The 81,277-nt window shown below is 73.2% G+C and carries 65 protein-coding genes; 40 read left to right on the plus strand and 25 right to left on the minus strand.

Annotated features, from left to right (window positions below):
- On the minus strand, positions 1–1,443 hold a 1,443-nt coding region (locus F6X68_RS00865; RefSeq protein ID WP_151452419.1), incomplete at its 3' end, for an NAD-dependent malic enzyme.
- A gap of 174 nt (positions 1,444–1,617) precedes the next feature.
- Between F6X68_RS00865 and hflX the strand changes: the two genes are divergently transcribed.
- Positions 1,618–3,069, plus strand: a complete 1,452-nt coding sequence (hflX, locus tag F6X68_RS00870; RefSeq protein WP_151452420.1) for a GTPase HflX — start codon at positions 1,618–1,620, stop codon at positions 3,067–3,069.
- A 51-nt stretch (positions 3,070–3,120) separates the two neighbouring features.
- Entirely contained in the window at positions 3,121–4,893 is a 1,773-nt protein-coding gene (locus F6X68_RS00875; protein WP_151452421.1) for a hypothetical protein, read from the plus strand.
- Positions 4,894–5,057: 164 nt separating this feature from the next.
- On the opposite strand, the gene lexA is transcribed toward F6X68_RS00875, so the two are convergent.
- Positions 5,058–5,840 (minus strand): transcriptional repressor LexA, encoded by a 783-nt coding sequence (gene lexA / locus F6X68_RS00880; RefSeq protein WP_151452422.1) that lies wholly within the window; start codon positions 5,838–5,840, stop codon positions 5,058–5,060.
- A gap of 585 nt (positions 5,841–6,425) precedes the next feature.
- Here lexA and nrdR point away from each other — a divergent pair.
- The 4 genes from nrdR to F6X68_RS00900 all read left to right on the plus strand — a co-directional run bounded on the left by nrdR (position 6,426) and on the right by F6X68_RS00900 (position 11,600).
- Positions 6,426–6,926: a transcriptional regulator NrdR gene (nrdR, locus tag F6X68_RS00885; RefSeq protein WP_132232964.1), complete on the plus strand. Its 501-nt coding sequence runs from the start codon at positions 6,426–6,428 to the stop codon at positions 6,924–6,926.
- Between the two features lie 67 nt (positions 6,927–6,993).
- A complete protein-coding gene (locus F6X68_RS00890; RefSeq protein ID WP_151452423.1) occupies positions 6,994–9,867 on the plus strand; it encodes a vitamin B12-dependent ribonucleotide reductase in 2,874 nt (957 codons plus the stop codon).
- Between the two features lie 117 nt (positions 9,868–9,984).
- Entirely contained in the window at positions 9,985–10,509 is a 525-nt protein-coding gene (locus F6X68_RS00895; protein ID WP_151452424.1) for an AAA family ATPase, read from the plus strand.
- 155 nt (positions 10,510–10,664) lie between these two features.
- Positions 10,665–11,600, plus strand: a complete 936-nt coding sequence (locus F6X68_RS00900; RefSeq protein ID WP_151452425.1) for a DUF2332 domain-containing protein — start codon at positions 10,665–10,667, stop codon at positions 11,598–11,600.
- A gap of 46 nt (positions 11,601–11,646) precedes the next feature.
- Here the strand turns inward: F6X68_RS00900 and F6X68_RS00905 are convergent, their stop codons facing one another.
- Both F6X68_RS00905 and F6X68_RS00910 read right to left on the minus strand, forming a co-directional pair.
- Entirely contained in the window at positions 11,647–11,964 is a 318-nt protein-coding gene (locus tag F6X68_RS00905) for a TraR/DksA C4-type zinc finger protein (RefSeq protein ID WP_151452426.1), read from the minus strand.
- Positions 11,965–12,377: 413 nt separating this feature from the next.
- Complete coding sequence (locus F6X68_RS00910; RefSeq protein WP_151452427.1) at positions 12,378–13,649, minus strand: MFS transporter; 1,272 nt, start codon at positions 13,647–13,649, stop codon at positions 12,378–12,380.
- Positions 13,650–13,958: 309 nt separating this feature from the next.
- Here F6X68_RS00910 and F6X68_RS00915 point away from each other — a divergent pair, with 309 nt between their 5' ends.
- The 5 genes from F6X68_RS00915 (at position 13,959) to F6X68_RS00935 (ending at position 26,401) form a co-directional block, all read left to right on the plus strand.
- Positions 13,959–14,201, plus strand: coding sequence for a DUF5522 domain-containing protein (locus tag F6X68_RS00915; RefSeq protein ID WP_151452428.1), 243 nt, complete (start codon positions 13,959–13,961; stop codon positions 14,199–14,201).
- Positions 14,202–14,445: 244 nt separating this feature from the next.
- Complete coding sequence (locus F6X68_RS00920) at positions 14,446–17,967, plus strand: LamG domain-containing protein (protein ID WP_151452429.1); 3,522 nt, start codon at positions 14,446–14,448, stop codon at positions 17,965–17,967.
- Positions 17,968–18,068: 101 nt separating this feature from the next.
- Complete coding sequence (locus tag F6X68_RS00925) at positions 18,069–24,938, plus strand: RHS repeat-associated core domain-containing protein (RefSeq protein ID WP_151452430.1); 6,870 nt, start codon at positions 18,069–18,071, stop codon at positions 24,936–24,938.
- Entirely contained in the window at positions 24,935–25,477 is a 543-nt protein-coding gene (locus F6X68_RS00930; RefSeq protein ID WP_151452431.1) for a hypothetical protein, read from the plus strand. The genes F6X68_RS00925 and F6X68_RS00930 overlap by 4 nt, the downstream gene beginning before the upstream one ends.
- 375 nt (positions 25,478–25,852) lie before the next feature.
- Complete coding sequence (locus F6X68_RS00935) at positions 25,853–26,401, plus strand: hypothetical protein (RefSeq protein WP_151452432.1); 549 nt, start codon at positions 25,853–25,855, stop codon at positions 26,399–26,401.
- Between the two features lie 92 nt (positions 26,402–26,493).
- Here F6X68_RS00935 and F6X68_RS00940 read toward each other — a convergent pair whose 3' ends face one another.
- The gene (locus F6X68_RS00940) at positions 26,494–27,180 is read right to left on the minus strand and encodes a metal-dependent transcriptional regulator (protein WP_132232993.1); all 687 of its coding nucleotides are present in this window, start codon (positions 27,178–27,180) and stop codon (positions 26,494–26,496) included.
- Positions 27,181–27,277: 97 nt separating this feature from the next.
- Here F6X68_RS00940 and F6X68_RS00945 point away from each other — a divergent pair, with 97 nt between their 5' ends.
- The 3 genes from F6X68_RS00945 (at position 27,278) to F6X68_RS00955 (ending at position 31,982) form a co-directional block, all read left to right on the plus strand.
- On the plus strand, positions 27,278–28,135 hold the full coding sequence (locus F6X68_RS00945; protein WP_151452433.1) for a sulfurtransferase: 858 nt from the start codon (positions 27,278–27,280) through the stop codon (positions 28,133–28,135).
- A gap of 83 nt (positions 28,136–28,218) precedes the next feature.
- Positions 28,219–29,400: an acetoin utilization protein AcuC gene (locus F6X68_RS00950; RefSeq protein ID WP_151452434.1), complete on the plus strand. Its 1,182-nt coding sequence runs from the start codon at positions 28,219–28,221 to the stop codon at positions 29,398–29,400.
- A 26-nt stretch (positions 29,401–29,426) separates the two neighbouring features.
- Positions 29,427–31,982: a bifunctional GNAT family N-acetyltransferase/acetate--CoA ligase family protein gene (locus F6X68_RS00955; protein ID WP_151452435.1), complete on the plus strand. Its 2,556-nt coding sequence runs from the start codon at positions 29,427–29,429 to the stop codon at positions 31,980–31,982.
- 45 nt (positions 31,983–32,027) lie between these two features.
- Here F6X68_RS00955 and F6X68_RS00960 read toward each other — a convergent pair whose 3' ends face one another.
- Both F6X68_RS00960 and sigB read right to left on the minus strand, forming a co-directional pair.
- On the minus strand, positions 32,028–32,438 hold the full coding sequence (locus tag F6X68_RS00960) for a VOC family protein (protein WP_132233001.1): 411 nt from the start codon (positions 32,436–32,438) through the stop codon (positions 32,028–32,030).
- A gap of 100 nt (positions 32,439–32,538) precedes the next feature.
- Positions 32,539–33,555, minus strand: coding sequence for an RNA polymerase sigma factor SigB (sigB, locus tag F6X68_RS00965; protein WP_370518890.1), 1,017 nt, complete (start codon positions 33,553–33,555; stop codon positions 32,539–32,541).
- 258 nt (positions 33,556–33,813) lie between these two features.
- Between sigB and F6X68_RS00970 the strand changes: the two genes are divergently transcribed.
- On the plus strand, positions 33,814–34,602 hold the full coding sequence (locus tag F6X68_RS00970; protein ID WP_151452470.1) for a sporulation protein: 789 nt from the start codon (positions 33,814–33,816) through the stop codon (positions 34,600–34,602).
- 51 nt (positions 34,603–34,653) lie between these two features.
- Here F6X68_RS00970 and F6X68_RS00975 read toward each other — a convergent pair whose 3' ends face one another.
- The 4 genes from F6X68_RS00975 to F6X68_RS00990 all read right to left on the minus strand — a co-directional run bounded on the left by F6X68_RS00975 (position 34,654) and on the right by F6X68_RS00990 (position 41,494).
- Positions 34,654–35,640 (minus strand): TrmB family transcriptional regulator, encoded by a 987-nt coding sequence (locus F6X68_RS00975; RefSeq protein WP_151452436.1) that lies wholly within the window; start codon positions 35,638–35,640, stop codon positions 34,654–34,656.
- A gap of 137 nt (positions 35,641–35,777) precedes the next feature.
- Complete coding sequence (locus F6X68_RS00980) at positions 35,778–39,476, minus strand: S8 family serine peptidase (protein ID WP_151452437.1); 3,699 nt, start codon at positions 39,474–39,476, stop codon at positions 35,778–35,780.
- 111 nt (positions 39,477–39,587) lie between these two features.
- On the minus strand, positions 39,588–40,010 hold the full coding sequence (dtd, locus tag F6X68_RS00985; RefSeq protein WP_151452438.1) for a D-aminoacyl-tRNA deacylase: 423 nt from the start codon (positions 40,008–40,010) through the stop codon (positions 39,588–39,590).
- The gene (locus F6X68_RS00990; RefSeq protein WP_192581216.1) at positions 40,010–41,494 is read right to left on the minus strand and encodes a methyltransferase; all 1,485 of its coding nucleotides are present in this window, start codon (positions 41,492–41,494) and stop codon (positions 40,010–40,012) included. Before F6X68_RS00990 ends, dtd begins: the two co-directional genes overlap by 1 nt.
- Before the next feature lie 178 nt (positions 41,495–41,672).
- On the opposite strand from F6X68_RS00990, the gene F6X68_RS00995 reads away from it, so the two are divergent.
- Complete coding sequence (locus F6X68_RS00995; protein ID WP_151452439.1) at positions 41,673–42,254, plus strand: HhH-GPD-type base excision DNA repair protein; 582 nt, start codon at positions 41,673–41,675, stop codon at positions 42,252–42,254.
- A gap of 56 nt (positions 42,255–42,310) precedes the next feature.
- Complete coding sequence (locus tag F6X68_RS01000; RefSeq protein ID WP_151452440.1) at positions 42,311–43,549, plus strand: low temperature requirement protein A; 1,239 nt, start codon at positions 42,311–42,313, stop codon at positions 43,547–43,549.
- Between the two features lie 9 nt (positions 43,550–43,558).
- Here F6X68_RS01000 and F6X68_RS01005 read toward each other — a convergent pair whose 3' ends face one another.
- Together F6X68_RS01005 and F6X68_RS01010 are read right to left on the minus strand one after the other, a co-directional pair.
- On the minus strand, positions 43,559–43,870 hold the full coding sequence (locus F6X68_RS01005) for a hypothetical protein (protein WP_132233013.1): 312 nt from the start codon (positions 43,868–43,870) through the stop codon (positions 43,559–43,561).
- Between the two features lie 13 nt (positions 43,871–43,883).
- Positions 43,884–44,171: a hypothetical protein gene (locus F6X68_RS01010; protein ID WP_225851882.1), complete on the minus strand. Its 288-nt coding sequence runs from the start codon at positions 44,169–44,171 to the stop codon at positions 43,884–43,886.
- Positions 44,172–44,277: 106 nt separating this feature from the next.
- On the opposite strand from F6X68_RS01010, the gene F6X68_RS01015 reads away from it, so the two are divergent.
- Positions 44,278–44,634: a DUF3099 domain-containing protein gene (locus F6X68_RS01015; protein ID WP_151452442.1), complete on the plus strand. Its 357-nt coding sequence runs from the start codon at positions 44,278–44,280 to the stop codon at positions 44,632–44,634.
- A gap of 25 nt (positions 44,635–44,659) precedes the next feature.
- On the opposite strand, the gene F6X68_RS01020 is transcribed toward F6X68_RS01015, so the two are convergent.
- Both F6X68_RS01020 and F6X68_RS01025 read right to left on the minus strand, forming a co-directional pair.
- Complete coding sequence (locus F6X68_RS01020) at positions 44,660–45,556, minus strand: carbohydrate kinase family protein (protein ID WP_151452443.1); 897 nt, start codon at positions 45,554–45,556, stop codon at positions 44,660–44,662.
- Positions 45,553–46,482 carry a pseudouridine-5'-phosphate glycosidase gene (locus tag F6X68_RS01025; RefSeq protein ID WP_151452444.1) on the minus strand — a complete coding sequence of 310 codons (930 nt, stop codon included), beginning with the start codon at positions 46,480–46,482 and terminating at the stop codon, positions 45,553–45,555. The genes F6X68_RS01020 and F6X68_RS01025 overlap by 4 nt, the downstream gene beginning before the upstream one ends.
- An 87-nt stretch (positions 46,483–46,569) precedes the next feature.
- On the opposite strand from F6X68_RS01025, the gene F6X68_RS01030 reads away from it, so the two are divergent.
- The 3 genes from F6X68_RS01030 (at position 46,570) to F6X68_RS01040 (ending at position 49,405) form a co-directional block, all read left to right on the plus strand.
- Positions 46,570–46,788 (plus strand): DUF3039 domain-containing protein, encoded by a 219-nt coding sequence (locus tag F6X68_RS01030; protein WP_089001394.1) that lies wholly within the window; start codon positions 46,570–46,572, stop codon positions 46,786–46,788.
- Between the two features lie 40 nt (positions 46,789–46,828).
- Positions 46,829–47,479, plus strand: a complete 651-nt coding sequence (locus F6X68_RS01035) for a trimeric intracellular cation channel family protein (protein WP_151452445.1) — start codon at positions 46,829–46,831, stop codon at positions 47,477–47,479.
- 195 nt (positions 47,480–47,674) lie between these two features.
- On the plus strand, positions 47,675–49,405 hold the full coding sequence (locus tag F6X68_RS01040; protein ID WP_151452446.1) for a DEAD/DEAH box helicase: 1,731 nt from the start codon (positions 47,675–47,677) through the stop codon (positions 49,403–49,405).
- Between the two features lie 140 nt (positions 49,406–49,545).
- On the opposite strand, the gene F6X68_RS01045 is transcribed toward F6X68_RS01040, so the two are convergent.
- Entirely contained in the window at positions 49,546–49,779 is a 234-nt protein-coding gene (locus tag F6X68_RS01045; RefSeq protein WP_074474066.1) for a hypothetical protein, read from the minus strand.
- A gap of 244 nt (positions 49,780–50,023) precedes the next feature.
- On the minus strand, positions 50,024–51,634 hold the full coding sequence (locus F6X68_RS01050) for an RNA polymerase sigma factor (protein WP_151452447.1): 1,611 nt from the start codon (positions 51,632–51,634) through the stop codon (positions 50,024–50,026).
- Positions 51,635–51,922: 288 nt separating this feature from the next.
- On the opposite strand from F6X68_RS01050, the gene F6X68_RS01055 reads away from it, so the two are divergent.
- Positions 51,923–52,738 carry an inositol monophosphatase family protein gene (locus tag F6X68_RS01055; RefSeq protein ID WP_151452448.1) on the plus strand — a complete coding sequence of 272 codons (816 nt, stop codon included), beginning with the start codon at positions 51,923–51,925 and terminating at the stop codon, positions 52,736–52,738.
- Between the two features lie 44 nt (positions 52,739–52,782).
- On the opposite strand, the gene F6X68_RS01060 is transcribed toward F6X68_RS01055, so the two are convergent.
- The gene (locus F6X68_RS01060) at positions 52,783–53,298 is read right to left on the minus strand and encodes a LytR C-terminal domain-containing protein (protein ID WP_192581217.1); all 516 of its coding nucleotides are present in this window, start codon (positions 53,296–53,298) and stop codon (positions 52,783–52,785) included.
- Positions 53,299–53,733: 435 nt separating this feature from the next.
- Here F6X68_RS01060 and F6X68_RS01065 point away from each other — a divergent pair, with 435 nt between their 5' ends.
- Together F6X68_RS01065 and F6X68_RS01070 are read left to right on the plus strand one after the other, a co-directional pair.
- Complete coding sequence (locus F6X68_RS01065; RefSeq protein WP_013284790.1) at positions 53,734–54,030, plus strand: DUF4193 domain-containing protein; 297 nt, start codon at positions 53,734–53,736, stop codon at positions 54,028–54,030.
- A 139-nt stretch (positions 54,031–54,169) separates the two neighbouring features.
- Complete coding sequence (locus tag F6X68_RS01070; RefSeq protein ID WP_225851884.1) at positions 54,170–55,039, plus strand: hypothetical protein; 870 nt, start codon at positions 54,170–54,172, stop codon at positions 55,037–55,039.
- 162 nt (positions 55,040–55,201) lie between these two features.
- On the opposite strand, the gene F6X68_RS01075 is transcribed toward F6X68_RS01070, so the two are convergent.
- Positions 55,202–55,702, minus strand: coding sequence for a DUF3093 domain-containing protein (locus F6X68_RS01075; protein ID WP_192581218.1), 501 nt, complete (start codon positions 55,700–55,702; stop codon positions 55,202–55,204).
- A 90-nt stretch (positions 55,703–55,792) separates the two neighbouring features.
- Here F6X68_RS01075 and dut point away from each other — a divergent pair, with 90 nt between their 5' ends.
- The 4 genes from dut (at position 55,793) to F6X68_RS01095 (ending at position 58,288) form a co-directional block, all read left to right on the plus strand.
- A complete protein-coding gene (gene dut, locus F6X68_RS01080; RefSeq protein ID WP_151452450.1) occupies positions 55,793–56,371 on the plus strand; it encodes a dUTP diphosphatase in 579 nt (192 codons plus the stop codon).
- A 25-nt stretch (positions 56,372–56,396) separates the two neighbouring features.
- Positions 56,397–57,065 (plus strand): DUF3710 domain-containing protein, encoded by a 669-nt coding sequence (locus F6X68_RS01085; RefSeq protein WP_151452451.1) that lies wholly within the window; start codon positions 56,397–56,399, stop codon positions 57,063–57,065.
- 127 nt (positions 57,066–57,192) lie between these two features.
- On the plus strand, positions 57,193–57,573 hold the full coding sequence (locus tag F6X68_RS01090) for an OB-fold nucleic acid binding domain-containing protein (protein WP_151452452.1): 381 nt from the start codon (positions 57,193–57,195) through the stop codon (positions 57,571–57,573).
- A gap of 31 nt (positions 57,574–57,604) precedes the next feature.
- Positions 57,605–58,288, plus strand: coding sequence for a DUF3159 domain-containing protein (locus F6X68_RS01095; RefSeq protein ID WP_151452453.1), 684 nt, complete (start codon positions 57,605–57,607; stop codon positions 58,286–58,288).
- A 10-nt stretch (positions 58,289–58,298) separates the two neighbouring features.
- Here F6X68_RS01095 and F6X68_RS01100 read toward each other — a convergent pair whose 3' ends face one another.
- Both F6X68_RS01100 and F6X68_RS01105 read right to left on the minus strand, forming a co-directional pair.
- Complete coding sequence (locus tag F6X68_RS01100) at positions 58,299–58,988, minus strand: TrkA family potassium uptake protein (RefSeq protein WP_132233250.1); 690 nt, start codon at positions 58,986–58,988, stop codon at positions 58,299–58,301.
- Positions 58,989–58,990: 2 nt separating this feature from the next.
- Positions 58,991–59,656 (minus strand): TrkA family potassium uptake protein, encoded by a 666-nt coding sequence (locus tag F6X68_RS01105; protein ID WP_151452454.1) that lies wholly within the window; start codon positions 59,654–59,656, stop codon positions 58,991–58,993.
- 161 nt (positions 59,657–59,817) lie between these two features.
- On the opposite strand from F6X68_RS01105, the gene F6X68_RS01110 reads away from it, so the two are divergent.
- From F6X68_RS01110 to dxs, 4 genes are all read left to right on the plus strand, one after another.
- Positions 59,818–61,893: an APC family permease gene (locus F6X68_RS01110; RefSeq protein ID WP_151452455.1), complete on the plus strand. Its 2,076-nt coding sequence runs from the start codon at positions 59,818–59,820 to the stop codon at positions 61,891–61,893.
- Positions 61,890–63,143, plus strand: coding sequence for a class I SAM-dependent RNA methyltransferase (locus F6X68_RS01115; protein WP_151452456.1), 1,254 nt, complete (start codon positions 61,890–61,892; stop codon positions 63,141–63,143). The genes F6X68_RS01110 and F6X68_RS01115 overlap by 4 nt, the downstream gene beginning before the upstream one ends.
- A 9-nt stretch (positions 63,144–63,152) precedes the next feature.
- Complete coding sequence (locus tag F6X68_RS01120; RefSeq protein WP_151452457.1) at positions 63,153–64,322, plus strand: anhydro-N-acetylmuramic acid kinase; 1,170 nt, start codon at positions 63,153–63,155, stop codon at positions 64,320–64,322.
- Positions 64,323–64,451: 129 nt separating this feature from the next.
- Positions 64,452–66,404 (plus strand): 1-deoxy-D-xylulose-5-phosphate synthase, encoded by a 1,953-nt coding sequence (gene dxs / locus F6X68_RS01125; protein ID WP_151452458.1) that lies wholly within the window; start codon positions 64,452–64,454, stop codon positions 66,402–66,404.
- A gap of 88 nt (positions 66,405–66,492) precedes the next feature.
- On the opposite strand, the gene F6X68_RS01130 is transcribed toward dxs, so the two are convergent.
- A complete protein-coding gene (locus F6X68_RS01130) occupies positions 66,493–67,686 on the minus strand; it encodes a hypothetical protein (protein WP_151452459.1) in 1,194 nt (397 codons plus the stop codon).
- A 189-nt stretch (positions 67,687–67,875) separates the two neighbouring features.
- Between F6X68_RS01130 and F6X68_RS01140 the strand changes: the two genes are divergently transcribed.
- A complete protein-coding gene (locus tag F6X68_RS01140; RefSeq protein WP_370518891.1) occupies positions 67,876–69,846 on the plus strand; it encodes a hypothetical protein in 1,971 nt (656 codons plus the stop codon).
- Entirely contained in the window at positions 69,846–71,663 is a 1,818-nt protein-coding gene (locus F6X68_RS01145) for a hypothetical protein (protein ID WP_225851885.1), read from the plus strand. Before F6X68_RS01140 ends, F6X68_RS01145 begins: the two co-directional genes overlap by 1 nt.
- 57 nt (positions 71,664–71,720) lie before the next feature.
- Here the strand turns inward: F6X68_RS01145 and F6X68_RS01150 are convergent, their stop codons facing one another.
- Entirely contained in the window at positions 71,721–73,589 is a 1,869-nt protein-coding gene (locus tag F6X68_RS01150; RefSeq protein ID WP_151452461.1) for a glycosyltransferase family 87 protein, read from the minus strand.
- A 106-nt stretch (positions 73,590–73,695) separates the two neighbouring features.
- Between F6X68_RS01150 and F6X68_RS01155 the strand changes: the two genes are divergently transcribed.
- Both F6X68_RS01155 and F6X68_RS01160 read left to right on the plus strand, forming a co-directional pair.
- The gene (locus F6X68_RS01155; RefSeq protein WP_151452462.1) at positions 73,696–74,994 is read left to right on the plus strand and encodes a PQQ-binding-like beta-propeller repeat protein; all 1,299 of its coding nucleotides are present in this window, start codon (positions 73,696–73,698) and stop codon (positions 74,992–74,994) included.
- On the plus strand, positions 74,991–76,277 hold the full coding sequence (locus F6X68_RS01160) for a PQQ-binding-like beta-propeller repeat protein (RefSeq protein WP_151452463.1): 1,287 nt from the start codon (positions 74,991–74,993) through the stop codon (positions 76,275–76,277). Before F6X68_RS01155 ends, F6X68_RS01160 begins: the two co-directional genes overlap by 4 nt.
- Before the next feature lie 34 nt (positions 76,278–76,311).
- Here the strand turns inward: F6X68_RS01160 and F6X68_RS01165 are convergent, their stop codons facing one another.
- Positions 76,312–77,607: a peptidase C39 family protein gene (locus tag F6X68_RS01165; protein ID WP_151452464.1), complete on the minus strand. Its 1,296-nt coding sequence runs from the start codon at positions 77,605–77,607 to the stop codon at positions 76,312–76,314.
- Between the two features lie 149 nt (positions 77,608–77,756).
- Here F6X68_RS01165 and F6X68_RS01170 point away from each other — a divergent pair, with 149 nt between their 5' ends.
- From F6X68_RS01170 to F6X68_RS01185, 4 genes are all read left to right on the plus strand, one after another.
- Entirely contained in the window at positions 77,757–78,428 is a 672-nt protein-coding gene (locus F6X68_RS01170; protein WP_151452465.1) for a response regulator transcription factor, read from the plus strand.
- A 133-nt stretch (positions 78,429–78,561) separates the two neighbouring features.
- A complete protein-coding gene (locus F6X68_RS01175; protein WP_151452474.1) occupies positions 78,562–79,731 on the plus strand; it encodes a cell wall metabolism sensor histidine kinase WalK in 1,170 nt (389 codons plus the stop codon).
- Between the two features lie 168 nt (positions 79,732–79,899).
- Entirely contained in the window at positions 79,900–80,202 is a 303-nt protein-coding gene (locus F6X68_RS01180; protein WP_151452466.1) for a VOC family protein, read from the plus strand.
- The gene (locus tag F6X68_RS01185) at positions 80,199–80,585 is read left to right on the plus strand and encodes a VOC family protein (RefSeq protein ID WP_151452467.1); all 387 of its coding nucleotides are present in this window, start codon (positions 80,199–80,201) and stop codon (positions 80,583–80,585) included. The genes F6X68_RS01180 and F6X68_RS01185 overlap by 4 nt, the downstream gene beginning before the upstream one ends.
- 53 nt (positions 80,586–80,638) lie before the next feature.
- On the opposite strand, the gene F6X68_RS01190 is transcribed toward F6X68_RS01185, so the two are convergent.
- Positions 80,639–81,277 (minus strand): hypothetical protein (locus tag F6X68_RS01190; protein ID WP_225851887.1); only part of this gene is annotated, 639 nt, incomplete at its 5' end.

The raw sequence follows: 81,277 nt of genomic DNA on the forward strand, positions 1-81,277 counted from the left end.
GGCGATCTCGGGGAGGTCGGCGGGGCCCGGGTCGGCGGCCGGGGCCGGAGCCGGGTTCTGGGCGGCGGCGCGGACCGCCGCGGCGACCGCCGGGGAGACCCGGGAGTCGAAGACGCTGGGCACGATCACCGTCGGGTTGATCTTGTCCTCGCCGACCACGTCCGCGATGGCCCGGGCCGCCGCGATCGCCATCTCCTCGGTGAACTCCTCGGCGTGCGCGTCCAGCATGCCCCGGAAGACACCCGGGAAGGCGAGCACGTTGTTGATCTGGTTCGGCTGGTCGGAGCGGCCGGTGGCGACCACGGCGGCGTACTTGCGCGCCTCCCGCGGGTCGACCTCCGGGTCCGGGTTGGCCAGCGCGAAGACGATCGAGTCCTTGGCCATCGTGGCGATGTCGTCGCCGGTGAGCAGGTTCGGCGCGCTCACCCCGATGAAGACGTCCGCGCCGCGTACCGCCCCGGCCAGGTCGCCGGAGTAGTTCTCCTTGTTCGTGTTCTCGGCCAGCCACTGCCAGGCCGGGTTGAGCCCGCTCTGGCCGCGGTGCAGGGCGCCCTGCCGGTCGTACGCGATGATGTCGCCGACGCCCTGGCGCAGCAGCAGCTTCATGATCGCGGTGCCGGCCGCGCCCGCGCCGGAGACCACGACCCGGACGTCCGCGAGCTGCTTGCCCACGACGCGCAGCGCGTTGGTCAGCGCGGCCAGCACGCAGATCGCGGTGCCGTGCTGGTCGTCGTGGAAGACCGGGATGTCCAGCGCCTCGCGCAGCCGCGCCTCGATCTCGAAGCAGCGCGGCGCGGCGATGTCCTCCAGGTTGATCCCGCCGTACGCCGGGGCGATCGCCTTGACGATCTGCACGATCTCGTCGGTGTCCTGGGTGTCGAGCACCACCGGCCAGGCGTCCACCCCGCCGAAGCGCTTGAACAGCGCGGCCTTGCCCTCCATCACGGGCAGCGACGCCGCCGGCCCTAGGTTGCCCAGGCCCAGCACGGCGGAGCCGTCGCTGACCACGGCCACGGTGTTGCGCTTGATGGTCAGCCGGCGGGCGTCGGCCGGGTTCTCCGCGATCGCCATGCAGACCCGCGCCACCCCCGGGGTGTACGCCCGGGACAGCTCGTCGCGGTTGCGCAGCGCCACCTTCGAGCTGACCTCGATCTTGCCGCCGAGGTGCAGGAGGAAGGTCCGGTCGGAGACCTTGCGCACGTCCACGCCGTCCAGCGCCGTCAACGCGTCGACCACCTGGTCGGCGTGGCTGGCGTCAGCGGTGTCGCAGGTCAGGTCGACGAGCACGTGGGTCGGGTCGGAGTCCACCACGTCGAGCGCGGTGACGATCGCCCCGGCCTCACCCACGGAGGTGGTCAGCCGGCCGATCGAGGACGCGTCCGCCGGCACGGCGATCCGAATCGTGATCGAGAATCCGGCACTTGGAAGTCGGGTGATGGCCACGGGGTCCCTCCGTCGACGCTGAACGGCTGCCCCGCATTTCTACTCGCCCCGGCGGGCCCCTCCGGCATCCGCCCCCACTTTTGTGGCCCGTTCGAGCGGGCATATAGCGGGTGCGTTCCGCGTTGGCACATGTCAGGATTGCTCGGTACGTGACAGAACGGACAGGAGACCGGCTTGCACAACCAGGAGACCCTTCTTCCCTACGAGGACGACGAGCTCGACGCCACCACCGGTGAGTTCGAGCTGTCGGAGCGGCAGGCGCTGCGGCGGGTCCCCGGCCTCTCCACCGAGCTCGCGGACATCACCGAGGTCGAGTACCGCCAGCTGCGCCTGGAGCGCGTGGTCCTCGTCGGCGTCTGGACCGAGGGCTCGCAGAGCGACGCCGAGAACTCCCTCACCGAGCTGGCCGCGCTGGCGGAGACCGCCGGCTCGCAGGTGCTCGAGGGGCTGATCCAGCGGCGCAACCGCCCCGACCCCGCCACCTACGTCGGCCGGGGCAAGGTCGACGACCTCGGCTCGGTGGTGCTCTCCACCGGCGCCGACACGGTGATCTGCGACGGTGAGCTGTCGCCGTCCCAGCTGCGCAACCTGGAGCAGCGCACCAAGGTCAAGGTGGTCGACCGCACCGCGCTGATCCTCGACATCTTCGCCCAGCACGCCAAGAGCAAGGAGGGCAAGGCGCAGGTCGAGCTGGCCCAGCTCGAATACCTGCTGCCGCGCCTGCGCGGTTGGGGTGAGACCCTCTCGCGGCAGACCGGTGGTAGCGGTCGTGGTGGCGGCGCCGGTGGCGGCGTGGGTCTGCGCGGCCCGGGTGAGACGAAGCTGGAGACCGACCGGCGCCGGATCCGCCACCGCATCTCCCGGCTGCGCCGGGAGATCAAGGGCATGCGGACCGTACGCCAGACCAAGCGCGCCCGGCGTTCCCGCAACGCCGTGCCGGCCGTGGCCATCGCCGGCTACACCAACGCCGGCAAGTCGAGCCTGCTCAACCGGCTCACCGGGGCGGGCGTGCTGGTGGAGAACGCGCTCTTCGCCACCCTCGACCCGACCACCCGCAAGGCCACCACGGCCGACGGACGGCTCTACACCCTCTCCGACACGGTCGGGTTCGTCCGGCACCTGCCGCACCAGATCGTCGAGGCGTTCCGCTCGACCCTGGAGGAGGTCGCCGAGGCCGACCTGGTGGTGCACGTCGTCGACGGCACCCACCCGGACCCGGAGGAGCAGGTCCGGGCGGTCCACGAGGTGCTCGCCGAGGTGGGCGCCGACCGGCTGCCCGAGCTGCTGGTGGTCAACAAGACCGACGCGGCCGACGAGGAGACGCTGCTGCGGCTCAAGCGGCTCTGGCCGGAGGCGGTCTTCGTCTCCGCGCACACGGGTCGCGGGATCGACGGGCTGCGCGAGGCCGTCGAGGCGCGGCTGCCCCGCCCGGCCGTGGAGGTCCGCGCGGTGCTGCCGTACGACCGGGGCGACCTGGTGGCCCGGGTGCACCGTCAGGGCGAGGTGCTGAGCACCTCCCACCTGCCGGAGGGCACCCTGGTGCACGTGCGGGTCGGTGAGGCGCTCGCCGCCGAGTTGGCGCCGTTCCGGGCGGACGAGGACCAGGCGGTCGCGGGCGCCCGGTGATGCCCTCCCGGCGTCACGCGTCGGAAACGCCCGGCATGCGACACTGATTCAATGCGCCGCGCTGTTTCTTCGGTCACGGTCGCCCTCGGCTTGCTGGGGGCGACCGTGGCGTGTACCGGAGTCGCCCTGGCGGCGGCGCCCGCCTCGGCCGCGTCCCCACTCGCGGCAGCTCCCGGCAAGAAGCGGTGCACGGTCACCGACGAGCGGCTGCGGGAGCTGTCGGGCCTGGTGGCCACCAAGAGCGGCTACATCGTGATCAACGACGGCACCGACGTGGAGAGCCGCAAGCGGGTCTTCTTCCTCGACACCAAGTGCGGGATCGCGAAGGAGCCGGTCCGCTACTCGGGTCAGGGGCCGTTTGACACCGAGGACCTGGCGCTCTCCCCGGACGGCACGACGATCTGGATCGCCGACACCGGTGACAACGTCACCAGCCGGGAGCGTCGCCCGCGGGTGGCGCTGTGGAGCATGCCGGTCAACGGGTCGAAGCGGCCGGTGCTGCACCGCCTCTCCTACCCGGAGGGCAAGCCGCACGACGCCGAGGCGCTGCTGATCGGCGACGACGGCAACCCGTTGATCATCACCAAGGTGATGTCCGGCAAGGCCCAGATCTTCACCCCCGCCGAGAAGATGAAGAGCGGGGACACCCCGGCCGTACCGATGAAACAGGTCGGCGAGATCAGCCTGCCGGAGACGGACACGGACAACCGGCTCGGCGCCCCCGGCCGCGTCGCGATCACCGGCGCGGCCCGGTCCCCCGACGGCTCCCGGGTGGTGGTGCGCACCTACGCCGACGCCTTCGAGTACGACGTGACCGACGGCAACGTCGTGGCGGCCCTGACCAGCGGCAAGCCCCGGGTGACAGCGCTCGCCGACCCGTTCGGTGAGGCGATCACCTACAGCCCCGACGGCAAGACCTTCCTGACCGTCTCCGACGGCGGCCAGCTCGACGAGGACGCGCCGATCGACATCCTCGGCTACACACCCTCCGCGGAGGGCGCGAAGCCGGTGGCCGGCGGTGGCGGCGCGCCGAAGAAGGCCGGCCAGTCCTGGGTCGACGGCCTGAGCCTGAGCGACATCACGTACCTGATCGCGGCCGTGGGGGTGATCGGCGCGCTGATGGTGGCGGCGGGTGTCTTCGGCATCCTCCGGTCCCGGCGCAAGCCGGCGCCTCCCCGCGACGACGACGGTGCCGACCGCGACGACGTCCCCGCCGACGACCGGCGTGGGCCGGCGGACGACGGCTTCCTTCCGCCGGGCGACCGGGGCCGGGGCGGCGTCTACGGCGGTGCACCGGCGGCCGCGGTCTACGGCGGCCCGGCCGGTGGGCGCGGCGGTCCCCCGCCGGCCGGCGGGGGACCCGGTGGCGCCCGCCCGGCCGGCGGGGGCGTCTACGGTGGCGCCCGTCCGGCTGCTGGCGGAGGGGTCTACGGCGGCGGTCGCCCGCCTGTGGACGGGCCGCCCGGCCTGGGTGGGCCGCCGCCAGGTGGCGGCGGGCGTCAGGGTGGCGGCGGTGGCCGTCAGGGTGGTGGCCGTCAGGGCGGTGGCGGGCGTCAGGGTGGTGGCGGACGCCAGGGTGGCGGTGGTCGCCAGGGCGACGGTCGTCCCGGTGGCGGTGTCTACGGGGGCGGCGGGCAGCCGGGCGGTGGCGTCTACGGCGGTGGCCGGGCGGAGCCGCCGCGTCGGGGCGACGAATCGGACCCCCGTGGCCAGCGGCCGGTCCGCCGGCGCGATGACGGCCCCGACGACGGTCGCGGTTACGGTCACGTGCCAGGTGGTGGCCGGGGCTACCGGGGCGACCGCTACCGAGGCGACCGCTACTGAGGCTGGGCCTGCCGGAGCGACGGCTAGTGAGACTGGGCCTGCCGGGGCGACCGCTACCGGGGCGCTGGGCCCTGCCGGAGACGGCAAGGGACGCTCAGGGCCCGCAATCGAGCGGCACGGCGCCCGGGTGACCGCCGACGGCGGCCACCCGGCGCGGTGGCGGATCAGATGCGGCGCAGCACCGCGACGACCCGGCCCATGATCGTGGCGTCGTCGCCGGGGATCGGGTCGAAGGCCGGGTTCTGCGGCATGAGCCAGACGTGCCCGTCGCGGCGGCGGTAGGTCTTCACGGTCGCCTCGCCGTCGAGCATGGCGGCGACGATGTCGCCGGCCTCGGCGGTCGGCTGCTGCCGGACCACGACCCAGTCACCGTCGCAGATCGCCGCGTCCAGCATCGAGTCGCCCTTGACCTGGAGCATGAAGACCTCGCCCTCACCCACCAGCTCGCGGGGGAGGGGGAAGATGTCCTCCACGGCCTGCTCGGCCAGGATCGGGCCACCGGCCGCGATCCGGCCCAGCATCGGCACGTAGGCCGGGGCGGGACGCTGCGAGCGGGCCAGCTCGTCGTCGACCTCGGCGGGCGCCCGGACGTCCACGGCGCGCGGCCGGTTGGGGTCGCGGCGCAGGAAGCCCTTCTTCTCCAGCTCCTTGAGCTGGTAGGCGACGCTGGACGGCGAGACCAGGCCGACGGCCTCGCCGATCTCGCGCACGCTCGGCGGGTAGCCGTGCCGCTCGACCCAGCTGCGGATGAACTCCAGGATCCGGCGCTGCCGGGCGGTGAGATCCACCGTCGCGGGGTCGGGGAAGGCACTGACCACCGGGGTGACCGGGCGCACGGCGGGCTGCCCGGTCCGGCTGCGCGCGGCGCCCCGGCGTCGGGTGGCCGGCGGTCCCGCCTCGGTGATCTGCTGCGGGCTCTTCGGCCGGCTGGCCCGATCCTCGGTCACGTCCGTCCTCCCTGGTCGGCGCTGGGTGCCTTGGCGGCTCGTGGTGCGTGCGGTGATGCTGGTGCGTGCGGTGGTGCGAGGTGACCGGTGGACGGAGGATTCCGCGCCCGGTTGTTCAAGACCGTATAGGTGAGATCGGTCATTTTCAAACATCTGTACGACCTTGCTCGGCGTGTCGGTGTGAAAAACCGCTCCGCTCGTACTCGTGTTCTGATAAATGGTACGCCGGGTCGAACGGGTGTTCGACTTTCGTCCGATCGTCGGCCGTTTCGCACCGGCCGGACCGGTAACCCGCAGGGGCGTCGGACGGTTGGTCCTGCGGCGGGCGGCGGTGCCGGTCGATCCCGGAGTCGGGTGACGCGCCGGACACGCCGGCCAACTTGACCTCCGATCCGCAGCGGCCTACGGTCAACCCCTAGATGTAGTAGTCACACGGGCGTAAGTCGCCTACAGGTTGGGTTCGACTACCCACCGCACTCCGGCACCGTCGACACGGCGAAGACCATCGGCAGATGGCTCCGTCGCGCTGACGCGTGCCCGGCGAGCGGTCGGCGGACCCGCGATCGACGAAGGAGGTCGGGTGCGATGCGGTGTCCGTACTGCCGGCACGCCGACTCCCGGGTGGTCGACTCGCGGGAGGCCGACGACGGCCAGTTGATCCGCCGGCGGCGATCCTGCCCGGAGTGCGGCAAGCGGTTCACCACCGTCGAGGAGGCGGTCCTCGCGGTCGTCAAGCGCAGCGGGGTGACCGAGCCGTTCAGCCGTACGAAGATCGTCGGCGGGGTGCGCAAGGCGTGCCAGGGCCGGCCCGTGGACGACGACTCGCTCGCGCTGCTCGCGCAGAAGGTCGAGGAGACCGTCCGGGCCAAGGGGGCCGCCGAGATCCCCAGCCACGAGGTGGGGCTGGCCATCCTGGGCCCGCTACGGGACCTGGACGAGGTCGCCTACATGCGGTTCGCCAGCGTCTACCGGTCGTTCGACTCGCTCGCCGACTTCGAGCGCGAGATCGAGACGCTGCGAGCCGCCGCGCGCGCCCGGGAGGGCGCCGGGGCCGACGCGGCCGAGGCCGCCGGCCGTACCAGTTGAATTCTTCGCAGTTTGTTGACAGTCGGATCGGGCGGCGGGTGGCCGTGCGGACGAGGGGGCGGATGAGATGTCGGGGGACGGTGTGACAACCAGCAGGGCACGCAACAAGGCCGGCGCGGGGCTCAAGATCGAGCGGGTCTGGACTACCGAGGGGGTGCACCCCTACGACGAGGTCGCCTGGGAGCGCCGCGACATCGTCATGACCAACTGGCGGGACGGCTCGGTCAACTTCGAGCAGCGCGGCGTCGAGTTCCCGGAGTCGTGGAGCGTCAACGCGGCGAACATCGTGACCACCAAGTACTTCCGGGGCGCCGTGGGCACCCCGGAGCGGGAGTGGTCGCTGCGGCAGTTGATCGACCGGGTGGTCACCACCTACCGCACGGCGGGTGAGGAGTACGGCTACTTCGCCGGCCCGGCCGACGCCGAGATCTTCGCCCACGAGCTGACCTGGATGCTGCTGCACCAGGTGTTCAGCTTCAACTCGCCGGTCTGGTTCAACGTCGGCACGCCCTCGCCGCAGCAGGTCAGCGCCTGCTTCATCCTGGCCGTCGACGACTCGATGGACTCCATCCTGGACTGGTACAAGGAGGAGGGGCTGATCTTCAAGGGCGGCTCCGGCTCCGGCGTGAACCTGTCCCGGATCCGCTCCTCCCGCGAGCTGCTCTCCTCCGGCGGCAACGCCTCCGGCCCGGTCAGCTTCATGCGCGGCGCGGACGCCTCCGCCGGCACCATCAAGTCCGGCGGCGCCACCCGGCGCGCGGCGAAGATGGTCATCCTCGACGTGGACCACCCGGACATCCAGGAGTTCGTGGTCACCAAGGCGCGCGAGGAGGACAAGATCCGCGCGCTGCGCGACGCCGGGTTCGACATGGACCTCGGCGGCGCCGACATCGTCAGCGTGCAGTACCAGAACGCCAACAACTCCGTCCGGGTCTCCGACGAGTTCATGACCGCGGTGGAGAACGGCGGCGGCTTCGACCTGCGCGGCCGGCTCGACGGCGCGGTGATCGAGACCATCGACGCCAAGAACCTGTTCCGCGCCATCTCCCAGGCCGCCTGGGAGTGCGCCGACCCCGGCCTCCAGTACGACGACACCATCAACGACTGGCACACCTGCCCGGAGACCGGGCGGATCACCGCGTCGAACCCGTGCTCGGAGTACCTGCACCTGGACAACTCCTCGTGCAACCTGGCCTCGCTCAACCTGATGAAGTTCCTCCGCGCCGACGGTGGCTTCGAGGTGGAGAAGTTCGTCCGGTCCGTCGAGTTCGTCATCACCGCGATGGACATCTCGATCTGCTTCGCCGACTTTCCGACCGAGAAGATCGGTGAGACGTCCCGCGCCTACCGGCAGTTGGGCATCGGCTACGCCAACCTGGGCGCCCTGCTGATGGCCTCCGGCCTGCCCTACGACTCGGAGCAGGGCCGCTCGGTCGCCGCGGCGATCACCTCGCTGATGACCGGCACCGCGTACCGCCGCTCGGCCGAGCTGGCCGGCGTCGTCGGCGCGTACGACGGCTACGCCCGCAACGCCGAGCCGCACAAGCGGGTCATGCGCAAGCACGCCGCAGCCAACGACGAGATCAAGCCCTCGGGCACCGTGGCCACCGCGATCGTCCGCGAGGCGACGAAGCAGTGGACCCAGGGCAACAAGCTCGGTGACAAGTTCGGCTGGCGCAACGCGCAGGCGAGCGTCCTCGCGCCGACCGGCACCATCGGCTTCATGATGGACTGCGACACGACCGGCGTGGAGCCGGACCTGGCGCTGGTCAAGTTCAAGAAGCTGGTCGGCGGCGGCTCGATGCAGATCGTCAACCAGACCGTGCCGCGCGCCCTGCGCAGCCTCGGCTACCCCGAGGAGCAGGTCGAGGCGATCGTCGAGCACATCGCCGACCAGGGCCACGTGGTCGACGCCCCGGGCCTGAAGCCGGAGCACTACGCGGTCTTCGACTGCGCGATGGGCGAGCGGTCCATCGCCCCGATGGGGCACGTGCGGATGATGGCGGCCGTCCAGCCGTTCGTCTCCGGCGCCATCTCCAAGACGGTCAACATGCCGGAGCAGGCAACCGTCGAGGACGTCGAGAAGATCTACTTCGAGGGCTGGAAGCTGGGCCTCAAGGCGCTGGCGATCTACCGCGACAACTGCAAGGTCGGCCAGCCGCTGTCGGTGGCGAAGTCCAACAAGGCCACCGAGGCCGCCCCCGCCGAGGTGGAGAAGGTCGTCGAGAAGGTCGTCGAGTACCGCCCGGTGCGCAAGCGCCTGCCGAAGAAGCGTCCGTCCCAGACGGTCAGCTTCTCCGTCGGCGGTGCCGAGGGCTACCTCACCGCCTCGTCCTACCCGGACGACGGCCTCGGCGAGGTCTTCCTCAAGATGTCGAAGCAGGGCTCGACCCTGGCCGGCGTGATGGACGCCTTCTCGGTGGCCATCTCCATCGGTCTCCAGTACGGCGTCCCGCTGGAGACGTACGTCAGCAAGTTCACCAACATGCGTTTCGAGCCGGCCGGCATGACCGACGACCCGGACGTGCGGATGGCCGCCTCGGTGATGGACTACATCTTCCGTCGCCTGGCGCTGGACTTCCTGCCGTACGAGCGCCGCGCGGAACTGGGCATCTTCACCGCCAGCGAGCGGGCCGCCCAGCTCCGGGCCGAGGCGGAGGCGGAGGCGAGCGGTGCGGACCTCACCGCGATGGCCGCCTCCGCCCCGGTCGAGGCGCCGACCGAGCCGAAGACCGGCCCGATCGCCCAGCCGGCGCAGGAGACCGCCGACGTTGCCGCCGCCAAGCCGGCGCCGTCCGTGGGTTCCAGCACCGAACTGCTGGAGGCCGTGATCGGCAAGGCCGCCGACGCGCCGCTCTGCTTCACCTGCGGTACGAAGATGCGCCCGGCCGGTAGCTGCTACGTCTGCGAGGGCTGCGGCTCCACCAGCGGCTGCAGCTGACGTACGAGTGACAAGGTGGGCCGGTGGACATCCGCCGGCCCACCTTGCTTGCTCCGCGACAAGCAGGCCCAGCCACAAGGCCGGCGCGTCGGCGGCACGGCGTTAGCATCGAGTCCCATGATCGTATGGATCAATGGCACCCACGGCGCAGGCAAGACAACGACCAGTGCCCTCGTGCAGCAACTGATCCCGGACTCGCGGGTGTTCGACGCCGAGAAGGTCGGCGAAACACTCATGGACATCACGCCGGGGCTGCCCGAAACGGACAATTTCCAGCACTGGCCGCCGTGGCGGCAGTTGGTCGTCGAGACCGCTCGACGCGTCCTCGACTACACCGGCGGCACTCTGGTGGTGCCCATGACTGTCCTGGTCGAACAGTACTGGCGTGAGATCAGCGCTGGCCTCGCCCAACATGCCATCCCGGTGAGGCACTTCGTGCTCCATGCCGACCGCGACACACTTCGCGGGCGCATCGAGGGGGAACATCCCGTCCCTTCACCATTTCGCCTCAGGTACCTCGATGCCTATTCGGAGGCGGCCCGCACGTGGTTGCACGCCGAGGCCGAGGTCGTCGACACCACGCACCTCACCCCCGCACAGGCCGCCCTACACATCGCAGTGGCCGTGGGGAGTGAGAGTTGAGCGTGATCGAGGGCGCGCCGGTGTCGTTGTGCGTCTACACGTGGTCCTACCTGGCGTGGCGGCCGAGGACCTGACCCATATCCCCGCTGGGCTGTTGCACCGGCATTTCCTGGGGGTGGCTCCGGTCGTGAGGCATCGACTGCGATCATCGGAGCATGACGATTGCCGAGAGCTACGTCGAGTTCGCCATCCGGGAGGCGCGCGGCGTGTCGCCGGCGTACGAGCGCCTGTCCCTCGCCGTCTCCCGCGACGACGAACTGCTGGCCCTGCTCGCCGCGCTCCCGCCGGCCAGGCGGCAGCCGAACCTGCTGTTCGGCGTCGTACGACTGCTCGGCGGGCCGGTCGACGACCCGGCGGCCTTCCGCGACTTCGCGCTGGCGGACTGGCCGGCGATCGAGGCGGAACTGCGCACCCGCGCGACCCAGACGAACGAGCCCGGGCGGTGTGCCGTACTGCTGCCCGTGCTCGCCGCGTTGCCGCAGCCGCTGGCGTTGCTGGAGGTCGGCGCGTCCGCCGGGCTCTGCCTCTACCCCGACCGGTACGCCTACCGCTACGGCGACCACGCGCTCGGCGCGGGCGAACCGGTCCTCGGTTGCGCGGCGACCGGCCTGGCCCCGCCGGACCGGTTACCGGAGGTGGTGTGGCGGGCCGGCCTGGACCTCAATCCGCTGCGGGTGACCGAGCCGGCGGACGTGGCCTGGCTCGACGCCCTCATCTGGCCGGAGCACACGCACCGCCGCGCCCGGCTGCGGGCCGCCGCGGCCGTCGCCGCGTCCGACCCGCCGCTGCTCGTGCGCGGCGACCTGGTGGACGACCTGCCCGCGCTGGCCGCGCGGGCGCCGGCGGGCGCGACGCTGGTGGTGTTCCACACCTCCGTGCTCTACCAGGTGCCGGCGCCGCGCCGGGCGGCGTTCGCCGACGCGGTACGCGGCCTGCCCGGCCACTGGATCTCCAACGAGTCCCCGGACGTGCTGCCCCACGACGCGTTGCCGGAGCCGCCGGACGAGGCGCTGTACAACGTGCTCGCGCTGGACGGCCGACCACTCGCCTGGACGAGCCCGCACGGGCAGGCGATGACCTGGTTCGGGTGACCCGACGGGCTGCCGTGCCGTGCGCCGGCACGGCAGCCCGCGTACGTCACTGCTGCTTCTGCTGGCAGGGCACGCAGAAGCGGGCGTGCGGTAGCACCTCCAGGCGCTCCCGGGGGATCGCGGCGGAGCAGCGCTCGCAGATGCCGTAGCGGCCCTCGGCGAGGCGGCGCAGCGCCCCGCTGACCTGCTCGATGCTCCGCCGGGTGGCGGCGATCAGCGCGCTCTGGGTGTGCGCCTCGCCCGGGTCGCCGGTGTCGGCGGTGAGCTGCGTCAGCCGGACGGTCTGCGCCTCGAAGTCGTTGGTCAGTGTCGTACGCAGGTCGTCGAGCCACTTCTGCTCGCTGGACTGGGTGGGCGTGGTCATGGCGTAGCTCCTCGGGAAAAAAGAAAAAGGGCCGAAGCTGGATAGCTTCGCCCTGGTGGCCGTTCGCAAGAGTTGCAATCGGTTCACGGAGGGCCACGTCCGGCGGGGCTCGGCAGTCGGGAGGCGACCGAGCCGGCGCACGACGGTGCGACCGCGGATCGCACCACCCGGGTCGCCACGTTCACCCGCAGGGCGCACCGGCAGACAGCAGCGGGCGCCGCCGTCACCACGACGGCGGTGCTGATCTGCTGACCGGTCGAACACATGCAGCCACCATAGGCCGGGCGGGGCGGAAAGCCAACGTGCTTCCGTGCGCACGGAAGACGGCCCGGTGCCCGGGGCCACCCGGCGCAGCGTGCGACCTGATCGGCCGGCGTCGGGTTCCGCCCGGAGCCAGGGCTGGCATCGACCGGTCAGGCCGCCGGCATGTCCCGCATCCGCCGCAGCGGGGAGAGGACGACGAAGAGCGCGGCGCTCCACGTGCCGAGGACGCAGATCCACAGCGCCGGCCGCAGCCCGAGCTGGCTGGCGAGCGCGCCGCCGGTGAGCGCGCCGAGCGGGATCACGCCGAAACAGACCCAGAGGAACGCCGCGTTCACCCGGCCCAGCAGGGCGGGCGGTGTGATCCGCTGCCGGTACGTCAGGGTGGCCACGTTGTAGAGCACCGCGTTGGCGGAGAACGCGGCCAGGCCGATGCCGTAGAGCAGCATCCCCCAGCCGGGCCGAGCCAGGGGCATGAGCAGGTAGAGCGGGCCCGGGGCGGCCATCGCCACCCAGATCACCCGGGCCGAGCCGAGCCACGCGGTCAACCGGCCGGCGAACGCGCCGACCACGAGGCCGCCCACCGCGCTGACCGAGAAGACGAGCCCGACCAGCGCCGGCGTGGCGTGCAGCTCCTCGAGCAGGAAGACCACCTCGATGGAGCCGGACGCCATGACGAAGAAGTTCGAGGCGGTGGTGCAGGCGAGGATGCTGCGCAGGATCGGCTGGCGGCGGATGAAGCCCAGCCCTTCGGTCATCTCCACCCGCAGCGGCACCCGGTCGCGCCGGGGCGCGGGCTCGCTCGGGGCCTCCCGGATCAGCAGCAGGGTCAACCCGCTCACGGCGAAGGCGAGGCCGGTGACGACGAAGGTCCTCGCGGCGCCGACGAGCCCGACGAGCACGCCGCCGATCGTCGGACCGACGAGCTCGGCGGAATCCTGGCTGACGGTGAGCTTCGCGTTGGCGTCCACGAGCCGGTCCGGCGGCACCAGCCTCGGCAGCATGCTCTTGTGGGCCACGGTGAACAGGACGGTGAGCACGCCGGAGATCCCGACCACCGCGTACAGGAAGCCGAGGGTGAGCAGGTCGGCCAGGGCGACCACCGGCACCGACAGCAGCAACGCCGCGCGGCCCAGGTCGCAGGCGACCATCAGCCGCCGCTGGTCGACCCGGTCGGCGAGGATCCCGGCGGGCAGGGAGAAGATCAGGTACGGCAGCCAGGCGAGCGCCGTCAGCAGCGCGACCTGGAAGACGCTGGCGTCGAGCGTGCCGACGGCGAGCAGCGGAACCGCCACGTTGGAGACCCGGGTGCCCAGCTCGCTGACCGTCTGCCCGGCCAGGAGCAGCCCGAAGTTGCGGCTGCGCAGCAGCGAGGGCCGTCTCGGGGCGGCACCCCCGACAGGTGTGGTCGCCTGCTGCGTCACGTCGGCTCCCCGGCCCGCGTCAGCGAACGCCGTGCTGGCGTCGGCGACGCCCCGGGGGTTGACGCGCGTCGGGGGCGCCCGGCCCGGCGATGGTCCATCGGGTCAGCCTGCCGGCCCCGCCCGGACCGACGCCACCGGTTAACGGCCGGCGCCACCGGCGTGGTGTTCACCCAGGGCACCGACACGCTGGCGGAGTCGGCGTTCCTCGCCGATCTGGCTCGGCGCCCCGTCCCGGCCCCCGAGCCGGTCCGTGCCGACGCGTCGACCGGCCTGGAACAGGGGCGACGAACGCGTGTCTAGACTGCGCCGGTGACCGGAGAGCGGCGACCGCTGGCGGACCGGCCGCTGACCGAGCCCCACCCGTCCCGGCTGCCGCCGGAGCACCCGGAACGGGAGCGGATCCTGGCCGCGCACGCCGCAGCCCTGACCGCCGGCGAGGCCGGCTACCTTGACCCGACCAGTGGCCTCTTCGTGCTCAGCGCGGGTTTCCTGGCCCGGCGCGGCACCTGCTGCGGGCGCGGCTGCCGGCACTGCCCGTACGTTGACGACTGACCAGCCGTAGGGGTCTTCCACCGGGTAGGGGATTACCTACGGCCACCAGGGGTGGGCCTTTGTCCGCGCCTGAGGCTTTAGTGGCAGCAGTTTGTAGTCGGGTATTTACTTGCCGGGTAGAGGATCTCTAAAGTTCGCTCGCTATTGTGCGGGTGATTCGGGGGACCTCGTGGTCGTGTCGTGGAAGCGTCGTGCCTTCATCTGGCTGACTTCCGTCAGTGTCGGCGTCTCGGGCAGCGGGCTCGTGGTGGCTCCGTCAGCCGTCGCCGCTCCCACTCCGGCGGCGCAGCGGGAGTGTGGCAGCGCCGAGGCGCCGGACGAGGCGGCGGCAGCCAGGCTGGCGGCGGCCTGCGGCCGGCCGGTCGAGGCGCTCAGCGAGCGCACGGAGTACGCGCACGTGACCGTCGCCCCGGACGGCGTCCGCAAGCTGGTCGCGGCGGTCGCACCCCAGCGGGTACGCCGCGCGGACGGCTCCTGGGCGGCCATCGACCCCGGCCTGCGCCAGCGGGGCGACAGGTTGGTTCCGACCGCGACCCTGGCCGACGTGTCGTTCTCCACCGGCGGTGCGGGTCCGCTCGTGACGTGGCGGGAGGCCGGGTCGACCTTCACCCTCGGCTGGCCGCTGGGATCGTTGCCGAAGCCTCAGGTGAACGGCCCCACCGCCACGTACCCGTCCGTGTTGAAGGGCGTCAACCTGCACGTCACCGCGACCGCCGAGGGCTACACGCACGTGGTGGAGGTGCTCACCCCTGAGGCCGCCGCACAGCCGGCGATCAAGGCGTTGCGCTACCGCACCGGCGGTGACATGAGGATCGCCCAGGCCGCCGATGGCGCCATGCGGTTGGTGACCGCCGCAGGGGTCACCGTCGCCACCTCGGCGCCAGCGCGGATGTGGGACTCCTCCCACGACCCGGCCCGGGCTGGCGAGGTGCTGCCTGCCCAGGCGGCAGCACGGCTGAAGACCCCGCGGGGCGAACGGGCCACCGCCACCGAACCGGCGGTGACCTCGCGAAGCGCGAAGGTGCGCGTCGCCGCGTCGCGCGCCCAGTTCACCGTCACCCCCGACGCCGAACTGATGGCCGACCCTGGGCTCACCTACCCGATCTACATCGATCCGCAGTTCGAGAAGCTGCGGACGAAGTGGGCGTACTCCACCAGCAACGGCGAGAACAACGACACCACCGTGGCCCGGGTGGGGCGCCAGCCGTACCCGGAGGGCGGCAACGGGGAGCGCTACCGCTCCTACTACGACTTCAACGTGTCGGGCCTCAAGGGCAAGCAGATCCTGGGCGGGACGATCCGGGTCACGCTCGACCACTCGTACTCCTGCGACCCGACCTGGGTCTACGCCTACCGGACGAACGCCATCACGGTGGCGAGCGGCGGCCGGATGGCCTGGACGACCCGGCCGCTGCCCGCCACCTACCTCGACTCGTGGGAGGGCAACGCGAACGAGGCGGGTGGCTGCGGTGCGATCCAGCCCGACGACGACGCCGAGTTCTCCAGCACCGCCGTGGTCACGGACCTCCAGCAGGCCGCCACCAACGCATGGTCCGTCTACACGGTCGGCCTGTGCGCGTGCAATCCGTCCGGGGTGGGGGAGGACTTCGAGAGCCGGTGGAAGAAGTTCTACACCAACAAGGCGTGGCTCGAGGTCACCTACAACTCCAAGCCAGCCGTGCCGACCGGCCTCACCACGTCCGGCCAGGCGTGCGGTGCGACGATCGGCACCGCCTCACCGGTGCTGAAGGCGTTCTACGGTGACGCCGACGGCGCCACGGACAGCCTGGTGGGCTACTTCCAGTACCGGCTGAAGGGCACCACGACGGTCACGGCGAAGACGGGGCAGACCAAGCCGGGCAACAACTACGGGGAGTCCGGCGTCATCAGCCTCGGGGCCGGCTCGGAGGGCAAGACCTACGAGTGGCAGGTGCAGACCAGGGACAGGGCGGGCCAGTACTCGGGATGGACGGCCTGGTGCAGCTTCACGGTGGACGTCTCCAAGCCGCTGCCCCCGACGGTGACCTCGACGGCGTACCCGGACGACGGCTCGGCCCACGGCGGACCCGGAGTCTCGGGGGCCTTCACCTTCGGCGCCGGCTCGCAGGACGCCGTGAAGTACGTCTACGGCTGGGCAGGCCAGACGACCCCTCTGACGACGGTGACCGTGGCCGCCGGCGCGTCCTACACGGTGACCCTGACGCCGCGGCGCTTCGGCTACAACGTGCTGGAGGTCTACAGCGTCGACAGTGCCAGCAAGCGCAGTGACACCACGGGACACCGGTTCCTCGTGAACGGCCCCTCCGCGCCGGTCGCGCACTGGCCACTCGACTCCGTCGACTCTCACTACCTCAAGAACGTGCAGGGCGGACCCGAACTCTCGTGGACCGGGAACAGCGCGTGGGCGGCCGACAGCCGGCTCTACGGCGAGTCGACCGCGTCGTTCGACAGGAGTTCGCACCTGTCGGGTGACGTGGCCCTGGACACGAGCAAGTCGTTCAGCGTCGCGGCCTGGGTGAATCTGGCCGACGCCGACACGACCGATCCCGACCCGGACCTCCCGACCGGCAACTGGACCGCCGTGAGCAAGTCCGGTGCCAACGTGGGCGCCTTCTACCTGGGCGCCCGCCTGGACTCCGGCCAGCCCAGGTGGAGCTTCATGCTCACGACGGCCGACGCCGGCCAGGGCAACTCCGTCACGACGGTCTTCTCGTCCGGAAGCCTGACCACTCGGGACGTGGGTAGGTGGACTCATCTCGCCGGCGCCTACGACGCCGGGACCGGCAGCGTGACGTTGTACGTCAACGGTGTCGTCGTCGGCTCCGACACTCGCACCTCGGCCGGATGGAACGCCAGCGGTCCCGCGGTCATCGGCGGCGCTATGTGGACCGCCGCCAGTGGTGCCCCGTACATCACCGACCGGTGGCGCGGTCAGATCACCGATGTGCGGATGTGGAATCGCGTCCTCACGTCCGACGACCTGAACGGGACGGACGAGGACGCAGAGGCAGGGACCCAGGCGGTGTCCGGCATCATGGCACCGATCGAAGTCGCCAACTGGGACTTCAACGGTGCGCTCTCGTCCGGCTGCCAGTCAGCCATGAGCGTCTCCTACTGGCAGCAGTACCTGGACCTCTATGGCTGCACCGACCCGTACTCCGCCGCGCAGAACGTCGGGTACACGGGCGACGGCTACGACGACAACGATGCCCTCTGGTTGAACGGCCCTCAGCCCGACGGATGGGGGAGCGCGTCCACGAGGAGCGGCTACGCCGGCACCTCTGACGCGGTCGTCAACACCGGTCAGTCGCTCACGGTTTCCGCCGCCGTGCGGATCAACGCGCTCGCGGACGAGGACCAGGTCATGGTTCGACAGGGCCTGGCCGCCGACCAGGAGGGCGCCTTCAAGCTCTACATGAACCGTTACGGCGAGTTGTCGTTCACCATCGCCTCGCCGGACGGCGCTGGCGGTGTCACCTGGGCCTCGACCAAGTCCGACGTCCGGGTGACCGCCGACGCGCTCGGCGCGTGGATCCACCTCGTCGGCGTCTTCGACGCCGGTTCCGGCGAGGTCCGGCTCTACGTGAACGGCGTACGGCAGGCGGCCGTCGCGACAGGCGCGACGGGCGGGGTCTCCCGGCAGCCCCTGTACGTCGGCGCGAACGGGAGCTGGAACGGCCCTCTACTCGGTGACATCGACCAGATCAAGGTGTACGCCGGCGCGATGTCGGACCGCGAGGCACGCGCCCTCCACCGCAACTCCTGACACCAGCCGGCCCTGGAGCAGCGCCGAAGCTGCTCCGGGCCGGCCCTGCCTGCCTGCTGTTCCGCTTTCCGGCCCCCCACCCCTCACGGCGGAGGTTGTTCATGTCTGCTCGTCCGTCGCCGGCCACCGTGGCGCGGCGCGATTCCCGGTCCTCGTTCTGGCGCCCCGAGAGCCGGTTGCGGATGGGTCTGGCCGGGAGCCTGGCTCTCGTCATGCTGGCCTCCACGCTGACCGCCCAGCCTCGGCCGGCGGTCGCCGCACCGCCGGTCGGCCTCGGCGTCACGCAGCCGAAGCCGGTCTCCGCGAAGCCGGTCAGGTCGAAGCCGCGTCCGGCCGACCTGTCACAGGGCGCGACCAGGCGGCCCGCAGGGAAGGTCACCTGGCCCTCGGCCGGCGTGGCGGAGGCGGGCGTCGCACCGGCCGCCGGAAATCGGGCCGCGACGGCACCCCGGGTCACGGCGCCGTCCGCGGCAACTCGGGTCGGTGCCCTGCCGGTGTACGTCGGTCCGGCCGTGGCGAAGAGCGCGGAACCGCGAGCCACCGCCTCCACCGCCGTGAGCCGGGCCCGGGTCGAAGTCCTTGACCGCGCCAAGGTCCCGGCGGGGTGGCGTGACGGCGTGGTGCTGCGGGTCGCCCGTGCCGACGGTCAGGCGGGTGCGGGCCGGATGAGCCTGGGGGTGGACTACTCCGGATTCGCGGCGGCCTTCGGCGCGGACTGGTCGACCCGGCTCCGCCTGGTGGCGCTGCCCGAGTGCGCGCTGACGACGCCGGAGAAGGCGGGGTGCGGCGGTCGTCCGCTGGCCTCGCGCAACGACGGGGCGACCAACCGGGTGTCGGCAGAGGTGGAGATCTCCTCTGCCGGTGCGACGACGCTGGTCGCCCTGGCCGCCGCCGCATCCGGCTCGGCCGGTGACTACGGCGCCACGCCGCTGCAGGCGTCGTCGAGCTGGAGCGCCGGCGGATCGAGCGGCGACTTCTCCTGGTCCTACCCCGTACGGGTGCCGCCCGCCACGGGTCCGACGCCGACGGTGTCGCTGGCGTACTCGTCGAGCGCGGTCGACGGTCGCAGCGACGCCTCGAACAACCAGCCGTCGTGGGTCGGGGAGGGCTTCGACTACAACCCCGGCTTCATCGAGCGGCGGTACGTGCCCTGCTTCGACGACACCGCCAACGGCGCCACCAACGACGACCAGGTCGGCGACCAGTGCTGGGGCACCGACAACGCGGTGCTCTCGCTCAACGGGCGGTCGACCGAACTGGTCAGGGACACGGCGACCGGCGTGTGGCGACCGAAGAACGACGACGCGGCGAAGGTCGAGAAGCTGGCGGGCGCGGCGAACGGCGACAACAACGGTGAGCACTGGAAGGTGACCGCCGCCGACGGTACCCAGTACTTCTTCGGGCTCGACGACCTGCCCGGTCACACGACGGGCACGGCCTCCACCAACACCGTGCGCGTCTACGGCAACCACGAGAACGAGCCCTGCTGGAACAGCAGCTTCGCCGCCGCCCACTGCGAGCAGGCGTGGCGCTGGAACCTCGACTACGTGGTGGACACCCACGGCGGCACCATGTCGCTCTGGTACAGCCGGGAGACCAACAAGTACGCCGCGAACGGCACGGACAGCGACGAGGTCTCCTACGTCCGGGCCTCGAACGTCACCCGCATCGACTACGGCACCTGGGACCGGGGCGCGACCGACCGTTCCGTCACCCCGACCGCGCAGGTCTTCTTCGCCACCTCCGACCGGTGCCTGTCGGACTGCACCGACCACGACAATCCGGCCCGCTGGCCGGACACGCCCTGGGACCAGGAGTGCACCGGCACCCAGTGCCCCGGCAAGTACTCGCCGACCTTCTGGAGCACCCGCCGCCTGTCGAAGATCACCACGAAGGTCGCTGGCGTCTCCGGCGACGTGGAGAGCTGGGACCTGAGGCACACCTTCCCACCGAACGGTGACGCCTCCCGCGACGGCATGTGGCTGGAGTCGATCCAGCACACCGGGCACATCGGCGAGCCGGTGACGCTGCCGGAGATCAATTTCGACTTCGTGCAGCGGCCCAACCGGGTCGACAAGACCGACGACGGTAAGCCCCCGATGCACTGGCTGCGGATGAACACCGTCTGGACCGAGGCCGGCGGCAAGATCACGGTGGTCTACTCCCAACCGGAGTGCGACACCGACGGGCCCATGCCGTCGTCGCCGCAGAGCAACACCCTGCGGTGCTATCCGGTGCTCACCGAGGATCCGTTCACGAATCTGATCAAGACCGACTACTTCCACAAGTACGTGGTCGAGGAGATCCACGAGTCGGACGGCACCGTCGGCGGCACGGACGTCGTCACGACGTACGACTATCTTGGCGGCGCGGCCTGGCGGCACGCCACGGACGACGGCATGACCAAGGACAAGTTCCGTACCTGGTCCGACTACCGCGGCTACGGGCGGGTCCAGGTCCGCAAGGGCACCGACGGTCAGGAAACGCTGGCCGAGACCCGCTACTACCGGGGCATGCACGGCGACCGCGCGGCGCCGAGCGGCGGTACCCGCCCCGTGACGCTCGCCGCGCTCGACCTGAACGGCGACGGCGACGTCTCGGATGCCGCCGACGCGCCCCAGGTCAACGACGAGGACGCGTTCGCCGGGCAGGTCCGCGAGCAGATCACCTACAACGGTGTCGAGACCGATGTCGTGTCCCGGGGGGCCAGCCAGGCGTGGCAGTCGGCGGCCACCGCGACCCGGGACATGGGCCAGACCACCACCTACGCCCGATACACCGGCGTGCAGGCGAGCTGGAACGCCGTCAAGCTGGACGCGGGCCGTGGGTGGCGGGTGACGAAGAAGACCAACGGCTTCGACGAGTACGGCATGGAGGTCACCGCCAGCGACCTCGGCGACGTGACCCAGTCCGGCGATGAGCAGTGCATGCGGACGACGTACGCGCGCAACGCCGGCAGGAACATCCTCGCCACCTCCGTCCGGGTCGAGACCTTCGCCCTGCCGTGCGGCACCGCCCCCACCAGCAAGGACGACATCGTCAACGACGTCCGCACGTCCTACGACGGCCAGGCGTACGGCGTGGCACCCACCAAGGGCGACCCCACGAAGGTCGAGACGCTGAAGGACTGGTCCCCGTCGGGCGGGACGGTCTGGCTGACCACGGGCACCTCGACCTACGACGCCCACGGCAGGGTGAAGGACACCTACGACATCCGTGGGAACAAAACGACCACGACCTACACCCCGGCGGCCGGCGGCCCTGTCACGAAGGTGGAGACCAGGAACCACCTCGACTGGACGACGAGCCAGGACATGATCCCGGGCTGGGGCCTCGCCAAGCGTTCCACGGACGCCAACGGCAAGGTGACCGATCTGCAGTACGACGGGCTCGGCCGGCTGCGGAAGGTCTGGCTGCCGAACCGGCCGATGGGTACCGACCCGGCCAACCCGGCCACCCCCTCGTACGAATACACCTACACCATCCGCAACAGCGGGGGCGCCAACGCCGTCACGACCCGGGTCCTGAACGCCGAGGGCAAGTACGTCACCAGCCACGCGCTCTCCGACGGTCTGCTCCGTCCGCGACAGACCCAGACTGCCGCCGTCGCCGGTGGCGGCACCGTGTTCAGCGAGACCGTCTACGACGCCGCCGGGCGGGTGGCGTACACCAACGGCCGACACCACGACCCGGACCTGACGGCCGGCACCAACCTGAAGTCGATCGCGGCGTGGGAGGCGAACAGCCAGACGGTGAACCTGTACGACCGGGCAGGCCGCACCACGGCCAGCATCCTGACCACCAGCGGCCAGGAGAAGTGGCGTACCACCACCGCGTACGGCGGTGACCGGGTCTACGTCACTCCGCCCGACGGCGGGACGCCGACCACCACGATCACCAACGCCGCCGGCAAGACGGTCGAGGTGCGCCGGCACTCGGGCGGTTCCGTCGCCGGGCCGCACGACGCCAGCACCTACACCTACAACCGGAAGCAGCAGCTCACCGGGGTCGCCGACGCCGCGGGCAACGAGTGGACGTACGAGTACGACATCCGCGGCCGGCAGACCGCGACGGAAGACCCCGACCGGGGCCGTACGGAGTCGACGTACAACGACTACGGCGACCTCGAGCACACGGTCGACGCGCGTGGCAAGAAGCTCGTCTACCACTACGACAGCCTCGGCCGTAAGGACGCCGTCTACGACACCTCGATCGCGACGGCGAACAAGCGCGCCACCTGGGCGTACGACCCCACGGGCGCGAAGGGCCAGTTGGCGTCGACCAGCCGCTGGACGGACCTCGGCGTCAACGAGTACAAGATGCGCATCCGGGGCTACACGGCCCTCTACAAGTCGTTGGGCGAGGACTACGTCATCCCCGCCTCCGAGGCCAACCTGAACGGCACCTACACCTTCACCCGCTCGTACAAGGCGGACGGGGTCAGCGTCGCGACCGCCACGTACCCGAACGCGGGAAGTCTCGGCGGCGAGCAGCTCACCTTCACCTACGACGAGGTGACCGGCCTCGCCGAGCAGGTGAAGACGAACTGGCCGAACGCCGGCCAGTACGTCACCAACACCGACTACAACGCCTTCGCCGAGCTGGGCCTCGTCCGCTACCAGCAGACCGCCCAGAACTACCTCGACCGCTCCTGGACGTACGAGGACAGCACCGGCCGGCTGTCACAGGCGACCACGAGCCGGCAGGTCACGCCGCAGCCCGTCGCCGACCTCAAGTACGACTACGACGAGGCCGGCAACATCACCAGGATCGCCGACGCCCCGACCGGCGGCACCGCCGACGTGCAGTGCTTCGAACACGACTACGCGCAGCGGCTGACGTCGGCCTGGACGCCCTCGTCCGGCGACTGCGCCCCCGCCGCGACGGCGACCGGCCTGGGCGGGCCTGCGCCGTACTGGCACTCCTGGACCTTCGATCCGGTCGGCACGTCGGTCGGCAACCGGGCCAAGGAGACCAGGCACGGCACCACGACCACCGAATCCACCTACACGTACCCCGCGCCCGGTGCGGCCCAGCCCCACGGGGCTCAGCAGGTCGTCACGACCGGGGTCGGCGCGGGTACCCGCAACTACCGTTTCGACGCGGCGGGCAACATGACCTGCCGGCCGAGCGCGACCGCCGTCAACAACACCTGCCCGGCCGGGACCGGCAGCCAGGCACTGACCTGGGACAGCGAGAGCAGGCTCGTCGGCCTCACCGACGGCGGAAAGAACCACAGCTACCTGTACGACGCCGACGGCGCCCGCCTGATCGCGCGCGATCCGACGGGCAAGACCCTCTATTTGCCGGGTCTGGAGATCCGCTACACCACCAGCAGCGGCACCAAGTCGGCGACGCGCTACTACAGCCATCTCGGCCAGATGTACGCCATGCGTCAGCCTGGCACCGGCGTCACCTGGCTCGTCACCGACCACCAGGGCACCCAGCAGTACGCCATCGCCTCGGGCAACCAGGCGATCACCCCGCAGCGCCAGACGCCGTACGGCGGGGTGCGCGGCGCGGCGCCCGCCGCCTGGCCGAACCAGCTCGGCTTCGTGGGCGGGACGATCGACGGCGGCCCCGACACCACCGGCCTGACCAACATCGGCGCACGCCCCTACGACCCGGCCATCGGCAAGTTCGTCGCGGTCGACCCGATCATGGACCTCGCCGATCCCGAGCAGTGGAACGGCTACGCGTACGCCAACAACACCCCGGTCACCAGCAGCGACCCGACGGGCCTGATCCCGGACGACTGCGCCAAGTTCGACTGCTCCGGCTACGTCCCCGGCAACGAGGACGCAAACCAGGACGCGAAGGAAAACAACCCGTGCTGGCCCGTCGCCTGCGAGAAGGATGAACCTGACGGTCCCGGCGGTACCGGCGGTTGGACCGGCAAGCACGACGACGACGGGCGAGCCATGCCGGCACCCGGCAAGATGACCATCGAGAACGGTGCTCAGTTCCGATACTACACCCACATCACCAACCTGGACATGTTCCAGCGCGAGGTGGTCGAGGACTATGTCTTCTGTTACAACAACCCGGAGATCTGCGCCGAACTGAAGAAAGCGAAGTCCAAGGCTTCAGAGCAGGCGCTGAAAGACCTGCTCGGCATCACAGACGCCCAGAATTGTTTGAAGGGCCAGATCTCGGGATGCGCCTGGACTGCGGTCGGCTTTGTGCCGATCGGGAAGCTGAAGGCAGCCGGACCGATTGGGAAAGCGCTGCTCGAAGGTGCTGACGCGGCATGTAGTTTCGCTGGCGAAACCGAAGTGCTGATGGCCGACGGCAGCACGAAGCCCATCAGTCAGATCAGTGTCGGGGACTTCGTTGTCGCGGCGAATCCGGAGACCGGTGAACGGGGTGATCGCGAGGTCACCCACGTCTGGTCGCACGAGGACGACCTTTATGCACTAACCGTCGCCGGTGCTGCGCTGGTCACCACCGAGGATCACCCGTTCTGGAACGCCACGGACCGTCGGTGGGAACGGGCGGACGCCCTCAACCGCAGCGCCGCGTTGCAGACAGTTTCTGGTGATTCGGTGGCGGTCGGCAGCTTGAGCGAGACGTCGATCGGTAGGGGTGCCGCGTATAACCTCACAGTTCGCGACATTCATACGTACTACGTGCTCGCAGGCAATACGTCGCTCCTCGTGCACAACTCGTGTCCTGTTGCTGCCCGTCTCACCAGCAGCCCCGACGCCCCGGTAATTAACAGCAAGACCGTACACTTGGACAAGAACGGTCGGTTCCGGATCGATCTCGAGAATCAGAATCCCGGACGGCCGGGTGCAAATATTCATCTACAGCCTATGGGGCGGGGTGCATCAGGCAAGTACTACTACCATCAGGAAACGGGGAAGTGGATTTCGGCGAGCGGAGAAGAGTTGGCGCCGAAACTCGCAAAGCAGGTGCCGCAAAGTGCCATTAATAGAGCCTATCAATACCTGAGGATCACGCCGCCGTGAAGATGAATTCACGCATGTTCGACGTTCTTGTGCAGGGGGTTGTGGACCCAAGCCGCGACCTGCCACCTGAATTGGATGAAGTCGCGAGGGCCGGCTGGGTGCTCGGCCCTGGCGGCGCCATCTTGCTCAAGTCTTTGTCGGGACCTGGATGGCGTAACGACATAGACGCCTCAGAAGTGGGGCTGTATGAGTATGAAGTGAACGACGTCTACGTTTCCCTGTTCGACCTTGCGGACAACAGGGAAACTTATTTGAGTAGGGCGGCGGTGAGAGGTATCTCTTTTGCTGCTCGCATGCTGAAAGATGCCGCCGCTCTTCCTGAGGCTGATAGCCTGCTAGCGGTAGTGGGCATATCGGTGGATGAGGGAGACGAAGATTTTTTGCTCCAGGGAGCTACTGTCAGATTTTTTAGTCGTCGCGGCGATTATCCGACCTGGTTCGAAGATCTGGAGCGGTATCAGAAGGAAGCGATTGCTGTAATTGGTATGGCGGACCTTGCCGTGCCTGGCCCGCTAACTCAATTTCGCCGTCGGGGGTGATTCCAGGATGCGCGGTGAGCGCCAACTCGGTCCGGCACGTGTTGCCAGGCGCTGGCAGCGAAGACTGAGGCCAGGTGCATGATGGCCTTACCGCAAGTGGAGCTAGGACGAAAGGTGCCTGCCGTCCGGCATCGAAGGCCGCCACGGACTGTGCCTGTAAGTGCGCTCGGTGTGCATGAGGAAGTCGGTGGTCCAAGTTGCTGCGGGACAGCGCGATCGCCAAGAGGTAGGACAGGGCAGCAAAACTCCCGGTGCAGGCATCGGATCTGTGGTCGATCGCTGTCTTTCCGGGACTCTCGTCCTATGTCGAAACAGCCCCTACGCACTTATCGTGGTTAGCGCATCAAGATGAAGTTTCAATAACAGGAGGTTGCGGTGAGCGGGCGGGTCCGGCTTGCCAGTGTGACCCTGCTGCTGGCGACGGGCTGCGGCGCGGAGGCAGAACCGGTGGCCCTACCGCCTGCCGCGCCGGTCACGGTCGACGTGGCCGCCGCCTCGTCCGGCGGGGCGTGCCGGCTGCTGGACTTCGGCGTGATCGAGCAGCACGCCGGCGTCCGCTTCGACGTAGCCGCAGCGAGCGCCACAGGCGACAGCCACACCTGCGTGGTGCGCGCGGGACAGGAGACCCTGCCGGAGTTGACGCTGACCGTCACCCGGACGTCGATCGACGCGGCGACCTTCACCGCGGACGTGGTGCCGAAGAAGGCGACCAAGGTCTCCGGGCTCGGCCAGAAGGCGTACCGGCGGACCGCCTCCTCCAAGGGCGCCCTCGGGCCGGTCGCGGAGGTGGGCTGGCTGGCCGCCGAGGGCCGCCTCGCCACCCTGCGCTACGCCACCCCACGCGACGCCGACAAGGCGGAGGCCGAGAAGCTCACCACCGCTCTCGTCGCCCTGGCCCAGGGACTCGACACCCGCGCCATCTGACCTCGGCCAGGGTGACGAAGCCCCCGGCACAGCGTGAACTGCCTCGCCTCAAGATCCTGCGCCTGCTGCCCACAGGCGTGGGGCCGGGTGGGTCAGTGGGCGGCGACGAAGACCCGGGAGGCTACCTCGCGCGGCAACCTGATGCGGTCGCCCGAGCGGTCGATCGACACCCCGTCGCGCTCCTGCGCCACCGTCACCGTCGCGCCCGGGTCGACGCCGGCGGCGTGCAGCTGCCGGAGCACGTCCGCGTCGGTCTGCACGCTCTCACAGATGCGCCGCACGACGACCGGCCCCGACAGCCCGGGGAACGCCAGGTTGCGCTCGCCCTCGATCGGGGCGGCTGTCGTCTGCTCCGGCGTGCCCAGCTCGTCCAGCCCCGGGATCGGGTTGCCGTACGGCGAGCGGGTCGGCCGATTCAGCAGGTCGTAGACCCGCTTCTCGACCGCGTCGCTCATCACGTGCTCCCACCGGCAGGCCTCCTCGTGGGCCTCCTCGTAGGGCATCCCGATCACGTTGACCAGCAGCAGCTCGGCGAGGCGGTGCTTGCGCATCACGGAGACCGCGTTGCTGCGGCCGTGCGCGGTGAGCGCCAGGTGGCGGTCGCCCTCGACGGTCAGCAGGCCGTCGCGCTCCATCCGGGCGACGGTCTGGCTGACGGTCGGCCCGCTCTGCCCCAGCCGTTCGGCGATGCGGGCACGCAGCGGCGGAACCCCCTCCTCCTCCAGCTCGAGGATGGTCTTGAGGTACATCTCGGTCGTGTCGACCAGATCATGCTTCACGTCAGCGGACCTCCGGCCAACGATGCTACCTCGGTGTTCACCGAACGACCCACGGCGAACCGCCAGGTCGGTGCCGGGATGGTGTTGACTGGACGCCATGTCCGCCTCCGATGATCTCCTTGTCGAGGCCGGTCGGCTCGCGGTCGAACTCGGCCAGGCCGACCCGCCCACGCTGCTCGACGTGCGCTGGCGGCTCGTCGGCGCGCCGGGTCGGGAGGACTACGCCGCCGGTCACCTGCCCGGCGCGGTCTTCGTCGACCTGGACACCGCGCTCTGCGGGCCGCCCGGACCCGCCGGCCGGCACCCGCTGCCCGACGCCGCCGCCCTCCAGGCCGCGCTGCGGGCCGCCGGCGTGCGCGCCGGTCATCCCGTCGTGGTGTACGACGGCGGCGACGGCATGGCCGCCGCCCGCGCCTGGTGGACCCTGCGCTGGGCGGGCCACCGGCCGGTACGGCTGCTGCACGGCGGCTTCCCGGCGTGGCAGGCCGCCGGGCTGCCCGTCAGCACGGAGGTGCCGACCCCGGAGCCGGGCGACGTGGAGGTGCGCCCCGGAGCGTTGCCGGTGCTCGACGCGGGAGAGGCGGCCCGGCTGGCCGCGGCCGACGACGGTGTCCTGCTCGACGTGCGCGCCGCGCCCCGCTACCGGGGCGAGACCGAGCCGATCGACCCGGTCGCCGGTCACGTCCCCGGCGCGGTGAACCTGCCCGCCGGCGAGTACGTCGCCGAGGGCCGGTTCCCCGCCGCCGAGGCGCTGCGCGAGCGGTTCGCCGCCGCCGGGGTGGGCGACGACAGTCCGGTCGGGGCGTACTGCGGGTCGGGGGTGACCGCCGCGCAGGCCGTGCTCGCGTTGCACCTGGCCGGCCGCACGGACGCCGCGCTCTACGTCGGCTCGTGGAGCAACTGGGTAGCCGACCCGGCCCGCCCGGTGGCCACCGGAGCGACTCCGACCGGCTGAACGGGCAACGGACGCCGGGCGACACCCGGCGGCTGAGCAGCGCGTGCGCGGGCGTGCCGGGGCGCGCGTGCGACGATGGGGCCATGTCCGACGACACGGTGGTGGTGTGGGACGAGTCGCTGCTCGCCTACGACATGGGGGACCATCCCCTCGACCCGGTACGGCTGGAGTTGACCTTCGCCCTCGCCCGGGAGTTGGGCGTCCTCGCGCGTCCCGGGGTGCGGCTGGTGAAGCCGGAGCCGGCCGACGACGCGCTGCTGAGCCGGGTGCACGACCCGCGCTACCTCGCCGCGGTGAAGGTCGCCCCCCGCGATCCGCTCTTCGCCGGCTTCGGGCTGGGCACCTCCGACAACCCGGTCTTCGAGGGGATGCACGAGTCCAGCGCGCTCGTCGCCGGCGCCACGGTGGCGGCGGCCGAGGCGGTCTGGCGGGGCGAGGCCCGGCGGGCGGTCAACGTGGCCGGCGGCCTGCACCACGCCATGCCGGCCCGGGCCGCCGGGTTCTGCGTCTACAACGACCCGGCGGTGGCCATCGCCCGCCTGCTCGACCTGGGCGCCGAGCGGGTCGCGTACGTGGACGTGGACGTGCACCACGGCGACGGGGTGCAGCAGGTCTTCTGGAACGACCCCCGGGTGCTCACGGTCAGCGTGCACGAGACGCCGTTGGCGCTCTTCCCGGGCACCGGCTTTCCCGACGAGACGGGCGGGCCGGGCGCCGAGGGCAGCGCCGTCAACGTCCCGCTGCCGCCCGGGTTGGACGACGCGGGCTGGCAGCGCGCCTTCCACGCGGTGGTGCCGTCGGTGCTGCGCGCGTTCCGGCCGCAGGTGCTGGTCACCCAGTGCGGCGCCGACGCACATCGGCTCGACCCGCTCGCCGACCTGAACCTCTCCGTGGACGGGCAGCGCGCCACCTACCTGGCCCTGCGGGCGCTCGCCGACGAGCTGTGCGAGGGCCGCTGGGTGGCCACCGGTGGCGGCGGGTACGCGCTGGTCGAGGTGGTGCCCCGGGCCTGGACGCACCTGCTCGCGGTGGCGGCCGGGGAGCCCGTCGACCCGGCGACGCTGACCCCGCCGGCGTGGCGGGAGCTGGCCGCCGGGCGCCGGCCGGGCCGGCAGATCCCGCTGCGGATGACCGACGACGTGGACCCGGCGTACGAGCCGTGGCAGCCGACCGGCGAGCCGAGCGCCGTGGACCGGGCGATCGCGGCGGCCCGCAAGACCGCCTTCCCGCTGTTCGGGCTCGATCCGCACGACCCGCGCGACTGATCCGGCGGGCGGAGGGGACCGCACAGGTGACCACTGTGGAACAACCGGTGGACGTGCTGCTCAGCGACGGCAGCACCGTGCAGTTGCGGCCGATCCGTCCGTCGGACGGGCCGGGCATCGTGGCGATGCACTCGCGCTTCTCCGAGCGCACCCGCTACCTGCGCTACTTCTCGCCGTACCCGCGCATCCCCGAGCGCGACCTGCAACGCTTCGTCAACGTCGACCACCGCGACCGGGAGGCGTTCGTGGTGCTGGTCGGCGACCGGATCGTCGCCGTCGGCCGCTACGAGCGGCTCGGCCCGCAGGCCCCCGAGGCCGAGGTGGCGTTCGTGGTCGAGGACGCCTACCAGGGCCGGGGCATCGGCTCGGTGCTGCTGGAGCACCTGGCCGACGCGGCCCGCCGCAACGACATCGCCAACTTCGTGGCGGAGGTGCTCCCGGCCAACGGCGCGATGCTGCGGGTCTTCTCCGACTTCGGCTACCAGGTGCAGCGGCAGTTCGCCGACGGCGTGGTGCACCTGAGCTTCCCGATCGCCCCCACCGACGCGACGCTGGAGGTGCAGCGCGGCCGGGAGCACCGCACGGAGGCCCGCTCCGTCGCCCGGCTGCTCGCGCCACGGGGCGTCGCCGTCTACGGCGCCAGCGCCACCGGGCAGGGCGTCGGCGCGGCGGTGCTCGGGCACCTGCGCGACGGCGGTTACACCGGCGCGGTGGTCCCGGTGCATCCGGGCGCGACGACGGTCGCCGGGCTGCCCGCGTACTCCTCGGCGGCCGATGCCGGCGTGCCGGTCGACCTGGCCGTGGTGGCGGTCCCGCCGGAGGCGGCGACGGAGGTGGTGGCCGACGCGGCCGCCGCGGGCGCGCACGGCCTGGTGGTCATCTCGGCGGGCTTCGCCGAGGCCGGCGGCGAGGGCGCGGCCGCGCAGCGCGCGCTGGTCCGCGCGGCGTACGCGGCGGGCATGCGCGTGGTCGGCCCGAACTGCCTGGGGGTGGCCAACACCGATCCGGCGGTACGCCTCAACGCCACCCTCGCCCCCCGGCTGCCGGTGCCCGGCCGGGTGGGCATCTTCAGCCAGTCCGGCGCGTTCGGGGTGGCGCTGCTGGCTGAGGCCGACCGGCGGGGGCTGGGCCTGTCGAGCTTCGTCTCGGCCGGCAACCGGGCCGACGTCTCGGGAAACGACCTGCTCCAGTACTGGCAGGACGACCCCGGCACCGACGTGATCATGTTGTACCTGGAGACCTTCGGCAACCCGCGCAAGTTCGCCCGGCTGGCGCGCCGGATCGGCCGGGACAAGCCCGTCGTGGCGCTCGCCTCGCCGGCCCGGCCGCCCGGGGTGGGCGACTCCGCCGGCCCGGACGAGGTGGCGGTCGCCGCGCTGTTCGCCCACTCCGGCGTGATCCGGGTGGACACCGTCGCCGAGCTGCTCGACGTCGGGGTGCTGCTGGCCCACCAGCCGCTGCCCGCTGGCCGTCGGGTCGGCGTGGTCGGCAACTCCTCGGCGCTGACGGGGCTGGCGGCCACCGCCTGCGCCGCGCAGGGGCTCACCGTCGCCCGGGGCTACCCGCGCGACGTCGGCCCGCGCGCCGGCGCGGCCGAGTTCGCCGCCGCGCTCGCCGAGGCGGGCGCCGACGGCGAGGTGGACGCGCTGGTGGTGGTGTTCGCCCCGCCGCTGCCCGGCCAGCTCACCGACACGGAGTCGGACTTCACCGCCGCGCTGCCGAGCGCGTTCGCCGCCGGCAAGCCGGCCGTGGCGACGTTCCTGGTCGGCCGTACGCCCGCCGGGGTGCCCGCCTATCCGAGCGTGGAGGAGGCCGTGCGCGCCCTCGCCCGGGTCACCGCGTACGCCGACTGGCTGCGCCGGCCCGCCGGGGTGCCGCCGGAGCTGCCCCGGGTGGACCGGGAGGCGGCCCACGCCGCCCTGCGCCCGGAGGCCCTCGATCCGGCGGAACTGCTCGCGGCGTACGGGATCGACGTGGTCGAGTCGGTGCCGGCGCGCTCCGCCGCGGAGGCCGTCGACGCGGCGACCCGGCTGGGTTTCCCGGTGGCCCTCAAGGCCGCCGCCCCCGGTCTGCGGCACCGCCTCGACCTCGGCGCGGTCCGGCTCGACCTGCCCGACCCGGCCACGGTGCACCGCGCGTACGCGGAGATGTCGGCGGTCTTCGGCGCGGACGTCCTGGTGCAGCCGATGGTCCCGCCCGGTGTGGCCTGCGTGGTCGAGCTGGTGGAGGACCCGGCGTTCGGCCCGGTGGTCGGCTTCGGGCTGGGCGGCGTCGCCACGGAGCTGCTCGGCGACCGGGCCTGGCGGGCGGTGCCGCTGACCGACCTGGACGCGGCCGAGCTGGTCGACGAGCCCCGGGCGGCGCCGTTGCTGCGCGGGCACCGCGGCGCGGCGCCGGTGGACCGGGCGGCCCTGGCGGACCTGCTGCTGCGGGTCGGCCGGCTCGCCGACGAGCAGCCCCGGGTCCGCGCGCTGAGCCTCAACCCGGTGCTCGCCCGCCCCGACGGCATCTCGGTGCTGCACGCCACCGTGCGGGTCGGCTCCGCCGTGGCCCGCCCCGACACCGGCCCCCGCCGCCTGTAAGGAAGGTGCCCTTCCTGACACTTCGCGGTGCGGCGGCCGAACCGGTCAGGCCGCCCGGTCGGAGATCTGCTGCACCGACCAGGCGTTGCCGTCGGGGTCGGCGAAGTGGACGAAGCCGACGTTGTCCAACGGGTCCGGCACCGGGCGCGGATTCTCGCCGAGCACCTGGATCTCGCTGACCTCGACGCCGCGCTCGACCAGCTCCGCCCGCGCCCGGCGCAGGTCGGGCACGACGAGCTGGAGGCCCTTGAGCGAGCCGGGTGGCATCTCGGGCAGGGGCCCCCTGCCGATCACGATCGAGCAGCCTGAGCCGGGCGGGGTCAGCTGCACGATCCGCGCGTCGTCGCCGAACGTCGTGTCGTGGTCGACGGCGAAGCCGAGCCGGTCGGCGTAGAACGCCTTGGCCCGGTCCACGTCGGAGACCGGCACGACCACCACTTCCAGGGTCCAGTTCATGGCTATTGGTAGCCCGTCGGGCAGCCGGGATCAAGGACCACGGTCCGGACGGACGCGAGGCCCCGGCGAACCGCCGGGGCCTCGCGTGGTCCAGGAAACGTCAGCAGGCGTACGCCTCCAGGCGCTGCGCCCGCTCCGGGTCACGCAGCTTCAGCAGGGTCACCTTCTCGATCTGCCGGATCCGCTCCCGGGACAGGCCGAACTCCCGGCCGACCTCGTCGAGGGTGCGCTGCCGGCCGTCGTCGAGGCCGAAGCGGAGCCGGATCACGGCCTGCTCCCGCTGCGACAGGGTGGACAGCACGATGCTGACCTCGTTGCGCAGCTCGCCCTGCGCGGCGGCGTCGCCCGGCTCGGCGCTCGGGTCGACGGCGGCGACGAAGTCGCCGAGCGCGCTCTCGCCGTCCTCACCGACCGCCTGGTCGAGGCTCACCGGCTCCCGGTCGTACGAGATCAGCTCGATGACCTGGAACTCCGGGATGTCCATGGCCCGGGCGACCTCGGCGACGGTGGGCTCGCGGCCCAGCGAGACGGAGAGCTCGCGGCGGGCCCGGACCATGCGGTTGACCTGCTCGACCATGTGCACCGGGATGCGGATCGTGCGGGCCTGGTCGGCCATGGCCCGGGTGATCGCCTGCCGGATCCACCAGGTGGCGTACGTGGAGAACTTGTAGCCCTTGGCGTAGTCGAACTTCTCGACCGCGCGGATCAGGCCGAGGTTGCCCTCCTGGATCAGGTCGAGGAACGCCATGCCGCGACCGGTGTACCGCTTGGCGATGCTGACCACCAGGCGCAGGTTCGCCTCCAGCAGGTGGTCCTTCGCGGCGCGGCCCTGCGCGACGATCAGCCCCAGGTCGGCCCGCAACTCCGCCGAGACGGGGGTGCAGGTCGCGAGTTTCTCCTCGGCGAACAGCCCGGCCTCGATCCGCTTGGCGAGGTCGACCTCCTGGGCGGCGGTCAGCAACTTCGTCCGGCCGATCCCGTTCAGGTATGCCCGGACCAGGTCCGTGGAGACGCCGCGCTCGTCGGTGGCGTCGAGGTCGGTCAGGGTGTCGGTGGCGCTCGCGGCCTCGGTGGTGCCGGCAGGGCGCGTCCGGTGCTCCGTCATCTGCAGGGCCATCTCAGTTTCTCCCCGTGTCCACGTCTGTGCCGTTGGATCCGGCCCAGTGGTGCCGGTGTGACACACAGCTTGGCGGGCGGGGCGTGAAACGGGAGTGAGGCGATCGGGGAACCGACACGAATTCCGTCGATGCCCTGCTCAGCGTGGGCGGCTCGTCGCCGAGCGCTGGTTGCCGCCGGCGGTTACCGTGCCAGCGGTCGGCCCGCACGGCCGGCCCGCCGGCGACGTCGGCGTACCGAACAGGTTGTGGAGGGTGTCGTGGTCTTCAAGCGGCTCATGCAGGCGATGGGTGTGGGTGGCCCGTCCGTGGAAACCGTGCTGACGAATCCGAACTGCCGCCCCGGCGGCCAGCTGGAGGGCGTCATCCACGTGGCTGGCGGCGACCACCTCGTCGACGTGTCGTACGTCGCCCTGGGCCTGGTCACCCGGGTCGAGGTCGAGAGCGGCGACAACGACTACGAGACCACGCAGGAGTTCCACCGGCAGGCCGCGACCGGCGCCTTCCGGCTCGCCCCGGGGCAGCGCCACGACATCCCGTTCCGCTTCGCCGTGCCGTGGGAGACGCCGCTCACCGAGCTGTACGGGCAGCACCTGCACGGCATGACGATGGGGCTGCGTACGGAGCTGGAGGTGGCCCGCGCGGTGGACAAGGGCGACCTGGACGCGGTGGCGGTGCACCCGCTGCCGTCCCAGCAGAAGATCCTGGAGGCGTTCCTGCGGCTGGGCTTCCGGTTCGCCCGGGCCGACGTGGAGCGGGGCCACATCTACGGCGTACGGCAGACCCTGCCCTTCTACCAGGAGATCGAGTTCTACCCGGCGCCGCAGTACGCCGGGGCGATCAACCAGCTGGAGGTCACCCTCGTCACCGACCCGCAGCAGATCCAGGTGGTGCTGGAGCTGGACAAGCGCGGCGGTCTGTTCACCGAGGGCCGGGACGCCTTCGGCCGCTTCACCGTCGACCACGCCACCGCCGAACGCACGGACTTCACCCCCCAGCTCGACGGCTGGATCCGTCAGTCGCTGCAACGCCGCGGCCTCTTCTCCTGACGCCACGGTGTGCGCCGGCCCTGCCACGGGCTCGCCGGGCCCGCGGCCCCGTCAGGCCCAGCCGTGCCGCGCGGCGTGCCAGCCGAGCTGCATCCGGGTCTGCACCCCCGCGAGGTCCATGAGGTGGCGCAGGCGCCGCTGGAGGGTCCGCAACGACAGGTCGAGCTGGGCGGCGACGACCGGGTCGGTGAGCCCGGCCAGCAGCAGCGCCATGATCTTCCGGTCGAGTTCGGTCGGGCCGTCGGCGGCCTGGCTGTCGGCGTCGTCGCCGGCGGGGGCGGTCAGCGCCGAGGAGTCGAGCGGGTGGGCGTGCCGCCAGACGATCTCGAACAGCGCGTCCATCGCCGCCAGCAGCCCGGTGCGGTGCAGCAGCACCGCGCCGGGCTCGCCGCCGGGCGTGGCGGTCAACGGCACCAGGGCCAGTTCCGCGTCGGCCAGGACCAGCTTGATCGGCAGGTGGTCGACCACCCGCACCTCGACGCCGTCGCGCAGCGACTCCAGCGTCTCGGTGACCACCCCCGGTTCGGCCAGTGTCGGCCGGTCGATCACGACGCGGAAGCGCACCCCCTGGCCGACCGCCGTCGACTCCACCGCGTTGGCGCCCGGCGGTACGGCGATGAACGGGGTGGTGACGAAGCTGCGCACCTGCGTGCGGGCGGCGTGCTGCACCTGCGCGAACCGGTGCCGGACGGCGTCGACGCCGCTGACCACCTCGATCAGCTCGTCGATGGTGCGCCCCGCGATCGACGAGCGGTACTCCTCGGCGAGCCTGACCAGCGCGAGTTCCGCGTTGTGCAGGGCGCCCCGCTGCTCGCTGATCAGCGCCCCGAGCGCGACGGCGGGCGGCGCCACCGAGAACTGCCCTTCCGGGCCGTGCTTCACCAGGCCGTACGCGGTCAGTTGCGAGAGCACCGCCTCGACCGCCGCGGCGGGCCTCCGCAGGGCGTCGCCCAACTCGGCCGGGCCGGACTGGCCCCGCCGGACCAGCAGGCCGTAGACCGCCTCGTCCTCGGGGCTCAGCCCCAACGCGCCCAGCATCGGTGGCTGCCTCCCTCTGCCCGCTGCGGCAGGCAGAGTATGGGACACCGGCACCGGTCCTGACCAGCCCGGGAAGGCCGACGGGTCGTCGGGAAGGGCCCCGGAACGCTGCGTGTCCCGGGGCCCCGCCAACCAGCTCACCGCAGGCCGTACGCCCGGATGAGTTCCTGCCGGATGCCGAAGCCGGCGTCCGTCTTGGCGCCGGCCCGCACCGACACGAAGCCACCCGGCTGCCTCGGCAGGGCGAGCGAGCCGGTCCAGCGGTCACCCGCGCCCTTGCTCAGGGTGACCTTCCGCCAGTTGGCGCCGTCGTCGTACGAGACGTCCAGCGTGACCGACGTGACCGTGCCGGTGCCGGTGCCGCCCGGCTGCGGCCCGGCCTTGACGCTGATCCGCTGGGTGGTGCCCGCCTTCACGTCGCCGCGCAGGTCGGTCTCCAGCGTGTAGTCGAGCTGGAGCAGCGCGAACGGGACGAAGTTGTCGGCGGTGTTCGAGCCGGAGACGAAGTCCCACTCGGTGTGCGTGCGGGTGGACAGCCGCCACCGGTCGGCCGGCCGCGAGGCGTCCAGCACCAGGCGGTACGGCAGCGTGCCGGCGGGCACCGGCGTCCATTGCAGGTCCGAGCTCCAGGTGTTCTCGTCCACCAGCTTGTCGCCCTGGTAGAGCTTGAGGTGGGTCGGCACCGAGCCCCACTCCAGGTTGCCGCCGTGCTCCAGCACGTCGTCCGACGGGCTCCAGGCCTGCACGTTCAGGGTCATGTAGTCCCCGTAGCGGCTGTTGCGCACCCCGAACGCCCGGCTGAAGGCCGGTCGGACGGCCGGCGCGAACCAGTCCAGCCTGGTCGTGCTGCCCTTGGCGTACGTGTTGAGGTAGGCCGTGTCGGTCCAGCCGCCCTGGTCGTGCACCTCGTGCCAGACCACGTCGGGCGTGACCCACTCGGTGCGGGTGCCCGGGTGCGACTCGCTCTCCGGGAAGCCGAACGAGGGGCTGAAGACCATGTCGTAGCGGTAGCCGGAGCCGGGGGAGTCGACGGCCGCGTGGTAGCGGGCGTCAATCCGGCCCAGGTCCCGCTGCCGGGGGTGGTAGGCGAGCGACCGGTCCGGCACCTGTCCGGGCCAGACCCGGGCCAGGTCGTAGACGTAGCCGGCGTACGGGACCCGGGTGACGGTCAGCTTGCGCGGCCCGCCCCGGGTCGCGGCGATCAGCTGCTTGCCGGCGTCGCGGTGCACGGTGGCGACGGGGATGGCGGACTCGCCGACCCACTCGTTGAGGATGCCGGCGCCGTCGTTGACGACCAGCAGCAGCTTCGCCCCGGCGGCCGCCGCGGCGGCGGCCCGGGCGGTCGGGTCGACCGCGTCGCTGCGGGTCACCACCACGGCCCGGCCCTTGACGTCGAGACCGGCGTACGCCTCCGGAGCGCCGGTGCCCGCGTAGACGGGTCGCAGCGTCTCGGTGCCGGCGGTGATGGTGCTGCCCGGCTGGACCGTGGCGTCGATCGGGGACCGGCCGGGGATGCGCAGGCTCAGCATCGGCTCGCCCTTGCGCCACCGCGCCGCCATGGTGAACGAGACCGTGCTGACCCGCTCGGTCGGCAGGACGTACAGGTCGTCGTAGCGGATCGGCAGCTGGTACGCCGCCCGGAAGTCGCTGCCGTCGGCGTACCCGACGGTGTAGTCCAGCTTGCGCTGTCGTTCCTCGGTCCGCTCCGGTGCGGCGGTGTCGAGCAGCCGTGCCCGGCGCGCGTCCAGCACCACCTCGGCGCCGCGGTCGAGCACGGTCTCCGGGTCCACCAGCAGGGCGAAGCCGAGCCGGTCGGCCCGCTCGCCGGGAACGTCCAGCACGGCCTCCACCGTGTAGGTCCCCTTCGGCAGGCGCAGCGTCCGCTCGCCGGTGACCGGGTACTGCCCGGGGTTGGGCTCGCCGGCCCGGTTCACCACGACCGTCGCGCTGGCCGGCTTGCCGTCGCGGCCGACCAGCTTGACCTTCAGGTCGTACCGCTCGTTCTCCTTGAGCAGCCCCAGCGCGGTACGGGTGACCGCCGTGCCGATGGCGGCGTCGGTGCCGACCAGGTAGCCGGTCAGCTCGCCGTGGGCGTCGCCGCGCGGGTCGCCGGTGACCGCGACGTCGGCGCTGCCGCCCGCCGGCACGGTCACCGTGGAGGCGCCCAGCGTGAACGGGCCGCCGCCGGTCAGGGCGAGGTCGAGGGTCACGGCGGCGGTGCCGGAGTTGGTGAAGGTGACCGACCGGGTGACCGGGGCGTCGGTCGGCTCGTGCGGCCAGTCGAAGGTGCCGAAGAACGCCGAGCCGGTGGCGCGTACGGTGCCGCGCACCGCCGCCGCCACGTCCAGCCGGCCGGTGCCCACCTGGTACGGCCGGTAGTCGTCGGACAACCCCTTGGCGCTGCTCATCAGCGCGTCCTTGAGCTGCTGCCCGGTCCAGTCGGGGTGCCGCTGGGCGAGGATCGCGGCGGCCCCGGCGACGTGCGGCGTGGCCATCGAGGTGCCGTCCATGCCCTGGTACGCGCCCTCGCCGGCGGCCTGCTGCGAGCGGGCCGCGACGATCCCGACGCCGGGTGCGGCGAGGTCCGGCTTGAGCGCGCCGGTGCGGGCCAGTGGGCCGGTGCTGGAGAAGCCCGCCAGCGCGTCCTGCTTGTCGACCGCGCCGACCGTCAGCGCGCTCGGCGCGGTGCCGGGCGACCCGATGGTCTGCGGGCCGGAGTTGCCGGAGGCGACGACGAAGAGCGTGCCGTGCCGCGCGGAGAGCGTCTCCACGGCGGCGGTCATCGGGTCGGTGCCGTCGGTCAGCGAGCCGTCGCCGAGGCTCATGTTGACCACGTCGGCCCCGGACTCGGCCGCCCACTGCATGCCGGCGATGATCCAGGAGTCCAGGCCGTACCCGCCGTTGTCGAGCACCTTGCCGACGATCAGGTCCGCGCCCGGGGCGACGCCCCGGTTGCCGCCGCCGGAGGCCGCGCCGGTGCCGGCGATCGTCGAGGCGACGTGGGTGCCGTGCCCGTTGACGTCGGAGGTGTCCTCGCCCGGCACGAAGCTGACCTTGTCGTCGACCTGGTCGACGAGGTCGGGGTGGCTGGGGTCGACCCCGGTGTCGAGCACCGCGACCCGTACTCCGCTGCCGTCGTACCCGGCGGCCCACGCGGCGGGCGCGCCGACCTGGGGCACGCTCTCCTTCAGCGCCGCCGTCACCCGGCCGTCGAGCCAGAGCTTCGTGACCCCGCCGCCGAGGGCCCGGGCCGGTGCCGTCGCCGTGGCGGGCGCGAGGGTGGACCAGAGGGTGCGGGCCTGCTTCTTCTCGGTGGACAGCGCCGCGCCCTGGATGCTGGGCAGGTCGCGGACCAGCTTCGCGCCGCGCGGTGGCGCCGGCTTCGCCGTGCGGGCCTTCGCCGGGGTGTACGCCGCGATCAGCGGCAGCGTGGGGGTCTTCGCGTCGTCGTACCCCATCTCGATGAGGTCCGTGACGTTGAACAGCCGCCGGTCGAGCTTGTCGCTGTCCAGCAGCGGCAGGGCCTCGTCGGGCAGGACGTACAGGTCGTCGCCGCTCTGGCGGAAGCGCACGCCGCCGGTGGCGTCATCGGGCCGGTCGACCTCGGCGGTGGCCTTGCCGTCGGCGGAGGTGGTCACCGTGACCACGTCGCCGGTGATCAGGGTGACCGTGTGGGTGTCCCGGGTGGCGGCGGGGGCGGCCGGCGACGGGCCGGCCGCCGTCGCCGGGGCCTGGATCGCGGCGAGGCCGGCCGCGACCATTCCGGTCGCCGCCGCGGCGGCGGTGAGCCGCCGTCTCGTGCGACCCCAGGTGAAGGGCTGTGAGGGGGATGACATGCGATGGTTCTACCGTCGTCGGCCGACCCCCGTGAACAGTTGGCGGCGGCGGTGTTGCGCCACGACGGGACTCCGCCACCGGGATCCGGCGCCGGCCGCCGGCCCGGCCGGTCAGATGTCGAGCAGCACCGTGCGGGGGCCGACGTTGACGCTCTCGACCAGCATGTGGGCGCGGAAGCGGCCGGTCTCCACCTTGGCGCCCCGGGTGCGCAGCGCCGTCACGACCTCCGTCACCAGGGGCTCCGCGACCTCGGCCGGTGCCGCCGCGGTCCAGCTCGGACGGCGACCCTTGCGGGCGTCGCCGTAGAGGGTGAACTGGCTGACCACCAGGACCGGCGCGCCGGTGTCCGCAGCGGACCGTTCCTCGTCGAGGATTCGCAGCTCGTACACCTTGCGGGCCATGGTCCGGGCGGTCTCGACGGTGTCGGTGTGGGTCACCCCGAGCAGCACCAGCAGCCCGTCGTCGATCGCGCCGACCACCTCGCCGTCGACCGTCACGGCGGCCCGGCCGACGGTCTGCACCACGGCCCGCATCAGTCGGCGACCGGCTCGATGAAGCCGCGCTCGACGAGGTGCGCGACGATCGGCCCGGCCGCCTCGGCCAGCTCCCCGGGGGTGACGTCGTGTGCGGCGGCGAGCAGGGCGAGCTGGTCGCGCAACGCCAGCCGCCCGTCGGCCCCGCCGACCAGGGCCAGGACGAGCGGGTCGATCTCCTCGGTCCAGCGCAGGCCGTGCGGCATGGCCAGCACCTGCCGGTCCACCGCCCAGCCCTCGTCGCCCATGGTGGCCTCCTGCCGCAGCTGGAGGCCCTCGGCGGCCCGGAAGCGGGCGGCGAGCAGCCCGTCGGTGTCGCGGGCGCGCAGCCAGTCCTGGCGGTCGAACCACGTGTCGACCCGGTCGCCGAGCGGCGCCTCCACCCGCTGGCGCAGGTCCTCCACCCGCACGATCGGGTCGTCGTGGCCCGAGCGGCGCAGCGAGACGATGCCGAAGCCGACCGCCTCCACCTTGTGCGCGTCGAACCAGTCCAGCCAGTCCGCCATCCGGCGCGGGTCGGCCGCCTCGCCGACATCGGTGAGCCACAGGTTGACGTACGCCATCGGGTCGGCCACCTCACGCTGGATGACCCAGGCGTCCAGCCCCGTGCCGGCGAACCAGCCGGTCACCCGCTCGCCCCAGTCCTCCCCGGCGACGTGCACCCAGTTGGCCAGGTACTGCATGGTGCCGCCCTCGGTGAGCAGGCCCGGCGCGGCGGCGGCCAGTTCCGCGCCGATCGCGTCGCCGACCCGCCCCGAGTCGCGGTAGACGTGCGTGGTGGTGCCGGGGCCCACCACGAACGGCGGGTTGCTCACCACCAGGTCGAAGCGCCGCCCGGCGACGGGGGCGACCATGTCACCGCGGAGGAGTTCCCAGTCCTGGCCGTTGAGCGCGGCGGTGGTGGCGGCGAAGCGCAGCGCCCGCGCCGACAGGTCGGTGGCGGTGACCCGCCGCGCGTGGCTGGCCAGGTGCAGGGCCTGCACGCCGGACCCGGTGCCCAGGTCCAGCGCGGCCTCGACGGGCCGGCGGACGGTCGCGCCGATCAGCGTCTGCGTCGCCCCGCCGATGCCGAGCACGTGCTCGGCGTGCAGCGGGCGGCCGGGCCGGGCACTGGCGGGCACGTCGGCGAGCACCCACCACTCGTCCCCGTACGGCTCCAGGTCCACGCCCATCCGCAGCCCGTCGCCGTGCCGCTCGACCAGGCCCCCGGCGAGCGCCTCGGCCAGCGACAGCGGCGCCAGCGCGGCGGCCACGGCGGCCTCCGGCTCGGTCTGCTCGCAGACGAACACCCGGATCAGGGTGCCGAGCGGGTCGCGGTCCTCGGTGGCGCGCAGCGCGGCCCGGAAGTCGTTGCGGGCCACCCCGCCGGTGGCCTGCGGGCCGAGCCGGGTGGCGATGCCGTTCGAGGTGAACCCGGCCCGCGTCAACGCGGTCCGTAGCGCCTCGACGCCGGCGGGGGAGAGCAACATGTCGTGTCCGTCCACGTCGCCATCCTGCCTGGTGCCCGGCAGCGGGGTCCGGCCACCCGGCGGATCAGAGCCGGGCCCCGGCCGCACGCAGCCGGGTCACCTGCGCTCCGGTGCCGGCCCGCAGGCCGACACGTGCCCTGCCAACTGCGGCCTACGCACCTCCGCCGGTCGCCGGTCAGGGCAGGATGGCGCCATGACGCTCGCACTGCCCATCGACCCCGAGGCCAACGAACTCGTCAACCGGGATCCGCTGGCCCTGTTGCTGGGGATGGTCCTCGACCAGCAGGTGCCGATGGAGAAGGCGTTCTCCTCGCCGTACGTGCTGGCGCAGCGCCTCGGGCGCGACCTGGACGCCCGGGAGTTGGCCGACCACGACCCGGAGGCGCTGGTCGCCCTGTTCGCCCGGCCACCGGCGCTGCACCGGTTCCCGAAGGCGATGTCGGCCCGGGTGCAGGAGGTGTGCCGGGCCCTCGTCGACCGGTACGACGGCGACGCCGCCGGGCTCTGGTCGGACGTGGGCGACGGCCGGGAGCTGCTGCGCCGGGTCGGTGAGCTGCCCGGCTTCGGCAGGCAGAAGGCGCAGATCTTCGTCGCGCTGCTCGGCAAGCGGTTCGGGGTCACGCCGAAGGACTGGCGGGAGGCGGCCGGCGACTACGGCGACCCGGACGCCCACCGGTCGGTGGCCGACGTCACCGACGCGGACTCGCTGCGCCGGGTGCGCGAGTACAAGCAGCAGATGAAGGCGGCGGCGAAGGCGAAGTCCACCGGGGGCTGACGCAACCGCGCCGTCGTGGCGGTCGTTGTAGCCAGGATGGCGACGACGGGCAGCCGATGACGGACGAACGCGGCGGGCGGTTGCTGCGGCCGGAGGACAGCTCGCCCCGGGCCACCTTCCTGGAGCTCTTCTTCGACCTGGTCTTCGTCTTCGCGCTGACCCGGGTCTCGCTGCGCCTGGTCGAGGGCACCGGAGGCTCCGGCGGGATGCTGCTGGCCGAGATCGGGCGCACGGGCGTGCTCTTCCTGGCCCTGTGGCTGCTCTGGTCGATCACCACCTGGGTCACCAGCCGGTACGAGCCGGAGCAGCCGGTGATCCAGTTCGTCGTGGTCGGGACGATGTTCGGCGCCATGGTGATGGCCGTGGCGTTGCCCCGGGCGTTCGAGGACCGGGCTGCCTCGTTCGTGTTGGCGTACCTGGCGGTGATGCTCGTCCGGCCTCTGATCATCGCCACGGCCCTGCGCCGCCATCCGCGCCGCACGGTCCCGCTGCGGCTCTTCGCCTGGGCCGCCGCGGGGGCCGTGCCGTGGCTGACCGGGGCGGTCGGGCCGGAGGAGCTGCGCCTGCCGCTCTGGGCGCTCGCCGTGGTCGTCGACTTCGCCGGCCTGCTGCTCGGCTGGCCGCTGCCCCGGCTGGGCCCGGCGCGCACCGCCGGCTGGCTGATCGCCGGTGAGCACCTGGCCGACCGGTACCAGCAGATCTTCCTCATCTCGCTGGGGGAGACCATCCTGGTCATCGGGCTGACGTACAGCGGCACGGAGTTCAGCGCCGACCGGGCCGGCGCCTTCGCGACCGCCTTCGCCACCACGGCGCTGCTCTGGCGGATCTACTTCCACCGGGCGGGGCACCTGCTCGCCGAGGCGCTGCGGGTGGCCCGGTCGCCCGGGCGGCTGGGCACCTCCGCCAGCAGCACCCATCTGGTCATCGTGGTCGGCGTGCTGAGCACCGCCGTCGGTTACGAACTGGTGATCGTGCACCCGCACGGCCGGACCGACCCGACCTGGCTGGTCTTCGTCGTCGGCGGCCCGGCGATCTTCCTGGCGGCCCGGGCCCGCTTCGAGTACGAGATATTCGGCCGGGTGTCCCGGTCCCGGGTGGCGGGCCTGCTGGTGTTGCTCCTGCTGGGCCCGGCGCTCACCCTGGTGTCACCGATGGTGGCCCTGGCGCTGGTCGCCGTGGTGTTGGCGGGGGTGGCGTCCGCCGACGCGCGGCGCAGCAGGGGCCGCCCGCCCGAGCCGGCCGCGTCGCCGCTCGGGCACGGCGGGACCGGTGGCGGCGAGTTTCCCGCGCCGTGACGGGGTGGGTCAGGCGGCGGTCGGCCGGGAGAGGGCGGCCAGCGCCCGCCGGACGTCGGCGAGGGAGACCGTGGCCGAGTCGTCCAGGTCGGCCAGGCCGGCCTCGATCCACTGCCGCATGAGCGTGGTGACCCCGATGCCGCGCGCGTCGGCGGCGGCGCGGACCTGCTCGTACGTCTCCAGCGGCAGGCGCACCGAGCGGCTGACCATCGGGGTGTCGGTGTCGGGGGTGGGAAGCTCCACCTGCTGGCTCCCGTCGATCAGCTCCGCGAGCCGGTCACCGCCGCTGTGGAACTGCTTGGTCGCGTCGTTACGGTTCATCGTCACCGCCTCCTCATCGGCGAGATCTCCGCACGGCCTCGTCGTAGCGTTTCGCCTCGACGTCGCTCAGCTCGCGGGCGGAGAGGATGTCCCAGTCGTTGTCGGTGCCGTCGGCCTCGGCGAGCAGCACGGCCAGCCGGCGCCCCCGGCGGGCGGCGGCGTAGACGACCATCACGTCGTCGCCGAGGTGTCGGATGACCCGGCGGGTGCTGTGCAGCGCCTCCCAGACTTCCCCGGGCGTGACGTCGTAGACCCTCAGGTTGGCCAACGCCTCGTCGGTGAAGCTGAACCTGCTGCCCACGGCGCGAGCGTACCACGCAGGTAACACGGGGCCGGGTCGAGCGATTTTCGCTGATCACGCGCCGCAGGTGACAGGATGGGGCGTAACCCCCTCGAGGAGGTCCGTGGTGAAGCGTCAGGCGTACCAGCCGATCCTGATCACCGACGCCTCGCGCAGCCAGGACGACCAGCTCACCAGCCGTCAGAAGCGTTACGTGCTGATGATGGGCATCCGGGTGGCCTGCGTGATCGTCGGTGCCGTCCTGGTCGGCGTGCAGGCCCCACTGCTCTGGCTCTGGCTGCCGATGGTGGCCCTGGGCATGGTGCTCATTCCGTGGCTGGCCGTGCTGCTGGCCAACGACCGCCCGCCCAAGGAGGAGCACCGGCTGGCCAACCGCTTCCAGCCGCGGCACCGGGACGAGACCCCGCCGATGAGCCTCACCGCCGAGGAACGTCCGCACAAGATCATCGACGTCGAGCCCTGATCCACCCCACCCGCCGGCCCACAGGTCAGGGGGAGGGGCGGGCGCCGATCTGGGAGACCGCGAGGGCGCCGAGATCGCCGGCGCGGCCCAGCGCCACCGCCGGCTGCGCGCCGTCGAGCCAGGCGGCCAGCAGCCCGGCCGCGAACGCATCCCCGGCCCCCGTGACGTCGACCACCGACACCCGGCGGGCCGGCGCCACCGCCACCGAGGCGTCCCGGTCCACCCAGACCGCCCCGGCCTCGCCCTGCTTGACGACGATCCGCCGGGCGGAGGCCGACAGCGCCCGCCCCTGCGCCGCCGGGTCCAGCCCGCCGGCCAGCACCGTCGCCTCGTCGGCGTTGACCAGGAGCAGGTCGACCCCGCGTACCCAGGACAGGAAGGCCGCCGCGCCGACCCGCCGCAGCGGGGCCGCGGAGGCCGCGTCGACACTGGTGGTTAGCCCGCGCTCGCGGGCGGCGGCCAACGCCCGCAGCCCCGCCGGTCGGGACTCGGCGTCCAGCAGGGTGTACCCGGACAGGTGCAGGTGCCGCGCGTCCGGCGTCGCCGTCAGGGCCGCGTCGACGTCCCCCGGGTTCAGCCGCAGGTTCGCGCCCCGCTCGGTGATCATCGACCGCTCCTCGGCAGTCGCCAGCACGATGACCGTCCCGGTGGCGCGGTCCGGGCACACCCGCGTCGCGCAGTCGACCCCCGCCCGCTCCAGCTCGGCCACCCGGTCCCGCCCGGCGTCGTCGTCGCCGACGGCGCCGACCAGCGTGACAGGTACGCCCTGCGCGGCGAGCCAGGCCGCGGTGTTGGCGGCCTGCCCGCCGCCGCTGAACCGGATCGCCGCCGGCGTGTCCGACCCGGTGGCCACCGGCCCCGCCAGCACCGCCACCACGTCGGTGATCAGGTCACCGACGACGAGGACGCGGCCTGCGGTCATGCCCCGGCGCGGCGGGCGGCCGCGGCGACGGCGATCCGGGCCGCGAGGTCGGCGTTGCGCAGGATGATCCGGACGTTCACCGCCAGGCTCGCCCCCTCGGTCGCCGAGTGGAAGTGCGCGAGCAGGTAGGGCGTCACGGCCTTGCCGGTCACCCCGTCGCGCTCCAGCAGGGCCAGCCCGTCGGCGAGGGTCCGGTCGTGCAGCTCCGGGTCGAGCTGCTCGTCGGTCGGCAGCGGGTTGGCCACGATCAGGCCGCCGTGGTGTGCGCCCTGCTGCTCGCGAGCCACCAGCACGTCCGCGACCTGCTCCGGGGAGTCCAGCGACCAGTCCAGGTCGAAGCCGCCGTCGGTGATGAAGAAACCGGGGAAGCGCCGGGTCCGGTAGCCGACCACGCCGACGCCGAGGGTCTCCAGCCGCTCCAGGGTCGCGCCCACGTCGAGGATCGACTTGACCCCGGCGCAGACCACCGCGATCGGCGTACGGGCCAGGGTGACCAGGTCGGCGGACTCGTCGAAGGTCTGCGCCGCCTCCCGGTGCACCCCGCCGAGGCCGCCGGTGGCGAACACGCCGATCCCGGCGGCGTCGGCCACCGCGCTGGTCGCGGCCACGGTCGTGGCGCCGTCCGCGCCGGTCGCGGCGGCGACGGCGAGATCGCGTACGGAGAGCTTGGCGACCCCGTCGACGGTGGCGAGCCGGGTCAGCTCCGCGTCGTCCAGGCCCACCACCAGCCGCCCGCCGACCATGCCGATGGTCGCCGGGACCGCGCCCGCGTCCCGGACGGCCTGCTCGATCTCGCGGGCCACCCGCAGGTTGTCCGGCCGGGGCAGGCCGTGCGAGACGATGGTGCTCTCCAGGGCGACGACGGGACGCCCGTCGCGCAGGGCGTCGGCAACCTCGCTGCCGTAGCAGATGTGAAAGTCGGTCACGTCACCACCGTACGGCCCCCGTCCGGGCGACCTGAAGTGGACCGGAGCGGGGGTGACCTGCCAGACTTGACGGTCGGAGGTGCAGAAGTGAGCACAGAGGTTCTCGAGCGTCCGGAGCTGAAGGACGCCGACACCGGTCCCGAGATGTTCCACTACGTGCGCAAGGAGAAGATCGCCGAGAGCGCCGTCATGGGCACTTTCGTCGTCGCGCTGTGCGGGGAGACCTTCCCGGTCACCAAGGCCGCCAAGCCCGGCTCGCCGGTCTGCCCGAAGTGCAAGGAGATCTACGACTCCTGGGGCGAGTGAGCGTGGGCGACCCTCCCGGTCGCGCACGTAACCTTCGCCGGTGACCACCTCCACCGCCCTGCTCCTCGCCGACCTCACCGGGGTGGCGGTCTTCGCCGCCTCCGGGGCCTCCGCGGCGGTGGCCAAACGGCTCGACCTCTTCGGCGTCGTCTTCGTCGGCTTCGTGGCCGCGCTCGGTGGCGGGATCTTCCGGGACCTGGCGATCGACGAGGCGCCGCCGCTGGCCTTCGGCGACTGGCGGTACGCCGCCACGGCCGCCGTGACCGCCGCGGCCGTCTTCTGGCTGCACCCCCAGTTCGCCCGGCTGCGCACCACCGTGCTGGTGCTGGACGCGGCCGGGCTGGCGCTGTTCACGGTCACCGGCACGGTCAAGGCCCTCGACGCCCAGGTGCCGGCGGTGGGGGCCTGCGTGATCGGCATGCTCACCGCGATCGGCGGCGGCCTCGGGCGGGACCTGCTCACCGCCGAGATCCCGGTGGTGCTGCGGCGGGAGATCTACGCCGTCGCCGCGCTCGCCGGCTCGATCCTCGTGGTGCTGCTGGACGCCCTCGGGCACGCCAACGCCGGCTGGCTCACGGCTGCGGCGGTCTTCGTCTTCCTGCTGCGCCTGGTGTCGCTGCGCCGCCGGTGGTCCGCGCCGGTGCCGACCACGCGGCCGTCCAGGACGGGCATGCGCGGCCGGCGGGAGTGACCCAGGGCGGCGCTCGTAACCGGGCGGAGGCGGTGGGACCGGCGTGGCCCGTATGTCGCGTGGGCCCGGCGGGGCGGCGCTGGTTATGCTGGGTCGGCCTTCGCGGCACCCACTGCGCGGAGGCGTTTTCATGGGCGGCGGTACCCGTGGCCCTCGCCCGGGGTCCGCCGTCAGGCGGTCGGAGAGGAGCTTCCCGTGGCGGCCCGGTTGCCGGCGATCGAGACGTTTCCGGCACTGCGCGCATGGCAGCGCAAGGCACTCGTGGAGTACCTGCGTCGGCGGGACCCCGACTTCACGGCGGTCGCCACCCCCGGCGCCGGAAAGACCACCTTCGCCCTGCGGATCGCCGCCGAGCTGCTCGCCGACGGCACCGTCGAGGCGGTGACCGTGGTGGCGCCGACCGAGCACCTGAAGACCCAGTGGGCGCAGGCGGCGGCCCGGGTCGGCATCCAGCTCGACGCCGCCTTCCGCAACGCCGACCTGCACTCCTCCGCCGACTTCCACGGCGCGGTCGTGACGTACGCGCAGGTGGGCATGGCGCCGCACGTGCACAAGCGGCGCACCCTCACCCGGCGCACCCTGGTCGTCCTCGACGAGATCCACCACGCCGGGGACAGCCGCTCCTGGGGCGACGGGGTGAAGGCGGCCTTCGAGGGCGCCGAGCGCCGGTTGATGCTCACCGGGACCCCGTTCCGCTCCGACGACAACCCGATCCCGTTCGTCGAGTACGAGCGGGGCGGCGACGGCCTGCTGCGATCCCGCGCCGACTCGGTCTACGGCTACGCCGACGCGCTGCGCGACGGCGTCGTGCGGCCGGTGCTCTTCCTGGCGTACTCGGGGGAGACGCGGTGGCGCACCAACGCCGGGGAGGAGCTGGCGGCGCGGCTCGGCGAGCCGATGACCCAGGACCTCGTGGCGCAGGCGTGGCGCACCGCGCTGGACCCGGCGGGCGACTGGATGCCGCAGGTGCTGCGGGCCGCCGACGCCCGGCTGACCGTGCTGCGCAACGCGGGGATGCCCGACGCCGGCGGGCTGATCATCGCCAGCGACCAGCAGACCGCCCGCTCGTACGCGAAACTCATCGCGCAGGTGACCGGCGAGCGCGCGGCGGTGGTGCTCTCCGACGACGTGGGCGCCTCGGCGCGGATCGCGACGTTCGCGGCGTCCGAGCAGCGCTGGCTGGTGGCGGTCCGGATGGTCTCCGAGGGCGTCGACATCCCCCGGCTGGCGGTCGGCGTCTACGCGACCAGCGCCAGCACCCCGCTCTACTTCGCGCAGGCGATCGGCCGGTTCGTCCGCGCCCGCCGCCCCGGCGAGACCGCCTCGGTCTTCCTGCCCAGCGTGCCGCACCTGCTCGGGCTGGCCAGCGAGATGGAGGTCGAGCGGGACCACGTGCTCGGCAAGCCCAAGGAGCGCGAGGGCTTCGACGACGACCTGCTGGAGCGCGCCCAGCGCGACGACCAGGCCAGCGGCGAGCTGGAGAAGCGCTTCGCCGCGCTCTCCGCCACGGCCGAGCTGGACCAGGTGATCTTCGACGGCGCCTCGTTCGGCACCGCCGCCCAGGCCGGCACCCCCGAGGAGGAGGAGTACCTGGGCCTGCCCGGGCTGCTCACCGCCGACCAGGTGGCCCTGCTGCTGACCAAGCGGCAGCAGGAACAGCTCGCGGCCCAGCGCCGTCAGGCCGCCAGGCCGGCTGAGGCGGCCGCTGCGGCGCCCACGGCGCCGCCGGCACCAATGAGTGCCGCCCAGCGTCGGGTCGCCCTACGCCGCCAACTGAACGGCCTCGTGGCCGCCCGGCACCACCGCACGGGGCAGCCGCACGGGAAGATCCACGCGGAGCTGCGCCGCCTCTGCGGCGGCCCGCCGAGCGCCCAGGCCACCATCGAGCAGCTCGAGGAACGCATCGCCACCGTCCAGACCCTCTGACGGCTGTCGACCGGCCCGCCACCGGTGCCCGGGATCGGGCGTGCCGGGCGGATCGGGCGTGCCGGGCGGGGGAGACGCAAAAGCCGGCCGGAGGCCCCCTCAGGGGGCCTCCGGCCGGCTATGTCGTGGGTTTGCGGATCTCAGTTCGCCATCAGATCGGCGCCACGCCAGCTGAACTCCGGGTCCGTCGCGAACCGCACGGTGATCTTCACGAGATCCTCCGCGTACTTGTTCGCGTGGTGCCCACAGAACACCAGCTCGCTCCCACCCGCCAGAGTGATCCGGAGCTTGCCGGCAGCATTGCAGCGGTCGCACCGTTCATCGGCGGCTGGGGGAGCCACCGTCTCGGGCGGCGGCGTGAGGGTCGGGGTCATCGCCTTCCTCCTCTGGTCGTCACCGATGAACACTCTCTTCGGTCTTTGCTCACCTATCGTGCAACACCCTGTCCCGGCGCTGCCTTCCCTGTGTGCCCGCGGGGGACCGAGGTCACACATGGCAGGGACAGTGTGCCGTGCACCAAGGGTGCCACGTCAACGATCACAATCGTGCAACCGAACGATCACCTTCCGACGTTGCACGCCAGGTGGTCAAAACGACACGTTCGGTTGACGATCGCGATCAGTCCAGGTAGTCCCGGAGCACCTGCGAACGCGACGGGTGACGCAACTTGGACATCGTCTTGGACTCGATCTGCCGGATGCGTTCCCGGGTCACCCCGTAGACCTGGCCGATCTCGTCCAGCGTGCGCGGCTGGCCGTCGGTCAGCCCGAAGCGCAGGCGTACCACCCCCGCCTCACGCTCGGACAACGTCTGCAGCACCTGCTGGAGCTGATCCTGCAGGAGCGAGAACGAGACCGCGTCGACCGCGACCACGGCCTCGGAGTCCTCGATGAAGTCACCGAGCTGGCTGTCGCCCTCGTCGCCGATGGTCTGGTCCAGCGAGATGGGCTCCCGGGCGTACTGCTGGATCTCCAGCACCTTCTCCGGTGTGATGTCCATCTCCTTGGCGAGCTCCTCCGGGGTGGGCTCGCGGCCCAGGTCCTGGAGCAGCTCGCGCTGGATGCGGCCGAGCTTGTTGATGACCTCGACCATGTGCACCGGGATGCGGATGGTGCGGGCCTGGTCGGCCATGGCCCGGGTGATCGCCTGCCGGATCCACCAGGTGGCGTACGTGGAGAACTTGTAGCCCTTGGTGTAGTCGAACTTCTCGACCGCGCGGATCAGGCCGAGGTTGCCCTCCTGGATCAGGTCGAGGAAGGCCATGCCGCGACCGGTGTAACGCTTGGCCAGCGAGACCACCAGCCGGAGGTTGGCCTCCAGCAGGTGGTTCTTGGCGCGCTCGCCGTCGCGCGAGATCCAGCCCAGGTCCCGCTGCATCTCGCGGGTGAGCTTCTCCTCGCCCTCGTCGGCAGCCCGCAGCCGCTCCGCGGCGTAGAGCCCGGCCTCGATCCGCTTGGCCAGCTCCACCTCCTGCTCGGCGTTGAGCAGCGGGACCTTGCCGATCTGCTTGAGGTAGGCCCGGACCGAGTCGGCGGAGGCGGTCAGCTCCGCGTCGCGACGCGCCTGCTTGAGCGCCTCGGACTCCTCGTCGTCCCACTCGAAGTCGTTGTCGCTGGCCGAGTTGGCGGCGTCGGTCTCGGCGGCGCGGGTCAGCTCCGCCGGCTCCTCGACGACCACGTCCTCGATCGCGGCGGCCAGCTCCTCCGGGTCGATGTCGCCCTCGGCGCCCTCGCCCTTGGCCTTGCCGCCGGCCTTGGCCGGCTTGGCGCCGGCCGCGGCGACCGTCGCCTTGGTCGCCCGGGTCGCCTTGGTCGCCTTCGCGGGCGCGGCGGCCTTGGCCGCCACCTCGGCGGTCGTGCCGGTGGCCTTGCGTGGGGCGGCCTTGCGCGGGGCGGGCGCCGGGGCCTCGTCCGCGGCGGGCGCCTGCTTCGGGGCGGGCGCGACGGCCTTCTTGGTGGTCTTGGCGGTGGTGGCCCGGGACGCGGGAGTGGCCGATCGGGCGGCGGCGACGCGGCGGCGGGTGCTCGCCGAGCCGTCGACCACCACGGTCACTCCCGCCTCGGAGAGCGCCCGCAGGATCTTCTTGGCCTGGGCCGGAGTCACCTCGGCGGACTCGACGGTGCGCGCGAGCTGAGCCGACGTGAGCTGGCCGCCCGCGCTCTGCGCGTGGGCGATCAGAGTGTCGGTGAGCGAGCGAACGTCGGCGCCGGTCTGGCGGGGTTCTGTCACGAATGACCTTCCGGAGGCGAAGAGCGAGCACGGCCGGGTCGTCCGACGCAGAGCGGGGCACCTTGCCGGGCGATGTGGTTGAGGGACCCCCGTGTCCCGGGCCGGCCGGTCGTTGGCGGTCCGTCGCAGCGTGGGCAGGGGTGAATTGTAACGCCGTCTGCGGCGATCATCCCGCGCCGCACGGCGGACCGGCGGCGGGGACCGCCGATTCGACGTAGATGTGGACTTTGTAAGGATGGTACAGCGCGTGACCCGGAACACCCCGGCCGTGCGGGAAGGGGACGAACGATGGATCGCTCGGCGCCGGCGGAACTGCTGGACATCGCGGTCGAGGTGGCCCGGGACGCGGCCGCCACCGCGTACCGGATGAGGGTCGAGGGCGTGTCGGTGGCGGCCACCAAGAGCACGGTCACCGACGTGGTGACCGCCGCCGACCGGGCGGTCGAGCGGCAGGTGATCGACGCGCTGCGCCGGCTGCGGCCGGGCGACGCCGTCCTCGGCGAGGAGTACGGGGCGGGGGAGACCGGCCCGGTCGCCCCCGGCGGCGTCCGCTGGATCGTGGACCCGATCGACGGCACGGTCAACTACCTCTACGGGATCCCGCACTGTGCGGTGTCGCTCGCCGCCGAGGTCGACGGCGAGGTGGTCGCCGGGGTGGTGCGCAACGTCAGCACCGGCGAGGAGTGGACGGCCACCGCCGGCGGGGGCGCCTGGCGCGACGGCGAGCGGCTGCGCTGCTCCACGGAGACCGATCTCGGCCAGGCGCTGGTCGCCACGGGATTCGGCTACGACCCGGGGCGCCGGGCGCACCAGGCCCGGGTGGTCGCCGAGCTGATCCCGCACATCCGGGACATCCGTCGGTTCGGCGCCGCGGCGCTGGATCTCTGCCTGGCGGCGGAGGGGCGGGTGGACGCCTACTACGAGAAGGGGCTCGCGGCCTGGGACCAGGCCGCCGGTGCCCTGGTGGCGACCGAGGCCGGGCTGCTGGTCGCCGGGCTGGGCGGGCTGCCGGCCGGCCCGGACCTGGTGATCGCCGCGCCGGCGGCGCTGTTCAAGCCGCTGCACGACCGCCTCGCGGACCTGGACGCCTCGGGCGGTCCCTGACCGGCCGGCGCCGTGCCCCCGGCGGGACCGGGGGCACGGCGTGGTCAGTCGTCCTCGGACATCGGGCAGGACTCGGCCGGTGCGACCGGCGCGCCGAGGTCGCCCAGGGACTGGTTGACCTCGGTGGTGGTGGCGAGCTGCTGGAAGCCGCCGCCGAGCACCACGTCGACGACGTCGTCGGTGCGCTTGGCGTCGTAGTCCCACTCGGCGTTGTCGAGGAAGTACGCCCGCAGCAGGTGCGCCGAGCCGACGCCCTTCGGGCCGTAGCGCAGGACCGCGATGTCGTCGATGTGCTTCTTCTCGTTGCCGACCTTCTTGACCTGGAACTTACGGTTGCGGAAGTCGTCCGCGACGGTGCTGGCCCGACCCGCTTCGTCGGTCGCGTTGTAGACGTTGATCTTGACGTCCTTGGGTTCCCGCAGGGTCACGTCGGCCATCGGCCAGCCCTCGGGGCAGCCTCCGGCGAGGCCGGCGCTGCTCTGGGTGTCGCGGACCAGTGCGACGACCACGAAGACGAGGGCCAGCACCGCCAGCAGGCCGACGACAACGAGTGCTCGCACTCGTGCAAAGCTCATCAGGGTGCTCCCCGGACAGTGGGTGGGTGGTGGCGGCCGCCGGTGGTCGGGCCGCCCCGCCGGCCGTCGAGTACGCCGCTGAGGTTAACGGTTGTCCGGCCGTCGCGTGGAAACAGCCGGACATGCCGGCGCGCCATCCGGGAACCGGGTAGTACTACCCCTATCTTCGTGTCGCCTGAGTCACATTGGGAACAACTTCGCGTGCGGGGGCGTACATCTCAGCCACGAGGGCGGTATACATGCCTCGCCAAATGGGGGGGTATGGTTCCGCGCTCGTCGGGTGTTCCTTGGGGATGCCTCCGTCCGTGCTGTCTTCGGGTCGGGTGACCGACACAAGTGGTGGCCGGCCAGCGGAACCGAAACAGCGTCGTCCGGCGTTACAACCGGAAGCGACAACATCGATATGGGAGAGTGAAACCGATGGCCACCGACTACGACGCCCCGCGTCGCGACGAGGTCGACCTCGGCGAGGACAGCCTGGAAGAGCTCAAGGCCCGACGCGTCGACTCACAGTCGGGCGCCGTGGACGTCGACGAGGCCGAGGTGGCCGAGAGCTTCGAGCTGCCCGGCGCCGACCTGGCGGACGAGGAACTCACGGTCAAGGTGCTGCCGATGCAGCAGGACGAGTTCCGGTGCGCCCGCTGCTTCCTGGTGCACCACCGCAGCCAGTTGGCGGTCGAGCGTAACGGCGACCTGATCTGCCGCGAGTGCGTCTGACACCGTGCGTCCGCACCAGCGGCGGCTCCCTCGTCGGGGCCGCCGCTGCCCGAGCCGCCGTGCGGCATTCCCGGGGACCTGCTTGACTCGTTGACGGGTGACCGTCATGACGACGTCGGTCCATTCGGGAGGTCGGTCCATGAGCGAGCGGAGCGAGTCCGGCGGCACGCGTGGCGCGGACCAGGGCCGCGCCGACGGCGCGGACGACCCCGTCGCGCGGGACGACCATGCCGACGCGGTGCCCGCGCGCGGCACGGACGAGCTGGGTGCCACCGTCGCGGCCCTGACCGCCGACGACGTCGAGCCGGCGCGCCGGCGGCAACTGCTCGGCCGGCTCGTCGGGCAGGCGCGGGCGCGTGGGCTGACCGACCTGTTCAAGCCGAAGAGCGCGGTGCGCTGGATGGTCGACACGGTCGCCGAGGTCGCCCCGCACGTGCCCGTACGCGACCTGGCCACCCTGCGCCGGCACTTCGACGGCCTGGACGGCGAGGCGTTGGCCGAGCGGCTGGTCCGCAACGCCGCGCGGACGACGGCCGGCATCGGCGCCGCCGGCGGGGGAGTGGCGGCGGTCGAGTGGGCGGTCGCCCCGACCCTGCTCTCCGCGCCGGTCCTGCTGGCCGCCGAGACGGTCGCCGTGGTGGCGGTCGAGCTGAAGCTGATCGGCGAACTGCACGAGGTCTACGGGGTCCCGGTGCCGAGCGGCGGCACCCAGCGGGCCGTCGCCCTGGTGCAGTCCTGGGCCGGCCAGCGGGGGATCAACCCGATGATGCCCGGTGTCGGGGTGAGCGCCGTGCTGGGCACCGCCGCGCGCAAGGAGCTTCGGGACACGCTGCTCAAGCGCTTCGGCCGCAACCTGACCACCCTCGGGCCCTTCCTCACCGGGGCGGCGGTGGCCAGCTACCTCAACCGCCGGGCCACCCGGACCATGGCGGACCAGCTCCGCAGCGACCTGCGTCGCCAGGCCAAGGCCCTGCCGGACGCCCCGCCGGCCCTCCCCGGCGCCCGCTGAGCGGGCAACGGCACCGAGCACGGGCAGGGTCCCGAACGCCGCCGGACAGCGTCGGAGCGAACGGGCAGCGGCCGGACGGACGGACAGCGCCCGGGCAGCCGGGGCCCGAGCGGAGGGACCGGCGTCGGGCAGCGGGACGGCGCGACCGGGCGCCGGACGAACTCAGGCCCGGGCGGCGTCGCGGGCGGCGAGGAGCGCCTCGGCCAGCTCGACCGGGTGCCGGGTGCTGACCACCCAGAACGGGGTGGGGTCGGCCGGGTCGTCGAGGACCACCTGCACGGCGCCGGGGATCCACGGCCGCTGCACCACGAACGCCAGCGGGTCGGCGCCGACCCCGAGCACCTCACGCCGGCCGGCGGCGTCCAGCGGGACGACGTCGGCGACGAACCGAACCGGCAGCCGGGCGTCGTCCACCCGCAGCTCGTCGTCGCGTACGGCGATCCGGATCCGGCCCAGCCAGGCCAGGCCGGCGACGGTCGCCGGGAGCAGCACGACGAAGGGCAGCCAGGCGCGGACGCCGGGGGCGCCCATCCAGACCTCGAGGGCCAGCAGCGTGGCCGCAGCCAGGCCACCCAGCCACAGCCACCAGGGCAGACCGAGCCGCTCGGCGTGCTGCGGGGGCACCGCCGCGGGCGGCGCCGGGGACGGCGAGGATGGTGACAGGCTCACTCCTGCGAGGGTACGGCGCACGACGGGCGACGGAACCGGCAGGATGGCAGGGTCACCCCAGGAAACGGACGGAAGAGGAGAACCGTGACCGACGTCGTACCCGTGCCCGTACGGCAGCTCGACCCCGAGCTGCCGCTGCCGGCGTACGCCCATCCCGGCGATGCCGGCGCGGACCTGGTGGCCGCGGCGGACGTCGAGCTGCCACCCGGCGGCCGGGCCCTGGTCCCGACCGGCGTGGCGATCGCGTTGCCCGAGGGGTACGTGGGCCTGGTCCACCCCCGTTCGGGGCTCGCCGCCAGACTCGGCGTGACGGTGCTCAACGCGCCCGGTACGGTCGACGCCGGCTACCGGGGTGAGATCCTGGTCAACCTGATCAACCATGATCGGGAGACACCGGCGAAGATCTCCCGTGGTGACCGCATCGCGCAGCTCGTCGTGCAGCGGGTGGCGCGGGCGGACTTCCGGCCGGTGGCCGAGCTGCCCGAGTCCCGGCGGGGGACCGGCGGCCACGGCTCCACGGGCGGCCACGCCGGCCTGGTGCCGTCCCCGGCGGACGGCGGGCAGGACGCGGCCCCGGAGGCGCCGGACGGACGGCGGTCGCCGGACGTGCGACGGGAAGAGCGGGACCGGGCAGGCGGCCGGACGGAAGAGGTGGCAGGGTGAGAGCGAACAGCGGAGGGTTGGCGCAGTGATCTTCTCCCGGAAGCGGGACAGTGCCGGACGGCACGCCCGTGACGAGCGGACGACCGAGGTCCTCGACTCGCACGAGGAGTCGACCCCGGCCCGCGGCCCGTACGACATCTCCGAGGCGCCCGAGGGGGTGCAGCGGCTCGACCTGGGCAGCCTGCACATCCCGGCGGTGCGGGATGTCGAGGTGCGGGTGCAGGCCGACCCGGAGGGCGTGATCCAGCAGGTCGTGCTCGTGCACGGTCCGAACGCGCTCCAGCTCGGTGTCTTCGCCGCGCCGCGCTCCGAGGGCATCTGGGACGAGGTGCGCGAGGAGATCCGCCAGTCGCTGTTCAACGACGGCGCGGCGGCCCAGGAGGTCCAGGGCGAGTACGGCACCGAGCTGCACGCCCGGGTGCGTACCCCGGACGGGCTGACCGCCCTGCGGTTCGTCGGCATCGACGGGCCGCGCTGGATGGTCCGCGGCGTCTACCAGGGCGAGGTGGCCACCGACCCGGCCGCCGCCGGCCCGCTGGCCGAGTGCCTCGACGGCCTGGTGGTCGACCGGGGCCAGGAGGCCAAGCCGGTGCGCGAGCCGCTGCCGCTGCGGCTGCCCCGCGAGGTGGCCGACCAGGCGGGCACCGAGGCACCGGCCGACGGCAACCCCGCGCCCGCGCCCCGCGAGGCCTGACCGACCGTCACGACGCGCCGGGACCGGCCCCGTCGGCGTACGCTGGCGGGACGGTTCCGGCGTCGCCGGGGTCGTCCCGGGTGCCGGCGACGCGTCGGCCCAGCGTGGAGAGGGTGACGCGGAGGTCATGTCGACCGACGAGGGCCGGGGTCCGCTGCGCCGCATGCTGCGACGGCTGACGGCGAGCGAGGCGGAGATCGAGGCGCAGGAGCTGCGCCGGGAGAGCGCCGAGCACGGCGGTGTACCGGCCGGGCAGTGCATGCGGGGCCAGGTGGTCTCGGTGGCCGGTCGGCTGCGTACGGTCGTCTACACCCCGCGGACCAACCTGCCCACGCTGGAGGCGGACCTCTACGACGGCAGCGACGTGGTCACCCTGGTCTGGCTGGGCCGGCGGCACATCGCCGGGATCGAGCCCGGCCGCCACCTGACCGCGCGCGGTCGGGTGGCGGTGCGCGACGACCGCAAGGTCATCTACAACCCGTACTACGAGCTGGAACCGCCGAAGTGATCCGGTGGCCGCGGCGGACGGAAGGCGTGCGATGACGACGGGACAGCACCGGGCGGCACAGCCGGAGAGCGACCCGCAGGGCGAGGAGCCGCTGCCCACCCTCGCCGAGCAGATGGCCGACCAGCTCGGCGGCTGGCGGGGCCTGGTCGAGTCCAGCATCCCGGTGGTCGTCTTCGTGCTGGCCAACATCATCGGCGAGCTGCGGCCCGCCGTGATCGCCTCGGTGGCCGTGGCCCTCGCGATCGCCGGGCTCCGGCTGGCGCAGCGCCGCCCGGTTCGGCACGCGGTCAACGGGCTCTTCGGCGTCGCCGTCGGCGCCGCGATCGCCTGGCGCACCGGCGACGAACGCGACTTCTACCTTCCCGGCATCCTCTACGGCATCGGCTACGGACTGGCCCTGCTGCTCTCGGCGGCGCTCCGGCAGCCCCTCGTGGGGTGGATCTGGTCGGTGCTGGTGGCCAAGGGCCGCTCGGAGTGGCGCGACGATCCGCGCCTGGTACGCACCTTCACCGGGCTCACCGTGCTGTGGGGCGTGGTGTGGCTGGCCAAGGTGGGCGTGCAGGCGGGGCTCTACCTCGCCCACCAGGACACGGCGCTCGGCGTGGCGCGGCTGGTGCTGGGTTACCCGCCGTACGTGCTGCTGCTGCTGATCACGGTCTGGACGGTCCGCCGGGTCACCCGGGAGGCGGAGTCCGAGGCGCTGCCCGGCGGCTGAGGCCGCCGCCTCAGCGCTGCTCGCGGGTGCGCTCGACGCTGTCCGCCCCGAGCACCACCGCGCGGACCGCGTCCTCGACCTCCGCCGTGCACACGAAGATCAGCTCGTCGCCGGCCTCCAACGGGTCGTCCGGCGTGGGCACCAGCACGCGTTTGCCGCGCAGGATCGCCACCAGCGCCGAGTCGCGGGGCAGCGGGACCGCGCGCAACGGCTCCCCGACGTACGGGGCGGTCGGCGGCAGGGTGATCTCCACCAGGTTCGCCTCGCCCTGCCGGAACGTCATCAGCCGGACCAGGTCGCCGACGGTGACCGCCTCCTCGACCAGGGCCGCCATCACCCGCGGCTTGCTCACCGCGACGTCGACGCCCCACTGCTCGGTGAAGAGCCACTCGTTCTCGGCCCGGTTGACCCGGGCCACCACCCGGGGCACCGCGAACTCGGTCTTGGCCAGCAGCGAGACCACCAGGTTGACCTTGTCGTCCCCGGTGGCCGCGACCACCACGTCGCAGCCGGCGATGTCGGCCTCCTCCAGGCTGGCCAGCTCGCAGGCGTCGGCCAGCACCCAGTCGGCGGCCGGCACCCGGTCGGGGCGGAGCATCCTGGGCTGGCGCTCGATGAGCATCACCTGGTGGCCGTTGTCGATCAGCTCCTGCGCGATCGAGCGGCCCACGTTGCCCGCGCCGGCGATGGCGATGCGCATGCTCACAGCCCTCCTTCCGGCGGCGCCGCCGCCACCGACGTGACCGTCTCCGCGATGTCGTCGGTGACCAGCATGAAGAGCTGGTCGCCCTCCTGGACGACGCTGGAGCGGGTCGGCAGCGTGCCGATGCCGAAGCGGATCAGGTACGCCACCCGGGCCCCGGTCGCCCCCTCCAGGGCGCGTACCGGCCGGCTGACCCAGTCCTTGTGCACCGGCACCTCGATGATCGACACCGTGCTCGTCGGGTCGCGGAAGATCTCCACGTTCCCCTCCGGCACCAGGTGCCGCAGCATCCGTTCGGCGGTCCACCGGACGGTGGCCACGGTGGGGATGCCGAGCCGCTCGTAGACCTGCGCGCGGCGCTGGTCGTAGATCCGCGCCGCCACCCGGGACACGCCGAACGTCTCCCGGGCGAGCCGGGCCGAGATGATGTTGGAGTTGTCGCCGCTGGAGACGGCCGCGAAGGCGTCCGCCCGCTCGATGCCGGCCTGCCGCAGCACCTCCCCGTCGAAGCCGGCCCCGGTGACGGTGATCCCGGCGAAGTCCGGGCCGAGCCGGCGGAAGGCGTCGGCGTCATGGTCGATGACCGCGACCGAGTGCCCCCGGGACTCCAGGCTGTAGGCGAGGGTCGAGCCGACCCGGCCACAACCCATGATCACGACATGCACCGCGTCCCTCCTCAAGGTGCGCCACACCGGCCGGTGAGCGTGCCGTCTGCGAGCCTGCCACGTTCCCGGCGCGAGTGCGGACCGACGGTACTCCGCCGGTCCGCCCCGCCGCGCTCGACCACCCCACGACGCCCACCCGGCTGGTCGTACGCTTGGCCGTTGTGGCCAGACCCACCTCGCTGCTGAAGCGGCTGCTCCTCGGTCGACCGTTCCGGTCCGACCGGCTCAAGCACACGCTTCTGCCCAAGCGCATCGCGCTGCCCGTGTTCGCGTCCGACGCGCTCTCCAGCGTCGCGTACGCGCCCGACGAGATCCTGCTGACCCTCTCCATCGCCGGCGCCTCGGCGTACTTCTTCTCGCCGTGGATCGCCCTGGCCGTCGTGGTGGTGATGCTCACCGTCGTGGCCAGCTACCGGCAGAACGTGCACGCCTACCCCTCGGGCGGCGGCGACTACGAGGTGGCCACGGTCAACCTCGGACCCCGGGCGGGGGTCGCGGTGGCCAGCGCGCTGCTGGTGGACTACGTGCTCACGGTCGCGGTCTCGGTCTCCTCCGGGGTGGCCAACCTGGGCTCGGTGGTGCCGTTCGTGGCCACCCACAAGGTGCTGATCGCGGTCACCGCGGTGGTGCTGCTCACCGCGGTGAACCTGCGCGGCCTGCGGGAGTCCGGCACGGCCTTCGCCATCCCCACCTACGGCTTCATCATCGTGATGGTCGGGATGCTGCTCACCGGCCTGGTCCGGGTGTTCGTGCTCGGCCACGACCTGCGCGCGCCCAGCGCCGGCCTGGAGATCCAGGCCGAGCACAGCGTCACCGGCTTCGCCCTGGTCTTCCTGCTGCTGCGCACCTTCTCCTCGGGCTGCGCGGCGCTGACCGGCGTGGAGGCGATCTCCAACGGGGTGCCGGCGTTCAAGGCCCCGAAGAGCCGCAACGCGGCCACCACGCTGCTGCTGCTCGGCACCATCTCGGTGGCGATGCTGGTCGGCATCATCTGGCTGTCCCGCCTCACCGGCCTCCAGTTCGTCGAGGACCCGCGGCTCCAGATCATCTCCGGCCCCGAGGGGTACGTGCAGAAGACCGTCACCACCCAGCTCGGGGAGACGGTCTTCGGCTCCGGCTCGGTGCTGCTCTTCGTGGTCGCCGGGGTCACCGCGCTGATCCTCTTCCTCGCCGCGAACACCGCGTTCAACGGCTTCCCGGTGCTCGGCTCGATCCTCGCGCAGGACCGCTACCTGCCCCGGCAGCTGCACACCCGCGGCGACCGGCTGGCCTTCTCCAACGGCATCGTCTTCCTGGCCGTCGCCGCGATCGTGCTGATCGTCGGCTTCCAGGCCGAGGTGACCAAGCTCATCCAGCTCTACATCGTGGGCGTCTTCGTCTCGTTCACGCTCTCCCAGGCCGGCATGATCCGGCACTGGAACCGGCACCTGAGGACCGCGCGGGACCCGCAGGCGCGCCGGCGGATGCTCCGCTCCCGGGCGATCAACACCTTCGGCATGGCGATGACCGGCGCGGTGCTGATCGTCGTGCTCGTCACCAAGTTCCTGCTCGGCGCGTGGATCGCCATCGCCGCGATGGCGATGATCTACGTGCTGATGCTGGGCATCCGCCGACACTACGACCGGGTCGCGGCGGAGCTGACCCCGCCGGACGAGGGCCGCGCCGTGCTGCCCGCCCGCAACCACGCCGTCGTGCTGGTCAGCAAGCTGCACAAGCCGACGCTGCGGGCGATCGCGTACGCCCGGGCCACCCGGCCGGACACGCTGACCGCGGTGACCGTCAACGTCGACGAGAAGGACACCCGGGAGTTGCAGGCGGAGTGGGAGCGGCGGGACCTGCCCGTCCCGCTGACCGTGGTCGACTCGCCGTACCGGGAGATCACCCGCCCGATCCTGAACTACGTGGCCGGCGTCCGCCGGGAGTCGCCGCGCGACGTGGTCACGGTCTTCATCCCGGAGTACGTGGTGGGGCGCTGGTGGGAGCACCTGCTGCACAACCAGAGCGCGCTGCGCCTGAAGGGCCGGCTGCTCTTCGAACCGGGGGTGATGGTGACCAGCGTGCCGTGGCAGCTCGCCTCGACCGCCGGCAAGGACCTGGACCGGCTGGACGCCACACTGAGCCGGGGGCCGGCACGCGGCCCCCGGGTCGCGCCGCGCGGCACCCTGCCGCCGAGCGTCCCGCCCGTCGTGTCCGCGCCGCCCGGCGAGAGCGGCCAGAGTGGTGGAGGTGAACGGTGAGCGCGCACGGTAACGACCGGGGGCTGGAGGAGGCCGAGCGGGTCGAGCTGACCGTGGGGGCGGTCGCGCCCGGCGGGCACTGCGTCGCGCGGGTGGACGGCCAGGTGGTCTTCGTCCGGCACGCGCTGCCCGGCGAGCGGGTGGTCGCCGAGGTCACCGAGGTGCACAAGGGGTTCGTCCGGGCCGACGCGGTGAGCGTGCTCGAGGCCGCCCCGAACCGGGTCGAGCAGCCCTGCCCGTACGCGAAGCCGGGCCGGTGCGGCGGGTGCGACCTGCAACACGTCGCCCCGGCCGCCCAGCTCGACTGGAAGGCGGCGGTGGTGCGCGAGCAGCTCACCCGCCTCGGCGGGCTCACCGACGCCGAGCTGGACGCCCTCGGCGTCCGGGTCGAGGCGCTGCCCGGCGGGCCGCTCGGCTGGCGCTCCCGGGTCCGCTACGCCGTCGACGGGGCGGGCCGGGCCGGCCTGCTCAAGCACCGCTCGCACGAGGTGGTCCCGATCGACCGCTGCCTGATCGCCCACCCGGCGATCCGCGAGCTGCCCGTGCTGGCCCCGACCGGGGCGCGCTGGCCGGACGCAGACGCGGTCGAGACCGTCGCCTCCACCGGCGGGGACGTGGCCGTGACCGCCGTCGCCGACGGGGCGCCCCGCACGGTGAGCGGCCCGGACCGGGTCCGCGAGGTGGCCGCAGGCCGGGAGTGGACGCTGCCGGCGTCGTCGTTCTGGCAGGTCCACCCGGCCGCCGCCGACACCCTGGTCGACGCCGTGCTGGAGCTGGTCGACCCGCGCCCGGGGGAGCGGGCCTGGGACCTCTACGGCGGGGCGGGGCTCTTCGCCGCCGCGCTCGCCGGCCGGGTCGGCGACGCGGGCCGTGTCACCCTGGTCGAGTCGGCGGCGCAGGGCGTCGCCGCCGCCCGGGAGAACCTGCGCGACCTGCCCCGGGTGGAGGTCGTGCCGGCCCGGGTGGAGACCGCGCTGGCCCGCCGCCGGATCACCGGCCCGGTCGACGTGGTGGTGCTCGACCCGCCGCGCTCCGGCGCGGGCGCCCGGGTGGTGCGCGACATCGTGGCCGCCGGTCCCCGCGCGGTGGCGTACGTGGCCTGCGACCCGGCCGCCTTCGCCCGCGACGTGCGCACCTTCGCCGGGCTGGGCTGGCGGCTGACCGTGCTGCGCGGCTTCGACCTGTTCCCGATGACCCAGCACGTCGAGCTGGTCGGTCTGCTCCTGCCGCCCGACGGAGCCGCCCGCTAGCCTGACGCCATGAAGATCGTCGGACTGATGTCGGGGACCTCCTACGACGGGGTGGACGTGGCCGCCGCCGAGTTCACCCTCGACGGGGACACGCTGCGGCTGCGCCCGCTGGGGCACCGCGCCCTCGACTACGACGACGAACTGCGCGAAGCGATCGGCGCGCTGCTGCCGCCCGGGAGCACCACGATCGAGGCGGTCTGCCGGCTGGACAACCGCCTCGGCGAGGTCTTCGCCGAGGCGGCGGCCCTCGGCGTCGAGCTGGCCGGCGGCGCGGTCGACGCGGTGGTCTCGCCCGGGCAGACGGTCTTCCACTGGGTCGCCGACGGGCGCGCCCGGGGCACCCTGCAACTGGGCGCGGTGGCCCGGGTGGCCGCCCGGGTGGGCGTACCCGTGCTCAGCGACCTGCGCTCGGCGGACGTCGCGGCCGGCGGGCAGGGCGCGCCCCTGGTCCCGGCGTTCGACGCGCTGCTGCTCGACCCGGCAGACGGTGCGGCCCCACGCGCCGCGCTCAACCTGGGCGGCATCGCCAACCTCACGGTGCTCGCGCCGGGCGCGCCGGTGCTCGGGTACGACGTCGGGCCCGCCAACGCGCTGCTCGACGCGGCGGCCCGCCGCCTCCTCGGGCGGCCCTGCGATCTCGACGGCGCCCGCGCGGCGGCCGGTCGGGTGCACCCCGGGCTGCTCGACGCGCTGCTCGCCGAGCCGTACTACGCGGCGCCGCCGCCCAAGTCGACAGGCAAGGAGCTGTTCCACGCCGGCTACCTGGACGCCCGGCTGGCCGCCCTCGACGAGGCGGTGCCGGCCGACGACGTGCTCGCCACCCTGACCGAACTGACCGCCCGGGTGGTGGCCGCCGAGTGCGACCGGCACGGCGTGGCGGAGGTGGTGGCGGCCGGCGGCGGGGTGCGCAACCCCACCCTGACCGCCCGGCTGGCGGCCCTCGGGGCGGGGCGCTGGCGGCTGCGCACCACCGACGAGCTGGGGGTGCCCGCGCAGGCCAAGGAGGCCTACGCGTTCGCCCTGCTGGGCTGGCTCTCCTGGCACGGGCTGCCCGGCGCGCTGCCCTCGGTGACCGGCGCCGCCCGGGCCGCCGTGCTGGGCTCCTGGACCCCGTCCGGGCCGGCGTACCGGGGCACCCCGGCCGTCCCGGCGCCCCGGCGGCTGCGGATCGCGGCCTGACTCCCGCGGGCGCGCGCCCGGCCGCCCGCGATCCATCCGCAGGCTGACCAGGCGCTCAGCACCCCCGGTCGGTGGGCGGGCGTCCGGGCCAGCCTGCGGAGTGTCGGACGGCCGATAGACTCTTGCGTCATGAGCGTTGAAGAGGGCACGGTCCACCACACCGGGCTGCTGGCCACCGTCCGGGGTCCGCAGGACGTCAAGCGGATGTCCGCCGAGGAGTTGGACGTCCTCGCCGCCGAGATCCGTGACTTCCTGATCGCCAAGGTCTCGCGTACCGGCGGGCACGTCGGCCCCAACCTGGGCGTGGTCGAGCTGACCCTGGCCATGCACCGGGTCTTCGACTCGCCCCGCGACCGGTTCCTGTTCGACACCGGCCACCAGGCGTACGTGCACAAGATCGTGACCGGGCGGCAGGCCGGCTTCGACCGGCTGCGCCAGCGCGGCGGCCTCTCCGGCTACCCGAGCCAGGCCGAGAGCGAGCACGACCTGATCGAGAACTCGCACGCCTCCACCGCCCTGTCCTACGCCGACGGCCTGGCCAAGGCGTACGCGCTGCGGGGCGAGCAGCGCAGCGTGGTCGCCGTGGTCGGCGACGGCGCGCTCACCGGCGGCATGTGCTGGGAGGCGCTGAACAACATCGCCACCGCCCGCAACCCGCTGGTGATAGTGGTCAACGACAACGGCCGGTCCTACGCGCCGACCATCGGCGGCCTCGCCGACCACCTCTCCTCGCTGCGGCTCAATCCCGGCTACGAGAAGGTGCTCGACACCGTCAAGGAGGCACTCGGCTCGACGCCGCTGGTCGGCCGGCCGATGTACGAGGTGCTGCACGCCGTCAAGCGGGGCATCAAGGACGCCGTCGCCCCGCAGGCGATGTTCGAGGACCTCGGCATCAAGTACGTCGGCCCGGTCGACGGGCACGACGTGGCCGCGGTCGAGTCGGCGCTGCGCGCGGCGAAGAACTTCGGCGGCCCGGTGATCGTGCACGCCGTCACCCGTAAGGGCTACGGCTACCGCCCGGCCGAGGAGGACGAGGCCGACTGCCTGCACGGCCCCGGCAGCGCCTTCGACATCGAGACCGGCAAGCTGGTCGCCGCCCCGTCGGTGAAGTGGACGCACGTCTTCGCCGACGAGCTGGTCGCGATCGCCGACGAGCGGCCCGACGTGGTGGGCATCACCGCCGCGATGGCCGAGCCCACCGGCATAGCCAAGCTGGCCCGCAAGCACCCGAACCGGGTCTACGACGTGGGCATCGCCGAGCAGCACGCGGCCACCTCCGCCGCCGGCCTGGCCCTCGGCGGGCTGCACCCCGTGGTGGCGGTCTACGCGACCTTCCTCAACCGCGCCTTCGACCAGGTCCTGCTGGACGTGGCGATGCACCGGCTGCCGGTGACCTTCGTGCTGGACCGGGCCGGCATCACCGGCCCCGACGGGCCCAGCCACTACGGCATGTGGGACATGTCCGTCTTCGGGGTCGTGCCGGGCCTGCGGATCGCCGCGCCCCGCGACGCCGCCACCCTGCGCGAGGAGCTGCGCGAGGCTGTGGCCGTCGACGACGGCCCCACCATCGTCCGCTTCCCGACCGGCACCGTCGCCGCCGACCTGCCGGCCGTGCGCCGGGTCGGCACCGTCGACGTGCTGGCCGAGGCGGCGCGCAAGGACGTGCTGCTGGTGGCGGTCGGCTCCTTCGGCCACCTGAGCATGGAGGTGGCCACCCGGGTCGCCGGGCAGGGCTTCGGGGTGACCGTGGTCGACCCGCGCTGGGTCCGCCCGGTCCCGGCCGAGCTGGTCGAGCTGGCCGCCGGGCACCGCCTCGTGGTCACCGTCGAGGACGGCGTCCGGGTCGGTGGCGTGGGTGACGCCCTCGCCCAGGCGATGCGGGACGCCGACGTCCGGGTGCCGCTGAAGGACCTGGGCGTGCCAGCCGACTGGCACCCGCACGGCACCCGCGCGCAGATCCTCGCCGACCTCGGCCTGACCGCGCAGGACGTGGCCCGCGACGTCACCGGCTGGATCTCCCGGCTGGACGTCGAGCCGGTCGAGCCGGTGATCGCCGCCGACGACGCGACCGCACAGAACTGAGTTCCAGACCGCCGACGGCGGGTGCCCCGGGAGACCGGGTCACCCGCCGTCGGCGTCTCGCGTGCCGGTCAGCGGAGCCGACGCCGGGTCAGCGACCGCCGAGGGAGCGGTAGTGCGTCTTCTCCGCCTCGGCGAGGCTGAACGTCTCCGACCGGGTCGGCGCCGGCACCACGACCAGCCCCGGCCGGTCCACCAGCCGGGGCGTGTCCGGCGGCGTCGACAGCGAACTGTCGGCGGTCGGCCGCCAGCTCAGCACGGCCAGCGGCTGCCCCGGCACCGGCAGCGTGTACGTCTGCAACGGGTTGGAGCGGTCGGCGGGGGAGACCACCGGCGTGCCCCCGTCGGCGGGGCGGTAGACCACGGCGGTCATCGTGCCGTCGGCCGTCTCCCAGCTCAACTGCTCCAGCTCCGCCGGCTCCCCGCCGCCGAGGGCGACCTCGCCGAGGGTGCGTACGGTCAGCTTGGTCATCGGCCACGACGACGGGACCGAGCGCGGCGCGTCCCGGTCGCCGATGCGCCGGGGGACGCTGCCGAACGGGCCCTCCTCGCCGGCGAGCGCGCAGGTGTCCAGGCCCGTGAGGGCCCGCTTGCCGGAGCCGCTCTCGTCGCGGACGAGGGGGTAGCGCGGGTCGGTGGTGCCGGTGCCGAGGTCCAGCAGCCGGTCGGCGGCGCGGCCCCGGGGCAGCGCCTCGGTGGCCCTGAGCGTGGCGGTAACCGGCACCGCCCGGCAGGCCGGCACGGTCACCGGCTCGGTGAGGCCGTCGGTGTGCCGCAGCGCGCGGCCGTCCGGCCCGAGCAGCCGCTGCACCCGGCCCGACGTGAGGTAGCGCCGCCCGTCGGAGGTGTGCACGGGGAGCACGTCGGAGTAGACGAGGTAGCCGGGGTCGGTGTACTCGGCGGCGCGGGTGACCGCGTACCGGCCGTCCTCGGTGGTGACCTGGAGCAGCCAGGAGGCGCTCTCGCCGGGCACGTCCGCGGCGACCAGGGCCAGCGGCGCGCCGCCGACCTCGCCGGACCAGAGGATCCCGGACGTGGGCAGGTGCACCCGGTCGTCGGCCGGTGACCGCCAGTCGCGTACCGCCTCGGTCACCGCCGACCGGACGGCGGCGTCGCCCGCCAGGGTGCCGCGTGGCGGCCAGACCGTCAGGTCGCCGTCCAGGCTGTCGTAGCCGACCCGCAGGTCGCCCGGCTGCCGGTCGGCCACCGGCCCGCAGGCGGTCGCGGTGAGCAGCAGGGTCAGCAGTGCGGTGGCCGTGATGCCGCGCCGGCGGACTGGAGCCACCTGTACGCCCCCTCGATCGCCTCAGCCGTCGTTCAACGGAAAGCGCCATAGTACGAGATGTCGGATCACCGGGACGCGCCACCTCGCCCACCGTCCGTGCGCAGGTCGCGGGCGGTGGGCGACGCCGACCACAGAGGACACTGCCGTGGTTTCAGGGTGAATGTCCCGCTCGGGTAGACTCCGCCGACTGTGACGCCTGCCGAGACCCGCGCCGAATCCTGGTCGGAATCCGACGCCGCCGCGGCCCCCGCGTCCGAACCCGTGGCGCCGCCCGTGGGCGGCGCCGGTGACCGTACGCCGGACGGGGCCGCCCGCGCCGACGAGGCCGACGCTCCCGGCACGGCCGTGGCCACCACCGAAGCGACCGACGCCGCCGGCCCCTCCGGCGAGGCCCGCGGGGCGGACGGCGCGGCCCGGCCCCGGCGGTGGACCCGGCGTCGGCAGGACCTCACGGTCTTCGGCCTGTTCCTGCTCGCCGCGGTGTGGGTCACCAGCCAGATCTGGGTGGACCCGGCCGGCCGGGTGGCCTCGCTCTACAGCAGCGACCCGGCCCAGGTGCAGTTCTTCCTCGCCCACTCGGTACGCGTGGTGCTGCACGGCGAGTTCCCGTTCTTCACCGAGCAGTTCAACTACCCCGACGGGGTCAACCTGATGGCCAACACGGCCATCCTCGCGCTGGGCATCCCGATGGTGCCGGTGACGCTGCTCTTCGGGCCGGCCGTGACCTTCGTGGTGCTGGTCACGCTCGCGCTCGCCGGCACGGCCTCGGCCTGGTACTTCGTGCTCTCCCGGCACGTCGTGCGCAGCCCGCTGGCGGCGGCCGTCGGCGGCTGGTTCTGCGGGTTCTCGCCGGCGATGCTGTCGCACGCCAACTGGCACCCCAACATCATCTCGCAGTTCCTGCTGCCGTTCATCGTCTGGCGGGTGCTGGTCATCACCCGGTCCCGACGGCCGTGGCGCGACGGCGTGCTGCTCGCCCTGATGGTCACCGCCCAGGCGTTCATCAACGAGGAGATCCTGCTCTTCACGGCGCTCGCCTGCGGGGTGTTCCTGCTCGCCGTGCTCGCCCAGCGGCCCGGGCTCTGGTCGGCGGCGTGGCGACCGCTGGCCAAGGCCCTCGCGATCTGCACCGTGCTCGCCGGGTCGCTGCTGGCGTACCCGCTCTACGTCCAGTTCGCCGGGCCGATGGCGTACCACGGCCTGAGCGACGCGGTCCGCGACTACGGCAACGACATCGCGGCCTTCTTCGCGCCCGGCTCGCCGACGATCGGCGGCGACGAGCGCGCCAACGTCAACCTCGCGCCGAACTACTCCGAGGAGAACGCCTTCTTCGGTTGGAGCCTCGCCCTGATTGCCGTCGGCATCGTGGCCTGGCTGCGCCGGGAGATGCTGGTCCGGGCGCTCGCCGCGACCGGGGCGTTCTTCGCGGTGCTCTCCCTCGGCGAGCGGGTGTCCTGGTGGCACCGGGAGCTGTTCACCGGGCCCTGGGAGTGGCTGGTCCGGCTGCCGCTGCTCGACGCGGTGGTGCCCACCCGCTTCGGCCTGATCACCAGCGTGGTGGTGGGCATCCTGCTGGCGCTCGCCGTCGAGCGCTCCCGGACGCTGCCGGTCGAGCGGCGGACGCTGCGTACGCTCACCGTGGCCGGGCTCGTCCTCGCGCTGCTGCCGATCGCGCCGATGCCGCTGAAGGTGACCTCCCGCCCGCCCGTACCGGACTTCATCACCGCCGACCGGTGGCGCGGCTACGTCGGTGAGGACCAGACGCTGGTGCCGATCCCGGTGCCGAACATGGGGCACACCCACGGCATGCGCTGGGCCGCCTCCACCAACCTCGACTTCAAGATCCCCGGCGGCTACTTCCTGGCGCCGCGCAACGGCAACACCGGCGACCCCGGCCGCTTCGGCGGCCGGCCCAGCGGCGTCGGGCGGCTGCTGGAGGAGGTCGCCTCGACCGGCCGCATCCCGAAGCTGGACGACCGGCAGCGCCGCCGCTCGCTCGACGAGCTGCGGCACTGGCGGGCGGCCGTCCTGGTGCTCCCGGTCGGCCAGCACCACTCCGAGCAGCTGCGGCGCACCGTCGAGCAGCTGGTCGGTCCCGGCCGCCGGGAGCTGGACGTCTGGGTCTGGGACGTCCGGGCGCTGACCGACCAGCCGACCTGATGACCGCCCCGGCGGCGACCGGCACCGCCGGGGCGGCACCCGCCCGGCGGTCCCGCCGGCTGCCGGTGCGCGCGCCGGACGCGCTGGTCGTCGCCGGCTACCTCGCCCTGGCGGTGCTGCTGACCCTCGGCCAGTGGGGTCGCCCGGGGCGGCTGTTCCACCAGGCGGGGGACCAGGTCCTCTTCGAGTGGATGCTGGCCCGCGCGGCCCGGGCGGTGACGGGCCTGGAGAACCCGCTGTACAGCGGGGAGCTGAACGCCCCGGACGGGGTGAACCTGATGGCCAACACCTCGGTGCTGGGCCTGGGCGTGCCGCTGACCCCGGTCACCCTGCTCTTCGGCTCGCAGGTCGCGTTCCTGGTGGCCGTGGTCTGCTGCCTGGCCGGCACCGCGACCGCCTGGTACGCGCTGCTGCGCCGCCGGCTCGTCGACTCCCGGGCGGCGGCGGCGGTCGGCGGGCTCTTCTGCGGCTTCGCCCCCGGCATGGTCGCGCAGGCCGGGGCGCACCTGCACATGGCGGCGCAGTTCCTGGTGCCGGTGATCCTGGCGCTGGTGTTCCACCCGGACCCGCGCCGGGTGTGGCGGCACGGGACGCTGCTCGGGCTGCTGGTGGCGTACCAGGTCTTCCTCGGCGAGGAGGTGCTGGTCTTCCTGGTGCTCGCCGCCGGGACGTTCGCGCTGGCGTACGCGGTGGTCGACCGGGAGAGCGCGCGTCGGCGGGCGCCCGCGCTGCTCGGCCGCCTCGCGGTCGGGGTGGCGGTGGCGCTGCCGCTGCTGGCGTACCCGCTGTGGTTCCAGTTCTTCGGCCCGGGCCACTACCGGGGGATGCCCTTCCACGCGTACGGCTACCAGCTCGACGCCGCGTCGTTCACCGCCTCGGCGCGGCAGACGGTGCTCGGCGACGACCACCTGCCCGGCCTGCTCGCGCCGAACCCCACCGAGGAGAACTCCTTCTTCGGCCCGGGGCTGCTGGTGCTCGCCGTGGTGATCGTGATCTGGCTGTGGCGCCGGCCGCTGGTCCGCGCGCTGGCCGCCTGCGGGCTGCTCTTCGCGCTGCTCTCGCTGGGCGAGCAGGTCCGCCTGGACGGCACGTCCACCGGCATCCCCGGGCCGTACCGGCTGGTCGCCGAGCTGCCGCTGCTCGACCACGCGGTGCCGGCGCGCTTCCCGCTGGTCTGCGTCCCGGTGCTGGGCATCCTGCTCGCCCTCTCCCTGGACCGGCTGCGCCCCGCGGCCGGGGCGGACCGGCTGCGCCCCGGGGACGGGGCCGAGGCCCGGGTGGGCGCCGTGCCGGTGCGGCTGCTCTGGGGCGGGGCGGTGGCCGCCGCGCTGCTGCCGCTGATCCCCACCCCGATCCGGACCGTGCCGGCCTGGCCAGTCCCGGCGTTCGTGGCCGAGGGCGGCTGGCGGGCCCACGTCCCGCCGGGCCGGACCCTCGTCCCGGTGCCGCCGGTGACCGGTGCGGGGCTCAGCCCGGCGATGCTCTGGTCGGCCCGCACCGGGCTGGCCTTCCCGGCCCCGGGCGGCTACTTCATCGGCCCCCGGGGCGCCGACGACCCGGCCGCCCGGTGGGGCGCCCCGGACCGCCCCACCGCCGAGCTGCTGCGCCGGGTGGCCGAGACCGGCGAGGTGCCGGTGGTCACCGACGAGCACCGCCGGCAGGCGGTCGAGGACCTGCGGCACTGGCGCGCCGCGCTGGTGGTGCAGGGCGGACTGCACCACGGCGACCCGGTGCGCCGTACGCTCGACGCGCTGCTCGGGCCCGGCCGGGAGGTGGCCGGCGCCCACGTCTGGGACGTCCGCCCGCTGGTGGGCTGACGGCTCAGCCCCGCCGCCGGTCGCCCGGCGGCCGACTGAGCCTCGACGGTCGCCGGCTCACCCGACGAGCGGCCGGACGTCCCAGAGCCACACGTCGTCGACGCGCTGGGGCGGGCCGATCAGCGCGGTCATCAGCTCGCGCAGGACCGCCTCCCGGGGATGCGCGCCGAGGACCACCACGGACGCCCGCCAGAAGCGCAGGTCCTCGACGGCCTGGCGGCGGTTCTCGTCGGTCAGCGCGGGGACGGCGTTCTTGTCCATCGTGGAGTAGATCAGGGTGCTGGTCGGACGGTTGGGCGCGCCGAAGACGCCCTCGCCCAGCTCGTTCGGCCCGATGAAGTAGCCGCCCGGGATCGGGAACGCGTGCTGCGTCAGCGCGCTCCAGCGCAGCGTGGGCAGGCCGTGCACGTTGCTCGGGATCGGCACCGGCACCAGGGTCCGGCCCTCCGGCACGTACGGGCGCCAGCCGCCGGCGGTGATGAAGTGCGGCGGCGGGTCGACGGGCTCCGCGGGCAGCGGACGCGGGAACAGCGGCAGCACGGCGAGCGCGACGGCCGCGTACCCGACCGGCCGGAGCCAGCGGCGGCGCGACCCGGCGTCGGCACCGGCCGCGCGGTCGTCGCCGTCGGAGCCGGCGCGGGGGGCCGGCACCGGCGGGCGGCCGCTGCCGGCGACGGTGTCCCAGGCCAGGGCGAGCAGCACGCCGAGCGCCGCCGCCACGACCAGGGCCAGCCGGGTCGGCATCATCATCTCGACCAGCGGCAGGTCGTCGGAGACGTAGGCCCACGGGCCGTCCGTCTCCGTCTCCACCCCGTTGATCCGCACCTTCGGGCCGATCGAGGCCACCGTGAAGACCACCACCAGCACCGCGAGGATCCGGGCGGCGAGCGAGCGGCGGACCAGCAGCACCAGCGCCACCAGCGACAGCAGCACCAGCGGCCAGCCGAACCAGGTGTTCTGCTCGGTCAGGCCGATGGTCTTCTCCACCGCCTCGTCGCCGGCCACGGTGTCGCGGGCGAAGGTGACGAAGGCGGCCAGGTCCTCGCCCCAGTTGTGGAACACCCCGCCCTGCAACCCCCGGTAGGACTGCGGGCCGTTGAACTGGAACCAGATCGGGTAGGCCGTCAGGAGCAGCGCCAGAGCGCCGCCCACGCCGAGCGCGGCGGCGAAGGTGCCGGCCACCGCCCGCGTCCGCGCCGGCCGCATGATCGCGTACGCGACCACGACGACCAGGCACGCCAGCGCGGTGAGCAGCAGCATCTCCTCGTTGATGAAGATCTGGTACGCCACCAGCAGGCCGAGCACGATCCCGTTGCGCCGCCACCGGCCGGGCTCGCCGAGCCGGAGCACCCGCACCACGATCAGCGGCAGCAGGAAGTTCGAGACGAAGTTGGGCTGGCCGTTGGCGTGGTGCACGATGCCCGGCGCGAAACCCAGGAACGCGCCGCCGACGAAGGCCGCCGCGCGCGAGCGCACCAGGTGCCGCGACAGCATCCAGTACGACGTGCCGGCGGTCGCGGCCAGCGCGCCGCCCAGGTAGAGCGCGTACATGACCTGCGGGCCGAGGAGCATGGTCAGCGGCGCCAGCGGCAGCGTCACCCCGAGCAGCGAGGTGTTCGCCATCATGTTCACCCCGTCCGGGGCGTTCTGCCGCTCGGTGAACAGCGGGTTCTCCAGGTGCCGCACCGAGTAGGCGCCATGCGAGAAGAGCCACTCGAACCAACTGTGGTCGGTGGGCAGGTGCGACGACACCCGGTTCTGCACGTCGACCCAGTAGTTCAGGCACACGAAAACGCCGAGCAGGACATAGGCTCCGATGGCCAGTACGTCGGCGCGGGAGGGCCTGCGCCGGGGCCGGCGCGTCGGCTCGGCCGCGACGGGCTCGGAGACGGAGTTCAGCGAGGGGTCTACCACCGGCACAGCCACGACGCGCCATCGTACAGGCGCTCCGGCGTCGCTTTTGCCGGGCCGGTGCCCCCACGGCCGATTTGCCGGTCCGCCGGAGGCCACGGTGTGACGGGGAGGACGCCACGTGACGGTCATCGACCTGGGCGAGCGACGGGACGTCGACGGGGCCGCCGGGCCCGGTCCGGGCCGGTTCCTCCGCCGCTGGGCCCCGGCCCTGGTCGCCCTGCTCTGCCTGGTGACGTCTGCGGCCGCCGCGCCGTGGCCCGCGCAACCGCCGGGCGTCACGGTCCCGGCCGGCCCGGACGCGAATCTCCTGTTCGTCGAGGGGGCCCTGCTGGTGGCGGAGCCGTCGGGCCCCGGCACGGTGGCCGACGGGGATCCGGTGTCGCGGCTGGCCGCCCACCGGCTGCCCTCCGGCCGTCCCCTGTGGCGGGTGCCGTTGCCCGCGCCGGGGCGGGTGTTCCACGCCGTCCGGGCCGGCGACCTGCTGGCGGTCGGCCTGGCCGGGGACCGGACGGCGTCCGAGGTGGTCGGGCTCTCCACCGCCGACGGCGGGGTGCGCTGGCGGGGCGAGGGACAGTTGCACGGCGCCACCTCGGCCGGGCACCTGCTGCTGTCGGGCTTCGCCGGATCGAGCGCGTCCGTGCTGCGCTCGGTGGACCCCGCCACCGGTGCCGTCCGGTGGTCGCAGCCGCTGGCCTTCGAGGACGCGCACCTGTCGCGGCGGGACCAGCGGATCAGCCTGCTGACGGTGCTCGCCGGCGGGCGGCTGGAGCTGCGCGACCCCGACACGGGCGCGGCGCGTGCCGCGACCACCGTGCCCGACCGCTCCCGCGTGCTGACGGTCACGGAGGAGCTGGTGCTGCTCACCGACGCCAGCGGCGTCCTCAGCGGCTACGAGATCCCCGGCCTGCGCCGGCGGTGGAGCGTGCCCCGCGGCCCGGCCGACCAGCCGGACGTCTACGACTGCGGCGCCCTGATCTGTGTCGACGACGGCTCGCCCGCCACCCGGCTGCTCGATCCCGCCACCGGCGCCCTGCGGTGGCGGAGCGAAAACGCGGCGCTGGGGCCGGTCGCCGTCGAGGGCCGGCTGCTGGCCGTCCGGCGCGCCTCCGGTGGCGCCGCGGAGCACGTGCTGCTCGACGCGGCGACCGGCCGGCCGGTGCGGCAACTGGGCCGCTGGCGGGCCGGCGCCCCGTGGCTCTCGGCCGACGCGACGACCGTGCACCGCCGGCAGCGCGACGGGCGGTACCTGGTCGGCCGGATCGACGAGCGCGGGGAGGGCGTGCGGGTGCTGGCGGCACTGCGCGGCGTGGTGGGGGAGTGCGGCGCTCGCGAGTCGTTCGTCGCCTGCCGGCGCGAGGACGGTGGGTTGGGCGTGTGGGAACTGCCCGGCGACCGCGACCGGAAGGGGCGGGCGTGACGCTCATCGACCTCGGCGAGGTGCGTGACGAGCCGGGCCGCGAGGCGCCGCCGCCCCGCCCGCCGCGCGCCGTCGGCCGCCCGTTGCGGGTCGCGCTGGCGCTCGCGTTCCTCGTGGCCACCGTGGCGGCGGCCGCCCCGGTACCGGCCCGGGTCGGGCTCGTCGTGCCGGCCCGCCTCGGGTCGGAGGCGTTCCTGCACGGTGACCGGCTCTACGTCGTCGAGCCGGCCGAGGGGGAGCCCGAGGGGACCGTCGAGGTGCGCGCGTACGCCCTGCCCGAGCGGGCGCCGGCGGACGACGCCCCACCCACCCCGGTGTGGCGCTCCCGGGTCGCGGCGGCGGGCCGGTTCTGGCAGGTCCAGACCGGGCCGGGGATGGTGCTCTTCTCCGTCACCGGGGACCAGGACGACGGGCAGACGATCGCCCTGGACGCCGCGACCGGCCGCGGGCTCTGGCGGCAGCCCGGCTACCCCTGGTGGGACCCGGCCGGCATCCTGCTGATGCAGACCGGCGGGGAGGAGGGCGGCGCCGTGCGGTCGGTGGATCCGGCCTCCGGGCGGGCCCTGTGGTCGGTGCCGACGACGCGCGAGGGCGCGACGTACAGTCTCCGCGACGGGCGGGTCGAGCGGATCGTCCGGGTCCCCGCCGAGGGGCGGGTCGAGGTGCGCGACCCCCGCTCCGGCGCACTGGTGCACGCGGCGGACCTGGGCCTCGACGAGGCCTCCGGGCACGTGGTGGTGGCGTACGACCTGCTGCTGGTCGTCCGGCCGGCCGCGGGCGTGGTGACCGCCTACGGGCTGGACGGGCTGCGGCGGCGGTGGGAGGCGCGCGTCCCCATGGTGGAGCACGTCACCGAGTGCGGCGAGCTGTTGTGCGTGCCCGGGGGGAACAGGTTCGTCGCGCTCGACCCGGCGACCGGCGCGCTCCGGTGGGTCGGCGGGCGGTGGTTCGGGGTGCTGTCGGCACAGGGCGGCCGGCTCCTGGCGGTCGCGCCCGGGCCCCTCGGCGACCGGCTGGGCGTGCTCGACGCGGCCACCGGTCGGGAAGTGGCCGACCTGGGCACCTGGCAGCTGATGACCTGGCACGCCGACGAACGGCTCCTGGCCGTGCGGCCGGCCGCCGCCGGTGGCGGGGTGGTGGTCGCCGAGCTGGACGTCGCCGAGGGCCGGGCCCGGGTGCTGGACGTGCTCCGCGGCGCGACCGGGGACTGCCGCAGCCGGGCCGAGACGGTGGTGTGCCGGCTGCAGACCGGCGAGCTCGGCGTCTGGCGCTATCCCGGTTGAGCCGCCGCGTCCGGTGCCGCGGACGCCGCCGGGGTCACCAGTTGGGCTGCTCCGGCGCCGGGGGGAGCGGCACGCCGGGCGGCCGGAGCACGTACGCCACCCCGCCGCTGCCACCCTGCCAGGCGGCCTCGAACCGGTCCCGGTCGACGGTCCGGCGCACCGCGTCGTCGTCCGGGGCGTACGGGTCGTTGAGCACCGGCGCGCCCGTGGCGGTGAAGCCCACCAGCACCATCAGGTGCCCGGCGGTGTCGTAGTCCAACCCGGGCACCTCGCCCGACTTGAACGCGGCGGAGACGATCAGCGGGATGCCGGTGGCCACGAACGCCTCCGCCTCGGCCAGCGACCGCAGCCGGGTGACGAAGGCGTCCACCCCGTGCAGGCCCGCGTACGCGGTGTTGAACGGCCAGTTCCCGGCCCCGGCGAAGGCGTGGTCGTAGCAGTGTCGCGCGGCGTGCACCACCACCGGGCGAGGGCCGGCCGGAGCCACCCAGGCGTACCGGGTCGGGGCCGGGGCGGCGCCCCAGAAGGCGAGCACCATCGAGGTGCAGGTGGGGCTGCACCAGGCATCCCCGCCGCCACCCCACTGCGGGTGGGCGCCGGCGTGCAGCCGCTGCGAGTAGCGCGGCACGTCCAGCACCGTGCCCCAGGCGGCCGGGACCGTCGCGGCGGACCCACTCGCAGGGGCCGGACCCGGGGCGCGGAACTCGGGCCCGGTGACCGGGGCGGGCCCGGCCGCCACCGGCGGGGAGCCCGCTGCGGTGGGCCGGGACGCCCCGGCTGCAGCCGTCGGGCGCGGGCCCGCGGCGACCGCCCCGACCGCGCGCAGCACCGGGGTCGCGTCGGCGTCCTCGGGCCGGAGCAGGGTCACCCGGACCTGCCAGCCGGTGACGGTCGCACCCGTCACCACCAGCGTGTCCGTGTCCACCCGGGCGTCGGCGTCGCGCTGCCCGGGCACGGACGTCCGGCGGATCGCGTGGTCGTCGGCCGCCCAGTCGGCGAGGACGTACCACCCGGTGGCCGGCGCGTCGTCGTGCCAGCCCCGCAGCTCCACCCGCAGCCAGCAGTCGCCGGGGGTGTCCCCGGTCCACGAGGGCACCACGTCGCGCACGGCGAAGCCGACCGGCACGGGCGGGGACGTCCAGCTGCCGGCCGCGTACCGGCGGGTGCGGCCGTCGGCGTCGGTGTGGTCGAGCCGGTCGGCCGGGTCGGCCAGTTCGAGGCCCCGTCCGCCCGCGCGCAGCCCGGACAGGCTGCCCAGCCCGGCGTCGCCGGGAAGGCGGAAGCCCCGGTAGGTGACGTCCCGTCGGATCGTCGGCGCCGCGTCGGTCATGCGTCTTCCCGTCCGTCGTGAAGGTTGCCGCCAAGAGCATTGCGTACGACGAAGGTTTTCTGCAACGGGGTCGGACCGGGACGGCGGGTGCGGCCCGGTTTGGCTGCCGGCACTAGGTTGTGGGTGGTCAGGGGCGCGAGGAGGCCGGAATGCGGGTACTGGTGGTCGAGGACGAGCGCAACCTCGCCGACGCGATCGCGCGGGGGCTGCGCAAGCGGGGGATGGCGGTGGACGTCGCCTACGACGGCGACAGCGGCCACGAGATGGCGTTCGTCACCCGGTACGACGTGGTGGTGCTCGACCGGGACCTGCCCGGCGTGCACGGTGACCAGATCTGCGCCGAGCTGGCCGCCTCCGGCACGCTCACCCGGGTGCTGATGCTTACCGCCAGCGGCACTGTCGCCGACCGGGTGGAGGGGCTGCAGCTCGGCGCGGACGACTACCTGCCGAAGCCGTTCGCCTTCGACGAGCTGGTCGCCCGGGTGCAGGCGCTCGGCCGCCGGGCCACCCCGGCCGCGCCGCCGGTGCTCGAACTCGCCGATCTGGTCCTCGACCCGGCCCGCCGGGTGGCCACCCGGGGCGGCCAGCCGGTCGACCTGACCAACAAGGAGTTCGGCGTGCTCTGCGAGCTGCTCAAGGCGCGCGGCGCGGTGGTCTCCAGCGAGGAGCTGCTGGAACGGGTCTGGGACGCCAACACCGATCCGTTCACCACGATCGTCCGGGTCACCGTGATGACCCTGCGCAAGAAGCTCGGCGACCCGCCGCTGATCGAGACGGTTGTCGGTGCGGGCTACCGCACGGCGGAGACGGTGGGGCTGTGAGCGCGAGGAGTGAGCCGGTTTTGCGAGCCCCGCAGTCGCGAACGAAGGTGGGGCTGTGAGCGTGAGGAGTGAGCCGGTTTTGCGGGCCCCGCAGTCGCGGACGAAGGCTGGTGCCGCGACCCGGCGGGCCCGGCTGCGGCCCACGCTGCGGCTGCGGCTGACCCTGCTCAACGGGGTGCTGCTGGTCGGCGCGGGCGCGATCCTGGTGCTGCTGGCCTGGCTGCTGGTCCGCGACGCGCTGCGCCCGACCGACGAGCTGCTGCCCGGCACCGTGGTGGTGCTGGCGGACGGCCGGTCGCTGGACGCCGCGCAGTGGCAGCGCCAACTGGTCGACGCCGCCAGCGCGGAGCTGCTGGTCAAGGGCCTGGTGGCGCTGCTGGCGATCAGCGTCGTCGGGGTGGCCGGCGCGTACGCGGTCGCCGGCCGGGCGCTGCGCCCGCTGCACCAGGTCACCGCCACCGCCCGCCGGCTGGGCGAGACCACCCTGGACCAGCGGATCGGCTATTCGGGCGCCGACGACGAGGTGGCCGAGCTGGCGGAGACCTTCGACGAGATGCTGGACCGCATCGCCGCCGCGTTCGAGGCGCAGAAGCGCTTCGTGGCCAACGCCTCGCACGAGCTGCGGACCCCCCTCGCGGTGATGCGTACCGAGATCGACGTGACGCTCAGCGACGACGAGGCGGACGCCGCCGAGTACCGCCGGATGGCCACCGTGGTCCGGGACGCCTCCGAGCGGGCCAACGGGCTGGTCGACGCCCTGCTGGTGCTCGCCCGCAGCGAGGCCCAGGCGGGCCGCCGGCTGGGCCGCCGCACCGAGTGCGACCTCGCCGCCGGCACCGCCAACGCCCTGTCGGCGGTACGCCGGGAGGTCGAGCGGATCAAGCTGCGGGTGCAGACCTCGCTGGAGTCCGCGCCGGTCGTCGGCGATCCCGGGCTGCTGGACCGGCTGGCCGGCAACCTGATCGAGAACGCGATCCGCTACAACCACCTGCACGGCCGGGTCTGGGTGCGTACCGGGTCGGACGGGTGCCGGTCGTGGCTGGTGGTGGGCAACACCGGTTTCGAGGTGGACCAGGCCGACGTGCCCGGCCTGTTCGAGCCGTTCCGGCGCGGCGGCCGGGAGCGTACCGGCGCGCGCGGCTCGGGCCTCGGGCTCTCCATCGTGCGGGCGGTCTGCGACGCGCACGGCGGCACCGTGAAGGTGGTCGCCCAGACCGGTGGCGGGCTGGAGGTCACGGTGACGCTGCCGGCGGCGGAGGCGGCCCCGGCGGTCACCGCCCAGGAGCCGGCCGCCCGGCGGTGACGGGCCACCCCGGGGTTGCGGGGAGTACGGGCCCGATGGAAGGATCACGGCGTCAGCTCGAGGACCGGAGGGGGGTGCGTCGATGTTCACCGTCATGATCTCCGCGCCCCGTCTCGCCGGCTGACCCTCACGCACGCGGGGCGCCTCATCCCCCAGCGGAGGAACTCCGTGTATCCACGGATCCACAACACCAGTTTCGACTGTCACGACACCTATGCCCGCTCCGGCTCCTGGCCGGCGGTCACCGGATACGTCCGGCACGCCGACGACGCCCCCGGTGGTCCGGAGGCGGTGCTGCCGGCCACCCCGCACGTCTTCTTCCCACCGGTCCCCGAGGCCGGGAGGGTGAAGAACCGGGCGCGCGTCCGTCTCGAACCGGCCGTTCGCACCCGGGCGCGGGAGGCCGAGCGGGTGCTCGGCGCCGGCGCGACGGAGCGGGCGGGTAAGACCATCGAGGAGGAACACCCGTGAGCGCACGGATCCACAACGTCTGCATCGACTGCCGCGACACGTACGCGCTGTCCGGCTTCTGGGCGCAGGTCTTCGACTGCCCCCGCCAGCCGGACGACTTCCCCGGCGACCCGGAGGCCATGCTGCTGCCCCCGGGAGGACCGGAGGTGCTCTTCGTTGCGGTGCCGGACGGCAAGGAGGTGAAGAACCGCCTCCACCTCGACCTGGAGCCCACGGACCGGACCCGGGACGAGGAGGTCGCGCGCCTGGTGGGCATCGGCGCCACCCAGGTCGCCGACCAGCGCCGCCCCGACGGTTCGGGCTGGGTGGTGCTCGCCGACCCGGAGGGCAACGAGTTCTGCGTGCTGCGCAGCGCCGCCGAGCGGGCCGCCACGGCGGGCTGACGCGAAAGGGGCCCGTCCACCGTCGTGGGCGGGCCCCCGCGCTGCCGTACGGGTCAGGACTTCTGCTCGACCTGTCCCCGGATGGTGGCGAACTCGGCGTGGGCCTGCTGGCCCGTCTTGAAGTAGATGATGACCATGCCGACGCTGCCCTTGTCGCTCCACACGCAGACGCCGAGCGGCACGTCCTGCGCCTTGGCGTCGCCGCACTTGGCCTCGCCGCCGAGCGGTCCCGGATCCACGGTCTTCATCTCGCCCAGCCGCACGTCGCTGGTGCGCGCGCCCCTGATGGTGTCCTCGAGCGTCTTGGCCGGGTCCGGGTTCAAGCCGGACGCGGCGGCGATCATCACGAGGTTCCTGCCGGTGAGGGTGCCGTAGAACTCGCCGACGGTGCTGCTGGCGCCGGGGATCGTCTTGTTGAGTTCCGCCTCGAGTTCCCGGGCGCCGGCCTGGAGGGTCGGGTCCGTCGCCCTGGGCCGCCCGGCGAGGGTCGCCGGCGCGACGACCCGGGTCCGGGTGGCGTCGACGGTCTCCTTGACGTCGTCCTTGACGGCGAAGGCGACGATCGCCGCGCCGCCCAGGCAGAGCACCAGCACCACGGCGAGCGAGATCAGCACGATCTTGCCGGCGTTCGACTTCCGCGGCGCCGGCAAGATCGTGCTGATCTCGCTCGCCGTGGTGCTGGTGCTCTGCCT

Origin of the sequence: Micromonospora sp. AMSO12t (assembly GCF_008806585.1) — a bacterium.
GTDB lineage: Bacteria > Actinomycetota > Actinomycetes > Mycobacteriales > Micromonosporaceae > Micromonospora > Micromonospora reichwaldensis.

Excerpts from the sequence above, each read along its gene's own strand:
- F6X68_RS00875 (WP_151452421.1), top strand. The coding sequence starts at position 3,121 with ATGCGCCGCGCTGTTTCTTCGGTCACGGTCGCCCTCGGCTTGCTGGGG.
- nrdR (WP_132232964.1), top strand. The coding sequence starts at position 6,426 with ATGCGGTGTCCGTACTGCCGGCACGCCGACTCCCGGGTGGTCGACTCG.
- F6X68_RS00890 (WP_151452423.1), top strand. The coding sequence starts at position 6,994 with ATGTCGGGGGACGGTGTGACAACCAGCAGGGCACGCAACAAGGCCGGC.
- F6X68_RS00895 (WP_151452424.1), top strand. The coding sequence starts at position 9,985 with ATGATCGTATGGATCAATGGCACCCACGGCGCAGGCAAGACAACGACC.
- F6X68_RS00900 (WP_151452425.1), top strand. The coding sequence starts at position 10,665 with ATGACGATTGCCGAGAGCTACGTCGAGTTCGCCATCCGGGAGGCGCGC.
- F6X68_RS00905 (WP_151452426.1), bottom strand. The coding sequence starts at position 11,964 with ATGACCACGCCCACCCAGTCCAGCGAGCAGAAGTGGCTCGACGACCTG.
- F6X68_RS00925 (WP_151452430.1), top strand. The coding sequence starts at position 18,069 with ATGTCTGCTCGTCCGTCGCCGGCCACCGTGGCGCGGCGCGATTCCCGG.
- F6X68_RS00945 (WP_151452433.1), top strand. The coding sequence starts at position 27,278 with ATGTCCGCCTCCGATGATCTCCTTGTCGAGGCCGGTCGGCTCGCGGTC.
- F6X68_RS00950 (WP_151452434.1), top strand. The coding sequence starts at position 28,219 with ATGTCCGACGACACGGTGGTGGTGTGGGACGAGTCGCTGCTCGCCTAC.
- F6X68_RS00960 (WP_132233001.1), bottom strand. The coding sequence starts at position 32,438 with ATGAACTGGACCCTGGAAGTGGTGGTCGTGCCGGTCTCCGACGTGGAC.
- sigB (WP_370518890.1), bottom strand. The coding sequence starts at position 33,555 with ATGGCCCTGCAGATGACGGAGCACCGGACGCGCCCTGCCGGCACCACC.
- F6X68_RS00975 (WP_151452436.1), bottom strand. The coding sequence starts at position 35,640 with ATGCTGGGCGCGTTGGGGCTGAGCCCCGAGGACGAGGCGGTCTACGGC.
- F6X68_RS00980 (WP_151452437.1), bottom strand. The coding sequence starts at position 39,476 with ATGTCATCCCCCTCACAGCCCTTCACCTGGGGTCGCACGAGACGGCGG.
- dtd (WP_151452438.1), bottom strand. The coding sequence starts at position 40,010 with ATGCGGGCCGTGGTGCAGACCGTCGGCCGGGCCGCCGTGACGGTCGAC.
- F6X68_RS00995 (WP_151452439.1), top strand. The coding sequence starts at position 41,673 with ATGACGCTCGCACTGCCCATCGACCCCGAGGCCAACGAACTCGTCAAC.
- F6X68_RS01000 (WP_151452440.1), top strand. The coding sequence starts at position 42,311 with ATGACGGACGAACGCGGCGGGCGGTTGCTGCGGCCGGAGGACAGCTCG.
- F6X68_RS01005 (WP_132233013.1), bottom strand. The coding sequence starts at position 43,870 with ATGAACCGTAACGACGCGACCAAGCAGTTCCACAGCGGCGGTGACCGG.
- F6X68_RS01020 (WP_151452443.1), bottom strand. The coding sequence starts at position 45,556 with ATGACCGCAGGCCGCGTCCTCGTCGTCGGTGACCTGATCACCGACGTG.
- F6X68_RS01045 (WP_074474066.1), bottom strand. The coding sequence starts at position 49,779 with ATGACCCCGACCCTCACGCCGCCGCCCGAGACGGTGGCTCCCCCAGCC.
- F6X68_RS01055 (WP_151452448.1), top strand. The coding sequence starts at position 51,923 with ATGGATCGCTCGGCGCCGGCGGAACTGCTGGACATCGCGGTCGAGGTG.
- F6X68_RS01065 (WP_013284790.1), top strand. The coding sequence starts at position 53,734 with ATGGCCACCGACTACGACGCCCCGCGTCGCGACGAGGTCGACCTCGGC.
- F6X68_RS01070 (WP_225851884.1), top strand. The coding sequence starts at position 54,170 with ATGAGCGAGCGGAGCGAGTCCGGCGGCACGCGTGGCGCGGACCAGGGC.
- F6X68_RS01090 (WP_151452452.1), top strand. The coding sequence starts at position 57,193 with ATGTCGACCGACGAGGGCCGGGGTCCGCTGCGCCGCATGCTGCGACGG.
- F6X68_RS01095 (WP_151452453.1), top strand. The coding sequence starts at position 57,605 with ATGACGACGGGACAGCACCGGGCGGCACAGCCGGAGAGCGACCCGCAG.
- F6X68_RS01100 (WP_132233250.1), bottom strand. The coding sequence starts at position 58,988 with ATGCGCATCGCCATCGCCGGCGCGGGCAACGTGGGCCGCTCGATCGCG.
- F6X68_RS01120 (WP_151452457.1), top strand. The coding sequence starts at position 63,153 with ATGAAGATCGTCGGACTGATGTCGGGGACCTCCTACGACGGGGTGGAC.
- dxs (WP_151452458.1), top strand. The coding sequence starts at position 64,452 with ATGAGCGTTGAAGAGGGCACGGTCCACCACACCGGGCTGCTGGCCACC.
- F6X68_RS01145 (WP_225851885.1), top strand. The coding sequence starts at position 69,846 with ATGACCGCCCCGGCGGCGACCGGCACCGCCGGGGCGGCACCCGCCCGG.
- F6X68_RS01165 (WP_151452464.1), bottom strand. The coding sequence starts at position 77,607 with ATGACCGACGCGGCGCCGACGATCCGACGGGACGTCACCTACCGGGGC.
- F6X68_RS01170 (WP_151452465.1), top strand. The coding sequence starts at position 77,757 with ATGCGGGTACTGGTGGTCGAGGACGAGCGCAACCTCGCCGACGCGATC.